86 protein-coding genes, 1 tRNA gene, 2 rRNA genes and 1 pseudogene (2 of these 90 cut by a window edge) are annotated in these 115,343 nt (G+C 69.4%); 42 read left to right on the top strand and 48 right to left on the bottom strand.

Going from position 1 to position 115,343, the window contains the following annotated elements; all coding sequences use genetic code 11:
* The 5 genes from ACWPXE_RS01560 to ACWPXE_RS01540 all read left to right on the top strand — a co-directional run.
* Positions 1-669, top strand: partial view of an FAD-binding and (Fe-S)-binding domain-containing protein gene (locus ACWPXE_RS01560; RefSeq protein WP_454016407.1) — the final stretch only. The gene continues 2,205 nt to the left of window position 1, outside the view; 669 of the gene's 2,874 nt are visible here — the last part of the coding sequence; its start codon lies off the left edge, out of view; its stop codon occupies positions 667-669.
* Between the two features lie 19 nt (positions 670-688).
* Positions 689-1,474 carry a (Fe-S)-binding protein gene (locus ACWPXE_RS01555; protein ID WP_454016406.1) on the top strand — a complete coding sequence of 262 codons (786 nt, stop codon included), beginning with the start codon at positions 689-691 and terminating at the stop codon, positions 1,472-1,474.
* Entirely contained in the window at positions 1,467-2,891 is a 1,425-nt protein-coding gene (locus tag ACWPXE_RS01550; protein WP_137142225.1) for a LutB/LldF family L-lactate oxidation iron-sulfur protein, read from the top strand. The genes ACWPXE_RS01555 and ACWPXE_RS01550 overlap by 8 nt, the downstream gene beginning before the upstream one ends.
* Positions 2,884-3,555, top strand: a complete 672-nt coding sequence (locus tag ACWPXE_RS01545; protein ID WP_454016405.1) for a LutC/YkgG family protein — start codon at positions 2,884-2,886, stop codon at positions 3,553-3,555. The genes ACWPXE_RS01550 and ACWPXE_RS01545 overlap by 8 nt, the downstream gene beginning before the upstream one ends.
* Positions 3,556-3,700: 145 nt before the next feature.
* Positions 3,701-4,147 (top strand): group III truncated hemoglobin, encoded by a 447-nt coding sequence (locus ACWPXE_RS01540; protein WP_454016404.1) that lies wholly within the window; start codon positions 3,701-3,703, stop codon positions 4,145-4,147.
* On the opposite strand, the gene ACWPXE_RS01535 is transcribed toward ACWPXE_RS01540, so the two are convergent.
* Both ACWPXE_RS01535 and ACWPXE_RS01530 read right to left on the bottom strand, forming a co-directional pair.
* Positions 4,148-4,642: a substrate-binding domain-containing protein gene (locus ACWPXE_RS01535; RefSeq protein ID WP_454016403.1), complete on the bottom strand. Its 495-nt coding sequence runs from the start codon at positions 4,640-4,642 to the stop codon at positions 4,148-4,150.
* A gap of 65 nt (positions 4,643-4,707) precedes the next feature.
* Complete coding sequence (locus ACWPXE_RS01530) at positions 4,708-7,119, bottom strand: hybrid sensor histidine kinase/response regulator (RefSeq protein ID WP_454016402.1); 2,412 nt, start codon at positions 7,117-7,119, stop codon at positions 4,708-4,710.
* A gap of 230 nt (positions 7,120-7,349) precedes the next feature.
* Between ACWPXE_RS01530 and ACWPXE_RS01525 the strand changes: the two genes are divergently transcribed.
* Complete coding sequence (locus tag ACWPXE_RS01525; protein ID WP_454016401.1) at positions 7,350-8,210, top strand: LOG family protein; 861 nt, start codon at positions 7,350-7,352, stop codon at positions 8,208-8,210.
* A gap of 3 nt (positions 8,211-8,213) precedes the next feature.
* Here ACWPXE_RS01525 and ACWPXE_RS01520 read toward each other — a convergent pair whose 3' ends face one another.
* Positions 8,214-9,002, bottom strand: a complete 789-nt coding sequence (locus ACWPXE_RS01520; protein ID WP_454016400.1) for a DUF3750 domain-containing protein — start codon at positions 9,000-9,002, stop codon at positions 8,214-8,216.
* A gap of 152 nt (positions 9,003-9,154) precedes the next feature.
* On the opposite strand from ACWPXE_RS01520, the gene ACWPXE_RS01515 reads away from it, so the two are divergent.
* Positions 9,155-9,595, top strand: a complete 441-nt coding sequence (locus tag ACWPXE_RS01515; RefSeq protein ID WP_454016399.1) for a hypothetical protein — start codon at positions 9,155-9,157, stop codon at positions 9,593-9,595.
* 6 nt (positions 9,596-9,601) lie between these two features.
* On the opposite strand, the gene ACWPXE_RS01510 is transcribed toward ACWPXE_RS01515, so the two are convergent.
* Positions 9,602-11,551, bottom strand: a complete 1,950-nt coding sequence (locus tag ACWPXE_RS01510) for a mechanosensitive ion channel domain-containing protein (protein ID WP_454016398.1) — start codon at positions 11,549-11,551, stop codon at positions 9,602-9,604.
* Between the two features lie 446 nt (positions 11,552-11,997).
* Here ACWPXE_RS01510 and ACWPXE_RS01505 point away from each other — a divergent pair, with 446 nt between their 5' ends.
* Positions 11,998-12,378, top strand: a complete 381-nt coding sequence (locus ACWPXE_RS01505; RefSeq protein ID WP_237907609.1) for an RT0821/Lpp0805 family surface protein — start codon at positions 11,998-12,000, stop codon at positions 12,376-12,378.
* A 15-nt stretch (positions 12,379-12,393) separates the two neighbouring features.
* Here ACWPXE_RS01505 and ACWPXE_RS01500 read toward each other — a convergent pair whose 3' ends face one another.
* The 6 genes from ACWPXE_RS01500 to ACWPXE_RS01475 all read right to left on the bottom strand — a co-directional run bounded on the left by ACWPXE_RS01500 (position 12,394) and on the right by ACWPXE_RS01475 (position 30,998).
* Positions 12,394-14,595 (bottom strand): HlyD family efflux transporter periplasmic adaptor subunit, encoded by a 2,202-nt coding sequence (locus ACWPXE_RS01500; RefSeq protein ID WP_454016397.1) that lies wholly within the window; start codon positions 14,593-14,595, stop codon positions 12,394-12,396.
* 3 nt (positions 14,596-14,598) lie between these two features.
* Positions 14,599-15,963, bottom strand: a complete 1,365-nt coding sequence (locus ACWPXE_RS01495; RefSeq protein ID WP_454016396.1) for an efflux RND transporter periplasmic adaptor subunit — start codon at positions 15,961-15,963, stop codon at positions 14,599-14,601.
* Entirely contained in the window at positions 15,953-16,741 is a 789-nt protein-coding gene (locus ACWPXE_RS01490; RefSeq protein ID WP_454016395.1) for an efflux RND transporter periplasmic adaptor subunit, read from the bottom strand. The genes ACWPXE_RS01495 and ACWPXE_RS01490 overlap by 11 nt, the downstream gene beginning before the upstream one ends.
* 138 nt (positions 16,742-16,879) lie before the next feature.
* Entirely contained in the window at positions 16,880-18,724 is a 1,845-nt protein-coding gene (locus ACWPXE_RS01485; protein ID WP_454016394.1) for a TolC family protein, read from the bottom strand.
* 69 nt (positions 18,725-18,793) lie between these two features.
* Complete coding sequence (locus ACWPXE_RS01480; protein WP_454016393.1) at positions 18,794-29,944, bottom strand: DUF4347 domain-containing protein; 11,151 nt, start codon at positions 29,942-29,944, stop codon at positions 18,794-18,796.
* Positions 29,945-30,362: 418 nt separating this feature from the next.
* Complete coding sequence (locus ACWPXE_RS01475) at positions 30,363-30,998, bottom strand: GNAT family N-acetyltransferase (protein WP_454016392.1); 636 nt, start codon at positions 30,996-30,998, stop codon at positions 30,363-30,365.
* Positions 30,999-31,353: 355 nt separating this feature from the next.
* Here ACWPXE_RS01475 and ACWPXE_RS01470 point away from each other — a divergent pair, with 355 nt between their 5' ends.
* The 3 genes from ACWPXE_RS01470 (at position 31,354) to ACWPXE_RS01460 (ending at position 33,216) form a co-directional block, all read left to right on the top strand.
* Entirely contained in the window at positions 31,354-32,022 is a 669-nt protein-coding gene (locus tag ACWPXE_RS01470; protein WP_454016391.1) for a phage tail protein, read from the top strand.
* A 110-nt stretch (positions 32,023-32,132) separates the two neighbouring features.
* The gene (locus tag ACWPXE_RS01465) at positions 32,133-32,453 is read left to right on the top strand and encodes a DUF6916 family protein (RefSeq protein WP_454016390.1); all 321 of its coding nucleotides are present in this window, start codon (positions 32,133-32,135) and stop codon (positions 32,451-32,453) included.
* A 79-nt stretch (positions 32,454-32,532) separates the two neighbouring features.
* The gene (locus tag ACWPXE_RS01460) at positions 32,533-33,216 is read left to right on the top strand and encodes a phage tail protein (RefSeq protein ID WP_454016389.1); all 684 of its coding nucleotides are present in this window, start codon (positions 32,533-32,535) and stop codon (positions 33,214-33,216) included.
* On the opposite strand, the gene ACWPXE_RS01455 is transcribed toward ACWPXE_RS01460, so the two are convergent.
* Genes ACWPXE_RS01455 through ACWPXE_RS01430 form a run of 6 tightly spaced genes read right to left on the bottom strand, consistent with a single transcriptional unit; the run spans position 33,185 to position 40,872 of the window.
* Positions 33,185-35,002 carry an alpha/beta fold hydrolase gene (locus tag ACWPXE_RS01455; protein ID WP_454016388.1) on the bottom strand — a complete coding sequence of 606 codons (1,818 nt, stop codon included), beginning with the start codon at positions 35,000-35,002 and terminating at the stop codon, positions 33,185-33,187. The two genes, ACWPXE_RS01460 and ACWPXE_RS01455, sit on opposite strands and share 32 nt — an antisense overlap.
* A complete protein-coding gene (locus ACWPXE_RS01450) occupies positions 34,999-37,440 on the bottom strand; it encodes a glycoside hydrolase family 2 protein (protein WP_454016387.1) in 2,442 nt (813 codons plus the stop codon). The genes ACWPXE_RS01455 and ACWPXE_RS01450 overlap by 4 nt, the downstream gene beginning before the upstream one ends.
* A gap of 6 nt (positions 37,441-37,446) precedes the next feature.
* Complete coding sequence (locus ACWPXE_RS01445; protein WP_454016386.1) at positions 37,447-38,349, bottom strand: DUF1839 family protein; 903 nt, start codon at positions 38,347-38,349, stop codon at positions 37,447-37,449.
* A 20-nt stretch (positions 38,350-38,369) separates the two neighbouring features.
* Positions 38,370-39,308, bottom strand: coding sequence for an amino acid--[acyl-carrier-protein] ligase (locus tag ACWPXE_RS01440; RefSeq protein ID WP_454016385.1), 939 nt, complete (start codon positions 39,306-39,308; stop codon positions 38,370-38,372).
* Between the two features lie 26 nt (positions 39,309-39,334).
* The gene (locus ACWPXE_RS01435; protein WP_454016384.1) at positions 39,335-40,546 is read right to left on the bottom strand and encodes an acyl-CoA dehydrogenase family protein; all 1,212 of its coding nucleotides are present in this window, start codon (positions 40,544-40,546) and stop codon (positions 39,335-39,337) included.
* Positions 40,543-40,872 carry an acyl carrier protein gene (locus ACWPXE_RS01430; protein ID WP_454016383.1) on the bottom strand — a complete coding sequence of 110 codons (330 nt, stop codon included), beginning with the start codon at positions 40,870-40,872 and terminating at the stop codon, positions 40,543-40,545. The genes ACWPXE_RS01435 and ACWPXE_RS01430 overlap by 4 nt, the downstream gene beginning before the upstream one ends.
* Before the next feature lie 223 nt (positions 40,873-41,095).
* On the opposite strand from ACWPXE_RS01430, the gene ACWPXE_RS01425 reads away from it, so the two are divergent.
* From ACWPXE_RS01425 to ACWPXE_RS01415, 3 genes are all read left to right on the top strand, one after another.
* Positions 41,096-41,521, top strand: coding sequence for an OsmC family protein (locus tag ACWPXE_RS01425; protein ID WP_454016382.1), 426 nt, complete (start codon positions 41,096-41,098; stop codon positions 41,519-41,521).
* Between the two features lie 441 nt (positions 41,522-41,962).
* Positions 41,963-45,778, top strand: coding sequence for an autotransporter domain-containing protein (locus tag ACWPXE_RS01420; protein ID WP_454016381.1), 3,816 nt, complete (start codon positions 41,963-41,965; stop codon positions 45,776-45,778).
* 14 nt (positions 45,779-45,792) lie between these two features.
* Positions 45,793-46,308 carry an invasion associated locus B family protein gene (locus tag ACWPXE_RS01415; protein WP_454016380.1) on the top strand — a complete coding sequence of 172 codons (516 nt, stop codon included), beginning with the start codon at positions 45,793-45,795 and terminating at the stop codon, positions 46,306-46,308.
* On the opposite strand, the gene ACWPXE_RS01410 is transcribed toward ACWPXE_RS01415, so the two are convergent.
* From ACWPXE_RS01410 to ACWPXE_RS01365, 10 genes are all read right to left on the bottom strand, one after another.
* Positions 46,277-47,485: a glycosyltransferase family 9 protein gene (locus tag ACWPXE_RS01410; protein WP_454016379.1), complete on the bottom strand. Its 1,209-nt coding sequence runs from the start codon at positions 47,483-47,485 to the stop codon at positions 46,277-46,279. The two genes, ACWPXE_RS01415 and ACWPXE_RS01410, sit on opposite strands and share 32 nt — an antisense overlap.
* 20 nt (positions 47,486-47,505) lie before the next feature.
* Complete coding sequence (locus ACWPXE_RS01405; RefSeq protein ID WP_454016378.1) at positions 47,506-49,098, bottom strand: tetratricopeptide repeat-containing sulfotransferase family protein; 1,593 nt, start codon at positions 49,096-49,098, stop codon at positions 47,506-47,508.
* 306 nt (positions 49,099-49,404) lie between these two features.
* Positions 49,405-50,220 (bottom strand): enoyl-CoA hydratase, encoded by an 816-nt coding sequence (locus tag ACWPXE_RS01400; RefSeq protein ID WP_454016377.1) that lies wholly within the window; start codon positions 50,218-50,220, stop codon positions 49,405-49,407.
* Between the two features lie 43 nt (positions 50,221-50,263).
* The gene (locus ACWPXE_RS01395) at positions 50,264-51,346 is read right to left on the bottom strand and encodes an ABC transporter ATP-binding protein (protein ID WP_454016376.1); all 1,083 of its coding nucleotides are present in this window, start codon (positions 51,344-51,346) and stop codon (positions 50,264-50,266) included.
* On the bottom strand, positions 51,343-53,136 hold the full coding sequence (locus tag ACWPXE_RS01390; RefSeq protein WP_454016375.1) for an ABC transporter permease: 1,794 nt from the start codon (positions 53,134-53,136) through the stop codon (positions 51,343-51,345). The genes ACWPXE_RS01395 and ACWPXE_RS01390 overlap by 4 nt, the downstream gene beginning before the upstream one ends.
* Positions 53,137-53,290: 154 nt before the next feature.
* Positions 53,291-54,346: an extracellular solute-binding protein gene (locus ACWPXE_RS01385; RefSeq protein WP_454016374.1), complete on the bottom strand. Its 1,056-nt coding sequence runs from the start codon at positions 54,344-54,346 to the stop codon at positions 53,291-53,293.
* Positions 54,347-54,414: 68 nt separating this feature from the next.
* A complete protein-coding gene (gene fabG / locus ACWPXE_RS01380) occupies positions 54,415-55,185 on the bottom strand; it encodes a 3-oxoacyl-ACP reductase FabG (protein ID WP_454016373.1) in 771 nt (256 codons plus the stop codon).
* A complete protein-coding gene (locus ACWPXE_RS01375; protein WP_454016372.1) occupies positions 55,182-55,631 on the bottom strand; it encodes a MaoC family dehydratase in 450 nt (149 codons plus the stop codon). The genes fabG and ACWPXE_RS01375 overlap by 4 nt, the downstream gene beginning before the upstream one ends.
* Before the next feature lie 12 nt (positions 55,632-55,643).
* On the bottom strand, positions 55,644-56,057 hold the full coding sequence (locus tag ACWPXE_RS01370; protein WP_454016371.1) for a Zn-ribbon domain-containing OB-fold protein: 414 nt from the start codon (positions 56,055-56,057) through the stop codon (positions 55,644-55,646).
* Between the two features lie 9 nt (positions 56,058-56,066).
* Positions 56,067-57,233 (bottom strand): acetyl-CoA acetyltransferase, encoded by a 1,167-nt coding sequence (locus ACWPXE_RS01365; protein ID WP_454016370.1) that lies wholly within the window; start codon positions 57,231-57,233, stop codon positions 56,067-56,069.
* A 443-nt stretch (positions 57,234-57,676) separates the two neighbouring features.
* Between ACWPXE_RS01365 and ACWPXE_RS01360 the strand changes: the two genes are divergently transcribed.
* The 4 genes from ACWPXE_RS01360 to ACWPXE_RS01345 all read left to right on the top strand — a co-directional run bounded on the left by ACWPXE_RS01360 (position 57,677) and on the right by ACWPXE_RS01345 (position 63,186).
* A complete protein-coding gene (locus tag ACWPXE_RS01360) occupies positions 57,677-58,879 on the top strand; it encodes a CaiB/BaiF CoA transferase family protein (RefSeq protein WP_454016369.1) in 1,203 nt (400 codons plus the stop codon).
* Positions 58,879-59,937, top strand: coding sequence for a LysR substrate-binding domain-containing protein (locus tag ACWPXE_RS01355; protein ID WP_454016368.1), 1,059 nt, complete (start codon positions 58,879-58,881; stop codon positions 59,935-59,937). The genes ACWPXE_RS01360 and ACWPXE_RS01355 overlap by 1 nt, the downstream gene beginning before the upstream one ends.
* A gap of 9 nt (positions 59,938-59,946) precedes the next feature.
* On the top strand, positions 59,947-60,501 hold the full coding sequence (locus tag ACWPXE_RS01350) for a thioesterase family protein (protein WP_454016367.1): 555 nt from the start codon (positions 59,947-59,949) through the stop codon (positions 60,499-60,501).
* 144 nt (positions 60,502-60,645) lie between these two features.
* Positions 60,646-63,186: an ABC transporter permease gene (locus ACWPXE_RS01345; protein WP_454016366.1), complete on the top strand. Its 2,541-nt coding sequence runs from the start codon at positions 60,646-60,648 to the stop codon at positions 63,184-63,186.
* A 12-nt stretch (positions 63,187-63,198) separates the two neighbouring features.
* Here the strand turns inward: ACWPXE_RS01345 and ACWPXE_RS01340 are convergent, their stop codons facing one another.
* A complete protein-coding gene (locus tag ACWPXE_RS01340) occupies positions 63,199-64,269 on the bottom strand; it encodes a serine hydrolase domain-containing protein (RefSeq protein WP_454016365.1) in 1,071 nt (356 codons plus the stop codon).
* Positions 64,270-64,416: 147 nt separating this feature from the next.
* Between ACWPXE_RS01340 and ACWPXE_RS01335 the strand changes: the two genes are divergently transcribed.
* Positions 64,417-65,631 (top strand): putative DNA modification/repair radical SAM protein, encoded by a 1,215-nt coding sequence (locus ACWPXE_RS01335; RefSeq protein WP_454016364.1) that lies wholly within the window; start codon positions 64,417-64,419, stop codon positions 65,629-65,631.
* 2 nt (positions 65,632-65,633) lie between these two features.
* Entirely contained in the window at positions 65,634-67,037 is a 1,404-nt protein-coding gene (locus tag ACWPXE_RS01330; protein ID WP_454016363.1) for a UdgX family uracil-DNA binding protein, read from the top strand.
* 33 nt (positions 67,038-67,070) lie between these two features.
* Here ACWPXE_RS01330 and ACWPXE_RS01325 read toward each other — a convergent pair whose 3' ends face one another.
* Both ACWPXE_RS01325 and ACWPXE_RS01320 read right to left on the bottom strand, forming a co-directional pair.
* On the bottom strand, positions 67,071-67,289 hold the full coding sequence (locus ACWPXE_RS01325) for a hypothetical protein (protein ID WP_041813178.1): 219 nt from the start codon (positions 67,287-67,289) through the stop codon (positions 67,071-67,073).
* 327 nt (positions 67,290-67,616) lie between these two features.
* On the bottom strand, positions 67,617-67,811 hold the full coding sequence (locus ACWPXE_RS01320; protein ID WP_454016362.1) for a hypothetical protein: 195 nt from the start codon (positions 67,809-67,811) through the stop codon (positions 67,617-67,619).
* Positions 67,812-68,289: 478 nt separating this feature from the next.
* Between ACWPXE_RS01320 and ACWPXE_RS01315 the strand changes: the two genes are divergently transcribed.
* The 3 genes from ACWPXE_RS01315 (at position 68,290) to ACWPXE_RS01305 (ending at position 72,043) form a co-directional block, all read left to right on the top strand.
* Entirely contained in the window at positions 68,290-70,173 is a 1,884-nt protein-coding gene (locus tag ACWPXE_RS01315) for a methanol/ethanol family PQQ-dependent dehydrogenase (protein ID WP_454016361.1), read from the top strand.
* Positions 70,174-70,273: 100 nt separating this feature from the next.
* On the top strand, positions 70,274-70,711 hold the full coding sequence (locus ACWPXE_RS01310) for a c-type cytochrome (protein ID WP_454016360.1): 438 nt from the start codon (positions 70,274-70,276) through the stop codon (positions 70,709-70,711).
* Between the two features lie 21 nt (positions 70,712-70,732).
* Complete coding sequence (locus tag ACWPXE_RS01305) at positions 70,733-72,043, top strand: quinoprotein dehydrogenase-associated putative ABC transporter substrate-binding protein (protein WP_454016359.1); 1,311 nt, start codon at positions 70,733-70,735, stop codon at positions 72,041-72,043.
* A gap of 15 nt (positions 72,044-72,058) precedes the next feature.
* Here ACWPXE_RS01305 and ACWPXE_RS01300 read toward each other — a convergent pair whose 3' ends face one another.
* Entirely contained in the window at positions 72,059-72,670 is a 612-nt protein-coding gene (locus tag ACWPXE_RS01300; RefSeq protein ID WP_454016358.1) for a hypothetical protein, read from the bottom strand.
* Between the two features lie 49 nt (positions 72,671-72,719).
* Here ACWPXE_RS01300 and ACWPXE_RS01295 point away from each other — a divergent pair, with 49 nt between their 5' ends.
* From ACWPXE_RS01295 to ACWPXE_RS01270, 6 genes are all read left to right on the top strand, one after another.
* Positions 72,720-73,244 carry a DUF3280 domain-containing protein gene (locus ACWPXE_RS01295; RefSeq protein ID WP_454016357.1) on the top strand — a complete coding sequence of 175 codons (525 nt, stop codon included), beginning with the start codon at positions 72,720-72,722 and terminating at the stop codon, positions 73,242-73,244.
* Between the two features lie 63 nt (positions 73,245-73,307).
* Positions 73,308-73,742, top strand: coding sequence for a dihydroneopterin aldolase (locus tag ACWPXE_RS01290; RefSeq protein ID WP_454016356.1), 435 nt, complete (start codon positions 73,308-73,310; stop codon positions 73,740-73,742).
* Positions 73,739-74,380 carry an amino acid kinase family protein gene (locus tag ACWPXE_RS01285; RefSeq protein WP_454016355.1) on the top strand — a complete coding sequence of 214 codons (642 nt, stop codon included), beginning with the start codon at positions 73,739-73,741 and terminating at the stop codon, positions 74,378-74,380. Before ACWPXE_RS01290 ends, ACWPXE_RS01285 begins: the two co-directional genes overlap by 4 nt.
* Positions 74,373-75,740, top strand: a complete 1,368-nt coding sequence (locus tag ACWPXE_RS01280; RefSeq protein ID WP_454016354.1) for a DUF6513 domain-containing protein — start codon at positions 74,373-74,375, stop codon at positions 75,738-75,740. Before ACWPXE_RS01285 ends, ACWPXE_RS01280 begins: the two co-directional genes overlap by 8 nt.
* Positions 75,737-76,315 carry a DUF447 domain-containing protein gene (locus tag ACWPXE_RS01275; RefSeq protein ID WP_454016353.1) on the top strand — a complete coding sequence of 193 codons (579 nt, stop codon included), beginning with the start codon at positions 75,737-75,739 and terminating at the stop codon, positions 76,313-76,315. The genes ACWPXE_RS01280 and ACWPXE_RS01275 overlap by 4 nt, the downstream gene beginning before the upstream one ends.
* On the top strand, positions 76,312-77,016 hold the full coding sequence (locus tag ACWPXE_RS01270; protein ID WP_454016352.1) for a (5-formylfuran-3-yl)methyl phosphate synthase: 705 nt from the start codon (positions 76,312-76,314) through the stop codon (positions 77,014-77,016). The genes ACWPXE_RS01275 and ACWPXE_RS01270 overlap by 4 nt, the downstream gene beginning before the upstream one ends.
* A gap of 12 nt (positions 77,017-77,028) precedes the next feature.
* On the opposite strand, the gene ACWPXE_RS01265 is transcribed toward ACWPXE_RS01270, so the two are convergent.
* The 11 genes from ACWPXE_RS01265 to ACWPXE_RS01215 all read right to left on the bottom strand — a co-directional run bounded on the left by ACWPXE_RS01265 (position 77,029) and on the right by ACWPXE_RS01215 (position 86,708).
* Complete coding sequence (locus ACWPXE_RS01265) at positions 77,029-77,433, bottom strand: hypothetical protein (protein ID WP_454016351.1); 405 nt, start codon at positions 77,431-77,433, stop codon at positions 77,029-77,031.
* Positions 77,434-77,485: 52 nt separating this feature from the next.
* Complete coding sequence (locus ACWPXE_RS01260; RefSeq protein ID WP_454016350.1) at positions 77,486-77,668, bottom strand: hypothetical protein; 183 nt, start codon at positions 77,666-77,668, stop codon at positions 77,486-77,488.
* A gap of 94 nt (positions 77,669-77,762) precedes the next feature.
* Positions 77,763-78,578, bottom strand: a complete 816-nt coding sequence (locus tag ACWPXE_RS01255) for an ABC transporter permease (protein ID WP_454016349.1) — start codon at positions 78,576-78,578, stop codon at positions 77,763-77,765.
* Entirely contained in the window at positions 78,575-79,369 is a 795-nt protein-coding gene (locus ACWPXE_RS01250; protein ID WP_454016348.1) for an ABC transporter ATP-binding protein, read from the bottom strand. The genes ACWPXE_RS01255 and ACWPXE_RS01250 overlap by 4 nt, the downstream gene beginning before the upstream one ends.
* Before the next feature lie 68 nt (positions 79,370-79,437).
* Positions 79,438-80,418: a PQQ-dependent catabolism-associated beta-propeller protein gene (locus tag ACWPXE_RS01245; RefSeq protein WP_454016347.1), complete on the bottom strand. Its 981-nt coding sequence runs from the start codon at positions 80,416-80,418 to the stop codon at positions 79,438-79,440.
* Positions 80,419-80,457: 39 nt separating this feature from the next.
* On the bottom strand, positions 80,458-81,648 hold the full coding sequence (locus ACWPXE_RS01240; RefSeq protein ID WP_454016346.1) for an ABC transporter substrate-binding protein: 1,191 nt from the start codon (positions 81,646-81,648) through the stop codon (positions 80,458-80,460).
* Positions 81,649-81,661: 13 nt separating this feature from the next.
* Complete coding sequence (locus tag ACWPXE_RS01235; RefSeq protein ID WP_454016345.1) at positions 81,662-82,486, bottom strand: formylmethanofuran dehydrogenase subunit C; 825 nt, start codon at positions 82,484-82,486, stop codon at positions 81,662-81,664.
* Positions 82,483-83,382 (bottom strand): formylmethanofuran--tetrahydromethanopterin N-formyltransferase, encoded by a 900-nt coding sequence (gene fhcD / locus ACWPXE_RS01230; RefSeq protein WP_454016344.1) that lies wholly within the window; start codon positions 83,380-83,382, stop codon positions 82,483-82,485. Before fhcD ends, ACWPXE_RS01235 begins: the two co-directional genes overlap by 4 nt.
* Positions 83,382-85,031, bottom strand: a complete 1,650-nt coding sequence (locus ACWPXE_RS01225; RefSeq protein ID WP_454016343.1) for a formylmethanofuran dehydrogenase subunit A — start codon at positions 85,029-85,031, stop codon at positions 83,382-83,384. Before ACWPXE_RS01225 ends, fhcD begins: the two co-directional genes overlap by 1 nt.
* Positions 85,025-86,326 carry a formylmethanofuran dehydrogenase gene (locus ACWPXE_RS01220; RefSeq protein ID WP_454016342.1) on the bottom strand — a complete coding sequence of 434 codons (1,302 nt, stop codon included), beginning with the start codon at positions 86,324-86,326 and terminating at the stop codon, positions 85,025-85,027. Before ACWPXE_RS01220 ends, ACWPXE_RS01225 begins: the two co-directional genes overlap by 7 nt.
* Positions 86,327-86,330: 4 nt before the next feature.
* Positions 86,331-86,708, bottom strand: a complete 378-nt coding sequence (locus ACWPXE_RS01215; RefSeq protein WP_454016341.1) for a 4a-hydroxytetrahydrobiopterin dehydratase — start codon at positions 86,706-86,708, stop codon at positions 86,331-86,333.
* A 133-nt stretch (positions 86,709-86,841) separates the two neighbouring features.
* Between ACWPXE_RS01215 and ACWPXE_RS01210 the strand changes: the two genes are divergently transcribed.
* From ACWPXE_RS01210 to fae, 7 genes are read left to right on the top strand one after another with little or no spacing between them, the layout of a single operon-like run.
* Positions 86,842-87,837 (top strand): beta-ribofuranosylaminobenzene 5'-phosphate synthase family protein, encoded by a 996-nt coding sequence (locus tag ACWPXE_RS01210; RefSeq protein ID WP_454016340.1) that lies wholly within the window; start codon positions 86,842-86,844, stop codon positions 87,835-87,837.
* A gap of 33 nt (positions 87,838-87,870) precedes the next feature.
* Positions 87,871-88,767 (top strand): NAD(P)-dependent methylenetetrahydromethanopterin dehydrogenase, encoded by an 897-nt coding sequence (locus ACWPXE_RS01205; protein WP_454016339.1) that lies wholly within the window; start codon positions 87,871-87,873, stop codon positions 88,765-88,767.
* Positions 88,733-89,884: an ATP-grasp domain-containing protein gene (locus tag ACWPXE_RS01200; protein ID WP_454016338.1), complete on the top strand. Its 1,152-nt coding sequence runs from the start codon at positions 88,733-88,735 to the stop codon at positions 89,882-89,884. The genes ACWPXE_RS01205 and ACWPXE_RS01200 overlap by 35 nt, the downstream gene beginning before the upstream one ends.
* On the top strand, positions 89,884-90,873 hold the full coding sequence (gene mch / locus ACWPXE_RS01195; RefSeq protein WP_454016337.1) for a methenyltetrahydromethanopterin cyclohydrolase: 990 nt from the start codon (positions 89,884-89,886) through the stop codon (positions 90,871-90,873). The genes ACWPXE_RS01200 and mch overlap by 1 nt, the downstream gene beginning before the upstream one ends.
* A complete protein-coding gene (locus tag ACWPXE_RS01190) occupies positions 90,863-91,750 on the top strand; it encodes a RimK family alpha-L-glutamate ligase (protein WP_454016336.1) in 888 nt (295 codons plus the stop codon). Before mch ends, ACWPXE_RS01190 begins: the two co-directional genes overlap by 11 nt.
* 11 nt (positions 91,751-91,761) lie before the next feature.
* Positions 91,762-92,691, top strand: coding sequence for a triphosphoribosyl-dephospho-CoA synthase (locus ACWPXE_RS01185; protein ID WP_454016335.1), 930 nt, complete (start codon positions 91,762-91,764; stop codon positions 92,689-92,691).
* 11 nt (positions 92,692-92,702) lie between these two features.
* Positions 92,703-93,230 (top strand): formaldehyde-activating enzyme, encoded by a 528-nt coding sequence (fae, locus tag ACWPXE_RS01180; RefSeq protein WP_162471583.1) that lies wholly within the window; start codon positions 92,703-92,705, stop codon positions 93,228-93,230.
* Between the two features lie 5 nt (positions 93,231-93,235).
* On the opposite strand, the gene ACWPXE_RS01175 is transcribed toward fae, so the two are convergent.
* Entirely contained in the window at positions 93,236-93,943 is a 708-nt protein-coding gene (locus tag ACWPXE_RS01175) for a HisA/HisF-related TIM barrel protein (RefSeq protein ID WP_454016334.1), read from the bottom strand.
* Between the two features lie 35 nt (positions 93,944-93,978).
* Here ACWPXE_RS01175 and ACWPXE_RS01170 point away from each other — a divergent pair, with 35 nt between their 5' ends.
* Genes ACWPXE_RS01170 through ACWPXE_RS01155 form a run of 4 tightly spaced genes read left to right on the top strand, consistent with a single transcriptional unit; the run spans position 93,979 to position 97,893 of the window.
* Entirely contained in the window at positions 93,979-94,977 is a 999-nt protein-coding gene (locus ACWPXE_RS01170; RefSeq protein ID WP_454016333.1) for an ATP-grasp domain-containing protein, read from the top strand.
* Between the two features lie 18 nt (positions 94,978-94,995).
* Positions 94,996-96,078 carry a hydantoinase/oxoprolinase family protein gene (locus ACWPXE_RS01165; RefSeq protein ID WP_454016332.1) on the top strand — a complete coding sequence of 361 codons (1,083 nt, stop codon included), beginning with the start codon at positions 94,996-94,998 and terminating at the stop codon, positions 96,076-96,078.
* Positions 96,079-96,098: 20 nt separating this feature from the next.
* A complete protein-coding gene (locus ACWPXE_RS01160; protein ID WP_454016331.1) occupies positions 96,099-97,058 on the top strand; it encodes a quinoprotein relay system zinc metallohydrolase 2 in 960 nt (319 codons plus the stop codon).
* 4 nt (positions 97,059-97,062) lie between these two features.
* Positions 97,063-97,893 (top strand): quinoprotein dehydrogenase-associated SoxYZ-like carrier, encoded by an 831-nt coding sequence (locus tag ACWPXE_RS01155; RefSeq protein WP_454016330.1) that lies wholly within the window; start codon positions 97,063-97,065, stop codon positions 97,891-97,893.
* A gap of 43 nt (positions 97,894-97,936) precedes the next feature.
* Here ACWPXE_RS01155 and ACWPXE_RS01150 read toward each other — a convergent pair whose 3' ends face one another.
* Positions 97,937-98,278: a hypothetical protein gene (locus ACWPXE_RS01150; protein WP_454016329.1), complete on the bottom strand. Its 342-nt coding sequence runs from the start codon at positions 98,276-98,278 to the stop codon at positions 97,937-97,939.
* Positions 98,279-98,525: 247 nt separating this feature from the next.
* Here ACWPXE_RS01150 and pqqA point away from each other — a divergent pair, with 247 nt between their 5' ends.
* A complete protein-coding gene (pqqA, locus tag ACWPXE_RS01145) occupies positions 98,526-98,642 on the top strand; it encodes a pyrroloquinoline quinone precursor peptide PqqA (RefSeq protein WP_237907549.1) in 117 nt (38 codons plus the stop codon).
* 144 nt (positions 98,643-98,786) lie between these two features.
* Here the strand turns inward: pqqA and ACWPXE_RS01140 are convergent, their stop codons facing one another.
* Entirely contained in the window at positions 98,787-99,608 is an 822-nt protein-coding gene (locus ACWPXE_RS01140) for a RibD family protein (protein WP_454016328.1), read from the bottom strand.
* A gap of 85 nt (positions 99,609-99,693) precedes the next feature.
* Positions 99,694-112,908, bottom strand: a complete 13,215-nt coding sequence (locus ACWPXE_RS01135) for a beta strand repeat-containing protein (RefSeq protein WP_454016327.1) — start codon at positions 112,906-112,908, stop codon at positions 99,694-99,696.
* A gap of 585 nt (positions 112,909-113,493) precedes the next feature.
* Between ACWPXE_RS01135 and ACWPXE_RS01130 the strand changes: the two are divergent.
* Positions 113,494-113,952 (top strand): annotated as a pseudogene (locus ACWPXE_RS01130) (ISL3 family transposase); the annotation flags it as partial.
* Between the two features lie 220 nt (positions 113,953-114,172).
* Here the strand turns inward: ACWPXE_RS01130 and ACWPXE_RS01125 are convergent.
* From ACWPXE_RS01125 to ACWPXE_RS01115, 3 genes are all read right to left on the bottom strand, one after another.
* Positions 114,173-114,249: transfer RNA gene (locus ACWPXE_RS01125), tRNA-Met, on the bottom strand.
* Between the two features lie 99 nt (positions 114,250-114,348).
* Positions 114,349-114,464, bottom strand: a 5S ribosomal RNA gene (rrf, locus tag ACWPXE_RS01120).
* 133 nt (positions 114,465-114,597) lie between these two features.
* Positions 114,598-115,343 (bottom strand): 23S ribosomal RNA (locus tag ACWPXE_RS01115) (it continues 2,001 nt past the right edge of the window).

Below are 115,343 nucleotides of genomic sequence, written 5' to 3'. Positions count from 1 at the left end.
GTGAAGGTGGAGGCGCTGTTCCACAAGGCCGGCTACCGCGTCGCCTATCCGGAGCAGCTGTCCTCGCTGTGCTGCGGCATGCCGCTGGAGAGCAAGGGCCTCGCCGCCCAGGCCGACGCCAAGGCGGAGGAAATGGTCCGCGCCATCTGGGCGGCCAGCGCCAACGGCACGGCCCCGGTGGTCCTCGACACCAGCCCTTGCTCTTTCCGGCTGAAGAAGCATCTGAAGGATGCCGGGCTCCAGGTCCTGGATCTGGTGGAGTTCATCCACGACCACCTGTTGCATCGGCTGACCTTCACCAAGCAGACGGAGCCGGTGGTGCTGCACCTGACCTGCTCCACCCGCCGCATGGGGCTGGATGCCAAGATGAAGGCGGTGGCCGCCGCCTGCGCCACCCAGGTGGTGGTGCCGGAGGATGTTGGCTGCTGCGGCTTCGCCGGCGACAAGGGCTTCACCACGCCGGAGCTGAACGCCCACGCCCTGCGCCACCTGTCCAAGGACATCCCCGCCGGGGCCAAGGCCGGCTATTCGAACAGCCGGACCTGCGAAATCGGCCTGTCGGACCACTCCGGCTTGCCGTACCGTTCCATCGTCTATCTGGTCGATGCCTGCTCGACGCCGAAGGCTTCCGCCACGGCCTCCACGCGCGCGTCGGAACCCGCGTTCTGAGGCGGGAGGGAGGAAAATCATGAGCCACGACGGCACCATAAGCCGGACCGACATCGAACGGCCCGCCATCGAACGCCCTGACAGCGTTTATTTCTTCGGCACCTGTCTGGTCGACCTGTTCTACCCGGAAGCCGGCATGGCCGGCATGGAGCTGCTGAAGGCGCAGGGCGTCCGCGTCGTCTTCCCGCAGGGGCAGAGCTGCTGCGGCCAGCCCGCCTACAACTCCGGCTACCGGGAGGAGGCACTGAAGGTCGCCCGCGCGCAGTTGGACTATTTCCCCGGCGACTGGCCCATCGTCGTGCCGTCGGGATCCTGCGCCGGCATGATGAGCAAGCATTGGCCCGACCTGTTCAAGGGCGAGCCGGACGAGGCCCGCGCCCGTCAGGTGGCGTCGCGCGTGTGGGAGCTGACCCAGTTCCTCGTCCAGGTCCTGAAGGTGAAGTTCGAGGACCAGGGGCCGCCGGTGAAGATCACGTGGCACGCCTCCTGCCACGCCCAGCGCGAAATGGGCGTGACCGACGAGCCGAAGGCCCTGCTGCGCCAGCTCGCCAATGTCGAGCTGGTCGAGCTGCAGCGGGAGAAGGAATGCTGCGGCTTCGGCGGCACCTTCGCGGTGCGCCATCCGGAGATTTCCGCCGCCATGGTCGGCGACAAGGTGGCGGACATAGAGAACACCGGGGCCAAGGCCGTGGTGTCCGGCGACTGCGGCTGCCTGATGAACATCTCCGGCGCGCTGGAAGGCGGCAAGAAGCCGGTCCGCGGCGTCCACATCGCCCAGTTCCTGAAGGAGCGCACCCATGGGTGAGACGAGCATCAATTTCGCGAAGGCCTCCAGCGCCGCGCTCCAGGACCAGCAGCTCCGCGGCAACTTCCGCCGCGCCATGGACGGGCTGATGTCCAAGCGCGCCGTGCAGTTCGCCGACACCGCGGAATGGAACGGGGTGCGGACGCTCGGCGCCTCGGTCCGCCTGCGCGCCCTGTCCAAGCTGCCGGAACTGCTGGAAAAGCTGGAAGCCAACTGCACCCGCAACGGCATCCAGGTCCATTGGGCGTCCACCACCGACGAGGCCAACGCCATCGTCCTCTCCATCATGCAGCGCGTGAACGCGAAGCTGGTGGTCAAGGGCAAGTCGATGGTGTCGGAGGAGATGCACCTCAACGCCTTCCTGGAAAAGCACGGCATCGAGAGCCTGGAAAGCGACCTCGGCGAATACATCGTCCAGCTTGATGAAGCGATGCCCTCGCACATCATCATGCCGGCGATCCACATGAACACCAAGCAGATCGCCCATCTTTTCAAGCAGAAGATCAAGGAAGCGGAATACACGGAGGACGTGGCCCAGCTCACCGACCTCGCCCGCCGCGTCCTGCGCAAGAAGTTCGCGACCGCCGACGTCGGCATCTCCGGCGTCAACATGGCGGTGGCGGAGACCGGCACGCTCTGTCTGGTGGAGAACGAGGGCAACGGGCGCATGAGCACCACGGTGCCGCCCGTCCACATCGCCGTCATGGGCCTGGAAAAGGTCGTCGAGAAGCTGGAGGACGTGCCGCCGGTCATCAGCCTGCTGACCCGCTCCGCCACCGCCCAGCCGATCACCACCTACGTCAACATGATCTCCAGCCCCCGCAAGGAGGGCGAGAAGGACGGCCCGAACGAGATCCATCTGGTGATCCTCGACAACGGGCGGTCGGGCATCTACGCCGACGAGGAGCTGCGCAACACGCTGCGCTGCATCCGCTGCGGCGCCTGCATGAACCATTGCCCGGTCTACACCAAGGTCGGCGGCCACGCCTATCAGGCGCCCTACCCCGGCCCGATCGGCTCGATCCTGATGCCGCAGGTCGAAGGGCTGGAGAAGCGGGGCGAGCTGCCGCACGCCTGCACCATGTGCAACGCCTGCGTCGAGATCTGTCCGGTCAAGATCCCCATCGTCGAGATCATGGGCCGCCTGCGGTCGGAGGCCGTGCACCCCGGCGACGCGGTGAAGGGAGCCGGCTCGCACGCCAGCAAGGCGGAGGCGATGGTGTGGAAGGGCTGGTCGATGACCTACGCCTCGCCGCTCGCCTACCAGTTCGCGACGGCGCTGCTGGCGAAGCTGGGCAACGCCGCCCCCGCCAGCCTGCCGCTGCTGAAGGAGTGGACGAACGTGCGGTCCAAGCCGCGCTTCGCCAACCGCACGCTCCATGCCCTCGCCCGCGAGAAGGGGATTCCCGATGTCTGAGTCCAGAAACGCGATCCTGGGCAAGCTGCGCGCCGGGCGCGACGCCCACCCGCTGACCCCGCCGGAGTCCGACTTCGCCGTCCTGCGCAACAAGCGCTGGGAAGGGGCGGAGCGGCTGGAGCGCATCAAGCGCATGATGGAGGCCGTCCACACGGAGTTCCTGGAGACGACCGAGGCCGACTGGCCCGCCGACGTCCAGGCCTTCCTCAAGGCGCAGGGCACCCGCAACCTGCTGTTCGGTCCGGCGACCGAGGCCGGGGCGCGCCTGTCGGCCGAATGGACGGCGTCCGGGATGGCGGGCGGTCCGGAGCTGATCCCCTACGCCGACCGGGTCGAGACTTTCAAGGAGCGGCTGTTCGATGGCATCGACGCCGGCATCACCACGACGCTGGGCGCCATCGCCGACACCGGCAGCCTGATCGTCTGGCCGACGCCGGAGGAGCCGCGGCTGATGTCGCTGGTGCCGCACATGCACTTGGCGCTGCTGCGCGCCGACGCGCTGTACGACACCTTCTGGCAGGCGATGACCGAGAACCGCTGGGCCGACGGAATGCCGACCAACGCCTTGCTGATCTCCGGCCCGTCGAAGACAGCGGACATTGAGCAGACGCTGGCCTACGGCGTCCACGGGCCGAAGCGGCTGGTGGTGGTTATCATCCGGTAAGGGTGCGGAGAGCGCGTTCGACATTCATAACCCTCTCCCCTCTGGGGAGAGGGAATTTAATGCCCTGCACGGGTGGCGGTGTGCCGCCGGGACGGGTATGGTGCGGGGTCTTGTTCGCCTCATGTTTTTTCGGGACCCCACCGCCTTGGACCAGACCGCAGTTCCCACCCCCCAATCCGCCACCATCGCCGAGCGGGTCGCAAAGACCGGCATCGACGAGGCGATGATCGAAGCCCTCGTCCGCACCTTCTACGGCAAGATCCGCGACGACGCCCTGCTCGGCCCGGTCTTCGGCGCGGCGATCACCGACTGGGAGCCGCATCTCCTGAAGATGATCGACTTCTGGTCCTCGGTCGCCCTGCTGACCCACCGCTACGACGGGCGCCCCCTGCCCGCCCATGTCCGCTTCGACATCGGGCCGGCGCATTTCGAGCGCTGGCTGGAGCTGTTCCGCGAGACGACGGCCGAGGTCTGCACGCCCGAGGCCGCCGCCTTCTTCGAGGACCGCGCGGCCAACATCGGGCGGAGCATCCAGATGGGGGTGGATTTCTTTCGCAAGCAGGCCGCTGCCGACGCTGCCGCAGGCCGCTGATCAGGCCCCGCGCACCGGCTTGCCCTTCACGCCCCAGCTGTCCGTGAAGTCGCGCACGCCGGGGATGGTCATCATGTGGGCGTCCTTGACGTAGACGAACTGTTTGGGACCAAGCTCGTACTCCATCATGGTGATGCCCTTGGCCCGGCAGCGCTTCTGCTCCTCGGCCCCGATGCGGCGGTCGGAGACCACCATGTCGGGATGCTCCAGCCCCACCCCGGCGCAGAAGCTGCGGAATCCGCTGTTGGTGCCCTCGGCGACGAGGCGCGGCTGGGTGTCGGGCGTGCTGTTGAATCGGCTGGCCGCGGTGCCGACCGCCCCCCGCATGGACGGGCTGCCGACGATCCAAATCCCGCGCTCCTCGGGCGGCGGCTTCGGCACGGTCGGGGGCGGCAGGGTGGCCGTCTGCTGCGGCGACGGGAAGCCGGGAAACTGGCACCCGGCGAGCGCCGCCGCGACGGCGACCATGGCAAGGCCTTTCGACAGGGATGACACTCTGTTGTCTCCTCCATAACCTTCGCACGGCGCGGCGCCGTCGGCGCCGCTGGTGATAGCAACGCTCAAGCCGGCCCGATGGCTCCAAGATGGCGTGCGAGCACGGCTTCGAGAAGGCGCGGCGTCACCGGCTTGTGCATCAGGCCGAGGCCGTGCCGGGCGGCGTCGCGCTGCGGTTCCGGCCCGATCTCCCCGGTGACGATGAGGCCCGGCACGTCGGCGCCGAACAGGTCGCGGATGCGCAGAATAGCCTCAGTGCCGACGCGGCCCTGGCGCAACCGGTAATCGGCCAGCACGATGTCGGGCCGCCGCCCGCCGCGCAGGCGCTCCAGCGCTTCGCCTGTGCTCCCGGCGGTCAGCACCTCGAACCCCCATTCGCCGAGCATCACCGCCAGCCCCATCAGAACGATGGCGTCGTCCTCCACGACCACGGCCAGCCGCCCGTCCCCGGTTGCCGTCATGGCGTCGGTCCGCGCCATCCGGGTGGCGGGTGGCGGAAGGCGCGTCGCGTCGTGGCGGACCAGCGGCACGCTGACCGAGAAGATCGAGCCGCGCTCCGGACGCGACACCAGATCCACCGGATGGTCGAGCAGCCGCGACAGCCGGCGCACGATGGCAAGACCGAGGCCGAGGCCCTGGTCGCGGTCGCGCTCCGGGTTGCCGATCTGGTGGAACTCCTCGAAGATGCGCTCCCGCTGGTCGGGCGGGATACCCTGGCCAGTGTCGTGCACCTCGACGCACAGGCGCGTTCCCTGGGGCCGGCAATCGACCATGACGCGGCCCCGGTCGGTGTAGCGGATGGCGTTGTCGACCAGATTGCGCAGCATTCGCCCCAACAGGACGCGGTCGCTGCGCACCGTCCCGGTGAAGGGCACGACCCGCCAATCCAGCCCCTTGGCCTCGGCCAGCGGGGCATAGGCGGCGGACAGTGGGCCGAGCAGGTCGGCGACCGGAAACTCCTCGATCTGCGGCGCCACCACCCCGGCATCGAGGCGCGACACGTCGAGCAGGCTGTCCAGCAGATCCTTCAGCGTGTCCAGCCCCTGCTGGAGCCGGTCGAGCGCCCGCTGCCCGGCCTCGCCGGTGACATGGGGGCCCAGCGCGCCGGCGAACAGCAGGATCGATTGCATGGGCTGGCGCAGGTCATGGCTGGCCGCCGCCAGGAAGCGGCCCTTCGAGCGATCGGCCTCCTCCGCCGCCTGCTGGGCGCGCCGAATGTCGTGGATGTCCACCGCGGTGCCGATCCAGGAGACGATGGCGCCCTTTTCCCGCACCGGGACCACGCGGCACTGGTGCCAACGCCACGCCCCGTCGGCGCGCCGCATCCGGACGTTGCCCTGATAGGGCGTGCCCGCGGCGATCGAGCGCGTCCTCAGTTCCAGATAGGCGGGACGGTCGTCCGGATGGAAGCCCTTCCAGGCGGACATGGAGTCCGGGTCCTGGCCGGTGTAGGCGCGCAATTCCTCATTGTAGTATTCAGGGGTGCCGTCCGAGCGGTTGATCCACATGAGCAGCGGCGTGTTGTCCACCAGCGTGCGGAACCGTGCCTCGCTCGACCGTAGCGCCTCCTCCGCCCGCTTGCGGGCGGTGATGTCGCGGGCCACCCCGACGACGCCGATGGCCGCGCCCCAGGCGTCGCGCAGGGGCATGACGCTGATCATCAGAACGCGTTTGCCCTCCTCCGTAGGGAAGGGCAACTCCTCCTCCACCGTCTCCTCCCGCCCGGTGGCGATCACCCGCCCGCACAGGTCATCGAGCCGTGCGGCCTCCTCCGGCGGGAACAGATCCTCGTCCGTCAGGCCCGCCACCTCCTCCCGCGCCCGCCCGAACAGGCGCGCGGTCGCGGAGTTGACCAGGGTGAAGCGGCGCTCGCGGTCCTTGGCAAAGATCGGGTCGGTGACGCTCTCCAGAAGGCTTTCCAGAAGGGCGTTCTTGTCCCGCAGCAGAATTTCCGCCGCCAGGGCAGCGCGATGGGCGGCCTGGGTTTCCAACTCGTGCATGGCGAGGCGGGCGAACTCCTCCAGATCCCGCTCGTCCTCCGCGCTGAACTCCGGATGGGGCTTGTGATCGAGCAGGGAGAAGGTTCCGATGCGCAGCCCGTCCGGCGTGATCAGCGGCGCCCCCGCGTAGAAGCGCAGATGCGGCGGCCCGGCGACCAACTCATGGTCGGCGAAGCGCTCGTCCTCCAGCACATCGCGCACGACCAGAACCGAGTCGTGGAGGATGGTGTGGGCGCAGAAGGACAGTCGCCGCTCAATGACCATCGTATCCAGCCCATAGCCGGCCTTGGACCACTGCCGCGTCTCGTCCACCAGATTGACCATCACGATGGGCATGCGGAAATGGCGAGCGCCGAGCCGGGCCAGCCGGTCGAAGGACGCCTCCGGCGGCGTGTCCAGCACGCCGTAGCTCTTCAACCGGTCCAGCCGGGCGCGCTCATCCGATGGCCATGGCGGCTCGATGCTGCTCAACGTCACCCCTTACGAACAAGACGCGGATAAGACGCTGAAGGTCGGGCGCAGACGCCCCTGAACCATGATGTGGGCAGGGCCAAGGCTTATGGAAAGACGCGGAACCGCTTTCCCTTCCGCCTCCCTCCGGTCTGCGGCACAATTGCTTCGAATGCAAATCTTTTGAATCTGGGCAATGGATCGCCCGCGACCCCACATGACCAGAAGCCGTTCCCCGTCCCCACCCGGAGCACAGCATGAAGGACAGCAGGCCGAACCACGAATCTGCCGCCTACCGCATCGCCTTCGAGGACCGCGATTTCCTGTTGAGCGAGCCGATGCGCGGGGTGCGTTTCATGCTCGAATACGCCAAGCCGGAATCGGAGCTGAAGGCCTGGGGCATCCGCTCCACCATCGTGGTCTACGGCAGCGCGCGGGTGCCTTCGCCCGAGCGGGCGGAGCAGCTTCTCCGCGACGCCCGGACGCTGGAGGAGCGGCAACAGGCCGAGCGGCGGGCCAAGCAGGCGGCCTGGTACGAGGAGGCGCGGGCCTTCGGGCGCATCGTGTCGGAGCGCGGCGGCGCCCTGGCGCCGACCGAGGACGGGCAGCGCGACAACGTCATCGCCACCGGCGGCGGTCCCGGCCTGATGGAAGCCGCCAACCGCGGCGCGCAGGAGGCCGGGGCGCCGAGCATCGGCTTCAACATCAGCCTGCCGCAGGAGCCGCACCCCAACCCCTACAGCACGCCGGAGCTGACCTTCCGCTTTCACTATTTCGCCATCCGGAAAATGCATCTGGCGATGCGCGCCAACGGGCTGGCGATCTTCCCCGGCGGCTTCGGCACCTTCGACGAGGCGTTCGAGATCCTGAACCTGCGCAACACCAACAAGGCGTCCCGCCTGCCCATCGTCTTCGTCGGGCGCGACTATTGGAACGAGGTGGTGAATTTCCGCGCCCTGGCCGACCACGGCATGATCAGCGCCGGCGATCTGGAGCTGTTTGACATCGCCGACACGGCGGAGGAGGCGTGGGACTGCATGACCCGGCTCGGCCTCAAGCGCGGCAACCCGCCGCTCGGCCCCGCCGGCACCGGCATGTCGGCGGCCGAGGAGAACTGAGGCTCAGCCGGGCGGCGGGCTGTCGGCGGCCGGGGCCGTCGGGGCGGGGGCATTGAGCGCCACCCGCCCGACACCCGGGATCTTGACCGCGAGATCGAAGGGATCGACCCCGAAGGTCATGCCCAGCAGGTTCACCTCGAACCCTTCCTCCTGGGCCAGGAGGAGGCCGGCAAGGCCGAACAGGCTGACCTGCCAGCCCGTTCCGCTGGGCGCCCGCGCGATCAGGCCAGTGCCCAGATAGTCCTTGCCCAGGGCGGTGGAGGGCAGGTCGAGCCGCAGTTCCGGCACCGCCCGCCCCACCCAGGCGGCGAAGGTGTTGCTGTTCGGGCCGGGCCAGATTCGGTATTCCCCGGCGTAGGGGTAGCTCTGGGCGGCCTCGGCGATCTTGAGAATGGCGGCCTCGGCGGCGGGGCCGCGCAGCTCGGCCAGCACGGCGGGGGCCGACCCGAACCAGCGCCCACCCGGATCGCGGTTGCTGCCCGCCACCGCCGGCAGGCCGCGGTAGACCCGCCAGCCGATCACCTCATAAACGGTGTAGGCCGACGCGCCTGCCGGCTTCACCGCGAACCACGGGTGCGTGCCGAAGGCGCCGCGCCAGGACAGGGCGCGGGCGGCGTAGACCTGCACCACCGCCTCCTGCGTCGTGGCGGGATCGGGGGCGAGGCCGACCGACTTGCGGTCCGCCCGGCTCCAGTCCACCCCCAGCGTCGCCGTTCCCGACGCGATCACGAAGGCCGGACCGGCCAGCAGCAGGACCAGCGTCATCAAAATCACCAGGATGGTGGCCGTCATTCTTTTCCGCACCGCTCCCTCTCGCCTGATGGGCCGTTTCCCAGATAGGCTGTCATCGCCCTGCCCGCCACCGATGTTGTACGTTGAGGAGCATCCGGCTGGTTCATGGCCGGAGGGTTTTTCGCCTAGAGGTTTATCCAGGGAGCGCCCCGATGCCCGCCGTCGACCTGACCGACCTTCTGGACCGCATCACCCGGCAGGCGCCGACCCGCGCCGCGACAATGGAGGTCGCCCGCGCGCTCGGCTGGACCACCGGGCCGAGCCGCAAGGGATGGAAGGTGGTTCAACCCACTGGCTATATCGGCGGCATGGTCGTCCCGCCCAGCGCCGACACCGCCGCCGCCGAGGTGTGGTTCGACCCCGAGGGGACGGAGCGCGGCCTCGCCGGTCCCAACGCCGAGTTCCCGCCCTATCTGACCAGCCTGGACACCGCCCTGTCCGCCGTCCCCATGGCGGAGCGGGCGACCGTCCTGCGGACCGCGCTGGACCGTCACCGGACGTGGCAGGAAGAGACCGGCCGGGACGACGCGGCGCTCGGCCGCCTGCCCGCCTTCGTCATCGCGGCTTGGCTGTCGGTTAAGCCGGCGGCGTGACGGGCGTCACTCCGCGGCTCCGCTCTCCTTGCCGGTGCCGTTCATGGCCTGGGCGGCGGCAAAGCCGATGATCCGGTTGGCCGCCTCCGGATCGTCCACGCGCACCACCACGCCGCGCCCGACCAGATGGATGCCATGGTCCTGGAAGGCGCGGATCAGGCGGTGGTACGCCTCGCGCCGGATGACGAACTGCTCGTTGGGCTTGGTGATGAACTTGACGCCGATGATCGCCGCGTCGTCCTCCACCCGCCGCACGCCCTGGGACTTCAGCGGTTCGATGAAGCTCGGCCCCATCTCCGGGTCGGCGGACAGCTCCTTGCCGACGTCCTTCACCAGTTTTTTGACCAGCCCCATGTCGGTCTCCGGCGGGACGCGGAACTCCAGGCGCATCAGCGCCCAGTCGCGGCTGTAGTTGGTCAGCGCCTTGATCTGGCCGAAGGGCAGCGTGTGCACCGCGCCGCGGTGGTGGCGCAGCTTCAGCGAGCGCAGGGAGATGCCCTCCACCGTGCCGCGCAGGTTGCCGACCTCCACATAGTCGCCCATGTGGAACGCGTCCTCCAGCAGGAAGAAGACACCGGCCAGGATGTCGGCGATGGTCGACTGCGCGCCGAGACCGATGGCGATGCCGACCACCCCCGCGCCGGCGAGCAGCGGCCCGATCTCGATGCCCAGCGAGGAGAGGACGATCATGACGACGATGGCGACCAGAACGACCTGAAGGAACTTCCGCAGCAGCGGCAGCAGCGTCGCCAACCGCTGCCCACGCGACGACGACCCGTCGTGCCGGGCCTCCTCCAGCGTCCGATCGATCATCCGCACCACCATCGTCCAGGCGACGTAGCCCAGCAGAAGCACGACCGTCACGTTGAACAGCAGTCGCAGGGCGATGCCGGTCGCTCCGGTCGCCTGCTCCACCCGAAATCCCCAGATGGCCGCGGTGGCGAAGACACCGACGACGAACAGGGCCGACCACAACGCCCGCATCACCCGCGCCACCGCGGCCTTCCCCGCATCCGTCTCCTCCCCCCGGTAGAAGCGGGCGAGCGGGCGCTGGGCCATCAGCGCGATGGCCGGCACGGCCAGCGCCACCAGCAGGCTGGCGAGCATCCGCGGCCCCGTCGCCGGCTCCAGCCGCACCGCCGCCGCCGCGACGACCAGCCACAAGGCGACGAGATAGACCGATGCCGCCACCGCCCACAATCCCAGCGTAGGGTGGTCCTTCACCTCGACGCCCAAAGGGCGGGCGATGGCCCGTGCCACCGGAGCACGCCCGCGCCACACGCGGTAAAGCAGATACAGGAAGGGCACGGTGCTCAGCGGCAGGCCGATCGCGACGATGGCGTTTCCGCCGACCCCCAGCGCCAGCAGAAGATCGATCAGCCCGAGCACCGTTGCGGCCAACGTCACGGTGACCACGCCCGTGCGGTGCAGAGCGCGCGCGTCGGCGTCCTCCAGCGGGATCAGGCGTAGCCTGGGGCGCCTCGGCGCGCAGAGGAAGCGGATCAGCCGGTCCGTCAGCAGCACGGTTAGCGCCGCCTGGAGCACCGCGAGCAGGACCGCTGGAGCCGCGGGATGCGGCGGCCGCACGATCGCGTAGACGACCAGCACGCCAAGCGCGAAGGCGCCCACCGGCACCAGCCCCAGCACGAAGCGCAGCGCGCCGGTCAACAGCGGCGCCCCATCGTCCAACTCCAGCTTGCGGACCGGCCCCGCCAGGACCCGGCGCGTCAGCAGCAACGCCGCCGTCCCCGCCGCGAAGAGGATCACCAAGCCGCGCAGCAGGCGCAGCGGGTGCACCGCCGCCTCCCGCCCGTTGGGGCGGGCGAAGGCGTCCGACAGGATGGTGGGAAGCTGTGGATAGGTGGCGGCGACCGCCTCCAGACGCGCGGCATACACCTCCAGCGCCGTCGCCGGTCCTCCGGGCGTGGAGGTATGGGCATCGGGCGTCTGTGCCACGGCCCATCCGGACGGCAAGGCCGCAAACAGCAGGGCGGCAAGCAAGGCAAGGACCGGCCACCGGGCCAACGTGCGGCGCGTCCCCAAATCTTCGTTCATAGGGGCCATTCTGCGGGGCCATCCTGCCGGAGAGCGATGGAGCGGTGCCCATCGGGCGGAAAAGTCCGCGCCGAAGGGTTTGACCGGCGATCAGAAACGCTCGTCCGTCCCCTGGTCGGGAAGCCAGTGCGTTACCGTTGCCCACCGGACGGCCGTGCAGCGAATGGCAGGCCATGGCCCGGATTTGGAAAGGTTTCGGAACATTGGAAAGGCCGGAGTCCGCGGCGCGCCTAGCAGCGACACGTATGTTACCGTAACACCCCGGTTCGTGACCTGCCTTCACATGCGGCCATCATCAATCGTTCTTAAAATGCCCGGATTCGAAAACGGTCGTAAGGAGCCGCCGCATGCGCCTGTTACCCATCCCGTCCTTTGCCTTTGGGCTCCACGCCGCCGCGCTGGTCGCGACGCTGGCCGTCGCCGCCCCGGCGCAGGCACAGTTCGGCCTTTTCCTGGGCGGACGCGGCGGGGTGGATTTGACGGACGAGGATTGGGACCTGTTCCGCAAGGCGCTCAGCGACGCCCTGACCCCGATGGAAGCGGGTCGGCGCACCGAATGGAACAATCCGAAGACCGGGGTGCGCGGCGATGTGGTCGTGGAGAAGATCCACGAGCGCGACGGTGCGCCCTGCGGGGACGTTCAGGCCAACTTCATCCGGCGGACCGTCCAGCCCTACAGACTGACCTTTTGCAAAATGGCTAACGGGCGGTGGGCAATCGCTCCCTGACGGGCAATCTTCTCGTCAGAACCCGGTTTCGCGGATCAGCACGGCCAGCGCGGTGCGCCAGAAGCGGTCGGCCAGACTGCGCGCCTCGCCCTCCACGCGGGCCACGCCGCGCATCTGGTGGGCGGGTCCCGCCTGCGTCCGGTCCAGCGGCGCCAGGGTCACCCGGTAGACGGCCTCCACCGGCTTCAGGTTCGAGCGCGCGGCCTCGGCGTTCGTGCGTCCCATCGATGGGCCGGTCTGACTTTCCACGGCAATCGGACCGCCGTGGATCGAGGCCAAGGCGGGAACGTCCAGCCCCTTCACGCTCACCCGGTCCACCACCGCCACCCGCGCTTCCATGCGGGGACGCAGCGGATCGTCGGCGAGGAACACCGCATCTGCCCCCACAGCGACGCGGGTGAGGTCGTTCTCGGCCACATAACCGACCAGTTCCCCGCCGCCATCAGCGACGATCTGGCCGAGCGCCAGCGATGGTCCCACCCAGCGCCCGGGGCGCAGCGCGTCGGCGACATCAACCACCGTTCCGGCGATGGGCGCACGGATTTCCAGACGCGCCAGACCATCCAGCAGACCCTGCCGGTCGGCCAAGCCAGCGGCCAGATCCTCCTCCATCACCCGCACCCGGTCCAGTCCGTCGCGGGCGGCCAGCATGCGGTCGATGCGGTCCTGGGCCAGCGCAATGCGCAGTTCCGACTGCTGCATCTTGCTGGTCAGTTCCGGCGCTTCGAGGCGGAACAGCAGGTCGCCCGCCGCCACGCGCTGGCCAGGCTGGACCAGCACCTCCGCGATGCGCGACGGGACCGGAGCGAACAGGGTCGAGAAGCCCTCCGCCCGCCACACCGACGGCACGGCGATGGTGCCGGTGACCGGGACAAAGGCCAGCCAGACCAGCGCGCTCAGGCCGCCCAGAGTCATCAGGAGGTTCCGGTTGGGCCTCAGGCTGCCCCGCCGCTCCCACCATTCCTTCGCCTCGTTGACCAGCGGGCGCAGGATGAACCAGCCGACTTCCACCGCGAACAGCACGATTCCCAGCACCTTGATGAAGACGTGATAGACCAGCACCGCGATGCCGATGAACAGCACCAGCCGGTAGACCCAGGTGGCGAAGGCGTAGGCCAGCATCACCCGGTGCAGCCACGGATCGAACCGCTCCGGCACCTCGTCGCCCAGGCCGAACAGCCATTCCCGCAGCCGCCAGCGGGCCAGCGCGAAGGCCCGGTCCTGAAGGTTCGGCACGTCCAGCGCGTCGGCCAGCAGGTAATAGCCGTCGAACCGCATGAAGGGGCTGAGGTTGATGGTCAGGGTCGTCACCCAGCTCACCGTCGCCACGAAGAAGGCGGCGCTGCGCAGCGGCCCGTCGGGCAGAAAGCTCCAGGCCAGCGTGGCGAAGGCGGCCAGCGCCAGTTCCGTCAGCATGCCCGCCGCCGCGATGTGCAGCCGGGCGCGGCGGGAGACCAGCCGCCATGCGTCGCTGGTGTCGGTGTAGAGCACCGGCCACATCACCAGAAAGGCCGCCCCCATGGTCGGCACCCGGCAACCGAAGCGTTTTGCGGTGTAGGCGTGCCCCAGCTCGTGCAGCGTCTTCGTCACCAGCAGGGTCAGGCCATAGAGCGCCATGCCCTCCAGCGAGAAGAAGTGCAGGAAGGTGTGGGCGAAGCTGTCCCACTGGCGCATCGCCAGGATGAGGCCCAGAATTCCCGCACCGATCACCGTCCACAACCAGGCACGGCTGTAGAAGGGCGCGACGTAGCGCACCGTGGCGTTCAGGAAGGCGTCGGGGCGGACCAGCGGGATGCGGAAGAACAGGTAGTTGTGCAGCAGCCACATCCACCAGGACGTGCGCCGCGCCGCCGTCTGCTTCGCCAGGAAATCGACGTCGGCGCCCTGGGTCAGGTTGCTGCCGGCCAGGAATTTGTAAAGGCCGACGACGTCCTCCGCCTCCGGCTGCAGGACCGTTTCGGCGGCCACCGCGGCGGCGATGGCGCGGGGCGACCCGTGATGCCAGCGGGCGATGACCTCGAAGGCGCCATGGCCGATGCGGAAATAGCGGTTGCGCACCGGATCGTGGATCGTCCAGCAGGGCGAGCCGTCCACGGCCGGTGGAGCCGGCAGCAGTTGCAACTCCTCGCGCAGCGGTGGCAGTCGCACGCTGTCCAGCGGGTCCACCGGCGTGACCGCCGCCGGCCCCGTCGCCATGCCGATGGCGGCGGCGCCCATGGCTCAGAGCCCCACGGTCTGGCGCAGCGCCGCCAGCGGGCGGCGGAACAGGTAGAAGGCCAGCGGCACCCGCTCGCCCTGGATCTTGGCGGTGCCGCGCAGCCCGATGCGCGGGGTCGGCTGGTCCGGCACCAGATCGGCGCGGACGCGGTAGGCCAGGACACCGCCCGGCGTCAGCCCCGGCTCGTAGCTGGCGTGCGAGACGGTCGCGCGCAGCGGGCGCAGAGGATCGACGTTCAGATAGAGGCTGACCTCGGCCCCCTCCTGAAGCACGATCGCGTCGTTGACCGGGACATGCACGTCGACCTCGGCAGCCTGCGGGTCGGCCAGGGTCAGGATGCGCTCGCCGACCGCCACTGGCTTGCCCAGCCAGTCGTTGGCGTCGGTGAAGACGGCGATGCCCGTCCGCTCCGCCTTAACCGTGACGCGATCCATCAGGTCGCGGGCGAAATCCATCTCCGCCCGGCGCAGTTCCACCTGGGTCTTCAACTGGGCGATGCGGGCCTTGCTCTGCGGGTCGGTGAAGGCCCCCTGAGAGGCGGTCAGCAACTCCGCCTCCGCCGAAGCCAGGGCCTTGCGCGCGACTTCCAGACGACTCTTCAAAACCGTTGCTTCGAACGTGAACAGAGGCTGACCATTGGTCACCGGCTCGTTCGGCTGGACGTGGAAGCGTTCGATGACGCCCTCCAGCGGCGCGCTGACGATCAGCGGGTCGCGCGGCGCCACCTCCGCCGGTGCCAGCGTCGATTGCGGAACCGGGATGGCCAGAACGGCCCCCAGGGTCGCCACCACCGCCAGCGCCCAAATTCCCTTGCGCGCCCGCACTCCGGAGCGGCGCCCAGCCCGGGTCAAAGCCCACCAGGCGTGTCCATAGCCGCCGGAAAGCTGCCCGAGCAGCACCTTTTCCCCTTCCGTCCACGCATCGTCGCGGGCGAGCCACAACACCGCCGTCAATGTGCCGTCCGGACCCGGGAGAGGCACCCACAGCGCCTGCGCCGGTCCCCACTGGCCCCAGTCGCGGGCCAGCGCGGGCGGCACCTCCGTGGGGGCGATGCCGTGCAGGCTGCGCGCCTCCGCTCCCACGGCGATGGCCGACGCCACGGCCTCCAGCCAGCGGGTGAAGGGGGCATCGCGCTCCGGAACGGCGACGTTGGACACCGCCTCAAGCCGCGCCTTGCCCGACGGCGCGACGGTCAGGAAGACCGCCTGCTGGTAGGCGATCATCCGCCGCGTCTGGTTCACCATGAGGAAGCGCAGCGCTTCCGGGTTCTGGGCCTGCCGGGCCTCCTGTTGCAAGTTCAGGAGGAGCAGGAGGCTGTTCAGCGGGTTGGCCGCTTCCATCCGGACGGATGTGACGTCATCGGGCACCTTTGGCCTCCTCCGGCGGGTTGAAGCGGGCGGTTCCGCTCATGCCTGCGACCAGATTCGGGGCACTGCCCTGCTTGTCCGCCAGCAGCTTGCCCGTGACCTTCAACGACTGGCTGACCGGGTCGACGCGGGCGCCGATCAGGGTGACCTCGCCCTCCAGAGCCTCGCCCGTCTCGTCGATGCGCAGCTCGAACCGCTGCCCAGGCTTCAGCCAGACCAGCCAGGAGGACGGGACGATCAGTTCGACCCGCAGATCGCGGTCGGACAGCACTTCGAGCAGGGCCGTGCCGGCGGGCACCGACTCATGCTCGCGGATCCGCTGCTCCACCACCTTGCCGTCGAAGGGGGCCTTCACGTCGCAACGACGGACCTCGATCTCGGCCTTGCGCAGATCGGCGCGGGCGGCCTCGGCCTTGACCTCAGCCATCTCGACCTCGGCCCCGCCGATGGATTTCAGCTGCTCCAGCCGGCGGCTCTGCCGCACCGTGACATCGGCGGCGCGCAGGTTGGCGCGGGCCGCGTCGACCGCCGCCTGATAATGGCTGCAGTCGAAGGCGATAAGCGTCTGCCCCGCCTTGAAGGACTGGCCCGCCTCCACGGTGATCCGCCCGATGCGCCCGGCGATCTCGCTGGAAAGGACGGCGTGCTGCCGCGCCTCGATCAACGCGCGTACGCCGCCTTCGGGGGCCGGCGCCGGATCCGCAGCGGCAAGCGGCAGGGGAAGCAGCGCGATAGACAGCGCAGCAAGGAAGCGTGAGGGGCGAAAGCGGCACATCATGGCAGAGATTTTCTGCACCCTTTGCTCCGGAAGCGCAACGATCCAGGATCGGCAAGCGGTCCTGTACGCTTATTTGTTTCAGCACAGTGCACCGGCACAGCCGAAGGGGGGCGGCGCCGGTGCGCCACCCCGTCGGCATCAACGCGCGGAGGCACGCCCCATCGGGGCCAGCGCGCTCAGCGGCACCGAATAGACCTTCGCCGGCTCCGACCGTGAGGACGGGCTGTAGGACACCGTCATCGGCGCGGCCATGGAGGCGGCCTGCGGCAGCTCGGCCACCGTCACGCGCTCCGGCACCGCAGCCTTGCGCTCCGCCGGCTCGTCGTTGCGCGCGGCGAGCGGAGCGGTCTTCGGTTCGGTCTGCGGCTCGGCCGCCTTTTCAACCGGAGCCTTCTCCGTCGGTGCCTTTTCGGAGGTCGTGGCGGCGGGAACCAGCAGATCCTGGAGCCGCGCCGTGCCGCCTGCCTTCTGCTGCCAGGCGCCCAACCCGTCGGACACGGCCTGACGCAGCGTCGTCAGATCCTGGGACGGGACGGCCTCCGGCATGGGATCGACGCCCGCCGACACCATGACACGGGCGTAGGCGTTCTGCAGGTCGGCGTAGACGAGATCGCGCCGCAGATCGGAGACGAGTTCCGACACCTCGGCCTGGATGACGCTCATGTCGCCCTGCTGGCCGACCGTGCTGCTGTTGACGTACTGCTGCCGGATGCGGCGGTCGATTGACGCTTGGTCGGCGTTGAGCGAGAACTCCTGCGACAGCTCGCGGAACTGCACCATCGCCACGCGCACCTGGCTCAGCACCGCCACGCTCAAAGCCTGACGGCGGAAGGCGACCAGTTCCTCCTGCGCCTTGGAGAAGGCGTGGGTGTCCGGGGCCGAGGCCAGGGACAGGATGTTCCACGACACCCGCGCCCCGTAATCGGCCCAGCGCTGGTTCAGCAGGAAGCTGTTGCTGTCGAAATGCAGGCCGGCGTTCAGGTCGATGCCCGGCAGCAGCTTCAGCAGGGCGCGGTGCGTCTCGTCGGCGGTGATGCGGGCATTGTAGGATTCCTCCAGCAGCTCCGGACGGTTGAGAAGCGCGTAGGTTTCCAGGGATTCGACCGACGCCGTGATCGCCGGCACGTCCTTGCCGGTGACGTCCGGCGGCATCTGAAGGGTGAAGTTCTCGCCCGGCGGCAGGCCCATCAAGGCGCCAAGCTGCGACTTGGAGGCCACCAGCTCGCGCCGCAGGGTCTGAAGCTGGCGCAGCGTGTCGACCAGCGCGCGCTGGTAGGACAGGGTCTGCAACGGCGCCTGGACGCGCTGGGCCTCCAGGTCGTTCGCGTTCTTGCGCGCCGCCTCGATGCGCTTCTCCAGCGGCTCGATCCGCTTCAGCAACCGCTCCGCGGCGACGGCGCGCCAGTAGGAGGTGCGCACGTCCTGCAGAATGCCCTGGACGACGCGGCGGCGGCGCTCGTCGGCGATCAGGACGAGGTTGGAATTCTGGCGGGCGCGCAGGTAGCTGACGCCGAAATCGAGAATGTTCCAGGTGAAGCCCAGGTCGGCGGTCCGGCGGTGCCGGTCCGTGGCCGTGGTGCTCTCGCCGGTGCGGCGGCCGGTGGCGAGATTCAGGCTTTCCGACCCGGATTCGTTGTTGCGCCCGGTGTAGCCGGCCCCCGCCACGAGGCGCGGCAGCATGTCGAACCGCGACAGGTCGAGCTGCTGGTTGGCGACCGCCATCTCCATCAGCTTCACGCGTTCGTCGAGGTTGTACTTGATGGCCCGCGCCATCGCCTCGTGCATCGACACCGGGCCGGCGATCGGCTCCTGCGGCGCCATGATGACCGACATGTCCTCGCGCAGACGGGACACATTCTCATCATCAGTCAGAGGCTTCGGGCTGATGGAACATCCGCTGGCGAGGAGCGCGGCGGCGGTCAGGGCGAAGGACGCGCGGACCTTGTGGCCCCGCGGCCGGAGGGAGGAAGCGAACCGGGTCATTCTCGTCGGCAATCCATTTGAAAAGAAAAGCTTAGGCGGGGATGAAGGCGGTGGGAGGCGCGGGCGGCGCTAAGCCGCCCGACTTCCCGGCGGGACATGCGAGGTGAGTGCGGCGAGCAGTGCCGCCGTCTGGGCGTCGGCGGCGCCATGGATTTGAGCCACTTGGCGGGAGAAGGCCGGCCGGGCCGGTGAAGACCCGTCGAGGTCGGCCCGCGGGCCGGGGGCCTGCCCCGAACCGTCCGGCGCGGCCGGAGCGTTGCTCGGATCGCCACCCGCCGGCGCGTCGCCGGCCGGCGGCTGTCCTTGCCCCTGGGGCCGACCTTGCGCTCCCCCCTGGCCAGCCGGCCGGTTGGTCGGCGCGTTCTCGATCGTCGAACCGGGCCCCGTCGCGCCGCCGGGCCGGTTGCCCGGTGCGCCACCAAGCCCGCCGGCGGCGGTGCCGGCGCCCCCTGGGGCCGTGCTGCCGCCCGGCGTGCCACCGGACGCCGTGCCGGGCGAGCCGACCGGGCCGCCGACGCCACCATTCAGGCCGCCATTGCCCGCTCCGGCGCCTGTCGCCGGTCCACCGGTGGCCGGCCCACCCGTCGCCGGTCCGCCGGCGCCGAGGCCAACGCCTGGACCGCCACCAATACCGGTACCGGCTCCGGCGCCCGTGGCACCCAATCCGGCGCCGATTCCGCCCGAAGCGGAGCCGCCCAAGCCGGAACCGCCGCCGACGACGACGCCGAGACCACCCCCACCAAGGCTGCCGCTGCCCAGGCCGCTGCCGCCGCTGACGACGCCGCTCAACCCGGAGCCACTGGACCCGCCGGTACCGCCGCCCAAAACCCCGCTCGACGAGCTGGCCGTGCCGCCGCCGGACGGCGCACCGCCCATGGCGGAGATCGTGATCGAGCGCCCGGCGTCGCTGCTGGTCGAGTTGCCGATGTTGCCGATGGTGATCGAGCGCCCGGCATCCGTGCTGCTGTTCCCGTTGCCCGCACCGCTCCCGTTGCCGATCGACGAGCTGGTGATGACACGGCCCGCATCGCTGCTTGTCTGCAGGCCGGGCAGGGTCGGCGCTGTGCCCAGCGTCGGCCCGGTCGTCTGCGCTGTCCCGGTCCCGGCGGCCGTTGCGACCGCAGAGTTGGACGAGGACGCCGCCGTCGTCGTGTTCCCTGTGGAGGCCGCCACCACGGCCGGCGGCGGGGGCGGTGGGGCCACCGAGTAGGTGGTCGTGCCGGCGTTGCCGGTGTTGCCCACGGCATCGCTCGCCTTTGCAGCGATCACATAGCTGCCGACGCTCAGGTCAGAGGTCAGGGCCAATTGCCAAGCGCCGGACGCGCTGGCGCGCGCCGTGCCGACGGTCTGCCCGTTGACCGTCACGGTGACCAGACTGTTCGCCTCGGCGGTGCCCTGCACAACCGGCGTGTTGCCGGCGGTGGTGTTCAGCGTCACCGTCGGGGCGAGCGGCGGCGTGGTGTCGATGGTCAAGGTAGTGACCGCCGACAGGCTGCTGACGTTGCCGGCCCTGTCTGTGGCCTGCACCTGGACGCTGTGGGTGCCGTCGGCCAGCGCCGCCGTGAACTGGAAGGTCCATGCGCCGTTGGCGTCCGCGACCGCCGTTCCGGCGGCCTTGCCGTCGACCAGAACGTTCACCGTGCTGCCGGCCTCCGTCGTGCCGGCGAGGGACGGCGTGGCGATCCCGGAGATCCGCTCGCCTCCCGCCGCACCGGCGACGGTGGCGCTGGTCACCGAGGGTGCCGGCGCCACCGGCACCGCGGTGTCGATCACCACGGCCAACGCGTCGGACGGATCGCTGACGATGCCGAACCGGTTGGTCGCCGTGGTCGTGATGCTGTGCGTCCCGTCGGTCAGCGCGGTCTGGAGGCGATGGACCCAGAAGCCGTTCTCGTCGGCCACGGTGGTCCCCACCGCCTTGCCGTCCACCAACACGGTCACGGTGGCGTTCGCCTCCGCGGTGCCGGACAGCGTCGGCCTTGCCACGTTGGTCAGCCGGTCCGTCGCCGACACGCCGGAGTCGGACAGGCCGCTCAGCGCCGTCCCGACCGGCTTCGCCGGGATCGGGGTGTCGATGCGCACCTGGCTGGTGTCGCCGACGCCCTTCAGGGTCGTCACCAGAGGCCCCTGGGCCGCGTCGGTCACGATCGAACTGTTCAGCGCCAGCCCCAGGACCGCGATGCCCTGCGGCGCGCGGTCGCCGACCGGGACGACATAATCGAACCGCAGCAGCGTGCCGGTGCTGCCGGCCGCATTGTAGACGGCGTTCCGGATCTCGCTTCCAACCGCCAGTTCCAGAACCGGATTGCCGCCGTTGATGATGGACGCTTCGCTGAGCTGCACGAAGAAGCTGACCGGCTCGCCCGGTAGATACGTCCGCGCCGGGGGAGGCGTGACGCTGACCACCGACGGCGGCGTGCGGTCCACCGACACGCTCCGGCTCACCTGTGCCGGGTTGCCCGCCGCGTCGGTGAGGCTGGCGGTGACGGTGTAGCTGGTGCCGTCGGTCAGCGCCAGCAGGTCGGTGGAGGGGACCGTCAGGCTCCAGCGGTTGTTGGTCACCGTCGTGCTGTAGGTCTTGCCGTTCAGCGTCACCGTGATCGTCTGGCCGTCCTCAACACCGTTGGTGACGCCCGACACCGTCTGTCCCACCGCGCTGTCCGCGGCGTTCAGCACGTTGTCGCCCGCCACCGTGGCGATGGCGAGGGTCGGCGGCGTGCGGTCGACCGAGACGCCGCGCGTCGCCTGGACCGCCGCGTTGCCCGCCACATCCGTCAGGTCGGCCGTGATGGTATAATGGCCCCCATCCGTCAGCCCCTGCAGATCGGCGGGGGGAATGGACAGGCTCCACGCGTTGTTGGTCACCGTCGCGCTGTAGGTCTTGCCGTTCAGGGTCACCGTGACCGTCTGGCCGTCCTCGACCCCTGTGGCGGTGCCGGAAACCGTTTGAGGCACGGCGCTTTCCGGGGCGCTCAGGACATTGTCGCCGGACACCGGGGTGATCGCGACCGTCGGCGCCGTGCGGTCGAAGGTGACGGTCCGGATGGCGGAGTCGGCGCTCTCCATCCCGGCGATGACCTGACGGACGGTGAAGTCGACCGCACCGCTGAGGCCGGACACATCGACGCCGGCGAAGCTGTAGGCGCCCGACGCGTCGGCCGTGGTCGTCGCCACGAGCGAGCCGTTGGCGTAGAGCCGCACCGTCGTGTTGGCGTTGGCACCGCTGCCGTTGAAGGTGACGCTGCTCGCCTTGGTGATGTTGTCCGTGTTGCTGTTGCCCGTGTCCGACGCGGGCGCGAGGGTCACGGCGCTCCCCAGGGCAGCCGGGGTGATCGAGAGGTTGGCGGTGTCCGTCGCCGCGGAGAAGGCGGAAATCCCTCCACCGCCCGCGGTCGCCACCTTGGCCCCCGCGGTACCGCTGGTCTGATCCCAGGCACGGAAGGTGATCGCGGCGCTGAGGATGCCGGCGTTGGCCCCCGTCGGCTGGTAGTAGAGACGGTCCGTGGTGCGCAGCAGCAGCGCGCTTCCGCTGTCGTTCACCGTGCCGACCGCGGTCCAACTGGTGCCGCCGTCGGTGCTGTAGTACCAAGTCCCCCCTTCCGAGGTGTCGATGCCGACCAGCGCGATGCCGGTGACGGCGCCGCTGTCCACATCGGACACGTTCCCGCCAAGCGCAACCAGGGACGAGACGGCAACGCCAACGGCGCCATTCGGCGCGCCTGCCGCCTGGGCGACGCTTGGCAGGGTCAGGACGGTGTCGGTCAGCACCGGGGCGTCATTGACCGCAGTCACCGCGATGTCCGCCGTCGCGCTGGCGACACTGAACTGGCCGCTGGCGCCCAGCCCTCCGTTCGCGGTGGTATCGTTGCCGACCGTCGTGCCAGCCGTACCGGAGGTCTGATCCCACGCCTTGAAGGTGATGCCGTTGACGACCGATCCGTTGTAGTCGGCGTTCGGGACGAAGCGCACACGGTCGGTGCCGGCGAGCAGCAGGGCCGACGCACTCGAGACCCCGGAGATGGTGGTCCAGGTCCCGGCTCCGGTCTTGTACTGCCATGTGCCGTTGCTGCTGTCGATTGCGGTGATCGCAATGCCCAGCGCGTTGCCGTCGATATCGGTGGCCGTGCCGGCCGAGGCCAGAATGGCCGCCACGGTGTCGCCGTTGTTGCCTGTGGCGTCCTCGTCGATGGCGGTCAGGCTGCGCGCGTCCGTGCTCAGCACCGGCGCGCTGTTGGTGATCGCCGTGTAGGCCGAGGTCGCCGTCTGCGTGCCGCCCTTGCCGTCGTTGGCCGTCACCACCACGCGCAGGTACTTGTGCGCGTCCGACGTGGTCAGCGTGTAGCTGGAGCTCGTCGCCCCGCTGATCGAGGCGCCGTTGGTGCCGTTGCTGTCGTCGGCCCGGTACCACTGGTAGCTGAAGCTCCGGCCGTCGCCGTCCGCATCGCTCCAGGTGCCGTTGGTCGTCGTCAGCGCGTTGCCCACCGTCGCCGTGCCGCTCACGCTCGGCACCGCGCTGTTCACCGGCGCGCTGTTCAGGATCGCCGTGTAGGCCGAGGTCGCCGTCTGCGTGCCGCCCTTGCCGTCGTTGGCCGTCACCACCACGCGCAGGTACTTGTGCGCGTCCGACGTGGTCAGCGTGTAGCTGGAGCTCGTCGCCCCGCTGATCGAGGCGCCGTTGGTGCCGTTGCTGTCGTCGGCCCGGTACCACTGGTAGCTGAAGCTCCGGCCGTCGCCGTCCGCATCGCTCCAGGTGCCGTTGGTCGTCGTCAGCGCGTTGCCCACCGTCGCCGTGCCGCTCACGCTCGGCACCGCGCTGTTCACCGGCGCGCTGTTCAGGATCGCCGTGTAGGCCGAGGTCGCCGTCTGCGTGCCGCCCTTGCCGTCGTTGGCCGTCACCACCACGCGCAGGTACTTGTTCAGATCGCCCGCCGCCAGCGTGTAGCTGGAACTCGTCGCGCCGCTGATCGAGGCGCCGTTGGTGCCGTTGCTGTCGTCGGCCCGGTACCACTGGTAGCTGAAGCTCCGGCCGTCGCCGTCCGCATCGCTCCAGGTGCCGTTGGTCGTCGTCAGCGCGTTGCCCACCGTCGCCGTGCCGCTCACGCTCGGCACCGCGCTGTTCACCGGCGCGCTGTTCAGGATCGCCGTGTAGGCCGAGGTCGCCGTCTGCGTGCCGCCCTTGCCGTCGTTGGCCGTCACCACCACGCGCAGGTACTTGTGCGCGTCCGACGTGGTCAGCGTGTAGCTGGAGCTCGTCGCCCCGCTGATCGAGGCGCCGTTGGTGCCGTTGCTGTCGTCGGCCCGGTACCACTGGTAGCTGAAGCTCCGGCCGTCGCCGTCCGCATCGCTCCAGGTGCCGTTGGTCGTCGTCAGCGCGTTGCCCACCGTCGCCGTGCCGCTCACGCTCGGCACCGCGCTGTTCACCGGCGCGCTGTTCAGGATCGCCGTGTAGGCCGAGGTCGCCGTCTGCGTGCCGCCCTTGCCGTCGTTGGCCGTCACCACCACGCGCAGGTACTTGTGCGCGTCCGACGTGGTCAGCGTGTAGCTGGAGCTCGTCGCCCCGCTGATCGAGGCGCCGTTGGTGCCGTTGCTGTCGTCGGCCCGGTACCACTGGTAGCTGAAGCTCCGGCCGTCGCCGTCCGCATCGCTCCAGGTGCCGTTGGTCGTCGTCAGCGCGTTGCCCACCGTCGCCGTGCCGCTCACGCTCGGCACCGCGCTGTTCACCGGCGCGCTGTTCAGGATCGCCGTGTAGGCGGAATAGGCGGTCGTCGTGTTGGAGTTGCCGTCGTTCGCGATCACAGCCACGCGCAGGTACTTATGCGCGTCCGACGTGGTCAGCGTGTAGCTGGCGCTGGTCGCCCCACTGATCGACGCGGCGTTGGTGCCGTTGCTGTCGTCGGCCCGATACCATTGGTAGGTGTAGCTCAGCGGGTCGCCGTCCGGATCGCTCCAGGTACCATTCACCCGGGTCAGCGCGTTGCCCACCGTCGCCGTGCCCGACACCGTCGGAACCACCGTGTTCACCGGCGCGCCGTTGCCCGCCGCCGTCACCTGCGACGAGTACAACGACGTCGCCGTCTGCGTGCCGCCTTTCCCGTCGTTGGCCGTCACCACCACGCGCAGGTACTTGTTCAGATCGCCCGCCGCCAGCGTGTAGCTGGAACTCGTCGCGCCGCTGATCGAGGCGCCGTTGGTGCCGTTGCTGTCGTCGGCCCGGTACCACTGGTAGCTGAAGCTCCGGCCGTCGCCGTCCGCATCGCTCCAGGTGCCGTTGGTCGTCGTCAGCGCGTTGCCCACCGTCGCCGTGCCGCTCACGCTCGGCACCGCGCTGTTCACCGGCGCGCTGTTCAGGATCGCCGTGTAGGCCGAGGTCGCCGTCTGCGTGCCGCCCTTGCCGTCGTTGGCCGTCACCACCACGCGCAGGTACTTGTGCGCGTCCGACGTGGTCAGCGTGTAGCTGGAGCTCGTCGCCCCGCTGATCGAGGCGCCGTTGGTGCCGTTGCTGTCGTCGGCCCGGTACCACTGGTAGCTGAAGCTCCGGCCGTCGCCGTCCGCATCGCTCCAGGTGCCGTTGGTCGTCGTCAGCGCGTTGCCCACCGTCGCCGTGCCGCTCACGCTCGGCACCGCGCTGTTCACCGGCGCGCTGTTCAGGATCGCCGTGTAGGCGGAATAGGCGGTCGTCGTGTTGGAGTTGCCGTCGTTCGCGATCACAGCCACGCGCAGGTACTTATGCGCGTCCGACGTGGTCAGCGTGTAGCTGGCGCTGGTCGCCCCACTGATCGACGCGGCGTTGGTGCCGTTGCTGTCGTCGGCCCGATACCATTGGTAGGTGTAGCTCAGCGGGTCGCCGTCCGGATCGCTCCAGGTACCATTCACCCGGGTCAGCGCGTTGCCCACCGTCGCCGTGCCCGACACCGTCGGAACCACCGTGTTCACCGGCGCGCCGTTGCCCGCCGCCGTCACCTGCGACGAGTACAACGACGTCGCCGTCTGCGTGCCGCCTTTCCCGTCGTTGGCCGTCACCACCACGCGCAGGTACTTGTTCAGATCGCCCGCCGCCAGCGTGTAGCTGGAACTCGTCGCGCCGCTGATCGAGGCGCCGTTGGTGCCGTTGCTGTCGTCGGCCCGGTACCACTGGTAGCTGAAGCTCCGGCCGTCGCCGTCCGCATCGCTCCAGGTGCCGTTGGTCGTCGTCAGCGCGTTGCCCACCGTCGCCGTGCCGCTCACGCTCGGCACCGCGCTGTTCACCGGCGCGCTGTTCAGGATCGCCGTGTAGGCCGAGGTCGCCGTCTGCGTGCCGCCCTTGCCGTCGTTGGCCGTCACCACCACGCGCAGGTACTTGTGCGCGTCCGACGTGGTCAGCGTGTAGCTGGAGCTCGTCGCCCCGCTGATCGAGGCGCCGTTGGTGCCGTTGCTGTCGTCGGCCCGGTACCACTGGTAGCTGAAGCTCCGGCCGTCGCCGTCCGCATCGCTCCAGGTGCCGTTGGTCGTCGTCAGCGCGTTGCCCACCGTCGCCGTGCCGCTCACGCTCGGCACCGCGCTGTTCACCGGCGCGCTGTTCAGGATCGCCGTGTAGGCCGAGGTCGCCGTCTGCGTGCCGCCCTTGCCGTCGTTGGCCGTCACCACCACGCGCAGGTACTTGTGCGCGTCCGACGTGGTCAGCGTGTAGCTGGAGCTCGTCGCCCCGCTGATCGAGGCGCCGTTGGTGCCGTTGCTGTCGTCGGCCCGGTACCACTGGTAGCTGAAGCTCCGGCCGTCGCCGTCCGCATCGCTCCAGGTGCCGTTGGTCGTCGTCAGCGCGTTGCCCACCGTCGCCGTGCCGCTCACGCTCGGCACCGCGCTGTTCACCGGCGCGCTGTTCAGGATCGCCGTGTAGGCGGAATAGGCGGTCGTCGTGTTGGAGTTGCCGTCGTTCGCGATCACAGCCACGCGCAGGTACTTATGCGCGTCCGACGTGGTCAGCGTGTAGCTGGCGCTGGTCGCCCCACTGATCGACGCGGCGTTGGTGCCGTTGCTGTCGTCGGCCCGATACCATTGGTAGGTGTAGCTCAGCGAGTCGCCGTCCGGATCGCTCCAGGTACCATTCACCCGGGTCAGCGCGTTGCCCACCGTCGCCGTGCCCGACACCGTCGGAACCACCGTGTTCACCGGTGCGCCGTTCGAAGAGCCCCCCGTCGTTGAGACGTTGATCTTGACTGGCGCACTCATAAGATTCCCGGCGCTGTCCTTCGCTACGACATAGAGGTCGTAGTTGGTACCGGCGGTCAGCCCGGTGATCGATCCGCTGCCGTCGAACGGGGACGACGAAGCGCTCAGGCTGCCGGACTTCAGCGCCGTTCCGCCGCCGGAAGCCGTGCCCGCTTCCACTTCCGCGGCGGTCGGGGCGGTCGCGTTGCGGGGAACCAGGACATAGTAAATGGTCCCCGCCTCGTTGAGACTGGCGGACAGGGTAAAGCCGGTGTTGGTGATGCTGGATGTGGCGGCAGCGACGTCGAAGGTTGGCGCCACCTGGTCCACCGTGTGGGTGCTACCGGTGAAGCCCGCGGCGATGTCGTTGTTCGCCGTGTCCTTGATTCCGGTGCCGGTGCCCTTCAGGTTCAGCCCCAGCGTGCCGGCACCGGAGATACCGGTGATCGAAACCGTGTAGACGCTGGCCGACACCTGGGTGACGGTGCCGATCGTGCCGGAGGCCGTGCCGGTCGTCGCCAGGGTGAAGTCGGCGGCGTTCACGCCGGACACGCCTTCGCTGAAGGTCACGGTGTAGCTGACCGAGGACGCGTTGGCCGCCGGAGACCCGGACACAGTGATGCTGGAGACGGTCGGCTGCGTGGTGTCGACGCCAGCGCTGAGGGTGATGGTGCTGGTCCGCGCGGTGCTGGTCGTCTCGCCGTCGTTGACAGTGACCGTGGCGGTGCGCGCGCCCGGGGTGAAGCTGCCGGCGGTGTTCTTGTACTGGATCAGACGGATCACCGCCTGATAGTTCGCCACGGAAGCCGCACCGCTCAAGGTGATCGTGGCGCCGTTGTTGGCGAGCACCGCGATGCCGTAGGTCTTGGCGGTGCTGATATCCGCCGTGGAGAGCGTCAGCGTTTCGTTTCCGGTATCGACCACGCCGCTCAAGGCAACGGTGGCGCCGAGCAGGCGGGTGTCGCTGTCGGTCTGCGCCACGGTGGCGCTGGGCGCGATAAGCACGCCGGAACTGGGAGTCCCGCTGCTGACGGACTCGTCGCTTCCACCTCCCGCCCCGTTCAGGTCGACGGTCGGCGCTCCGGCGCTCCAGTGAACCTCGTACGCACCGAGGTCGAGCGCACCGTCACGGATGCGGTCGATGCCGCGGATGTCGTAGCTCCCGCCGTAGCGGTTCGCGTTGCTGCTGTCGCCGGCGTTGATGAAGGTCGTCGCGGTCGAGGCCGGACGATAATCGCGCAGGCTCTTAGTGGCGTTGGTGGAATCGACGAAGGTCGCGTTGCCGGTTATGGCGCCCTGATAATTGTTGCTTTGATTGAAGATTACGCTGCCAGAGTTGTAATTGATGGCGTTCGGATCGGCAAAACTCGTCCCGGCAAGGTTGCCGGAGTTCCCCGCGATGATCGTGTTGTAAACGTTCAGCGTCGCCGCGCCCGCTGCTCCACCGGAATAGACGCCAATGCCCGCCGTCTTGACATTGGCGGCAGCGGAATCATTGTTGATGTAGCTGTTGTTGACAATGGTGACGTTGCGTATGTTTACCGTAAAGGCAGCCGTGTTGTAGTTGTTGTTTTGTGTAATGATGGAGCCCGCGAAGAGAGCCGAACCCGAGCCCATGTTCATGACGTAGTTGTTGTCCGCGAACAGACTGTTCTCGATCGTCAGCGTTCCGGCCACCTGCGATCTAACGACCGCGAAGCCCGCCGTACTGCTCACCACAGCGAAGTTGTCACGAAAAACCGAGTTCCTGATCGTCAGGGATGTCGTCGTGGCGTATGTGGCGATGGGGTTGTTCAGATTGTCCCTGAAGGTGACGCCATCCACTTCGAGCGACCCGAGTTGCACCGTCAGGGCGCCCAGCGCGGCGTTGGTTCCCGAATAAAAGCGCTCCATGATCACGTTCTTGACCGTCAGCGTCTTGCCGGTCGCATTGAAGATGATGCCCCGGTAGTCCGCCGACGTGGTCGTGTTGTCGCCGTTGTCGCCGGAGATCGTGATGTCGGCGATACCGTCGCCGTTCACATCACCGTTGATCGTGAAGTTCTGAGCCGGCGCCGTCAGGAAGCTTGTCGTGACGCCCAGGGAAACCTTGCTGGACGCCAGCGCCGAGTCGAACTCGATCACGTCCCCGTCAGCCGCGTTCGTGATCGCGTGGTTCAACGATCCCGCCGCCGTTCCGGTCGCCGAGGTGACGACGACAGTTCCCAGCCGGCCGCTGAAGGTCTGCATGGATGCGCGCGCGAAGGGAATCGCCGCCTCGATGGCCCCGCTTTGCACCTCCAGCGTCCAGTTCTGCCCGGCGGCGTTGCCGGTCTCGTCGCCGGACACCGCCACGTCGGCTCCGGTGAGCTGATGGATCGTCTGAACGAACTCCTGCCCCGCCTGTCCGGCGCCGACGTTGCAGGCGTAGAAAAGGATGTCGCCGCCGGGCTTCAGCGCGGCGCCGATCGCCTGGAGATCCTGCGCGCGGTTCGCCAGCCCGTCCGCCCAATAGGCGCGGCCGGCGATGTAGAGATGGCCTTCGTTGCCATGGCTGACGATCTGGACGGAATCCAGGCCGGACATCCCGGACAGCGCCTTCGCCATCTGGCCGAGCGCCTCCTGCTGGGAGTCGAGCAGGACGACCTTGGCGTCGGGGGCGATGTCCTTGAGCAGCGTCTGGTAGTCGGACACGCTGGTGTCGACGAACACCACCGACCGGACCGACTCCTGGATTTCGGCGAGCCGCGCCGTCACCGCCGCCGGTTCGGTGGGTGATGGAGTGGAGGCGGCCGGGGAAGACGCCGCGAGGGGAACGATCGACTCCTTGATGGCCCAATCGACAAGCTTGTCGGCATCGGTGGCTTTGCTGGCGCCCTTGTCGTCCGGCGCGGGCTGATCGGGTTGATGATGGACCTCGGCAACCGTGACGGCGCCTGCCGCGTCGAACATGAAGCGTGGTTCGAGAGCCATCGCGAACATCGATGAGGACGGCTTGTGCGTCTTGCCGGACTGCCCAGTCACACCGTTGCCGTTCGAACCACGCTTGCGCGCCATCATCCGTCTCCCGCCATACGCGACACCGCCCGACCCTACGTCCAAAGCGGTCACCAAAAAGTGAATAGCCTGCGGGAGAATACCACCTTTTCGCAGTGGTTGACAGCGCATGCGTCTATAAAGACAGCAAAAGAGGCGCCCGATTTGCGTCGATTCGCATCATCGAGGAGAGCAGAGCGTCATAATTCGATGCATTTGTTTCCACGCTGCGCTCTCTATTTCATGACTGAAATGAACGCATACATTGGTATGCTTTTCACGCCGCGAGTTCGCCCCTGGCGAGCGCACAGCGTGGCGAAGTCAAACATTTGCGTGCATAACACTGCGCACCGATGTCACAGGTCTGCAATGCAGTGACTGTGCCGGTATTCACCACAAAGGAAGCGGACCGCCCGACCGCGTTACCAAGGAACCAGCGTCAGGAGGCGCCGCCCTGCTGCATCTGGGCCGGCAGAATCTGCGGCGGCAAGTGCTGGATTCCCGGGTGACCGGGCGGCAACCAGATCAGCTCAAGGGATGGTGATGTTTTCGCCAGAAGATCGAAGCCCAACCGGTGATAGAACCAATGAACGCGCGTATCCACCTCGGCCACCGACAAAGTGATCGGGATGCGCATTTGCGCCGCGGTCCCCTGGAAGCTCCGCAGCAGATCGGTGCCGATGCCCTTGCCACGGGCCAGACGATGGATCTCCACCTCCGACACGCGCCAGTCATAGCGTCCCAGATCCATGATGATCCGCCCAACCGGCTGGCCCGTCTTTTCGACAACGAAATCCAGATGCTCCGGATACCGGCTCTCCTGCCCCATCCGCCGCGCACCGTACTGCTGTTCGTAGAGTGTCCGGATGAAGTCGCGGTCGTGATGCGCCTTGGCCAGCCAGGGGCGCGCGTCCATGAACAGACCCATAAGGAAGTCGTCGTCCGATGGGCGGGGGAAGCGCACCGTCAACCCGCCGAGCAGCGGCAGCGACCCATTCAGAACGGCCATCGGCCTCACCCCTTCCGGTAGCACAAGCGTGCGCCCTGAATAGCCGAAGATGCGGACCTCACGCAAGAATCGCCGCTGCGGACCTTCACGGTGGCGGGTGCCCCTCGAGTCGTCCGCCTCGGCGCCGGCCCGGTGCGGAGCGACCGTAACCGAAGACAGCCCGACACCGCCGGCGATCAAGCGGACGCATCGCCCACAATCCGGCGGCGGCCAAACACATACGTGAATATGCAACCGCAGGATTGCAATGCAAAGATAACAATCGAAAAAAGTAACTTTTTGTATCGTCCGTTGCTCAGGCACTAGCCGTTCAGGAGAATATAACGGCATGCTTTCTATCACATTCGGCGGAGTGGCGCGTCCTTAGGGGGACGCTGGCCACAGGCCGCCGCAACCGGTTTCATACACAGGAGGTTTCACCATGGAAGTTTACCTCGGTCTGGTCATTCCGTTCGCCGGCGCCTACGCTCCGCAGTTCACCGCCCAGTGTTTGGGCCAGCAGATGCAGGTCAGCCAAAACCAGGCCCTGTTCGCCATCACGGGGGCGATGTACGGCGGCAATGGCACCACCAACTTCAATCTGCCGGATCTGCGCGGCCGCGTCATGGTCGGTTCGGGCACCAGCCCCTACCTGAACAATCAGACGCTCAATCCGGGGAACAACGGCGGCGCCGCGAACAATCTCATCACCGCCCAGAACCTGCCCCTGCACACCCACGCCGCATCCTTCACGCCGTCGGGCAGCAGCACCAACGCGACCGTCACCGCCGCCGCGGCCATCCCCGTGAGCACCAGCGTCGGCTCCAGCGCCACCCCGGCGGGCGGCAACAACTATCTCGGCGCGTTCCAGCTCAACGATCCCGGCGTCGGCGTCACCATGGACGGCCCCTACAGCTCCGGCACCGCCCCGAGCGGCTCGGCGCTGGTCGGTTCGGCTTCCGGCACCGTCACGATGGGCGGGCTGACGGGCACGGTGAGCGTTTCGGCCGGCGGCGGCGTCTCCAACCCGACGGCGCTGAACAACATGCAACCCTATCTGACCCTGACCATGCTGATCGTCACCAGCGGCATCTACCCGATGCGCGATTGAGCCGGGGCACACCCTGATCAGTCGAACAGCGGATGGACGGATGCGGCGCGTCGGCTTCCTATGCCCGAAACGACAGCCGTACCTTCAGAACTTGAGCCCGGACCTTTGAGATGACCATCGACATCGCCACCCTGTCTCACGAGATGTTCGCCCCGCATCTCGGCGAGACGTTCCGCTTCCTGAGCCCTGAGGACGGGTCCGCGATCACGGACGTCGAGTTGACGAAGCTGACGGCACGTCCGGAATGCACGCCGCGCTGGGCGAAGCGCACGTCCTTTTCGGCTCTGTTCGAGACCTACGGCCCCAGCCAGCTGTGGAACGGCTATTTCCAGATCGACCATCCGACGATGGGACTGATGGGCCCGTTCTACATCGTGCGCGTCATCCCACGCGCCCACGACCGGGGCTGTTTCGAACTGATCCTGAATTGAGTCCGGCCGCCACGTTCCATTTCGCGGCATCACCGCACACCGTCCGCCCCAGCGCATCGAATCCACCGGAGATCTCGCCATGGACTTCTACCTAGGCACCATCTTTCCATTCGCCGGCAACTTCGCCCCGGTGAACACCCAGCAATGTCTGGGACAGACCGTCAACTCCCAACAGTACCAAGCCTTGTGGGCGGTCACGGCCGGCGCCTTCGGCGGCGGGCAGGCCAATTCGACGTTCAACCTGCCCGACCTGCGCGGCCGCGTGATGGTGGGGCCGGGGATCAGCCCCTACACCGGCACCACGCTCAACCCCGGGAATTCGGGAGGCACACAGTATACGACGGTCAGCGGCGCCAACCTGCCGCTGCACCCCCACGCCGCATCCTTCCAGGGCGGCAGCGCGGGCGGCAGCGTGCCGTTCAATGCGACGGTCACGGTCCCGCTGAACCCCGCCGTCGGCACCAGCAACAGCCCGTCCGGCAACCCCGTGGTGCTGGGTGGGCAGTTCATCGATCCGAGCACCGACGTCGCCGTCAACGGACCCTACATCCCGGCCTCGAGCCTGCCGACCCCGCCCAGCGGAAGCTCGCTGACCGGCGCGCTCTCCACCCAGGGCACGGTCAGCGGGGGTCCAACGGGCGCCAGCATCGCCGTGAGCGCGGGGGGCGGCGTCACCGGCCCGACCCCCCTCAACAACCTGCAGCCCTACCAGTCGCTGTTCTTCTTCATCTTCATGCTGGGCTACTTCCCGTCGCGTGATTGACGCGGAGAGCCCCGGTCCCTTCCGGTGGGCCGGGGCCTTTCCCGCGCACGGTGCCCGTCGCGCCCGTGCCGATTTGGTCCAGCAGCTTATCCAGCAGGTCGGCAAAGCGCTCCCGCGCGGCGCGCTCCATCAGGCTATGATCGGCCCCGGCGAGGCGCTCCATCCACAGCCCGCCCATCCGCCGCAGCCGCCCGCCGCCCGCCCCGGCCTGCGCCTCCAGTTCGCCCAGAGTCACGTCGCCCGCGCTGTGGACCATCAGCGTGCGGACTCCGCGGTCGGACAGCGCCTTGAAGGCGTAGAGCACGTCGTCGCGGGCGTAGCCGCCCCCCGTCAGCCCGGCGCGCAGGCGCCCGGCCCCGATGCGCAGCCGGCGGGCCGCCCGTTCCGACAGGCCACGCGCAACGCGCGACGCCTTGCGGTCCTGGCGCAGGATGGCCCGCCACACCGCCGGCTCGGTCAGCCGGGGAAGATAGGCAGCGGCCGGCTTCACCGCGCTGCCGATGGCCTCCTCCTGCGTCACCCCGTCTCCCAGAACGAAGCGGCCCGGATTGACCAGCGCCAGCCCGACCACCCGCGGGTCGGCCAGCGCGACGCGCAGCGCCACCGCCGCCCCGGCGCACAGCCCCACGGCCACGGCGGCACCGTGCCCCGCCGCAGCCAGCGCGTCCAACCCGTCCTGCGCGTCCTCCACCATGTCACGGCAATAGATCAGCCCGTCACGGCGCCCCGGCTTCGACGCGCTGTCCCCCAGCCCGCCCAGATCCATGCGCAGGGAGGCGATCCCCCGCGCCGCCAGCCGGCGGGCCAGCCGCACCGACATGCGCCCGGTGCCGGTGTGGGGCGTGGCGCCGCTGTTCAGCAGCAGCACGGCGGGCAGGCCGGTGACCGCGACAGTCGCGGGTTCGCAGAGGATGCCGAACAGACCGGCGGCGGGGCCGAAACGGAGCGGGCGCTCCACCGCGTCGGCGAGCCTCAGGCGCGGGATGAAGGTTTCCGCCACTGACCGCCGTTCGGCTGGCGCCATGTCCTGCATCAGCCAGGCCGCCGCCCGCGTGAAGGCCGAGCAGTCGAGAATCGCGTGCTGCACGCTGGTGATCAGCCGCGCGTGGTCGGGAAAAGGCGCCTCCTCGACACCGGCCCCCAGCGCGCGGAACCGCTCCGCCAGAGCGGCGGCGCGTCCCTCAGGGCGGTCGAGGATCAGCACCCGCCGGGCCGGGGTTTCCGTCATCCGCGTGAGGTCGAGCGCCCGCAGAGCCTCCGCCGTCTCCGGCGTCAGGCGGAAGCCGGCGCTGTCGATCCCCTCCGGCCCGACCGCGGGCGGGGCATCCGCCGGCCGCTCGGCGAGCAGGGCGACCGCCCGCAACTCCTGCAGGAAGGTCCGGCCCGAAGGAAAAGGCGCCAGCAGAACCAGCGCGTCCGCCCTCGCCGCGCGCGCCGCCACCGCGGCGAGCAGGGCGCCCAGCCGCAGGCCCACCAGAGCCACCTCCTCGACCCCGGTGACCGTGCGCAGATGGGTGACGGCCGCCCGGATGCCGCCGAGCCACGCCTCCAGGCGGGACGGATCGCCCTCCCCGCCGGCGCTGTTTCCGGTGCCGGGATAGTCGAAGCGCAACACCGGCAGCCCAGCCGCGGCCAGAGCCTCGGCAAAGCGGCGCCACGCCCGGTGGGTGGCCAACGCCTCGCCACCGTAAGGCGCGCACAGCACGACGCCGCGGCGCCCACCGGCCGGGTGCAGCCAGCCGAAGCAGCCCTCGAACAGAACGGGCGTGGACGGATCGGGCGTCATGCTGCCCCCCGGTAGCGCGTTGCGTCCAGGCCGTTCAACGCATGAACCTCGCCATCGGGCACCGCCGCGCCGGAGTGGCGCGCGATCAGCCTGATCCGGCGCTCCATTCCCGGCGGGAGATGGAACCATTCCTCCTCCCCCCGGAACCCGTCGTCCTCGATGTGGACGGAGCGGGCGAGGCGCCGGCTGGACAGCACCAGATGCCACCCCTCCCCCATCCGCTCCACGCGGGCGTCCAAGCCCACATCCGCGCGTTCCATCCGCCCGCCCTGCGGGAAGTAAAAGGCCTCCGCCACCGCAGCGCCGGAGCGCGCGTCGGAGAGGGCCGCCACCACCGCGTCGTGGGTGGGCGGACCGAAACGGTAAGCACCGGTCAGATCGACGAAGCGGTTGGGCAGAGACGCCGCCGCCATGACCTGGGCGCTGCGCGGCGGCAGGGTGAACGTCCGCTCGGCACGCAGCACCGGCACCCTGCCCCGCCGCAGGGCGGTCAGGGTCAACACCGCGTCCACCGGCTCCGCCGTCTCGTTCAGCAAATGGATCGCCAGCCCGTTCACCCCCTCGTCGGTCAGCAGGACCTGCACGGGCCGAAAGGCGCGGCGCAAGGCGTGCCACGCCGCCTTCGGCACACCCGCGGAATCGACCACGCCCCAGCCGGCCCCCAGCCAGACGTCCTGGAACATCCAGACCAGCCCGCCCGCGCAAGGAGAGCCGACCCGACGCCATTCCGCGAAGACGGCCTCCATCACCTCACCCGTCACGGCGCGCGACAGCCGCGCGTAGCGGTCGGGGTCCTCGTAACGCAGAAGCATGGGATCGACGCCGTGCAGCGTCCGCAGGTAATGGTCCCGCACATCCTCGAAATCCCACGGAGCGCCGGGGTCGCGCGGCACGCGCGTCTTCCAGCGCGGGTCGTGGACCGCCGGCACGCCGGGCAGCGCCCCGGCCGCCGGCATGTTGGCGAAGGCGAGGCATTCGGGGGCGAAGCGAATATTCGCCCGGCGCGCGTCCTCCAGCGGGCGGAGATAGGCCCCGACGCCGTAATAGTGGGTCACGCCGGCGTCGGCGGCGAAGGGCAGCGGCCCGCCGGTTGGGGAGTTGGTCACGTAGGGCACGTCGGGCCGCCACCGTTCCGCCTCGTCCCGCAGGACGGTGTCGAACAGCGGCTGGCTCCAGCGTTCGCGCGGCAGGCCGAGCATGGCCGCCTGCTGCTCCGCCTCGCTGCCGCCGCACAGCACGGCCAGCGACGGCGAGGCCTGCACCCGGTCGAGCAATTGCGCCGCTTCCCGTCGGGCGCCGTCGAGGAACGGCTCGTCGGCCGGATAGTCGAAATTGGCGAACATGAAGTCCTGCCAGACGAGAATTCCCATCTCATCGCACAGGTCGAAGAAGGCGTCGGCCTCGTATACGGCGATGCCAGGCACGCGCAGCATGGTCATGCCGGCTTGCCGCGCCGTTTCCAGCCAGGGGGTGTAGGCGTCCCGCGTCCCCGGCAGGGTCACGATGTCGGGGCTGCTCCAGCACGCGCCGCGGCAGAAGACCCGCTCGCCGTTGATGCGCAGGGCGAAGCCGTCGCCGGGCTCGCGCTCGATGCGGCGGAAGCCGGTGCGGCCCAATTCGATGCCCTCGTCACCGATCACCGCGCGCACGGTGTGGAGCGCCGGCTTGCCGTGGCTGTGCGGCCACCATGGCTCGATCTCCGGCAGGCGGATGTCGCCGTGCAGTTCCTCCGGCCCGGTCCAGCGGAGCGGCGCCCGCGCCTCCCCCACCTCCAGCCAGCCCGGCGGGTGAGCGGACCCGTTCCAGGCCGCCGCCAGCGTCAGGGACAGGCTGCCGTCCCGTCCCTCCAGCGTGGCGCGCATGTCCGCCGAGCGGATGCGCAGCGGACCATCCTCCGTGATCAGCTCCACCGGACGCCAGGGGCCGACCGCCGGCACGGACGGGCACCAGCCGGGCATGTGCCCCAGAAGCGTGGTCCGCACCGCGCGCAGCCCCGCCGGCTCGGCAAGCCGGACCGGCCAGCGGCCCCGCCCCTTCCGCGTCTTCAGCACCGGGTTCAGGGCGCGAAAGACGATGCGCAGCGCGTGCGCGCCGCGCAGCGTGACCGGCACGTCGTAGCGCTGGAACATGCTGTCGCTGGCCAGGATGCACTTGCCGTCCAGCCAGACCTCCGCGACGGTGGCGAGGCCATGGAAGCGCAGGGTGCAAGGCCCGTCACCAGTCAGCGTCACCCGGTACCAGACGTCGCGGTCGTGGAGGGGAAGCGGATCACCCAGCCGGTAGAGCCCCGCCGCGCGCAAAGCCTGGGCGACGGTGCCGGGCACCGGGGCGGGCAGCCAATCCCCTGCGGGCGTTCCGCCCGGCTCGGTCACGCACAGCTCCCACCCCGCGGACAGGGGCGTCACGCTGCGGCCGGTCACGGCGTGAAGGCGCGCCATCCTCCGTCACCCGTAACGGCGGACCAGCGCGCCGAGCGCATGGTCGTACGCTCGCTCCATCGCCTCGAGCGGTTCCGCGTAATCGCCGAAGCGCCGCCGGTGCACACCGCGTGCGAGCTGGAACTGAAAGGCCTTGGCGGTAGCGGAGAGGCTGGCGCAGGCCTCCACCGCGTCCGCCGGCCCGCCGATCCAACGGACGTGCATCCCGAGAAGCTCGAAGTTCGCCCCGACCTGTCGCAGCGTGTTGAAGGCGTAGAGATGGAAATAGTCCATGGACCGGGCGGCCAGAACCTCCAGATGCTCCGGGAGCGCGGCTCGGAAGGCGGTGATGGGGTTTCCCGCCGGGCGACGGCGCAGATGGTGGGACAGCAGCCCGCGGGACGCGTCCATCAGGGCCTCCCCCTCCAAGGCCGGGCCGCTGCGCTTCACGAACTCCACGTAGGGGAACAGGGGAGCGGGGGCGAACAGGCCGTCGTAGTCCTCCCCTTCCAGCATGAAGCGCCCGGCGTTGTGGATGTAGTCCAGCCGCCGCCCACCCGCGTCCATGCCGAGGATCGCGATGGTCGTCTTGACGTGCTGCGCGCGATACGACGTGCCACGGGTGTCCGGCAGGTGATAGCCGTCCACCTCGACCAGCACGGGACGCCCGCGCGCCACCTGCACCGCCGCGTGGGCCTCCACCCGGTCGTAGAGGGCGAGTTCCTGCACCTCCAGCCCATAGAGTCGGCGCAGGTCTTCCGGCGGTACCTTGAAGAAGGTGAACTGGTCGCCCTCAAAATCCTGGGCGACGGTGAAAGCCAGGGCGGCCATCGGCTCCATCTCCAGCGCCCGCAGCAGCCCGATCCACAGGTCGGTGTAGCAGTTGGTCTCTGCCCAGTCGCGGTCCGGCCTGTCGAGCGGATGCGCCATGCCCGGCCTCCCCTGCCCGCTCAACCCCAGAGGACGGCGCGCACGGCGGCGGGCCACGCTTTCACGTCGAAGCCGTGATGGCGGAACAGCGCCAGCGCCACCCGCTCCATCCCGAAGCCGACACAGGCCGTGTGGGCGACCGCGCCGTCCGGGGTGCGAAGATCCCACAGCAGCCCGAAATGATCCTGATGGTAATTGAAGCTGAGGCAGGCGGTAGGCTGCTCCGCCGACGCGATGGGGATCAGCAGTTCGAATTTCAGGCCCTGGTCACGCTGGCTGGCCGCCAGCATCCGCCCGGCCCGACCGAAGAAGGGGTCGTTCGCCAGATCGACGGCCACCGGCAGGGCCAGCGATTCCATCAGCGCCCGCCCCCTCTCCACCCAGCTTTGCCGGAATTCCATCACCTGCTCCGGCGTGCCGACGCACACATATTCGCGCATCCGGAACATCTGCATCCGCGCCGGGTCCAGCGACGGTTCATGGCGGAAGCAGTAGGAATAGACGTCGACCAGCGCGCCGTCGGCGGGCAGCGGCCCGCGCTCCGCGATGGTGGGGTAGACCGGGTAGCAGGCGGCGGGGGTCAAGACGACGTTGGTCGCCATCTGGGCGTCGGTCCACTCCTCCCCCTCCTCCAGCCGGCGCAGCAGGGATTGATGGGCGCGCTCGTCGCCCTTGAAGGCGTGAACGGTTCCGGCCAGATGCGGAAAGCTCTTCAGATAGCCGCTCTGTTCGAACTGATGGCGGGCCACCCCCGGAGGAAAGCGCATGACGTCCGCCCCGTCTTCGCCGCCCCAGGTGGTGATCAGGTCGTTGAAGCGCTCCACGACGTCCTCGAAGACCCCGCTACGGCCATACAGCCCATCGACCCCCGTGGGGATCAGCAGCCCGGCCGCGATCAGCGCGTCGCGGAACGCCGCCTGCCCATTCTCCACCGGTGTGCCCTCTGCCCGCATGTCCATCCGCCGCATTCCGTTCCGAGAAAGCCTCAGCCGAAGAGAGAACCGTTGTCCCTGTGCGCCAGCAGCAGGTTCGCCGTGTTGCCCAGGATCCGGTCGTTGTTGATCATCAGCGGCGCCGAGTGGGCGTCGCGCAGGTGGCGGCCCAGGCTGTGGGGGCTGTCGTTGCGGTAGGCGGCCAAGCCGCCGGCCAGCATCGCCTGCCCCACAATCCGCACCACCATCTCCGCCGCTTCGGTCTTCAGCGTGTTCATGGCGACCGCGAAGCCCAGCGAGGTGAGACGGTCGGGATTGTCCGCCGCCTCCTCGAACCGGGCGAGCGCACCGCGCACCATGCCGCGCATGGCCTGGAGCCCGGCGGTCGCCTCGGCCAGCCGCCGCGCCCCCGGCGGCGGGGTGCCGGGACGCTTGCGCGCCTCCGCCCGGATGAAGGCGGCGGCCCGCGCCACCGCGTCCGTCGCGATGCCCAGCCAGACGCTGCTCCACAGGATGTGGGTCACCGGCAGCATGGTGCGGGCGGAGATGTCGGCGTAGGGCAGCGGCAGGATCTGCGCCCGCTCCGCCTCCGCCACCAGCCGGTAGCCGACGCTGCGGGTGCCCCGCATGCCCAGCGTGTCCCAGCCGCCGATCTCCTCCAAGTGAGTCTGCCCGCGCAGCACCGGAACGATGACCTGATCGGAGGGCGGCGAGTCCGCCGTGCGCCGCGCCGTCACCAGGATCGCATCGGCCTCCATCCCGTAGGAGATGACCGTCGCCTGCTTTTCCAGCCGGAAGGCACCGCCTGTCTCGCCCTCCACCGTGCCGGTCACCGCGCAGGCGCTGGAGCGTACGTCACCGCCGATCCCGGCCTCGGTCGTCGCGGAGGCGAGAAGGAGCTGCTCCCCGGCCAACCGCTCCAGGAAACCACGGTGCCAGTCGCTGCCCTGCCCATGGCGCACAAGGCAGGCCACTTGGATCTGGTGCATGGCGTAGATCAGCCCGGTGGACGGGCATGTCTGGGCCAGCGCGTGGGCCACCGCCGCGGCGTCGGTCAGACCGCCACCGCCGCCACCGAAGGCCCGCGGCACCATCAGGCCGAGCAGCCGGGCCTCGCGCAAGGCGGCGAAGGCTTCAGCGGGAAAGCGCGCCTCGCGGTCCACACTGTCGGCATGGCGCCCGGCGATGGCGGCGGCCTCGGACGCCGCTCCGGCGGCAGCCTCGGCCGCCATGGCAGGCAGGCTGTCCGGCGCGGGAGCCTTCATCCGGCCCCCATCCCGCCCGGCGCGCCGTCCAGCAGGCCAGCGACCGCGGAACGGATCGCCGCGATGCTCTCGAAGGTGCGGCGGCGCAGCAGATGTTCCGGGAACTCGACGCCGTAGCGCTCCTCCAGCGCCAGCATCAGGTTCACCGACCCGTGGGAGGTCAATCCGGCGGCGTAGAGATCGTCCTCGTCGGACAAGGCGGAAGCGTCGGTGGCCAACCAGCCGCTGTCGGCCAGAAGCGCCCGGATGTCGGCCGCGCTGACCGCCTGGGCATCGCCGCCCCGTGGCGCCGTTCCAGCCGCGATCTGCCAATCCGGTTGGCGCATGCTCATTCCTCCTACCCCCATTCAACCTCTGGCTTTCCCTGTGCCGGGACAACGCCACAAAACCTTAATTGTTCTGCGCCTTCCTCTGCTTTTCCGTATGCCCCGGGTGCTTTTCGGATGCCAAACGCTCCTCTTGCTTAACTCCTGTGGCGATTGCCGTTCCTCCGGTCGGCTCTAACTTGAGCGGCGGTTCATCCAACAATCACAGGATCGGGAGATCACCATGGCTGTGCGGCAATCGGATGCGGAATGGCGCGGCAACCTCGCCCAGGGGTCGGGCACGATGCGGCTGGGCAGCGGCGCGTTCGAAGGCGCCTACTCCTTCCCGTCGCGCTTCGAGAACGGCACCGGCACCAACCCGGAGGAACTGATCGCCGCCGCCCACGCCGGCTGCTTCTCCATGGCGCTGTCCGCCGGCCTGTCGAAGGCCGGGCACACGCCGACGCGCGTGCACACCACCGCCCGTGTCCATCTCGACAAGGCCGGCGAGGGCTTCGCCATCACGAAGATCGAACTGGACTGCGAGGCCGAGATTCCCGGCATCGACGCCGAGACCTTCCGGCAGCAGGCCGAGGGTGCGAAGAAGAACTGCCCGGTGTCCAAGGCGCTGACCGGAACGGAGATCACCTTGAACGCCCGGCTTGTGTGATCGTGTCCGGCCCGGCAGTCTGCACCGACCGCCGGGCCGGTGCCGCTCCGCCTATTAACCTCCAACGTGGGAATTTGCCACATCGACACGGCGCAAGCGGGGCTGCGGTCCGATGTGAATAAGGCTTTTGACAATTTTCTGCATTCTCAAATCAGCCCATTCTTGAAATCGTTAATCGAGAACATGCCGACATTCCGCATATCTTGGCTAAACCTGCGCATCTCCCCAACGAACAAAGCACCTTTTATCCTCGACTTCACAATCATCCATATATTCAGTCCTTCTTTGTTGCGCAATTTACAAGATTAGATAAATATCAAACCTCAAATTTTTATACATTTGTATCTTTTATCTTGGCGACCATACGGCGCTCCCGTTATGATTGGATGGTGTAACCCATTGGTCGTAACGCTTATGCCCCGCATGCAAGGTGAGTCGCCCATGCCGTCGCCGTCGCCCTCGCTCGACACCATCCGCCAAAGCCTGATGTTGGGTGGGCGCCTTCCGGCGATGGTCGCTGCCCCCATCGCGCTCGGCGTGTCGCTCGCCGCGAGCGCAGCGCCGATCGAGACGCTGTCGACCATCACGAACCAGTCCTTCTATCCGAGCGGAAGCAACATCCTCATCACCAGCACCGGTGGCGTGGTTGACAGCGGCACCGGAACGGACCCGAACGATCTGAGCACCGGCGTCTGGATCAATGCGAACGGCGGCTGGACCCTGACCAACCAGGGTACGATCAAGATCTCGCTCGAAGCGAATTACAACCAAGCCGATGGTGTCTACGCGCAGAATTACGGCACCGTCATCAATTCCGGCCTGATCAGCGCGAAAAATGCCTACGTCGGCATCCTGATCAACAATTCGAACGGGTCGAAATCGGTCATCCAGAACACCGGGACGGTGATTGGCAACTGGTCCGCCATCGAGATCGCCCATGCGGCCGACATCACGAACGGCTCTCCCACGAACGGGACCGCGCTGATCCAAAGCCTGCTGCCGGCGCAGCAGGCATTCCAGACCCAATATCCGGCGATCAAGGTCCAGAATTTCTCGACGGCGAGTACGCTTACCAATTACGGAACGATCATCGGCGCCTCAGACGCGGTTTCCATCGTCGGCGCCTCGACCATCGTCAACCACGGGACCATCGTCGCCGGTTCCGGCCACAAGGCGATCCGAACCTACGCCTCCGGAAACACCAGTTCCATCACCCTGAAGGACGGCAGCGTCGTCATCGGCGGCCTGTCGAACGACGGCGGCACTCAGAACTTGGTGTTGGAGGGAAGCGGCTCTCTGTCTGGACCAATCTCCGGGGCCACCACCCTGACCCTCACCGGAACCGAGTGGACCCTGGGCGGCGCGAGTTCGGCCACGACGACGGACGTCCAGGCCGGAACGCTGCGCGTTGACGGCTCCCTCACCACCGCGCTCCAGCTCGCCAGCGGGACGACGCTCGCCGGAACGGGCACGGTCGTCGGGACCGTGACCAGCCCGTCCGGCACCACCCTGACCCCCGGTGCCGCCGGAACGCCCGGCACGTTGACCGTCACCGGAAACTACACGCAGCAGAGCGGAAGCACGCTGGCGATCCGGACGACCTCCAGCACCGCCAGCAAGCTGGCGGTCACCGGCACCGCCACCATGGGCGGCGCGCTGGCCGTCACCTCCGCCGGCGGCGGCTACGGCGACAGCACGACCTACACCATCCTGACCGCGGCGGGCGGGGTGTCCGGCGGCTTCACCTCCGTCACCAACAGCGACACGACGCTGACCCCGACGGCCAGCCTGGACACGGCGAACAACCGGATTCAGCTCACCCTGACCAAGGTGGTCCCCCAGCCGGACCCCGAACCGGAACCGAACCCCAATCCGAATCCCAATCCCGATCCAACCCCCAATCCAAATCCTGATCCGACTCCGAACCCCGAACCCACTCCGACGCCCACCCCTACGCCTCCGGCGACCGGCGTGATCGACACCAGCCGCCCGAGCTTTACCAACAGCGACGGCGCGGTCCAGGGCGGCACGGTCACCTTCGACGGCGGCACGCTGCGCCCGGCATCGCCGCTGACGGTCGGTCAGTCGGTCACCGTGACCAGCCGCGGCGGCACCATCACACCGGACGGCAGCACCGTCACCCTGGCGGGCTCCGTCGGCGGCAGCGGTGCGCTGGCCGCGTCAGGCCCCGGCGCGGTGGTCGTCTCCGGCCAGCTCGCCAACGCCGGCGGCCTGTCGGTCGGGGACGGTGCGGCCCTGACCGTCGCCAAGGGCGGCGTGGTGGCGGGCGGCACGCTCGCCCTGAACAACGGCGGCAGCGCCACGGTCGGCGGCGTCGTGGCCGTCCCGGTGACGGTGGCCCGCGGCGGCGCGATGACCGTCGTCGAGGGCGGCGGTGTCGGCGGCACGCTGGGGGTCCAGGGCGGCACCCTGACCGTGGCCGCCAACGGCGCGGTCAACGGGGCGGTCACCGTCACCTCCGGCGGCACCGCCACCCTGGCCGGCGCCGTCATGGCCCCGGTCACCGTCGGCAACGGCGCCATCACTGTGACGGCCACCGGTACCACCGGGGCGGTCACGCTGGGCAACGGCGCCGCGGCCACGGTGGACGGGATCGTCGCCGGAACGCTGACCACCGGCGCCGGATCGACGTTCGGCGGGCACGGCGTGGTCGTCGGGCCGGCGTTGCTGTCCGGCACCCTGTCGCCCGGCAACTCCCCCGGCGTGCTGACCTTCCGGTCCGCCGTGACACTGACCGGCACCAGCCTGCTGCGCGCCGAGATCGACGGCCCGACCGCCGGCAACGGCGCCGGCCGCCACGATCAGATCCGGGTCGAGACCGCGTCCTTCACCGCCGGCGGCACCCTGGCTCCGGTGCCGCGCGGCATCAGCGGCGACGCCACCAACGCCTACACCGCCACGCTGGGGCAGAGCTTCACCATCGTCCAGGCGGACGGCGGCGTGTCCGGCAGCTTCGCCGCGGTGACCCAGCCGGCGGCGGGCCTGCCGGCCGGCACCCGCTTCGACACGCTGTACGGCGCCAACACCGTCCGGCTGGTGGTCACGCCAACCAACTACGCGGTCCGCGGCGGCACGCGCAACCAGCAAGCCGCCGGCGCGGCGGTGGACGCGCTGCGCCCGGCCGCCGGGGCGCGGCTGGAGGGCGTCGCCGCCCCGCTGTTCAGCGGCCTCTACGGCCTGCCGGGCAGCGGCATCGCCGGGGCGCTCGACCAGCTCTCGGGCAAGCTGCACGCCGACACGCTGGCCGCCGACCGGACCAACCGCCGCCTGTTCGGCAGCGCGGTGGAAAGCCGCCTGTCGGCGCTGCGCGGCGGTGAGGCCGCGTCCTCCGGCGTCCGGCTGGCCCGTGGTGGCAACGGCACGCGCGCCGTCGGCGAGACGGGCGAAACCCGTGGCTCGGGCGGCGTGTGGGGCCAGCCGCTGGCCGCCTACAGCCGGACCGGCTCGGATGGCAACGCCGCCGGCACCACCGAGCGGATCGGCGGCTTCCTGCTCGGCGCCGACCACAGCTACGAGAACGGCGTGAGCGGCGGCGTGGCGCTGGGCTACCTGCGCAACCGCGTCACCTCGCGCGACGGGCTGGGCAAGGCCGACGTGGACAGCTACCAAGCGACGCTCTACGGTTCCTGGAGCCTGCGCGGCACGGCGGACAGCCCCTTTGTCGAGGGCGCCATCGGCTACGGCTACGCCAACTACGACGCCTCGCGCGGCATCGCCTTCGGCACGCTGGGCCAGGGCGCCAGCGGCAGCGCAGACGGTCATGATTTCTCCGCCGAGATCGCCGCCGGGCACCGCATGGCCTTCGCCGGATCGGACAGCGCGTGGATCGAGCCGCGCGCCGGCCTGCGCTTCGACCGCATCACCCGCGAGGCGTTCCGCGAGTCCGGCGGCGGCGTGGCGCTGGACGTCGAGGCGGCGGGCTGGACCAGCCTGCGCAGCGCGGTCGGCGTGCGCGCCGGCACCAGCGTGACGGTCGGCGGCTGGCGCCTGATGCCCAACGCCGCCCTGGCGTGGGAGCATGACTTCGCCGACGCCACGGCCTCCACCACCAACCGTCTGGGCGGAGTGGCCTTCACCGCCGACGCCAGCAAGCCGGGCCGCGACGCCCTGGTGATCGGCGCCGGGCTGGGCGTGGCTCTAGACGACCGGCTGACCGCCACCATCGGCGTTCAGGACGCGATCCGCGCCCGCGAGAACACGGTGTCGGCGACCGCCGGCCTGAAATGGAAGCTGTGAGGAGCATGACGGCGATGCACAAGGCCATCATCACGGGGGCGCTGGCGGCGCTCCCCCTCCTCCTCGCAGGCGGGGCGCCCGCCGGGGCCGTGGAGCCGGGCAAGACCTTCGGCGACTGGCAGACCGAATGCGAAACGCCCCCCGACGGCAAGCCGCGCTGCTTCATCTCGCAGACCCGCGTCATGGAGAACAAGGAGGCCAAGCAGGCGACCCGCATCCTCAAGGCGTCGCTCGGCTACTTCGCCCCGGACGGCAAGGGGGTGATGGTGGTGATCCTGCCGCTGGGCGTCGACCTGCGCGCCGGGGCGGCCCTGACCATCGATGACGGCAAGCCGCTGGCGCTGACCTATCAGCAATGCATCCAGGACGGCTGCCTCGCCAACGCCCCGATGGACGAGGCGACGTTGACCGCGCTGCGCCGCTCCAAGGGCGCGCAGATCGCCGTCCGCCCCTATGGCGGGACCCAGGCGGTGGCCTTTCCGCTCTCCACCAAGGGAATCACCGACGGCTTGGCCGCCCTGAAGCCCTGAGTTCGCGTCCGGTCACCGCGGCGACGGCGGCCTGAATGGCCTCGTCCCACCGTCCGGGCGCCGGCTGCCGGTGCAGCGTGACGGTGGGATACCAGGGCGTGCCGCCACGGCCGAGCAGCCAGCGCCAATCCGGCGCGTAGGGCAGCAGAACCGCGGTCGGACGCCCCATCGCCCCGGCCAGATGGGCGACCGCCGTGTCCACGCAGACCACATGGTCGAGTTGCTCCAGCACCGCCATGGTGTCGGCGAAACTCTCCAGCTCCGGCCCCACATCGACCAGCGGTGCCATCCCGTAGTAGCGGGCGGCCTCAGCCTGCGCCGGCCCCTTCTGGAGCGACACCAGCGCGGTCTTCTCCAGCGCGAAGAACGGCGCGAGCCGCGCGAGAGGCAGGGAGCGGTTGCGGTCGTTGCCGTGGGTCGGGCGCCCCGCCCAGACCAGCCCGACGCGGCGGTAGCCGCGGGGGAGCAGCCCGTCCAGACGCTCCGCCCAGCTCTGCCCCCGCTCCGGCTCGGTCCGCAGGCCGGGGAGTGGCGGCGGGACGGTGTCGATCCTCGTGCCGAACAGCCCCGGCAGGCCCGACAGCGCGGCGTAGGCGTCGAAGGGCGGCGCCTCCTCCCAATCGGTGACGATCCGGTGTCCGCCGGGAAGCGCGCGGATCACCGGCCGAATCTCCGGGCTGCACGCCACCACGAGCGTCGGGCAGAGCGCCGCTGCCATCGGCAGGTAACGGGCGAACTGGATGGTGTCGCCAAAGCCCTGGTCGGCGACCAGCAACAGGGTGCCCTTGGGCAAGGGGCGCCCGTCCCAGGGCCGCGGGGCGGACGAGCCGCCGCGCGTCAGGAGCGACGGCGGGACCAGCGGCGGCACGCCACGAAGGCGCCAGCGCCATTCGTATTCGCGCCACCCCTCGTCCCATTGCCCGGAAAGCAGCAGCCCCTCGGCCAGCTCGAAATGCGGCCCCGGCCAGTCCGGGCGGAGACGGACGGCGCGGCGCTCGCAGGAGATCGACGCCGCGACCTCCAGCCGGTCGTAAAGCACCACCCCGAGATTGTACCAACAGGCCGCGTCACCGGGGTCGAGCGCGACGGCGCGGCGGCCATGGGCGGCGGCTTCGTCCAGCCGGCCCGCGCGGCGGTGGAGTTCGCACAGGTTGCTGTCGGACGGCGTCCTCGGCATGACAGGCGGCATGGCGGCGGCTACAGGCTGTAGCCCAGGCCGAGAATGACCGGCTCCAGGATCGGGATCGCCGGCTTCAGATGGGTCCTGTAGGCGCGGTGACGGTCGATGGAGCGGCTGTAGAGCTTCTCCGCGACCTGGGCGTGGCTGGGCGTGCGGGCGTGGCGCCGGTTCTCTTCGAAGCGCAGGCAGCGTCGGTCGAAGCCCAGCCCGAGGAAGCCCAGCAGGCGCCGCACCGCCGGCTCCGGCTCCCACACCAGATCCTCGTAGCGCAGCGGCAGGTAGCGCAGCGGCATCTCCCGCCGGTAATGCTCCACCAGATCGAACACCAGAAGGACGTGACGGGCGGCGGTCTCCACATCGTTGGCGCAATGAAAGCCGTGGGTGAGGTTGGTGCCCATCATCGACAGCACGACGTCCAGCGGATGGCGCAGCACATGCACCACCGGCGCCGAGGGAAACATTAGCGCGATCAGGCCGAGATGCGTCTCGTTGAAGGGCATCTTGTCGGTGAACAGCGTGTGGCCCGGCTTGGCTGGAACCAGCTTGCGGGCGTGGCGCAGATAGGCGTCGCGCAACCGCTCCAGCCCGTCGCGCTGGTCGCCCATCCACAGCTCCGACAGCGCCTCGGGATAGCCGAGCGGGCTGCCCAGAGTCTGCGGCAGCGCCCGCACCACCGCGCCGAGCGCGGGCAGCTCGTCCCCCGCGGCGACGGCCGGGTGGCAGGACAGGATCTGCTCGACCAGCGTGGTGCCGGAGCGTGGGGCGCCCGCGATGAAGACCGGCTGCGGCCCGGCGGCCGGTGTGGCGGCGGGCGTGGCGGGCCGCGGCATCAGGCGCAGGCGCGGCGCCACGAAGAAGGTGGCGAGGCGCGCGATGAGGTCCACCGCCTCCTCCTCGCTGTAGCGGCGCCCGGCCTGCCGCAGCAGCGCCTTGCCGGCGGCGAAGGCGGCGAAGGCCTCGTCGTGGCGGCCCAGCCGGTCGAGGATGCGCCCCGTCTCCAGCAGCGCGTCGGGGTCGGGGCCGCCATGGCGTACGGCCGAGGCGTCCAGGAGGGCGAGCGCCTGCTCTCCGGCCCCCTGCCGTGCCAGCAGGGCCGCCGCGAAGGTGTCGGCGCCACTGTGGTGGGGGTCGAGCCGCCGGGCGCGATCCACCAGCCGTTGCGCGGCTGGCAGATCGCGGGCGGCGTCCTCGGTCTGCGCCCAGCCGTGCCAGGTCAGGGCGATGGACGGTTGCAGCGCCGCGGCCCGGCGGTAGGTCCGTCGTGCCTCCTCCAGCCGGCCCTGCCGGGTCAGGCTCCAGGCGAGGTTGGCGACCATCGCGGCGTCCGGCGGCGCCAGGGCCAACGCCCGGCGGTAATGGAACTCGGCGGCCTGGGGCCGGTGGGTGTCGGCCAGCACCAGCGCCATCAGCGTGTGGGAGCGCGCGTCCTCCGGCGCCAGCCGGACCGCGTTGCGGGCGTGAGGCTCGGCGTCGGCCGCGCGGCCGGCCTGGAACAGCCGCCCAGCCAACTCCTGCGTCGCTGCGAGATCATCGGGGGCGGCCCGCAACCGCCGCTCCAGCGCCACAACGTCAGGAGCGCCGCTCGGAATGTCGTCGGGCGAGGTCGGCATGACAGGCAGGTCCCATGGCGGCGGAACGCCCGCATGGGCGCATGGTGTGGCGCCAGGATAGTGAAGGGTATGGGTGGCGGCAAGGACATCCCCTCTCCCCTCAGGGGAGAGGGTTAGGGTGAGGGGGTTGCGCTTTTGCCGGACATGTCGCCACGCACATCCCCCTCACCGGCTCTCAGCGGATGCCAGAGGCATCCGCCTGCCGCCGTCGGCGCTGGCTTTCAGCCAGCGCGAGAGGCCCTGCGGGCCACCCTCCCCCCAGAGGGGAGAGGGCTATGAACGCGGAATGCGGTGGCTTTGACGCCCCTACCGCCCCACCCACGCCGGGCGGCGCTTCTCCAGGAAGGCGGCGATGCCCTCCTGATAGTCGGCGGACAGGTAGCAGAGGCGCAGCAGGTCGGCGTCGCCGTCCGCCGGCAGCCCGTGGTCGCGCCAGCGGCGCAGCGCCTCGCGGGTCGTCCACAAGGTGAGCGGGGCGAGGCCCGCCAGCTCCTCGGCCAGCTCCTGGGTGCGGTCGGTGAGGTCGTCGTCCGGCACGACGCCGCGCAGGGCGCCGGCGCCGGCCAAGTCGTCGGCGCTCAGCAGGCGGGCGCTGAAGATCATTTCCTTGGTCCGCGCGGTGCCGAGGATGGCGGCCAGCCGGGCGAGGTTCTTGATGCTCAGGCAGTTGCCGACCGTGCGGGCGATGGGAAAGCCGAAGCGTAGCGACGGCGTGGCGATGCGCACGTCGCAGCAGGCGGCGAGCAGCGCCCCCTCCCCGACGCAGGCGCCGGCCAGGGCGGCGATGGTGGGAACGCGCACCGCCTCCAGCGCCATCGCCGCGGTTTCCGCGCGGTCCTCCAGGATCGTGTAGTCTTCCGGCGTCTTGACGCTCTGCAGGCAGGACAGGTCGGCGCCGGCCATGAAGGCGGGCTTGTCGCCGGCCGCACCGGTCAGCACCAGGGCCTTCACCGCCGGGTCGGCGTCGACCTCCCGGCAGATTTCGATCAACCGGTCCTCCATCCAGGGGGTGATGGCGTTGCGCGCCTTGGGCCGGTTGAAGATCACCCACTGGACGGCGCCGCGCCGCTCGGTCAGGATTTCGGGCAAGGCGTCGGCCTCGCCGGTCGTGGCGATGGTCATCGTTCGGAACTCTCTTGGATTGGGCTGGCGGATTAAGCTGCGATCAGGCCGCCGGCCCGAGGATCTGGCAGGAGCCGATGGGAAGAAGCGCCGTCACCACGCTGCCCGGAGCGAAGCTTTGCGCGGGCGGAATGAAGGCGCGCAGCGTCCGCCCGCCCCCGAGATCCACCAGCACGTCGCGGTACTCGCCCAGATAGGCGGAACGCTGGACCGTGCCGGACAGCAGGTTGCAGCCCTCGGCGGGCAACCCCTTTTCCTCCGCGCCGAACAGCCGGACCTGGGAGGGGCGCACGCACAGCGACACCGTTCCGCCGGGCGCCGCGCCGCTGCGGTCGGGCGCGGTCAGCACATGGCTGCCGACGCGGATGGCGCCGTTGCCCTCGCTGGTCCCGGCCAGCTCGTTGTTGGCGCCGATGAAGGTGGCGACGAAGGCGTTGGACGGCCGCTCGAAGATCTCCTCCGGCGAGCCGAGCTGCTGGAGATGGCCCGACTTCATGACGGCGATGCGGTCGGCGGTGACCAGCGCCTCCGACTGGTCGTGAGTGACGTAGACGGTGGTCAGCCCCAGCAGGTCGTGGACCTGCCGGATCTCGAACCGCATTTCCTCGCGCAGATGGGCGTCGAGGTTGGACAGCGGCTCGTCGAGCAGGAGGATGCGCGGCTCCACCGCCAGCGCGCGGGCCAGCGCCACGCGCTGCTGCTGGCCGCCCGACAGTTCCGACGGGTAGCGGTCGCGCAGCGCCTCCAGCCGGACGGTGCGCAGCGTGCGGTCCAGCCGCTCGGCGATCTCCGCCTTGGGCAGGCGGCGGATGGCGAGGCCGAAGGCGACGTTCTCCGCCACCGTCTTGTGCGGCCACACCGCGTAGTTCTGGAAGACCAGGGAGATGCCACGCTTCTCCGGCGGCAGCACCCCACGCGCCGAGGACAGCAGCACGTCGTCGGCCCAGATCTCACCCTCCGTCGGCGCCTCGAACCCGGCGAGGAGCTGGAGCGTGGTGGACTTGCCGCAACCCGACGGGCCGAGCAGGGCCAGCAGCGTACCGTTGGGGACCTGAAGGTCGATGCCGTGCAGCGCGGTGTAGGTGCCGAAGGACTTGCGGAGGTTCTTGATGCGTATCCCGCTCATGTGGGGAGAACTCCTTCCGCCGGGGCGGTTTTACGACCGGATTTGCGAGACGTGCGGCGCACGGTGGTCAGGCGCGTCAGGGGACCGGCGGCGGCCACCAGCGCCAGCGTGATGAGGAGGAGAAGGACGCTCATGGCGCAGACGGCCTCGTAATTGCCGCCGTCCTTGGCGTTGTAGATCAGCGTGGTCATCACGTTTGTCTTGGGCGTGATGAGGAAAACGGCCACCGACAGCTCGCGGATGATCGGGATGAAGACCAGAAACCAGCCCGACAGCAGCCCGCCGCCCATCAGCGGGATGGTGATGGACAGGAAGGTCCGCCCCTCCCCCGCGCCCAGGCTGCGGGCGGCGCGCTCCAGCTCCGGCCCGATGCCCTTCAGGATCGACCCGCCATGGGCGTAGGCGATGGGCAGGAAGGTCGCCGCGAAGGCCGCCACCAGCAGCAGCGGCGTGCCGTAGAGGTTCAGCGGCGCCCGCGTGTAGGCGGCGAAGAAGCCGACCGACATGACGATGCCGGGGATGATGATGGGAACGGTCGTGACCGCGCCGAACAGGCTGGCGCCGAACACCAACCGCCGCTCCACGATGTAGGCGACCACGGTGCCGAGCATCACGCACAGGGTCGCAGCGAGCGTCGAGAACAGCAGCGAGTTGACGATGGCGGTGTGCGTCTCCGAATTGCCGAACAGCGCCCACCAGTACCAGTGCAGCGACAGGTTCTCCCACGACAGGCCCTGGCCCCAGGCGCGGGTCAGCGACACCAGAAGCAGCGCCGCGTAGGGCAGGAACACCGAGACCAGCGGCAGCAGCAGGGCGGCGCCGAAGGCCGGCCAGCGGGCGGCGCCCAGCGCGATCCGCCGCCCCGCCCGGCTCTTGCCGGAGATGGTGACGAACTGCTTGCGGCCCAGGATGCGGCGGCGCATCCAGAACAGCATGGCGGTGACCAGCAGCAGCGGCATGCAGTAGGCGGCCGCCATGTAGATTTCCGGCGGGAAGAGCTGGTAGAACTCGGCAAGCTTGGTCGTGACCACCGGGATGCCGGTCGGCGTCAGCAGGAAGGCCGGAACGCCGAACAGCGTCAGCCCCTGGATGAAGGACAGGATGAAGCTGGCGATCACCGCCGGGGTGACCAGCGGGATGGTGATGCTGAGCATGGTGCGCAGCGTGCCGGAGCCCAGCGTGGCGGCGGCGTCCTCAAGCTCCACGGCCATCTCGTCGAGCGCGCTCGACACCATGGTGAAGCTGTAGGGGACGGTGTAGATGCCGCAGATGAAGATCGCCCCGGTCATCGAGTAGATATTCAGCAGCGGCCCCGCCTCCGCCCCGGCGAGCGAGCGCCACAGCGTGTTCAGCCAGCCGGAGTTGGGGGCCGCCAGCAGAATCCAGCCGGTCGCCCCGATGAAGGACGGGGTGACGAAGGCGGTCAGCGTCAGCACACGGATGGTGCGGCGGAACGGCAGGTCGGTCCGCGACACCAGCCAAGCCAGCGGCACGCCGATGCCGACGGCGATCACCGCAGTCGCCACGGCGAGGACCAGCGAATTGAACAGCGGTTCCAGAAGCTCCGCCGACTGGAATATCCGCGCGTAGTTGCCGAGCGTCCATGCGCCGGTCAGGTCGTCGTGGAAACTGTTGTTGAGAACCCAGCCGAAGGGCAGGACCACCAGCAGGAAGAGAAGAAGGGCGACGGCGCCGAAGACCACGGTCCTGGCGAGCGGCACGCGGGCCATCACCGGCCGCGCGGTCGCCGCGGCTGCGCTGTCTGGGCTGTCCGTTGAAATGACCCCCATAGGGTCCGCCTCCATTGTCCATACTATCCCTCGCCCCTCCGGGGAGAGGGTGCCCGCAAAGCGGGCGGGTGAGGGGGTTGCGCTTTTGCCGAACGTACCGACATGTGCAACCCCTCACCCTAACCCTCTCCTCAAGGGGAGAGGGAATCCGGCATCAGCGCACCAGTTCCTTCCACTTGGCGATGCCTTCCGCGACCTCCGGGCCGAGGTCGTCGCCGGTGTTGCGGTACCATTTCAACTGGTCCAGCGACCGCCCCTCCGCCCAGGGCACGTCCTTGCGCAGCGTCGGCCAGTAGTTCTTCTGGAGGATCATCGACACCTCCGTGGAATAGAGGAAGTTGGTGAACAGCCGGGCGGCGTTCGGGTGCGGGGCCTTCGCCAGGATGCCGGTGACGCCCAGGTTCAGAATGGCGTCGTCGGACGGCGCCACCACGTCGATGGGGTTGCCGGCGGCCTTCTGGGTCAGCGTGTAGCTGAAGGGGGCGCCGGAGCCGACGACGCGCTCACCGGCCAGGATGTCGGTCACGGTGTCGACGTTGGACTGGCCGACCTTCGGCTTCTGCTTGCCGAAGGCGCGCAGGAAGTCGTCGCCGTACTTGCGGCGGATGGCGACCACCCAGTTCGCCACGTCGCCGGAGAAGGCCGGGCTGCCGGTGGTGATCTTGCCCTGCCACTGGTCCTCCAGCAGCGCCTGCCAGCTCGGCGGCGGGGACTGCACCTTGCCCGGCGCGTAGTTGATGCTGGTCAGGCTGATGGCGCCGACATGGAACATCTTGTCCGGGTCGAGGTTGCGGAAGGCGTCCGGAATGTGCACGCCGTCCACCGGCTCGAAGGGCGCCAGCGCACCGATCTTCTTCAACTCGGTGTAGTGCAGCATGTTGGTGGTGCCGAGGGAGTCGCACTCGTGGACGCCGCTCTGCAGCTCCATGCGCAGGCGGGTGTAGACGGTCTGCGAGGCCTGACGGAGCAGGTTGACCTCGATGCCCGGATACTTCGCCTTGAAGGCGTCGCGGATCGCCTCCATCGTCTGCTGCTCGTAGGAGCCCCAATAGAGGGTCAGGGCGCCTTCCTTCTTCGCGGCGGCGTAGAGCGGGTCGTCCGCCGCCGACGCGATGCGCGAAAAGGCGGTGCCGGCCAGCCCACCGGTCACCAGGGCGGTGCCGACGAGGCCGCCGGTCTGGAGAAGGCGGCGGCGCGAGAATTCCATCATGTTGCCAATCCCTGTCTTGTTGTTGCGGTACCGCCGTTTCGGCGTCGTTCTTCGTTCTTGAGCGGACGTCAGTAGTCGCCGGTGGTCGCCCCACCGTCGGCGACGATGGTCTGCCCGGTGACGTAGGCCGCGTCGTCGGACGCCAGGAAGGCGACGATAGCGGCGATCTCCGCCGGCTTGCCGAGGCGCCCGATGGGCGTCTTTTCCAGCCATTGCGAGCGCACCGCGTCGGGCACGCCCTCCACGATGGCGGTCTCCACGACCCCCGGAGCGACGGCGTTGACCAGGATGCCGCGGCGCGCCCCTTCCAGGGCGGCGGTGCGGGTCAGCCCGACCACCCCGGCCTTGGAGGCGGAGTAGTTGGCCTGCCCGAAGGTCCCCAGGATCGCCGTGGAGGCGATGTTGACGATGCGGCCCCAGCCGCGGTCGCCGACCAGCCGGAACGCGGTCTGGCAGCCCAGCCACGTGCCGCGCAAGTTCACGTCGATGACGGCGCTCCATTCCGCGTCGGTCATCTTGGGCAGCGAGCGGTCGCGGACGATGCCGGCGACGTTGACCATGATGTCCACGCCGCGGAAGGCCTCGGGCAGGCCGGTCACGGCAGCGCCCCAGCTTTCCCGGTCGGCGACGTTCAGCGCGGTGGCGTGGGCCTGAGCCCCTTCGGCGCGCAGCGCGGTGGCGACACTCTCGGCGGCCTCCGCCCCGATGTCGGCGACGACAACCGCGGCACCCTCCGCGGCCAGCCGCTCGCAGACGGCGCGGCCGATGCCGCCGCCGCCGCCGGTGACGAAGGCGACACGGCCGGCGAGGCGGCGTGGATGGGTGGTTGAGGCACTCATGCCTGCGTCTCCTTGCGGGCGACGGAGAGCACGTCCTCGCCCTCCTGCACGGTCTCGCCGCGCTGGTTCTTCACGGTGATGGCGACGCGGACGATGCCGCGGTCCGGCTTGGAGGCGCTGGGGCGGACCTCCGCCACCTCCGCCTCGTAATGCACGGTGTCGCCGGCGAAGACCGGGCCGACGAAGCGGCGGCGCGTCTCCAGGAAGGCGAGGATCGCCCAGTCATCGATGGCGGAGCGCAGGCCGGTGCTGAGCGAGTGGGTCAGCATGCCGTGGGCGATGGTCCGCCCGAAGCCGTTGGCCTTGGCGGCCTCGGCGTCCATGTGCAGCGGGTTGAAGTCGCCGGTCAGCCCGGCGAACCAGACGATGTGCGCCTCGGTGACGGTGACGCGCGAGGAGCGCGTCCGGTCGCCCGGCTTGATGTCGTCGAGATGGATGGCGGTCATTCTATGGCACCCTCAGTCGGGAGTCCGCGGGCGGAACACAGGGAGGCTGGTGGCCTCGTCCAGTTGGTGGAAGGCCACGGCGAGCGGCATGCCGGCCCGCAGATCGGCCTCCGCCACCCCCTCGACGCGGGAGAAGACGGTGACGCCCTCCTCCAGCCGGATCAGGGCGCAGACGTAGGGATCGCCGCGCTGGTTGCCGCGATGGATGACGGAATAGGTCAGCAGCTCGCCGCGCCCGCTGGCCTCGACCCATTCCGGGCGGGCGTGCGGGGCGTGGATGGAATGCGCGCGCGGGTACCACTGGAAGCGCCCGGTCTCGGGGCAGCGCTGGATCAGGAAGCGCCCCTCGCGCGCCGCCTCCCAGAAGGGGGCGGAGGTCTCGTCCTGGACGGGCGGGATGGTCATGCTGGTCGTTGGGGCGGTCATCGGGACACCTTACCGGGCAAGGATGGCGGTGGCGGCGGAGCAGAAGGTGCCGCCCAGCCCATGGGCCAGGGCGATGCGCGCGTCGGGCACCTGGACGCCCGGTCCCTCGCCGCGCAGCTGGCGGACGCTCTCGATCAGGGTGAAGATGCCGCGCTTGCCAGGATGGTTGGATGACAGCCCGCCGCCATCGGTGTTGGTCGGCAGGCTGCCGCCCAGCGTCAGGTTGCCATCCGCGACGAAGGCGCCGCTCTCCCCCCGCCCGCAGAAGCCCAGATCCTCCAGCGCCAGCATCGGCGTGATGGTGAAGGCGTCGTAGATCTGCGCCACGTCGATCTCGCCGGGGGTCAGCCCGGCCATGGCGAAGGCGCGCGGGCCGGACAGCGCCGCCGGGGTGGTCAGGTCGTCGGGAATCTGGCTGTTCTGGGTGCGCGCCACGGCGGCCCCGTAGCCGACCAGATGGACCGGCGGCTTCCTCAGGTCGCGCGCCCGCTCCCGGCTGGTCATCACCACGGCGCCGCCGCCGTCGGTCACCACGCAGCAGTCCAGCCGGTGCAGCGGCGAGGCGATCATCGGCGAGGCCAGCACGTCGTCCACCGTGATCGGCTTGCGCAGCCGGGCGTCGGGGTTCGTCGCGGCGTGCTCGCGGAAGGTCACGGCCACCTGGGCAAGCTGTTCCGACGTGGTGCCATACAGGTCCATATGGCGACGGGCGAAAAGGCCGTAGGTCGAAATCAGCGTCGGCGCGTAGGGAATCTCGTACTGGCCGGGGCCGGCGGGGAAGACGAAGGGGTCGAAGGACGGGCTGCTCAGCGGCCACCAGCGCGGGCAGGCGGCGTAGCTGATGACCACCACCTCGGCCAGCCCGGTGGCGATGGCCGCCGCCGCCTGCCCGGCCTGGAGGATGTAGGAGCAGCCGCCGACGTCGGTGCTGTTCACGTAGGTCGGCGCGATCCCGATGTATTCGGCCAGTTCGACCACATCCATGGTGCTGCCGCCCTCGGCCCAGTCGCCGGAGGCCGCGCACAGCCCGTCCACGTCCTTCAGCGTCAGCCCGGCGTCGTCCAGCGCGCCGAGGATGCATTCCATCTGGAGGGCGAAGGGGTGGACGCGCGGCGCATCCCGGCGGGGCGATTCAAAAACGCCGGCGATGGCCGCCTTTCCCGAAAGATCGATCACGCGCGGGTTGTCCTTTCCTGGTTGTGGAAGGCCGCGCATCGCTGCCGCGACGCGCGCCGAGCGGCTTCATTGGACAGGCGATGAGAGTAAAGAGATCGCTTGCCTCGGAAATCACGAAGACTATCCGATGGCCGGCAGAGATTTCGATCAGGCCGATCCGCTCCCGGCAAGATCAAGACTACCGGACACAGTTCGTGTCACAAGCAGAAAAAACGATGCGGTCCGGTGCACGGAACGCACCAATGTCACACCCGGCGAATCCGTGGAACGGTGCCTTCCATGCACCGGATTGGGCCAAACTAAGCGATTGTTTTCCGACCGCCGTGGCGCAAGCCTTTGGGTATCGCATTCCCGCCGCCGCCCTGGACCGGACCGGTTTCCAGCCGGGCGCGCGGCCCCGCCCGGCCCGCCTGCGCGGCGTCCGGCCATCCGAAGGATCTTGCATGCTCAACACCGATACGCAACGCCGCGAAGGCCCCCTGGCCGGCGTGCGCGTGGTCGATCTCACGCACATGTTGGCCGGCCCCTACAGTACGTGGCTGCTCGGCGCGCTGGGAGCGGAGGTCATCAAGATCGAGCGTCCCGGCAAGGGCGATTTCACCCGCATCATTGCCCCCTTCAGCGAGGAGGAAAGCATTTACTTCCTCAGCGTCAACCGCAACAAGCGGAGTCTGACGCTCAACTTGAAGGAGGAAAAGGGGAAGGAGATTTTCAAGAAAATCGTCGCCACCTGCGACGTGCTGGTGGAAAACAACCGGGCCGGGGCGATGGACCGGCTGGGGCTGGGCTACAACGATCTGAAGACGGTGAACCCGCGGCTGGTCTACGCCTCGATCTCCGGCTTCGGGCAGGACGGCCCCTATCGCCATCGCCCCTGCTTCGACGTGGTGGCCCAGGCGATGTCCGGCATGATGAGCATCACCGGCGAGCCGGGCGGCGATCCCTGCCGGGTCGGCGCGTCGATCGGCGACATCGGGTCGAGCCTGTTCGCCGCCGTCGGCATCCTCGCCGCCCTGCAGAAGCGGACGGCCACCGGCGAGGGCAGCTTCATCGACGTGGCGATGCTGGATTGCCAGCTCGCCCTGATGGAGAACGCCATCGCCCGTTTCCTGAACGCCGGAGAGACGCCGCGGGCGCTGGGCAGCCGCCACCCGCTGATCGCCCCCTTCCAGGCCTTCCCCACCGCCGACAAGCCGATCGCCATCTGCGTCGACACCAACGAGCAGTGGGACCGGATGTGCCGCGCCATGGGGCTGGAGCATCTGCTGTCCGACCCGCGCTTCCCCACCGGCTCGGCCCGCAACGCCAACCATGCGGAACTGGAGCCGCTGCTGCGCGAGGTCTTCCTCACCCGCGGGCGCGACGCCTGGCTGGACGCGATGGAGGACGCCGACGTCCCGGCCAGCCCGATCAACAGCGTGCCGGACGCGCTGAACGATCCCCAGGTGGTCCACCGGAAGATGGTCGTGGAGGTGCCGGAGGGCTCGGGCAAGCGCTTCGCCGCCGTGCCGATCACCATGCCGGAGGCTCCGCTGCCCGCCGAAAGCCCGGCGCCGCGGCTGGGCGAGCACACCGACGCCATCCTGGCGGATCTGGGCTTCAGCCCCGACGAGATCGGCGCCTTCCGTCGCGACGCGGTGGTGTGATGGCCGGCGGCGCAGGGGGAGAGCGGCGGGTGGCGGGCGGCGAAGGGGCGCGTGCGGTGCTGGCGGAAATGTTTCATACTGCTGCCGGGATCACTGCCGCCGGGATCGCTCCCAGCCTCGCCCCGGCTTCCGTCCACAGCCCAAAGGTCCGCATGGCGCGCCGCCTACCGCCCCTTCTCGCGCTCCGCGCCTTCGACATCTTCGCCCGTCAGGGCACGGTGCGGGCCGCCGCCGACGAGCTGGCGGTGTCCCACACGGTGGTGTCGCGCCACATCCAGAATCTGGAACAGGCGGTGGGGGTGAAGCTGGTGGCGAAGTCGGGGCGCGGCCTGTCCCTGACCCGCGAGGGCATCCGCTACGCCGCCCAGCTCCGCCGCGCCTTCGACCTGATCGCCGACGCCAGCAACGAGCTGCGCAACGGCGGGATGGAGGCGGTGCACATCTGCTGCCTCGCCGGGCTGGCGTCGCGCTGCCTGCTCGCCCGCCTGCCCGAGCTGGAGGAGGCGCTGACCGGGCGCGAGGTGATCCTTCAGCCGACCTCGACCCGCCCCGACTTCAGCCGGGAGGAGGCCGACGCCGAGATCATGTATCTGGAGGACGGCGGCTCCGTCGCCGACGGGCTGCGCTCGGAAATGTTCGCCCGGCCGCGCATCCTCGCCATCGCCAGCCCGGAGTTCAAGGCGCGCTATCCCGACGTGCGCACGCCCGCCGACCTCGTCGGCCTGCCGCTGATCCACGAGCAGTCCACCGGCATGTGGGAAGCCTGGCTGGAGGAGGCCGGCATCGCCGACATTCCCCGGCTGCGCGGCCCCCGGCTGTGGCAGGCGCATCTGACGATCGAGGCGGCCCGGCTGGGGCGCGGCGTAGCGCTGGTCAGCGACCTGCTGGTGACCGAACCGCTGGCCAACGGCGAGCTGGTGGAGATGGTCGATAGCAACGTGACCATCGGCGGCTATTACTTCATCGCCCCGGTCCACCGCTGGAACACACCGGTCATCTCCGCCATCCGGCAATGGCTGCGCGGCGTCTTCCCGCCGGACCAGACCTCCCCCCTCTAAGGCACTTCCATGACCCAGGACCATGCCCTGCCGCCGGACATCTTGCCGTCCGACATCCTGCTGTCCGGCGTGCACACCGTCGACGAGAGTTGGATCGACCTTTACGGCCACATGAACATGGTCCGCTACGTCGCCCTGTTCGACGAGGTCGGCTACGCCCTGATGGAGCATTGGGGGCTGGGCGAGACCTACACGCGGGACGAGGGGTTCGGTCTGTTCGTGGTCGACGTGGCGGTGCATTACCGGCGGGAGCTGCGCGTCGGGACGCCTCTGCAAGTGGCCCTGCGGCTGCTCGACGCCGACGACAAGCGGCTGCTGAGCCTGCTGGAGATCCGGCGGGCCGACGACGGGACGGTCGCCGCGACCATGGAGCAGCTGTCGATCCACGTCGATCTGCGGACCCGCAAGGTGACGCCCTTCCCACCCGCCCTGGCGGAGCGCCTTCGTGCCCTGGCGGCGGTCCAATCCGCCCATCCCCTGCCGCCCCGCTACCCCCGGCGGCTGCATCTGGCGTCCAGTCCCTCTCCCGTCCCCGGAGAGGGTGCCCGCGCAGCGGGCGGGTGAGGGTCGCGCGAAGATCAAGGCGCTGATTCTCGGCGTCACCCTCACCCTTCCCACGCTTCGCGCGGGCCCCTTCCCTCTCCCGAGACGGGAGAGGGGATTTTGTATGCGGCCAAAACGGTTGCCGGTCGGCGGGACCTTCACGATATGTCCGCCATGACTCATCTGCGCATCGCGTTGCGGCTGGCTTGGCGGGACCTGCGGGGCGGCGTCGCCGGACTTTGGATCGTCGTCCTTGGCGTGGCGCTGGGGACCGCCATGATGGCCGCCGTCGGCTCGCTCAGCGGCGGCGTGCTGGAGGGTATGCGGGCCACCGCGCGCGAGGCGGTCGGCGGCGACCTCGCCCTGCGCCTGTTCCACGCCCCGGCCACGCCGGAGCAGCGGGCCGTCCTCGAAACGATGGGCTGGGTCGGCGAGACTGCGGAGCTGCGGCCCGTCGCCTCGACGGTGAGCGGCGATGCCCGCGCCCTGGTCGAACTGAAGGCGGTCGAGGGCACTTACCCGCTGGTCGGCGCCGCAACGGTCTCCGGAGCCCCGTCCCTGGCCGAGGCTCTGGCCCAACGGGACGGGCGATGGGGAGCGGCAGTGTCCGCCGACCTCCTCGACGCGCTGGCGTTGAAAGTCGGCGACCGGCTGCGGCTCGGAGTCGCCGAGGTCGCGATCCGCGCCGTGCTGCAGCATGAGCCGGACCGGGCCTTCCGCGCCTTCTCCCTCGGCCCGCGGGTCGTCATCGACCGCCGGGCGCTGGACGAGATCGGCCTCGCGGAGCCGGGGATGCCCGTCTACTGGTATTATCGCCTCCTCCTGCCGGAGACGGTCCGCTCCGACGCCGTCCTGCGCGATCTGGAGCGCCAATTTCCCGACGCGGGATGGCGGATCGTCGATGCCTCGCACGGCATTCCGGGCGTGGACCGCACCGTGCAGCTTGCCCGCGCGCTTTTCCTTCTGGGGGCGCTGTCCATCCTGCTGATCGGCGGCGTCGGCATCGGCCGGGCACTGTCGGCGCATCTCGCCCGGCGGTTGCCGGTCCTCGCGACGCTGAAGGCGCTGGGCGGCTCGCCGCGCCTACTCTTCACCGCTTTCCTGCTGCAGACGCTGGCCGTGGTCGGCGTGGCGCTGCTGATCGGCGTGACGACCGGCGCCGTCCTGGCCGCGTCGGCGGTGCGCGCGCTCCCGCTCGACTGGATGCCGGAGACGGGTGGCGTCGTCGATCCAGCAGCCTTGCTGCTGGCGGGGGCGGTCGGGCTTCTGGCGGCGCTGCTCTGCGCCGTGCCGCCGCTGGCCCGTGCCGCCGGGACCAGCCCCGCCGCGATATGGCGGGGGGCGGTGGATGGCTTGTCCCAGCCCTTGGGCTGGCGGACTCGTGGCGCCATCGCGCTTCTGGGGCTGGCGCTCGCCAGTCTTCTCGCCGCCTGGACCGGGATGCCGCTCGCGGTCGCCGGATTCCTGCTTGTCGCCGGGGTGGTCGCGGCGGGCTTCGCGCTGCTGGGACGGGGGCTTTCCTGGGTGGCCCGCCGGCTGGCGCTCGGGCGGCGACCGGTGGTCCGGCTGGCCGTCGCCAACCTCGGGCGGCCCGGCGCGCCGACGGTCCCGGTGGCCGTCGCTCTGGGCATCGGCCTGACCCTGCTGGTGGCGGTCGGCGTGGTCGGACGGTCGGCGACCGGCCATGTCGCGGCGACGCTGCCGGCGCAGACGCCCTCCGTCGTCGTCCTGAACCTTCCCCCGCCGGATGGCAATCGCTTGAGCGAACGGCTCTCCGCCCTGCCCGGCGTCGGGCGGGTCGAGACGGCGCCCTTCCTGCATGCCCGGATCAGCCGCCTCAACGGCGCCGCCATCACCGAGGCGAACGCCCCGCGCTCCGTCGGCTGGGCGGTGCGCGGCGACCGCGGCCTGTCCTGGCGCGACCGCCCGGCCCCCACCGACCGGATCGTCGCGGGGAGTTGGTGGCCCGAGGGCTATACCGGCCCGCCGCTCGCCTCGCTGGACGCGCAGGTCGCCCGCCGGTTGGGGCTGGCGGTGGGAGACAGCCTCACGCTGGCCCTGGCGAGCGGCCCACTGACCGCGACGGTCGCCAACCTCCGGCGCATCGACTGGACGCGGCTCGACCTGGATTTTCCGGTTCTCCTCTCCCCCTTCCCCAAACCGCCGCCGCACAGCCTCGTCAGCGCCGTCTGGTCCTCGCCCGAAGCGGTTCCGGCGGTTGAGGCGGCGGTGACGCAGGCAATCCCGCAAGCCCCCACGATCCGCGTGGCGGAGGTTCTGGACACGCTCGGGGCGACCGTCCAGACCGTGCGCGGGCTTCTCGACGGCCTGTCCGCCGTCGCTCTCGGCGCGGCGGTCGTGGTCCTTCTCGGCGCCATCGCCAGCAGCGCCCGGCGGCGGCTTCAGGAAATGGCGATCCTGCACGCCCTCGGAGTCGGGCGGCGTTCGATGGTCCAGGCGGTGGTGCTGGAATTCGTCCTCCTGGGCGCCGCGGTCGCCGCGGTCGCGGTTCCGCTCGGCTGGGTCGGCGGCGCGGTGGTGGTCGCCAGCCTTGCCGAGGGCGCTCCCCTGCCTGGAGGCGCTGTTCCCCTGGCCGCCTTCCTCGGCACCGTCGCCGCGATGGCGGCGGTCGGAGCCGTGCTGGTGGCTTGGCTGCCGCGACGGGACGTGATGCGGCGGCTGCGCAGCGATGCGCTGTCCGCCTGACCCACCGGCCGGTCAGGCCATTTCCGCCGCCGGGATGATCGCGTCGGTCAGCAGGGCGTTGAGAAGGCCGACATGGCCATCCGAGCGCGCCGGCCGGCCGGGGTCGGAGGTGACGACGACGGTCAGCCCCAGGCTGGGCACCAGATAGAGCATCTGCCCGCCGTAGCCGCGCGCGTAGGCGATGCGGTGCCCCTTCGCCTTGGCGAGGAACCAGCCGTACCCGTAGTCGTCGCCGGAGAAGGGAGAGCGCGTGCGCGGCACCCACGACGCCTCCACCCAGGCGGCGCTGATGACCGGATGTCCGTTCCACAGGCCGCCCTGCCGCCACAGCTCGCCGAAGCGGAAGAGGTCGAGCGGCGACAGCGCCATGTTGTTGCCGCCGAGATAGAAGCCCTGCGGGTCGCGCGTCCAGGACGGCACCTCGATCCCCAGCGGCTCGCCCAGCCAGTCCCGCGCCAGGGCCAGCAGGCTGCGCCCCGACGCGCTGGACAGCGCCGCGCCCAGCAGATGGTAGCTCCCGGTCGAATAGAGCATCCGCGCGCCGGGCTCGGTGACGAAGGGACGGCGCAGTGCGTCGGCGACCCAGTTGCGGCTGTTGATCCAGCGGCCGTAGCCCGGCCCGGAGGTCGGTTCCAGACCGGCCTGCATGGTCAGGAGGTCGGCGATGGTGATCCGCCGCACCCGCGGATCGACGCCCGCCGGAACCAGCCCCGGCGCCGCCTCGGCGAGGGTGTCATCGACGCTCCTCAGGACCCCGCGGTCGATGGCAATGCCGGCGAGCGAGGCGGCGATGGTCTTGGACACCGACTTGACGTTCACGGCGCGGCTAACCGCCGGTCCCCGAAAAGCCTCCGCCGACACCACCTCCCCATTCCGCCCGATGACCAGCGCATGGATCTGGTCGAGCGCCGCCGCCTGTTTGACCGCCCGGTCCAGCAGGACCGGATCGAACGTGGCACCGGCTGCGGGTTGGGCAGCCTGCAGCGGGCGCGTCAGGGCGCCGCCGAGGGACGCGGCAGCAACGGCGGCGGTGGCGGCAAGGACGGTGCGGCGGCCGAGACGGAATGGCGGATGCGGGTTCATCCCGGATATGTGGTCCCGCTTCCGTGCCATCCAAGATTGCCGAAGATATGCTGGTCGGACTTTGTCCCACCCAGCGCCGCACACGCCGCTTGCCTCCCCACCCCATGAGAACATATTAAGAACACACAAGCAGCGTGGGATGGGACGATGGACGACGCCTTGATCGAGAAGCTCGGCATTCTGGCCGATGCGGCGAAATACGACGCCTCCTGCGCCTCGTCCGGCGCCAAGCCGCGCAGCGGCGGCAAGGAGGGGCTGGGCTCGACGACCGGTGCCGGCATCTGCCACGCCTACACACCGGACGGGCGCTGCGTCTCGCTCCTGAAGATCCTGCTGACCAACCACTGCCTGTTCGACTGCGTCTACTGCATCAACCGGCGCTCCTCCAACGTCCGCCGCGCCCGCTTCACGGTGGAGGAGGTGGTAACGCTGACCCTCGGCTTCTACAAGCGCAACTGCATCGAGGGCCTGTTCCTGTCCTCCGGCATCATCCGCTCGCCGGACCACACGATGGAGCAGATGATGCTGGTGGCGCGGACCTTGCGGCGCGACCACGGCTTCGCCGGCTACATCCACCTGAAAACCATCCCCGAAGCCAGCCCCTGGCTGATCGAGCAGGCCGGGCTGTGGGCCGACCGCCTGTCGATCAACCTCGAACTGCCCTCCGACCACAGCCTGAAGGCCTTCGCGCCGGAGAAGAACGGCGGCACCATCAAGGCGGTGATGGGACAGGTCAACGAGCGCATCGTCGAGGCCAAGGAGGAGCGCCGCCGCTTCTCCCCCGCCGGCCAGAGCACCCAGCTGATCGTCGGCGCCGACGATGCCACCGACCGCTCGGTCCTGGAGACCAGCGGCACGCTCTATCAGCGCTACGGGCTGCGCCGCGTCTACTACTCCGCCTTCAGCCCGATCCCGGAGGCCAGCTCGGTGCTGCCGGTCAAGCCGCCGCCCCTGCAACGGGAGAACCGCCTGTATCAGGCCGATTGGCTGCTGCGCTATTACGGCTTCACGGTGGAGGAGATCGCGTCCGGCGGCGAGGGCGGGATGCTCGACCTCGGCATCGACCCGAAGCTGGCCTGGGCGCTGAAGAACCGCGAGCGCTTCCCGGTCGACGTCAACCGCGCCGACCGCGAGATGCTGCTGCGGGTGCCGGGGCTGGGCGCGCGCGCCGTCGACAAGATCCTGTCGGCGCGCCGCCACACCCGCCTGCGCATGGAGGATCTGGGGCGGCTGTCGAGCGGGCTGCGCCGCGCCCGTCCCTTCCTGATCGCCGCCGACTACCACCCCGTGGGCGGGCTGACCGACCGGCTGGACCTGCGCCAGCGCTTGGTCACACCGTCCAGCCAGTTGAGCCTGTTCTGACGATGCACACGATCACCTTGCGGGAGGGGGCGGACCTCGACGGCTTCCGCCGGGCGGTGCGCCGCCTCGCCGCCGCCCGGACGGCGCCCGACGAGGTGCTGTGGAGCGTCGGCGCGCCGTCGCTGTTCGGCGACGATGCGGCGCCCGCTTCCGAAAACGGCGCCCCGGTCCTCCTGCCCCAGGCGGTCGGACAACTGATCGAAACCGTCGTCTGCCACGGCGATCCGGAGCGCTACGCCCTGCTCCACCGGCTGGTCTGGCGGGTGCTGAATGGGGAGCGGGCTCTGCTCGACCAGCACGCCGATCCTCTGGTGCACCGGCTGGAGCGGCTTGACAAGGCGGTGCGCCGGGACATCCACAAGATGCACGCCTTCCTGCGCTTCCGCGCACTCCCCGGCCCGGACGGCGGGGAACGCTACGTCGCGTGGTTCGAGCCCGACCACCACATCGTCGAGGCCGTCGCCCCCTTCTTCGTCGAGCGCTTCGAAAGCATGGCGTGGACGATCCTGACGCCGAAGGGCTCGCTGCATTGGGACCGCCAGCGGCTGTTGACCGGCCCGCCAGCCGAGCGTCCAGATTCATTGGCAGACGACCGCTTCGCCGAGGGTTGGCAGCGCTATTACGAGAGCACCTTCAACCCGGCGCGGGTCAACCTGACGGCCATGCGGGCGGAGATGCCACGGAAATACTGGGCCAACATGCCGGAGACGGCGGCCATCCCGGCCATGGTCCGCTCCGCCCCCTCCCGCGTCCAGGCGATGCTGGAGGCGGAGGCCGTCATCCCGCGCCGCCGCATGCCCGAGAAGGCCGTGGCAGCGATGGCCCGGCAGGCCCCGGAAAGCCTCGCCGAATTGAACCGCCTGATCCAGCGCTCTGAACCGCTGGTGCCGGGCGCGACGCAGGCAGTGCTGGGCGAGGGGCCGGAGGGTGCCGCCATCGCCATCGTCGGCGAGCAGCCGGGCGACCAGGAGGACCGCGAGGGCCGCCCCTTCGTCGGCCCCGCCGGCCAATTGCTGACCGCCGCGCTGGAGGAGGCCGGCATTGACCGCAGCGGCCTCTACCTGACCAACACCGTCAAACATTTCAAATTCGTCCAGCGCGGCAAGCGGCGCATCCACCAATCCCCCACCGCAGGCGAGGTCAAGCACTACCGCTGGTGGCTGATGACGGAGCTGAGCTTCGTCCGCCCCCGCCTCGTCGTCGCGCTGGGAGGCACCGCGGCCTTGGCGCTAAGCGGCCGGCCCGTTTCGGTGCTGCGCGAGCGGGGTCCGATGGCCTTCGACGGGTGGGACGGTTTCGTCACCGTCCACCCCTCCTACCTGCTGAGGCTTCCGGGAGACGAGGAGCGACGGAGGGCGCAGGCGGAGTTCGTGGCCGACCTGCGCCGGGCCGCGGCGCTGGCGTGAGAGGGGATCGAGCCGTCTCGCGCGATCAGATCCTCACACGCCCTGCTGCTTGAACCGCTTGCCCACCGTGCATTGGATGCGCTGAAGCTCGTACTTCGGGTGGTCGTTGATCCACTTGGCGCTCTCGATCTGACCGGCGATCGGGCAGCTCGACATGGTCAGGGGTTCGGTGTCGGGAACCATCGGGTTGATGGTCTGGCACTGGGTCGGGTCGGACGCCAAGCAGAAGATCATCGACAGGGTAACAAACATCGGGCGCTCCAAAACGCAACGGCACGGCTGTGCCAACATCGTGTGGATCAGCGAGAGCAAGCCGCATGCCATGCCCAGGACGAGGACAGGATTGCGCGATTCCGGCTGCTCGGAAATGAGCCAAACCACAGGGCGCCGAATCATTAGGCATCGAAGGTTAACCAATGCCTAAACGTTGGGAGTTTGCAAATCCGTTGGTGCAGCGGATGAAACGGAACGGGCCGCAAGGTCCAGAGAAGCCTTCGCGCAAGTCTGGAGTCGGCGCGCCGCAGGTCAACGGAACGTTGAGTGACGTGTTTTCTATCCTTGAAGCAACCTGCGCTGGCGTCAGGCCCCGGGCTGCTCGCACCGCCATTGGCGGACGTTCCAGTTGGGATGTTGCATGAGCCAATGCACGACGTGGACGTAACTGTTGTGCGTGCATTCGACCGCGGTCGGGTACCGTTCGAAGGAGAGTGGACGCTCGATGGCGCAGTGGTCCGGCCGCACGGCCAGACAAATCACCAGAACCAGTTCAAACATGGTTCGCGTTTCCTGTACGAAAGCTCGATGAGCCGGCGCCTTCGGCGCTTCCGCCAAGGCGGACGAAGGCCGGAACGCATGCATCAACAGCCGGCGCCACGGATCGGGCCGCGCTGCTTTGCAGCAAATATTGCTGCCCTGCACAAAATTCGCATTCAAAACTGCAAATAAATAAATTACAAAATCATGTTTTGAAGGATTATCCACTTACTCCCAATTTGTGGTCGGTCCTGGATAAATCTGGCATAGGGCCACTGTTTGGTTTTTTCTATTCGGCAGAGCCTTGACGAGAAGATGGTCCCAATATAGCATTAAGTACCAATTTGGCGTCAGCTTTTCTGAATATTGAATTCAGAACCGAACATACCGCGCAACAACATCCGCGCGACAACGCCCTTTTGCAATCAGTGTCGCGCCCATAAGCAAGAAGCCCATTGATTTTTGGGTAACAATAAGCGCTACAACGGGAGGGATCGTCATGAAGGTGTTGTCTCGCTGGCTTCTGGCGTCTGTCGCTGTCGTCGCCGCCGGCTCGGTTTCTGCGAACGACAGTATTCTCAAGAATGAAGCGAACCCCAACAACTGGGCGTCCCAGCTCGGCAATTATGCCGGGCAGCGGTACAGCCCCCTCGACCAGATCACCACCAACAACGTCAAGAATCTCCAGGTCGCGTGGTCGTTCTCGACCGGGGTTCTGCGCGGCCATGAAGGCGGGCCGATCGTCGTCGGCGACGTGATGTACATTCACACGCCGTTCCCCAACAAGGTCTTCGCGCTGGACCTCAACAACCCAGGGCGGGTCATCTGGAAATATGAATCGGTCCAGGACCCGACCGTCATCCCGGTGATGTGCTGCGACACCGTCAACCGCGGCGTCGCCGTCGCCGACGGCAAGGTCTTCCTGGCCCAGGCGGACAACACGCTGGTGGCACTCGACGCCAAGACCGGCAAGGAGATGTGGAAGGCCAAGAACGGCGACCACACCAAGGGCGAGACCCTGACGGCGGCCCCGCTGGTGGTCAAGGACAAGGTCTTCGTCGGCATCAGCGGCGGCGAGTTCGGGGTGCGCGGGCATCTGACGGCCTACGACACGAACAGCGGCAAGATGGTGTGGCGGGCCTTCTCGACCGGTCCCGATGCCGACGTGAAGATCGATCCGTCGAAGACGATGATGATGGGCAAGCCCATCGGGCAGAAGGATCTGGGCGTCTCTACTTGGCCGGGCGAGGAATGGAAGCGCGGCGGCGGAACCACCTGGGGCTGGTACACCTACGATCCGGCGCTCAACCTGATCTATTACGGCACCGGCAACCCCGGCACCTGGAATCCGACGCAGCGGGCCGTCGACAAGGACCGGACCAAGAGCGACAACAAATGGTCGATGACCATCTTCGCGCGCGATCCGGAGACCGGCGAGGCGAAGTGGGTCTATCAGAAGACGCCGTTTGATGAATGGGACTTCGACGGGGTGAACGAGAACATCCTGGCCGACATCACCATGAACGGCCAGCAGCGCAAGGTCCTGGTCAACTTCGACCGCAACGGCTTCGCCTACACTTTGGACCGGGCGACCGGCGAATTGCTCGTCGCGCAAAAATACGACCCGACGGTCAACTGGGCGACCGACGTCGACATGAAGACCGGACGGCCGAACGTCGTCGACAAATACAGCACCTTCGCCAACGGCGAGGACAAGAACACCGCCGCCGTGTGCCCGGCAGCACTCGGCACCAAGGACCAGCAGCCGGCCTCCTTCTCGCCGGACACCGGCCTGTTCTACGTCCCGACCAACCACATCTGCATGGACTACGAGCCGTTCTCCGTCTCCTACACGGCGGGGCAGGCCTATGTCGGCTCGACCGTGTCCATGTACCCGACGCCGAACTCGCACGGCGGCATGGGCAACTTCATCGCCTGGGACGCGGCGGCCGGCAAGATCGTCTGGTCGCGGCCGGAGCGCTTCGCGGTGTGGAGCGGCGCTCTGACCACCAAGGGCGGGCTGGCCTATTACGGGACGCTGGAAGGCTATATCGTCGCCGTCGACATGAAGGACGGCAAGGAGCTGTGGCGGTTCAAGACTCCATCCGGCATCATCGGCAACATCAACACCTACACCCACAACGGCAAGCAGTATGTAGCCGTCCTGTCCGGCGTCGGCGGCTGGGCCGGCATCGGTCTCGCCGCCGGTCTGACCCAGGAATCCGGGGCGAACCAGTGGCATCAGGCCGTCCATCCCAACCGCGCCGGTGGGACGGGCGTGGCGACCGCCGGCCTCGGCGCGGTCGGCGCCCACCAGTCGCTGGGCGAATACACCCAGCTCGGCGGCGTCCTGACGGTGTTCCACATCCCGGACCAGAAGTGATCGGCAGACCTGCCCCCGGTGCCGCAACGCACCGGGGGTTTTGCTTTAGAGCCTTCGGCATTCACTGGGACCCGGCTTCCGGGCAAGGATCTCGACATCCATGAAACGCAGACTTGGCTTGCTGACCGGTGCGCTGACGGTGGGCACCCTCGCTTGTTTCGCCGCCCTGGCGCAGGACGCGCCGACAACCCCCGACGGAACACCGACCTACATCGTCAAGGACGGTCAGGTGGACAAGGGAACCTACAACGGCTACCGCCGCTTCCACGCGACCTGCCACACCTGCCACGGCTTCGACGCGTCGGGGTCGTCCTTCGCCCCCAGCCTCGCGGACTCGCTCAAACGCCTCAGCTACGACGAGTTCAAGGAGGTCGTCGTCAACGGCCGCCAGAATCAGGGCGCCACCGGCGACAAGGTGATGCCCTCCTTCGGCCTCGACCCGAACATCATGGATCACCTGGACGACATCTACCGCTACCTGAAGGCGCGGGCCGACGGCGTGCTGCCCGGCGGACGCCCGCAACGCATCGGCGGCTGATCCGGCGGAGGAAGACCCTTCATGGCATTTCCTTCTGTGCTCACCGTCGTTGCCAGCGCCGCGGCTCTGCTGTCCGTCACCGCGCCGGCCCACGCCGTCGAGGTGACGGAGCGCGAGACCGTGCGCGTCTGCGCCGACGGCAACCTTCTGCCCTATTCCAACGAAAGGATGGAGGGTTTCGAGAACGAGATCGCCCGGCTCATCGGCGAGGACCTGAAGAAGCCGGTGACCTATTACTGGTGGCCGCAGACCATCGGCTTCGTCCGCAACACGCTGCGCGCGCGGCAGTGCGACCTCGTGATGGGAACGGCGTCCGGCGAAGAGTTGATGCAGAACACCAACCCCTATTACAGGACCGTCTATTCCCTCGTCTACCGCACCAAGTCGGGAATCCGGGCGGAGAGCGTGGGCGATCCGTCCCTGAAGGACGCCCGCATCGGCGTCGTCGAGAAGACGCCCGCGGTCAACCTGCTGCGGCTCTACGGCATCACCCGGACGGAGCCCTACCAGCTCAACACCGACACGCGCGCCAACAACCCGGCCCGCGACGCCATCGAGGACGTCGCCGCCGGCAAGACCGACGCCGCGGTGATCTGGGGGCCGATCGCCGGCTATTTCGCCGCCCAGCAGACGGAGCCGCTGACCGTCGTGCCGCTGGTCAAGGAGCCGGCGGGCGCCCGGCTGCAATTCAACATCTCCATGGGCATCCGCTCCGACGAGCCGGAATGGAAGCACTGGCTCAACGATTTCATCAAGCGCCGCCAGGACGACATCGACCGCATCCTGATGCGCTACCACGTCCCGATCATCGGCCCCGACGGCGCGCTGAAGACCGCCGCCGCCATCGAGCCGCCGGGTTACCGGATGGACCAGTACCGCGCCCCGACCCCCGCCGGCCTGTCCGGTGCCGCCACCGTGACCCTGGCGGAACTGCGGCGGCTGATCGAGCATTATCCCGACACGCGGCTGATCGACGTGATGCCGGCGCCGCCGCGCCCGGCCGACCGTCCGGAGCCGGCCGTGTGGGTTCCGCCACCCCGCCGCAGCCTGCCGGGGGCGGTCTGGCTGCCCAACGTCGGCTACGGCAGCCTGTCGGGCGAGCAGGAACGCTATTTCCGCACCGGATTGGAAACCGTGAGTCACGGGGATCGGGCCGCCCGGCTGGTCTTCTTCTGCGAGCCGGACTGCTGGATGTCCTGGAACGCCGCGAAGCGCGCGGTGGAGTGGGGGTACGGCAACGTCTATTGGTATTCCGACGGCGCCATGCGCTGGCAAGAGGCGGGATACGGGCTGGAGACGGTCGAGCCCTTCGCCGGCGGCGCGTCGAACTGACCGAAACCGCTCGCCTTAATCCAGGCGGGCGGCGATGTCCCGAGCGATGCGGCCGGCCTTCTGTTCGAACTGGACCGGCTGCTCGCACAGCGCCGTCTGGTTGCGCCGCCGCTCGTCGAGGATGCGCCGCCGCCACGCGATCTCCTCACGCAACGCGATCGCTTCGGGGGCGTCGGCGGGAAGCGCCTGGAGACGGGTCAGCGCCGCGTCGATGCTGTCGAGCAGGACGCGCTGCTGGTGGGCGTAGCGCTTGATGGCCGAGATGGCTTGGCCTCGCTCCTGGTTGAGCGCGTCGAAGGCTCCGGCGAACAGGGCGGTGAGGGCGGCGTTGCGGTCCGCCCCCCCATTGGTCTCCAGCTGGTCGGCGAAGCGGTCGATCGCCGCCTGCTCCTGCTCCGGAGCGAGCCGGCGGCCGAGGAGCTGCTTCAGGACCGGTTCGGCGCCGGGAATGTCGCGCCAGTCGCCTTCCTTCCCCTCAATGGGATCGCCGGGCCAGATCTGGCCGGACGACAGGGTCGGCACGAGGATCTGGACGCAGGGCCAGTCCGGGTCTCCCCCGGCCGCCCCCGCCGGGGCGGACGCCAGGGTGAGCAACGCGGCGGCTAGGACAGCGGAGCGGTGACGCATGGCGAGAGTCTGCCGGACATCGGGCACCCTTGCCCATCCACGCATTCGGATGAGGCCGACGGAATTCGCCGCGACGGCGCTCCTGTTCCTGCTGCTGTTGAGCGGTACGGTCCCAGCGGCGGCGCAGACACCGGCCAAGGTTCTGGTCTTCGATCTGGAACTGGTGGACACCAGCCGGGAACCCTCTGATCCGGACCATGCCGGGCGACTGGAGCGGGTGACGGCGCTGCTGCGCGAAGGGCTGAAGGACGGCGGTTACGAGGTGATGAGCGTCCGCGACAGCGCCGTCGCGGCGGAGGTGCCGGCGTCGCTCCATCGGTGCAACGGTTGCGAACGCGACCTGGGGCGCCGGGCCGGCGCGGACATCGTGGTGACGGGTTTCATCCATAAGATCAGCACGCTGATCCTCAACATGCAGATTATAATGCGCCGCACCGGAGATGGCGGTGGAGACGGCGAGATCATCGCCGTCGCGAACGCGGACATCCGCGGCGACAACGAGCGGTCATGGCGGCGCGGCGTCGAATGGCTGCTGCGTCAACGTCTGCTGGCCGCGCCGCCGTCTGACCGGTGACGAACCCTGACGACATCCGAGGCGGGGGAGCCAACCTTCGTCCGACACGGGGAGGAGGATCGCTTGGCCGACGACGCTTTGCTCTCCTATGTGCCGTACCGCCCGCCGGCGAGCCGCGTCCGGTACTACGACATCACGCTGCGCGACTATGTGGACCAGTTCCGTATCGGCGTCTGGGACCAGGAGAAGGACCGCACGCAGCGCGTCCGGATCAACGTCTCGCTGACGCTGCCCTGGCCCGACCGGCCGATGACCGACAGCCTGGACGAGGTGCTGTCCTACGATTTCCTGATCGACGGCATCCGCGCCCTGCGCGACGGCGCCCATGTGAACCTCGTCGAGACGCTGGGCGACCGGATTCTCGCCCTGTGCTTCTCCAACCCGGATGTGACCCGCGCGCGGGTGCAGGTGGAGAAGCTGGATGTCGTTCCGGAATCCGGCGGCGTCGGCGTGGTGATCGAGCGCACCCGCCCCGAGGGAGCGCAAACGGGATCATGAGCAGCGCGCCACTGTGGGTCGTGAAGCTGGGCGGCAGCCTGTGGCGCGCCCCTGAATTGCGACGCTGGCTGGAGATCCTGGCCGCGGCGCGCCGGCTGCGCGTCGTGATCGTCCCCGGCGGCGGCCCCTTCGCCGACGCCGTCCGCGACGCCCAGCCGGCGCTCGGCTTCGGCGACCGCGCCGCGCACCGCATGGCCCTGCTCGCCATGGAGCAGTACGGAACCGCCCTGGTCGACCTGGAGCCGAGGCTGACACCCGCCCGCAACCTCGCCGATCTGCGCGGCCGGCCAAGCCCGACCGTCTGGATGCCGCTTCCCCTGGCGGACAGCGCCGACGTGGCGGAAAGCTGGGACGTCACGTCCGACAGTCTGGCGGTCTGGCTGGCCGGCGCGCTCGGTGCCACCTGCGCGGTCCTCGTCAAGTCAGCCCCGTTGCCGGACGCCGTCACTCCCGTGACGCAGCTCGTAACAGAGGGCATCGTCGATCCGGCCTTGCCGGACCGCATGGCGCGCTACGGCGGGGCCGTCTGGTGCGTGTCGCGGGACGAGCACCGGCGCTTCGCCAAGGCGCTGGACCAGGGCAACCCGTGCGGCACCCACCTTGCCCTGCCCGCCGATCAACAGGACGCCGATGGCTGAGCGCCCCAAGCACGTCCTGTTCCTGACCGGCGCGCTGGCCGAACCGCGCCTGCGCCATGTGCTCGCCGCGCTGGAACCGCTGGAGTTCCGGACCACCGTGGTCAATCTCGGCATCAAGGTCGCGGCCCTGGCGACGACGGAGATCGTGCTGCGCCGCCTCGCCTCGACCGAGGGGGCCGACCTCGTCCTGCTGCCGGGGCGTTTCCGCGGCGACCTCGACCGGCTGTCCGCCCATTTCGGCGTGCCCTTCGAGCGCGGTCCGGACGAGCTGGATGATCTGCCCCAGCATTTCCAGCGTCAGGCCGCCCCGCTCGATCTCAGCCGCTACCGCACCAGGATCTTCGCCGAGATCGTCGAGGCGCCGCTGCTCGGCGTGCCGGCGATCCTGGAGCGCGCCGCACGCTTCGCGGCGGACGGGGCCGACGTGATCGACCTCGGCGGGCTGCCCGACCATCCCTTTCCCCATCTGGAGGAGGCGGTGACGGCGCTGCGCGAGGCCGGCTACACGGTCAGCGTCGATTCCCTCGACCCCAGGGAGCTGCTGCGCGGTGCCGCGGCGGGCGCGTCCTACCTGCTCAGCCTGACCGAGGAGACCGCCTGGGTCGCCCGCGAGACCGACGCGGTGCCCGTCGTCATCCCCACCACGCCGGGCGATCTCCCGTCGCTCTATCGCGCGCTGGACGCCACCCGCGGCGCGGGACGCCGCTGCATCGCCGACCCGATCCTGGAGCCGATCCATCACGGCTTCACCGACTCCCTGCTCCGCTACCGCGAAGTCCGGGCGCGCCACCCCGACCTGGAAATCCTGATGGGGGTCGGCAACGTCACCGAACTGACCGACGCCGACACGCCGGGGATGACCGCGCTGCTGATGGGGATTGTCTCCGAACTGCGCATCGACCACATCCTGACGGTTCAGGTCAGCCCCCATTGCCGCCGGACCATCCGCGAGTTCGACGCGGCGCGGCGCCAGTTCTTCGCCGCCGCGGAGGCCGGCGCCCTGCCGCGCAATTTCGGCGACGCCCTGCTCTGCCTGCGCGACCGCAAGCCCTTCACCAGCACGCCGGAGCAGGTGGCCGACCTCGCCGCCCGCATCCGCGACCCGAACTACCGGATCGAGGTGACGGAACAGGGGCTCCATCTCTACAACCGCGATGGGCACCATGTGGCCTGCGATCCCTTCGCCCTGCTCCCGCACATCGATCCCCGCACCGACATGGGGCACGCCTTCTATCTCGGGGCGGAACTGGCCCGCGCACAGGTCGCCTGGCAGCTCGGCAAGCGCTACAGCCAGGACAACGAACTGCGCTGGGGCGTGGCGGTGGACGCGCCGGATGGCACGGGGAGGCGCGCGACGTGACCTTCATCCGCGAAACCATCATCACGAGCTGCGACATGGCGGGCAACGTCCACGTCGCCCCCATGGGCGCCACGGTGACCGAGACCGGCTATGTCCTGGCCCCCTTCCGCCCGTCGCGCACGCTCGACAACCTGCTCGCCACCCGCTGCGCGGTGGTGAACTTCACCGACGACGTCCGGGTGTTCGCCGGCTGCGTCACTGGGCGGCAACGCGACTGGCCGACCGTCCCGGCGGAGCGCATCCGCGGCGCCGTGCTCGCCGAAGCGCTGGCGCATGAGGAACTGGAAGTGGCTGTGGTGGAGGACGACGGGGTGCGCCCACGCCTGGACTGCCGCCCGGTGCATCTCGTCACCCATCGCCCCTTCCGTGGGTTCAACCGGGCGCAGGCCGCCGTGGTGGAGGGGGCGATCCTGGTCAGCCGCCTGCACCTCCTGCCGCCCGAGAAAATCGACCGCGAAATCGACTATCTGTCCATCGCCATCGGCAAGACCGCCGGTCCTGTGGAGCTGGAGGCGTGGAGCTGGCTGCTCGACCGCATCGCCGAACACCGGGCGAGCGAGGAGAAGGCACCATGAGCCGGCTGCTCGCCAGCGTCGCATCCCTGGAGGAACTGACGCTCGCCGCACGGGGGGGTGCGGACATTCTCGATTTGAAAAACCCCAAGGCTGGTGCGCTCGGCGCGTGGCCGCTGGACAGTATCGCACGCGCCGTGGACACAGCCACCCGATGGCCCATACGCACTCCGCTGAGCGCCACCGTGGGCGACCTGCCGATGGACCCCGCCGCCGTAGCAGGGCGCGTTGCCGAAACCTCGGCCTCCGGCGTCGATTATGTGAAGATCGGGCTGTTTCCATCCGGCGATCCGGCTGGCTGCGTGGCCGCATTGGCGCCGGAGGCCCGGAGTGGCGCCCGCATCGTCGCCGTGCTGTTCGCCGATCTTTGGACCGACCCCGGCACTTTGCTTCCCGACATCGCGAGAGCCGGCCTCGCCGGAGCGATGCTCGACACCGCCGGAAAGGGCTCCGGCGGGTTGCTGCGGCACAAGACGAAGGAGGAACTGGCACGCTTCCTGGTACAGGCGCGCAGCCACGGCCTGCTCACCGGGCTCGCCGGTTCACTGCGCCTCGACGACATTCCGGCGTTGCTGCCGCTCGCGCCAGACTATCTCGGTTTCCGCACCGCGCTGTGCGCCGGTGCCGACCGGGGCGGCGCGCTGGACCCGGCCGCGCTGGCCGCGGTCCGCGACGCCCTCCCGGAACAGCCCTTCAACGGTTGAACGCGCGACCCTCTATTGCCCGGAGCCCTGCTTCGGCGGTTCGGACTTGGTGTTGCCACCCTGCGACACCGAGCCGCCACCGATGGTGCCCTGCCGCTGTCCGGCCAGGGAATTGTCCGGCAGCGCCCCGGTGCCGCTCGTGGAACCTCCCGACGCACCGGACGCCGAAGAATCGGGCGTCGTGGAGCCGGACGTGCCGCCTTGTCCGCCGCCTTGAGTGACCCCGCCGCCGACGGTGCCCTGCCGCTGCCCGGCCAGGGAGTTGTCCGGCAGAGCGCCGGTCGATGGGCTGGAGCTTTGGCTTCCCGAGCCTTGAGGCATCGCGCCGCCCGTGCTTTGGGCCGACGCCGGAACCGCCGCCGCGGCCGACGCGAGGGCCAGCAGAGACGCACCGGCCAGGATGTGCAGATGTTTCATGGACCTGTCCTCCGGCATGATGTTGGACGAATATGGGAAAGATCGGGCGCTGCTAACCCGCGTCCTTCGTGCTGCGGCTCTGGCGGGACGCTTCGCCCATGCGGCCGATGTCCTCCTTCGCCCGCTCGTCCCGCCCGGCGTCCTGCGGTTCGTCCTTCTTGAATTCCTGCTCGCTGCCGAGAACGCTCTTCTCGCCGCGCGGCTGGTCCTGAGTCTTGTCGGAATGTCCCGTCATGACGTTTCCTCCACCCGAGCCCGCCCGGCGGGATGACCGGACGGTCGTCTGCTCCATCAACCGCAGGTCGCCGGGGGCGGTTCCGCCCGTCTTGTCACCCCTGTTCCGCCGGCCCGCCGCGGCGGGCCCAGAAGCCACGCCCGGGATCGTAGGCGAGGATCGCTCCCCCCAGGAACAGCGCGAGGCACACGGCGACGGCCAGGAAAGCCATGCCGTTGAATTGCAGATACAGAGCGAAGCGGATCAGCTCGACGGCCTGCGTGAAGGGGTTGATCCCGGCGATCCAGGCGAGCGTCGGGCTGCCCTCGCGGATGCGCCACAGCGGGTAGAGCGCGGAGGAGGCGAAGAACATCGGGAAGATGACGAAGTTCATCACGCCCGCGAAATTCTCCAACTGCCGGATGAAGGAGGACAGAAGAAGGCCGAGCGCGCCCAGCATCAGCCCGCTCAGGACCAGGGCCGGCAGCACCGCGAGATAGCCGAGTTCCGGCGGCTGGACACCCCAGAACCAGGCGATCGCGAGGAAGACATAGACCTGGGCGATCGACACCAGGACGCCGGCCAGCAGCTTGCAGACCAGCAGGTACCAGCGCGGCAGCGGGCTGACCAGCAGGGTCTTCATGCTGCCCATCTCCCGGTCGTAGACCATGGACAGCGAACTCTGCATCCCGTTGAACAACTGGATCATGGCCACCAGCCCCGGCGTCACGTAATCCTCGTAGAGGATGTAGGTCTCATAGGGCGGGATGATCGACAGGCCGAGCACCGCGCGGAAGCCCACCGCGAAGATGGCCAACCAGACCAGCGGCCGCACCAGGGCGGCGAAGAACCGCTCGCGCTGGTGCACGAAGCGCAGCCCCTCGCGGACGATGACCGCGCGCAGGCAACGCCAGCAGAGCGTCGCGTTCATTCCGCCACCCCCTTCGCCGTCAGCCGGGCGAAGGCGTCGCCCAGCGTCGCGGTGCCGGTGGCGGCGCACAACTCGTCCACCAGCCCGGCGGCCAGCACGCGCCCGCGGTGCAACACCACGACGCCATCGCCGTCGCGCGCCTCGTCGATCAGGTGGGTCGCCCACAGCACGGCCAACCCCCGCTCCCGGCAGAGGTCGTGCACATGGTCGAGGACCTGCCGGCGCAGTTCGATGTCGAGCCCAACGGTCGGCTCGTCCAGCAGCAGCAGGCTCGGGCGGTGGAGCAGCGCGCGGGCGATCTCCACCCGCCGCCGCTGCCCGCCGGACAGGGTGCGCACCCGCTCGTCCGCGCGCTCGGCCAAGCCGATGCGGGCGAGTTCCTCCCCTGCCCGGGCTTCGATGTCGGCGGGCGCCAGACCATGCAGCCCGCCATGGTAGCGCAGGTTCTGGATGACGGTCAGGTCCGGGTCGAGCGTCGGCTGCTGGAACACCACGCCGATGCGCGCCAGCGCCTGGGCCGGGTGCCGGCGCATGTCGAAGCCGAAGACCCGCATGCTCCCCTGGCGGGTGTTGTAGATTCGCGTGATCAGGGAGAAGAGCGTCGTCTTCCCGGCGCCGTTGAGCCCCAGCAACACCGTGAACCGCCCCGCGGGGACGCCGAACGACACGCCGTCCAGCGCCGTCCGCGATCCGAAGCTGTGGCTCAGCCCCTCGACCGCCAGGACCGGTTCCGCCGCCGCACCACCGGGAATGGCGCGCGGTTCGGGAGGCGCCGTTTCGAAGCAATCCATGTCGTCTCCATCGCCGGGAGCAACCGTGTGTGAAATCCCCTCTCCCCAGAGGGGAGAGGGCTATAAGATTACGGCTTGACGATCACGCCCCAGGGCGCGCCGCCGACCGAGATCGACTTCACGACCCGGCCGCGCTCCAGATCCATCACCGACATGTCGTTGCTGACGCCGTTCGTCGTGTAGAGGCGCTTCTCGTCCGGCGACAGCGCGAGATTCCACACACGCTGGCCGACGAGGTGGTAGCGCTTCACCTCGTAGGTCTTGGCATCGACCTCGGCGACCCGGTTGGCCGGGCCGAGGGCGACGAAGGCCCGCTGCCCGTCGCTGGTCAGCTGGATGCCGACCGGCTGGATGGATTCGCGCGGCACGCCCTGGACCGCGAAGCTGATCTTGTGGACGAGCTTGCGCGAGGACGCGTCGATGACGCTGACCGTCCCGCCGACCTCCGACGACACCCAGACGAACCGCCCGTCCCCGGTGAATTGGGCGACGCGCGGGCGCGCATCGACCAGCACGTTGTCGATGATCTTGTGCGACTCCGTGTCGATGAAATGAGCCATGTTCGTCGTTTCGGACGTGTTCACCAGGATCTTGCCGTCCGGGCTGACGCCCATGCCCTCCGGTTCCACCCCCACCTGGATCTCGCCGATGATCTTCTTGCTGGCGATGTCGACCACCGAGACCATGTTGTCGTCCTCGTTGGCGACGTAGAGCCGGTGCCCCTGCGGGTCCAGGACGAACAACTCCGGATCGGGGCCGGAGGGCAGCCGGTCGACGACCTTCTGGGTCGCCACGTCGATGACGTCGATCCGGTTGTCGTCGCCGACGCAGACGAAGATCTGCGTCATGTCCTCGTTGAAGGTGATGCCGCGCGGCCGGCGGCCGACCTTGATCGTCGCGACCACCTGCAACTTGCCGCCATCGACCACCGAGACGGTGTTGCTTTTCTCGTTCGACACGAAGATCGTGTCCGCCTGCGCGGGCTGGGCGATGGCGAAGCCCAGCAGCGCTAACGCGCCGATCCGGGCGGCTCCTCCGGTTAACGACATGACGTTCCCTCCCATGGTTGCCCCCTGCCGGGGCTTTTCTCAGCGGGTGCGGCACCGGCTTTCCGGGCGATCGTCGCCGAGCGTGTCGAGTTCCGAGAACTGGTGCAGGTAGCCCGGCTGCGGCGACACCGAGACGAGCACCCGCGGCCCGGCCAGCAGCACCGGCTGCCGAAGCTGCCCGTCCCAGTCGCGGAAGGTCAGCCCCTGCCCCTTGAAGGCCGGCAGGGTGAAGTCCGGGCTGCGCACGAAGGCGGCGAGCGCCGCGGGGTCTGCGGACTTGGTGCGCGTCGCCGCCTCGCCCACCGCGCGGACGGCCATCCAGGCGGTGTAGTCGCGCGGGCGCATCCAGCGTCCGGCCTGCCGTTCGAAGCGGCTGTGGATCTGCGTCGCCCCCCACTGCTCATGAACGCGCGACCACGCGGTCGGGACGAGCCCATGGGTGCCGACGACCGGGCGGGGCAGCCACGTCTGGTAGAGCAGATACTCGCCGAACCCGTCCGCCTCGTCGGCGACGACCAACACGTCGTGCTCGGTGCCCTGGGTGAAGGTGAGGATTTCCGACTGGACGGTGACGTGGCCGGTGTCGACGCGGCGGTTCGCGTCCTCGAACGTCCAGTGCTTCTCCTCGACGATTTTGGCGCGGTAGCGCTTGGCGGCGGCGCGGATCGCGTCGGCGTAGGCGGCATCCTGCGGCGTCCGCCCGACCACCAGCAGCCAGTTCATCCATTTCCGCGACGCGAGATACTGGGCCAGCGCGTCGGCCTGCATCCGCCGGCTGGGCGTCACATGCAGCAGGTTGGCGCGGCAGCGCTCGTTGCGCAGGTCGTCGTCCGGCGCGCGGGTGTTGAAGATCAGCATGCCGCCCGCCTCGGGGATCGCCGCCGCGGCGAGCAGCGCATCCTCCTTGAGGTCGGCGACGAGCAGGCGCACGCCCTGCCCGGCGAGGTCGCGCACCGCGTCCTCGACGCGCCCGTCCTCCGGCACCGTCACCTCGACCAGATCGAAGCGCTGGTTGAGGAACCGCCCGGTCGTGTTGTTGTCGGCGATGGCGAGGCGGGCGCCCTGGACGCCCTCGTCGTCCGACACCGGTTCAAGGAAGGTCTGGGGGATCCGCGGCTCCTCCGCGCGGGTCAGATAACCGATGCGGACCACCAGCGGATCGGCGCCCCACGCCGGGGGCCCGAGCAGGAGCGCGGCGGCGACGGTCAGAAAGGCGGCGGCCCGGATCACGGGAAGGCGCCCGCTACCCTTCTGACAGGATAAGCACTTCTCCGATCCCTCCGGCCGACCGGTCGCCGATAAGGCGCCGGGCACGGGTTCCGGCGGTTGGGAATCCACTGGGCCAAGCCCCGCCATCGATCAGCTCCTTCCGCATCAGGTCCAGAAACAGCCAGTCGTTTATGCCGCCATCGACGAAGCCGGACGGAACGGCATCCGGCGTTTGGGGCAGCAGGATGGAGCCGCGGCGCATGGCCTGCCCCGCATTGGGGCCGCAACCGGCGCCGACGGCGATGGTCCCGGCGATCATCCGGGCGCCGCACAGGCTCCCCACCCGTCCGTGGACGGTGATCAGGCCACGGCGCATCCGCTCGCCGACGCGGTCGCCGGCGTTGCCCATGACGACGACGGAGCCGCCGCTCATGCCGCGCGTGCCGCCGGCCAGCGGCGCCCCCAGGAAATCTCCGGCATCGCCCGCGACGTGCAGGCGCCCGCCGGCCATTCCGGCGGCGGCGAAGGCGCCGCAGTTCCCCGCGACAGTCAGCGTGCCGCCGCGCATGGCGCTGCCAGCGTAGGCGCCGCACTCCCCCTCGACCCGGATGTCCCCGGCGGTCATGCCCGTCCCCACCCCGTCGAGCACCGCGCCGCCGGGACGCAGGATCAGGGTACCGGGAGGGCCGCCGTCCTCAAGCGTGAACAGCGCGTCCAACCGGTGACGCCCCCGCCCACGGACCAGCATCAGCCCGGCCAGCGCCTCCTGCCCGCCCTCGATCAGCCGTTCGGGCAGGACGCCAGTCATGTCGATCGGCGGACCGGAAGGATCGCGCGTGGTGAGGATGACGCCGCTCATGCCATCACCTCATGCAGGCGGAACTGGTAGCGGCCGAGCTTGCCGCCATAATTGCCAGCGGTCACCGACACCACCCCACCCGCGGCGCCGAGGTCCGCCACGGCGGCGATGCCCGCGCGCATGGCGGCGGCGACCGCCGCCTCGCTCACCCCGTCGATGACCAGTTCGAGGATGGACTCCACCCCCTCCGGCACCAGAGACGCCGGCACTGCCGCCCGCAGCGTCGGGCAGAAGGCGGTGTTGGTGGAGGCGATCATGCCCTTGTACTTGCCGCCGATCTTGGAGCCGGAGCGGACCACCCCGCCGGGAAAGGGCAGGATGGCGCCCGGCACCTCGCGGATCGCCAGGACCGCAGCCTGCGCCGCCGCCAGCCCGGTGCGGCGGTCCGCCGCAAGGATGATGAAGTTGCCGCCGCCGACGCCGTCGACCGCCGCGGTGGCCGCCTCGCACAGGAACTCGCCGTCCATGACCGGGATGCGCCAATAGCGGTGGGACCCGACCCGCTTGGCGATCTGCCAGCCATCGCCGAAGTAGCGCAGCGCGTTGCCGAGCGGGATCGTCGGGCCGTCCCGCAGGCCCGCATAGCAGGCGGTTCCAGGACAAGTCATGACGCATTGCCCGACGCGGCGCGCCACTTGCTTCGCCAGTTCCGCCTTGGACATGGCGAACAGCAGCACGGCAGCGCCGGGCCGCGAGTCCGGCGTCTCGTCGGATGGCAAAACGCGTTCCATTGCCGCCTCGCAGCCGCAGGCGATGACCGAGGTGGCGAATCCCGTCATGCTGACCACCGCCGCCTCCACCCAGTCCGGCGTGTCGGCGGTGATGACCAGCCGCGTGCCGAGCATAGGGAAGGCCTCAGCGAAGGTGTCCTCGATGTAAACGCCGTTCAGCCGCATCAAAAAGCCCCCGGCTGGCACGCGTGGCGGACCAGGCCGTTGCCGCCGCGGATCTCCTCCTCCGCGATGCGGAAATGCGTCAGCCGCTGGCCCATGCGCTCGTCGAAACGGCGCGTCATCCAGGATTCGATCGTCGGATCGTAGGCGGGCTCCACCACATGCGTGCGCCCCTGGACCAGCGCCACCACCACGCCGTCGCGGACGATCAGGCGGCCGTCCTTGAAGACGAGGTCCGGCTTTTCGAACATGGCGCGACGGTCCGGCCGGTCGGTGTAGACGGTGATGTCGGCGACCGCCCCCGGCCCGAGATGGCCGCGGTCGGTCAGGCCCAGGATGCGCGCCGGGGCGGCGCGGGTCATGGTGGCGATCTCGCCCAGCGAATACTCGCGCGTCAGCGACCCCAGGATGGTGTGCTCCGGCAGCGCCGGGTGCAGCTCCGCCATCCGGGCGAGGCGGTGATCGCGGTCCATCAGCAGGCGGATCAGCTCGGGATAGCTGGTGAAGGGCGCGCCGTTCGGGTGGTCGGTGGTGAGGAAGATCCGCCAGGGGTCCTCGATCAGCAGGAACAGCTCCAGCCCGATCGCCCATTGCAGCGCGTTGACGAAAGCCTTGTCGCGGTAGCGGAAGGGCACGACGCCGCAGCCCGCGTCGCATTCGATGTCCATCATCACCCATTTCTTCGGGTGGGCGAGCCCGGTGTTGTTCATCTGCGCCATGGTGTCGGCCGAGGCCGTCACCGTCTGGCCGAACATGATCTGCCCGACATCCACCGAGATGTTGGGCCGGCGGTTGACCGCCTCGGCCACCCGCGCGGCGGCGGAGGAGAACTTCCGGTCGCCCTCGGCGCCATAGGCGTGGAACTGGACGTGGGTGAGGTGGAGCCGCAGGCCATCGACCGCCGCGATGCTGTCGAGCGTCGCCTCGACATTGCCGGGGACGCCGAGATTGAAGCCGTGCAGGTGCAACGGGTGCGGAATCCCCAGCCGCTGCACTGCCCCCGCCAGGGCGATGAGGATGCGGCGCGGCGTGATGGCGTGGAAGGGGCCGTTCTCGTCCACGTCGAGGCGGCGCTGGTTGTACTTGAAGGCGTTAATTCCGCCGGGATTCACTGCCTTGACGGCGAGGCTGCGCGTGGCGTTCAGCATGAAGCCGACGTAATCGGCCACCGCCTCCTCGCCAGCGCCGGAGGCGAGAAGCTCCAGCAGCAGGTCGTCGTTGCCCAGCACCAGATAGCCGCCGGTGTCGATCAGCGGGATGTCCGCCATTTCCAAGTGGGCGTGGCGGGCGTTGCTCGGCAGCATCGCCGGCTCGAAGGCCGCCGTGTAGCCCATCTGGGCGTAGCGGCAGCCCGTGGCGTGGGTGGACGGGGTGGCAAGGCCGACGCATCCGCAAGGCCCCTCCGCCGCCGCGCGGTGCTCCTCCGCCATCAGCAGGCGCGCTATGTTGACCTTTCCCCCGGCGATGTGGCTGTGGATGTCGATGGCGCCGGCCATCACGACCCGCCCGGACAGGTCATGGACCTCGTCCGGCGCCGCGCCGGGGCCGGGATCGGCGACGATCCGCCCGTCCTGGACGAACAGGTCACCCACCGCGCCGTCGCGCCCGTTGGCCGGGTCGTAAAGGCGCGCCCCGGCGAGTTTCGTCAGCATGCGGGAGCCTCCTGCGGCAGGTCGGCGGCGATCGCCTTCAGCACGGCCGCGGCGTCCGGCAAGCCACGGTCGATGAGCCCGCGCGCGCGCAGGGCGACCACCGTGTCGCTGCGGAAGACATGGGCCGGGTGGTCGATGCCCGGCGTGCCGACGGGAATGAACACCGCCGGCTCGCTGGCAAAGGCGGTTCCCGGCGGGGCCAGCGCGACGACGGTCTGCCCCGCGGGAAAGGCCGGCACCTCCGGTCGGAAGGCGGACACCCAGACGACGGCGTCCGCCACGGCCGTGTACCGCGCCCAGGCGAAGCGGTGGGGATCGTGCAGCGGCGCCCCTCCGGCCAGCGACATGCGCAACGGCACTCCAAAGCGCCACGTGCAGACCTGATTGACCCCGATCACATTGTCGTGCCCGGCCAACGGCAGGCCGGCGCAGCGGGTGTGGCGGTTCGCGTCGCGGACGAGGCGGACCAGCCGCTCCACCGTCAGGTCGGCGTGCGGCCCCTCGAAGGCGGCGGCGGACCAGGCCACGACCGCGTAGCGCGCCGTCACCAACCGCTCCGCCAGGGCGGCGATGTCGCCGGCCGCGATGCCGGCGGCTCCCGAGGCACGGGACGGATCGGCCACGGCCACGGCCAGCGCCGCCGCCGCGTCCCCAATCTTCGCAGGGTCACCGGCCAGCACCGTGACGGGAAGACCCGAAAGCGCGGCGCGCGTGGCGTCCAGCGGTTCGCCGCCCAGGAACACCACCTCCCGCGAGGGCGGCGTCTGGAAAGCCGGTGTGGGCGCCACCCAGCGCTCGAAGAAGCGCGGGTGGAGCGCCGCCGGGTCCGGTCCGGCCACCAGCAGCAGGTCGCAGCGGTTGCGCAGCTCGCCCAGGGTCGTCGCGATCCAGCCCGTGCGCTGAAGCACCGCCAGATTGCGGTACAGCCCGTCGGACAGCGCGTGATCGACCACCGCTCCCAGCCGCTCGGCGAGCGTCAGGGCGGCTCGCGCCCCATCGACATCCGTGCCGAGACCGGCCACCAGAGGCGTTTGCGCCGCGCTCAGCACCGCGGCGGCGACTTCCACCGCCTCCGCCAGCGGCACCGGGACACCCGCGACGCGCGGCGGTTCCGCTTCTGGTGTGTGGGAATAGCGCTCGCGCGCGACCGGGCAATCGGTGGAGCGCACCGCCAGCGTCGACAGCGGCTCCTCCTCGACGGTCAGGTCGTCGCAGCCGAGGCCGCAGAACGGGCACACGACGTCACGATGGACGACGGGGCGGACAACTGGATGGGTTGGCCGATCGCTCGCCATGCCGTCAGTCGTACTTGATGTAGGCGAAGCGCGGATCGTCCTTGGGCGTTCCCTCCAGCGCGCCGCCATCGCGGGCGGGTTGCCACTGGATGACCTCCTCGATCTTGCGGGCGAGGTCGAAATCCTTGTCGGTGATGCCCTTGGCCGAGTGGGTCTTCAGCCGCACCTCGACCCAGGCATAGGAGGCGGTGAGGTCCGGGTGATGCCACGCGGCCTCGGCCAGATGGCCGACCGTGTTGATCACCATCAGGGTGCCCTTCCAACTGTTCGTCTTGTATTTCCTCCGGATCCAGCCGTCCTCCAACCGCCACCGCGGCAATATTTGCTGCAGCCGCTCAACGATTTCCGTATCGGAATAGGTGGTTTCCTGAACCGCGGTCATGTCTTCCTCCCCGAAGCGACCGAACAGTCCTCACCCCGAAGAGGTATATACTATTGGATCGGGGTCTTTCTTTAATGAAAGATTATCATGTTCAAAAGAACGACGCAACTTTCCTTAAGCGAGTGAGGTTCTCATGCCACTCGGCGTCGATGAAGTCAGGGAGGTGCGGGTCACGGCGCCCGCGCGGTTGCATCTGGGGTTTCTCGACATGAACGGCGGCCTGGGCCGCCGCTTCGGCAGTTTGGGCCTGACGCTCGATGGGATGGCGACAACGCTGCGGGCGCGACCCTCCGACCGTCTCTGCGCGAGCGGCCCGTCGGCGGAGCGCGCGCTGAAGGCCGCGCGGGCGGTCTGCGACCGTTTCCGCTGGCCGGCCCGCGCCGAACTGACGGTGGAGGAAGCGATTCCAGAGCATGTCGGGCTGGGGTCGGGCACCCAGCTCGGTCTGGCGGTCGGTACCGCGCTCGCGCATTTGCACGGCCGATCCTCGACGGTGCGCCATCTCGCCGCGGAGCTTGAGCGCGGCGCCCGTTCCGGCATCGGGATCGGCGCCTTCGAGAATGGCGGCGTCATCCTGGACGGTGGCCGGGGGCCGGACGACGCGCCGCCGCCCATCGTCGCGCGCCTGCCCTTTCCAGACTCCTGGCGGGTCCTGCTGATCCTGCATCGCGACGGCCAGGGGTTGCACGGCACCGCCGAGTTGCAGGCCTTCAAGGCTCTGCCCCCCTTTCCGGCGGAGCGGGCCGGCCATCTCTGCCGCCTGATCGTCATGGCGGCGCTTCCGGCGCTGATCGAGGGCGACGCCGACCGTTTCGGGCGGGCGGTGGGCGAGTTGCAGCGCACCGTGGGCGACCATTTCGCCCCGGTCCAGGGCGGACGCTTCACCAGCCCCCTGGTTGCCGAGGCGCTGGGGTGGCTAGAGGCGGAGGGCATTCCCGGCGTGGGACAGACCTCCTGGGGGCCGACCGGCTTCGCCATCGTCGGCGACGCCCGGCGGGCCGAGGCCCTGCTGGCGGAGGCGCGGCGCCGCTGGGCGGGGTCCGCGCTGGACTTCCATCTGGCCCGTGGCCGCAACGACGGCGCGACGCTGGAATCCACCACCGACCGGGTGGTGCTGCGGGCCTCCTGACCCCTCACACCCGAGCCAAGCGGGAGGCGCGCGATGGCCGCACCCTATGTTCTGCACATGCTGACGCCGCTGAAGCACGTCAGCGCCTTCGACGTCAACATGGCGGCGGACGCCGGCATGGGGCCGCTGTTCCCCTACACCGACGTCGCGCTGGAGGAGGTCACCGGCATCACCCAGGACGCGATGTTCTCCCGCGACCCGGCGAACGCGGCGCGCACCGGGCTGTTCATCGGCGGGCGCGACGCGGTCCTGGCGCTCGACATGATGGACGCCGCCCGCAAGGCCATGTTCGCGCCCTTCACCATATCGGTCATGGTCGATCCGTCAGGCGCCTTCACGACGGCCGGCGCCATGGTCGCCGTCGTCGAGCGTGCCCTGCGCCGCAGCCACCCGGACGGGATCAAGGGGCTGAATCTCAAAGTGTTCGGCGCGACCGGCGTGGTCGGCGGAATCGCCGCCGTGATCGCGGCGCTCGCCGGGGCGCGCGTCACACTGGTCAGCCACCGCGGCCTGTCGGGCGTCGAGCCGAAGGCCGCCGAGTTCCGGCGTCGCTTCGGGGTGGAACTCGCCTGCGCCGACGCGCCCGACGACGCGGCGCGGGAGGCGCTGCTCGCCGATGCCGAGGTGGTGTTCGGCTGCGGGCGGGCCGGCGTTCAGATCCTGTCGGCGCGCAACCTCGCCGCGGCGGGGCGCCTGCTCGTCGCGGCGGACATCAACGCGGTTCCGCCGTCCGGGATCGAAGGGGTCGGCCCCAAGGACAACGGTACGCCGCTTCCCGGCGGGCGCGGCGTCGGTGTCGGCGCGCTGGCGGTCGGCGCCGTCAAGTTCCGGGTGCAGCACGCCCTGCTGACGCGTCTCGCCGCGACGAAGACGGCGGTGTATCTGGATTTCTGCGATGCCTACGACGCCGCCCGCCAGATCGCCGGCTGACGCGGTGGCGGAGGGTCCAAACATCGTCGTCGCGGCCCTGTCGGCACGGGCGTTGGCCGCCGCCGCCCGCCGCGCCGGCCGGCGACCGGCGTCCGTCGATCTGTTCGCGGATCTGGACACCAGGCAGCTTGCCGAGCCCTGCCTGCGCCTGCCCGCCGAAGGTCTGCGCCTGGAATTCGCCTCCCTTCTGGACGCCCTGGCGCGGGCGGAGCTGCGCGGCTTGTCGCTGGTCTACGGCGCCGGCTTCGAAGACGATCCGGCGCTGCTGGCGCGCCTCGCGGAGGATCGCCCTCTGATGGGCAACCGGCCCGAGGTGGTGGCGCGTGTCAAGGACCCGTTCCGCCTCGCCGCAATCCTGCACCGGCTTGGCATCTCTCACCCTCCGGTCGCGCCGGCCTGGGACGGATCGCCCGGCGATTATCTGTGGAAGCGGATCGGCGGCAGCGGCGGCGCGCACATCACCCCCGCGACGGGCGGCAAAGCCAAGCCGGGCTGGTATCTCCAGCACCGCGTTGCCGGCCATGCCGTATCGGTCCTCTTTCTCGCGGACGGCGACCGCGCCGTCATTGTCGGGCTGAGCCGGCAGTGGACCGCGCCGACCGCGGCAAGCCCCTACCGCTACGGCGGCGCCGCCGGACCATGGCGCTGTCCGGAGCGCTGGACCCGCACCTTGCCCGCCATGGTAAGCCGTCTTGCGGTCGCATTCGAACTGGTCGGATTGAACAGCGCCGATTTCCTGGTGACCGGATCGGATCTTCATCTGTTGGAGATCAACCCGCGGCCGGGCGCGACGCTGGATGTCTTCGACCACCCGCCGATGCCGCCCTTGCTCGGCCTCCACGTCGACGCCTGCTCCAGGCGCCTGCCCGACCGCCTGCCGGCGTTGTCGTGGTGCCGGGCGGCGGCGGTGCTCTACGCCGACGCGCCCACCCGCATCGAGGCCGGGGAGCGCTGGCCGGCCTGGACCGCGGACCGGCCGGCGGCGCCGACCCTGATCGGGCGCGACGAGCCGGTCTGCACGGTGTTCGGGGAGGGTCCCAGCGCCACCGCGGCACGGCGTCATGCCGAGCGGCGGCAACGCGAACTGGCGGCCCTCGCCGCGATGGAGATGCAGTGATGACCACGGAAGCGCTGTCCGATCCGCGCCCAAGCCTCGCCGCTCTGTCGGCGCCGCTGGTTGAGCGGCTGGTGGCCGATGCCCCGGTGCTCCGTCTCGGCATCCGGAGGGTCGGCGGGGCCTGCGTCGTCGATGCCGGGATCGACCATCCCGGCGGGCTGGAGGCCGGACGACGCATCGCTGAACTGTGCATGGGCGGCCTTGGCCGGGTGGCGTTCGGCCCGATCTCCAGCCTGCCGTCCTGGCCGTTCGGCGTCACCGTCCACAGCGCGCAGCCGGCCCTCGCTTGCCTCGGCAGTCAGTATGCCGGCTGGAGCCTCAGCCACGGCAGCGGAAAGGGTGCCTTCTTCGCGCTCGGCTCCGGCCCCGGCCGCGCGTTGGCCCGGCAGGAGGCACTGTTCGACGAACTGGCCTACCGCGACACGGCCGACGCGGCGGCCTTCGTCATGGAAGCGACGGCGGTGCCGCCCGCCGAACTGATCGCCCACATCGCCACCACCTGCGGCATCGCCGCGGACCGGCTGACCCTGGTCCTCACCCCGACGCAAAGCCTGGCCGGGACCACCCAGGTCGTCGCCCGCGTGCTGGAGGTCGCCCTGCACAAGCTGCACGCCCTCGGCTTCCCGCTCGACCGTGTCGCCGACGGCATCGGCATGGCGCCGCTGCCGCCGCCGGGCGGCGGTTTCCTCACCGCGATGGGCCGCACCAACGACGCGATCCTCTACGGCGGCACCGTCCATCTGCACGTCACCGGTCCGGACGACGCGGCAGAGGATCTGGCGCAGCGCCTGCCCTCCGCCGCCTCGCGGGACCACGGGCGCCCCTTCGCGGAGATTTTCGCGGCGGCGAAGGGGGACTTCTACGCCATCGATTCCATGCTGTTCAGCCCGGCGCGCGTGACCGTCACCGCTCTGGACAGCGGGCGCAGCTTCCACGGTGGAAACCTCGCCCCGAACCTCGTGGAGCGCTCGTTCCGCGATGTCCGGTGAGCGCGCCGCCCTCATCCTCACCGAGCGGCCCGACTGGCACACGCCGCGGCTGGTCCGGGCCATTGAGGCACGCGGCCTGCCCTGCCGCTGCGTCTCGCCGCGGCGCTGCGGGATCGCCGTCGACCACACGGCGACCGGCCTGCTGATCCCCGGCTTCGAGGACGCGCTGCCGGCGGGCGTCTTCGTCCGCGCGGTGGGCCAGGGCAGCTTCGAAGAGGTGACGCTGCGCCTCGGCGTGCTCCACGCGCTGCGCAACCTCGGGGTGCCGGTCTGCAACGACGCGCGGGCCATCGAGCGCTGCGTGGACAAGAGCATGACCAGCTTCCTGCTGGGCCGCGCCGGCCTGCCGACCCCGCCGGCCCTCGCCACGCAGGAGGCTGAACCGGCCCGGCGGCTCCTCGACCGCACGCCCGATCAGGTGCTGAAGCCGCTGTTCGGCGCGCAGGGTCGCGGCCTGCAACGGCTGGACGGACCCGACGCGCTGCCCGACGCCGAAGCGGTCGGCGGCGTCTACTATCTCCAGCCCTTCATCCCGCCGCGGACCGAAGGCGCGTGGCGGGACCGCCGCGTCTTCGTGACAGGCGGACGGGCGGTCGCCGCGATGACCCGGCACGGGCGGAGCTGGATCACCAACGTCCATCAGGGGGGGGCGTGCGAGGCCGCCCCCGCCGACGACGAACCCGCCGCGCTCGCCGTCCGCGCCACCGCGGCGGTGGGTGCGAGCTATGCGGGCGTCGATCTGATCCAGGACCGGGCGGGGCGCTGGCTGGTGCTGGAGGTCAACAGCATGCCGGCGTGGCAAGGGTTGCAACGGGTCAGCGCGGTGGACATCGCCGACGCCCTGGCCGCCGACTTCGTGGAACACGTCGGCGCATGATCGGTGGACGCATGATCGACTGGGCGCCGATTCCCCCCGATCCGGCCTTCGACGTCGCCGGCGCCTACCGCGCCGCCTGCCATCTGGAGTTGCGCGCGCTGAAGCCCGGAAACGTCCACATCCATGCCGAGGGGCACGGAATGACCGTCGCCCAATTCCTCGCCAGCGCCGAGACGACCGCGCCCATCCTTGCGCGGCCGGGGCTGGGCGTCGGGGAGCGGCTGCACGCCGCCGTCCGTGCCACGCGGGACGCCGTCGGCTGCAACACCAACCTCGGCATTCTGCTGCTGGCCGCACCGCTGGCCCAGGCCGCGCTGATGCCCGGCGAAGCCCCCTTGCGCGATCGGTTGCGCCATGTCCTCGGCAGCCTGACGGTGGAGGATGCCGATCTGGCCTTCCAGGCGATCACGCTGGCCGAACCCGCCGGGCTGGGCCGCGTGGAGGGGGCGGACGTGCACGCCCCGGCGCGAGTGACCCTGCTCGACGCCATGCGGGAGGCGCAGGACCGCGACACCATCGCCCGTCAATACGCGACGGGCTTCGCGGACATCTTCGACACCGGCGTGCCGAGCCTGCGGCGATGGCTGGACGCCGGGGCGGGGTTCGAACAGGCCACGGAAATGATTTATGTCGAATTCCTCGCCACCCTGCCCGACAGCCATGTCATCCGAAAATACGGGCGGGAGCGTTCTGAATGGTTACGCGCACGGGCTTCGGAATTGAGGGAAAACACGGCCCCGGATCGTGCATTCACGCTAACGCGATCGCGCTTGGCGGAACTGGACCGGGACCTCAAATACAATGGCGTCAACCCGGGAACGACCGCGGATATTGTCGTGGGTTGCCTCCTTGCGTTCTGGCTCATGCAATCTCCGCAGCCGCCCGTCATAACGGACGTTCTTCGAAAAGACGCGCTCCACGAAGAACGCCGGCAACACTAGGGAGAGAGGACATGCCGATGTGGGGAGGACAGTCCACGAAGATCAACCGCGTGCTCGTCGGCGAGTCGCTGGTCGGTGATGGGAACGAGGTCGCCCACATCGACCTGATCATGGGACCGCGCGGCAGCGCCGTGGAAACGGCCTTCTGCAACGCGCTGACCAACAACAAGGATGGCTTCACCGCCCTTCTCGCGGTCGTCGCACCCAACCTGATGTGCAAGCCGGCGACGATCCTGTTCAACAAGGTCACCATCAAGGGCGCGGAACAGGCCGTGCAGATGTTCGGTCCCGCCCAGCACGCCGTCGCCAAGGCCGTGGCCGACTGCGTCTCGGAAGGCACCATCCCGCAGGACGAGATCGACAACATCTTCATCTGTGTCGGCGTCTTCATCCATTGGGAGGCCAAGGACAACGCCAAGATCCAGGACTACAACTACCGCGCCACCAAGGAGGCCATCGAACGCGCGGTCGCCAGCTTCCCGAGCGCGCAGGACCTGATGAGCCAGAAGGACAAGGTGAAGCACCCCTTCGCCGCGTGACTGCCTTAACGGGACAGGGCATCCAGTTCCGCACCGCCGATGCGGCCGTCGTGCAGCGCCGTCGCCACCAGGGCGCCGGCGCTGCCGCGGGCTGCAAGGTCACGGAGGTCGCCGCCGTTGCGCACCCCACCGGCGGCGAACAGGCTGGCCTGCGGCTTGATCCGGCCGATCTCCGCGAGCCGCCCCCAGTCCGGCCCCTCCCCCGAACCGACGCGGGCCAGGGTCATGACGATGATCCGCTGCGGCCACAGGTCGGGGCGGTTCGGCAGGTCCGGCGGCCCGACGAAGCGGTCGCGGAAATCGAGCGAGAGGATCACCCGGTCCCAGGCCGGATCGGCCTTCAACATGGCCAGCGGCGCGAGACCGTCCAGGCTCTCGCTGCCGAGCACCGCGTCGCCGAGCCCCGATGCCACGAAGCCCCGCACTGCATCGGCGGTGCGGAACCCGGCATCGACCCAAAATCCAACATCCGGATAGGCCGCTTTCAGCCGCGCCAGTGCCGGCCGGTTGTCGCCATTGCCCTGGATGGCGTCGAGGTCCGCGGCATAGGCCACTGGGAATGGATGCAGGCGGAGCAGGCCGCCGACCACCGCCACCGGGTCGTTGCCGGCGCACAGCGAAGAGCGCAGGGGCGGGTAGCGGTCCCGGTCGCCTCGGCGCGCGTGCACCACCCCACCTTCCCTCAGGTCGATCACCGGAACGACGTGGAACATCTTCCCCCTCCCTCGGCTTCACGGTGGCGGACAACATGCGCATCCTGGTTGTCGAGTTCGTGACCGGCGGCGGCATGCCCTCGGACGCCGCCATCCCCGCCAGCCTCGCCCGCGAGGGCGACCTGATGCTCCACGCCCTGCTGGCCGACCTGCTGGAAGTGCCGGGGGTGGCGGTGACCGTCACCCGCGACGCCCGCCTTCCGCCGCTCGCGGCGCCTGTGCGCAGCATAACCACCACCGACCCGCGTGAGTCCTGGTCGCTTTGGGAGGACCTCGCCCGGCAGGCGGACGGCGTCTGGCCGATCGCCCCGGAAACCGACGGCGCGCTGGAGCGCTTCAGCCGCATGGTCGAGGCCAGCGGGCGCCGCCTGCTCAACAGCAGCGCCGACGCAGTGGCCGTCGCGTCCAGCAAAGCGACGACCGCGACCGTGCTGTCGGCGGCCGGGCTGCCCGTCGTCCCGGTCTGGCGCGTCGGTACCGTCGCTGCGGACGGGCCGCCGGGGAACGGGCCATGGGTCGTCAAGCCCGACGACGGGGCCGGATGCGTCGACACCCGGCTGATCCGCGACCATGCCGACTGGAAGGGCTGGCTGGCCGAGGCGGACCGGAGCGGCTTCGTGGTGCAGCCCTTCCAGCCCGGCACGCCGGCCAGCCTGTCGATGCTCTGCCGCGATGGCCGGGCTTGGCCGCTGACCGCCAACCAGCAGAGCGTGTCCCTGTCCGGCGGCGTCTTCTCCTACGGCGGGGGAACCGTTGGCGGATTGGCGCTGTCCCCCGTCCTTTCCGATCTCGCGAGGGGCGTCGCGGCGGCGCTGCCCGGCCTGTTCGGGTGCGTAGGCGTCGATGTCATCATCGGTCCCGACGGGCCGACAATCATCGAGGTCAACCCGCGTCTCACCACCTCCTCCGTGGTGGTGCGGCGCGCGACGGGGCTGAACGTCGCCGCGGCGGTGCTGGATCTGGCGCGCGACCCGCCGGTTCCGCCGCCGCCGGTGACGCGCATCGAACCGGTCCTTCTGACGCTTGAGGGGTGAGCCATGGATGGCGGCGCGTTGATCGGATTGGATATCGGCGGAGCGCATCTGAAGGCCGCCCTGTTCGACGAAACGGGGATGCTCCGCGACCTCGACCAGTGGCCCTGCCCGCTCTGGCTGGGCCTCGACCGCTTGGAGCAGGCCGTCGCGGCGGTGGTTGCCCGTTGGGGCCAACCGCAACGGATCGCCGCGACGATGACCGGGGAGTTGGCGGACCTGTTCGACGACCGTGCGGACGGCGTGCGCCGCATCGCCGCTACGATGCGGTCCGCCCTGCCCGCCGCGACGCTCAGCGTCTTCGCCGGCCCTGGCGGGCTGGTGCCGGTCGATGCCGTGCCCGACTGCGCGGAGGCGGTGGCTTCCGCCAACTGGTACGCCACGGCGCTGCTGGCCGCAGCGGGCGGCGACGGAGTCCTGCTGGATGTCGGAAGCACGACGACCGACATCGTCCCGCTCGGCGGCGGCGGCCCGCTCCATGCCGGCTATTCCGATGCCGAGCGGCTGGACAGCGGCGAGCTGGTCTACACGGGCGTTGTGCGTACTCCGGTCATGGCGGTGGCCCACACGGTCCCCTATGGCGGAGGCCGGCGCGCGCTGATGGCGGAGCTGTTCGCGACCATGGCCGACGTTCACCGCCTGACCGGGACGCTTCCGGAGGGCGCCGATCAGCACCCGACGGCGGACGGACGTGACCATGGAACCATTGCCAGCGCGCGGCGGCTGCTGCGGATGGTCGGCGACGACCTGGAGCCGGACGGCCTGGCGAAGGCCCGCCGGCTCGCCGGCCATCTCGCGGAACGCCAGCTCCGCCGGATCGAGGACGCGCTCGATCAGGTGCTGTCGCGGGGCTCGATGGCCGACGCCCCGCCGCTCGTCGGCGCCGGGGTTGGCCGGTTCCTGGTGCGACGTCTGGCCGAACGCCGGGGGTCGGTCTACCGGGACTTCGAAGCGCATCTGCCGGTGGCGCCAGCCTTGCGGGAGCGTACGGGATGGTTCGCCCCCGCCGTCAGCGTCGGCTGGCTGGCCTTTGACGGTGCGTCGCACAAACACCTTTGCCCGGTTGCCGCCCCCGTCGACGCGGTTTCATACTTGCCTGATTGAACACAATGCAGGACCGGACGATGGCTGCTGCGGCCACGTTCCTCCGGCCGTCCGCGCGCGCGGCGCTGGCCGGTGTCTGGCTGTCCGTCTGGCTGTTTGGGGCGGCGGCCCCGGCGACGGCCGATCCCCTGCCCGTGTTCGAGGTCGCCCCCGGTGTGTTCGTGCACGCCGGTCGCCACGAGGAAACCGACGCGACCAACGCCGGGGACATCGCCAACTGCGGCTTCGTCGTCGGGGATGACGCGGTCGCCGTGATCGACAGCGGCGGCTCGCCGGTTGTGGGACATCGTTTGCGTGAGGCGATCCGCGTCCACACCGACCGGCCCATCCGCTATGTCGTCAACACCCACATGCACCCGGACCACATTCTGGGAAACGCGGCCTTCCTGCCCGACCGGCCCGATTTCGTCGCCCACGGCAACCTCCAGGCGGCCCTTGCGGCGCGCGGGGAGCATTACCGGCAGGCGTTCGACGCCGCGGTCGGTGCCGCTGCCGCCGCGGAGGTCCGGATCATCCCGCCGACCCTCGTGGTCGCCGACCGCCTGGAACTCGATCTGGGAGGGCGCGTGCTCGACCTTGTCGCGTGGCCGGTGGCCCACACCGACAACGACCTGACGGTGCTCGACCGGCAGACGAAGACGCTGTGGGCCGGGGACCTCCTGTTCATGGAGCGGGCGCCGGCCATCGACGGATCGGTCCTCGGCTGGCTGCGCACGCTCGACGCTCTGGCCGCGGTACCGGTGGCGCGCGTCGTTCCCGGACACGGCCCGCCCTCGGCCCCCTGGCCGGATGCAGCCGGGGACCTGCGCCGCTACCTGAGCCGGGTCGTCGAGGGTGTCCGCAAAGTCCAGGCCGCCCACGGCACGATCCAGCAGGCGGTCGAATCGGTCGCCGCCGAGGAGGCGCCGCGCTGGCGCCTGTTCGAGTCCTACAACCCGCGCAACGTGACGGCGGCCTTCGCCGAACTGGAATGGGAATGACACCATGACCACACCGCACCGGATCATCCGCAGGTTGTCGGGCGCCGCACTGTCGGGCGCCGCCTGGCTGTGCCTGGGCAGCGTGGGCGCTCTGGCGGCCTCGCCGCAGGAGGAACGCTGGGACATGCTGCGCGACATGTATTTCTCGGGCCGCACGGTCGAGGATGCCGGCCCGCTCCTCAGCCTGGAGGCTCCGAAGCGGGCCAACGACGCGGCGGTCGTGCCCATCCGGATCGTGACGGCGCCGGGAAGCGGCGTCCAGGTGACCGCGGTCCACCTCATCGTCGATGAAAATCCCGTGCCGATGGCCGCGACCTTCCGTTTCGCCCACGGCGATAGCCCGCAGGCGATCGACACCCGTCTGCGGGTGAACGCCTACACCAACATCACCGCCGTCGCGGAGACCGGCGACGGGCGGCTCCTACGCACCACGCAATTCGTCAAGGCGTCCGGGGGATGCTCCGCCCCTGCCCTGAAGAACGCCCAGCTCGCCGTCGCCCGCATGGGCAAGATGAAGCTGAACCTGCCCGACAGCATCACCGCCGGAAAGCCGATGACCGCGCAGTTGCTGATCAGCCACCCCAACTACACCGGCATGCAGTACGACCAGCTCAACTATTACTTCATCCCCGCCCACTACGTAAAAACCGTCGCCATCCGCTACAACGGGGCGCCGGTGCTCGACGTGCAATCGGACATTTCGTTGAGCGAAGACCCCAGCATCCATTTCTCGCTGGTGCCGGAGGAGCAGGGAACGCTGGACGTCACCGCCGAGGATTCGAACGGGCGGGTTTTCCAGGAGAGCTGGCCGATCCGCGCCAATTCTGGTTCGTGAAGGTCGCCTGCGCCGCCGCCGGACCGCCCAGATGCATTTCAGGTCAGAAGCATTTCAGGTCGGCGGCGACCTGGGCTTGCCGGAACTCGTTCAGCAGATCCTTGATCCACCCGACGTCACGCATCAGCGCGGCGCGCTCGCCGGGTGCCTCCTGCATGCCCCGCGCGGTTTCCACCGCCACGTAGCTGTCGTAGGGGAAATGCGCGGCGATCTCATCGATGCTGCAGGAGCATTTGCGCACGACGTCCGGCCCCTGGCCGTTGGACAGCATGCAGCCGAGGACGTAATCAACGCGGGCGTAGGTGGGATAACCATCCTCGGCCCGCACCGTTCCGCAGCCGATCAGAAGCGCGAGCAACGCAACCGGAACACCATTCCTCGTCATCGGGTCGGGTCCATGCTGGTCTGTCCGAAGAAGCGCATCCTCATGGTGGGACGATGAGGCGTCCGGTCTCAAGCGCGCATTCGGAGATCGCCGCGGGGATGACCGGCCGATCCCAATCAGAGCCGAATAAATTCGGCATTCATTGACCACAAAAAATCCATCCGTATTTTCCGTGCCACTATCCATTCGTAGGATGGCCGCACCAGGATTGGACCGGTAGGCTTTCTGGAGAGGACCAAAACCGCAGATGGTCCTTTCCATCCAAAAACTGAGGGAGCGCACCATGAAGACTTGGCGCAAACCGAAAATCCGCGTGATCGCCGTCGGCACCGAAATCAACGCCTACGCCTGCGCACAGCTTTGATGGCGTGGTAACGGCGAAGCCGTGTGCCTCATCATGTCCACCACCGACCTTCCTGCGGGCAGCGGCGAGACACGTCTCCCCTGCCCGCATGTTCGTTTCAACAGGGCCCACAATCAAGGACCGGCCTGAGTTTGATCACCGGCCTCACGCCGGGCGCAGCGGCTCAAACCGGGCGAACCATTGGCCCGCCCCATCCGGTGCCGCGCTGTCGTAATACAGCGAGGACAGGCGCAGGCGGCCGGCTCCCTCCAACCGTGGCCCCGTCGCCATGGTGTGAAAGCTCTCCCCTCCCACCACGCGGTGCGCGATGGTGAGATAAAGCCGCGACAGCGTTCCGTCCCGCAGCATGGTGGAGAGCATGCGGGGGCCGGTCAGCAGATACACGCTGCGGAAACCGAGGTTGCCGAGTTCCCGGACCAGAGGCGCTCCCTCCACCGATGCACCGTCTCCAGCCAGGATCACCGGGAAGCCACGCTCGCGCAACGCGTCGACCCGATCGCGCGGGGCCTGCCGACCGGTCGCGATCAGAACACGCTGTTTCTCCCGGATGACCGACTGCGGAATCGGAAAATCGAGGCTGGCGCTGGCGATCACGACGGCGGGCTGGGCGGCCAAACCGTTCTCCTCCCTCCACCGCGCAAGGTCGCGGTCCACGGCGCGCGTCCCGATCTGCAACACGTCGTCCAACCGGCCCGCCGCGAGGTCGCGCAGATAGCCGCCATGGGTGACGAGGCAATCGGCCTGGGCCTGCAGTTCGAGGAACAGGCGGAAATCACTCTCGCTGGTGATCTCGACCGGAAGGCGGCTCGCTTCGCCGTCCTGCAGCGCGATGCGCCCGTCCAGGCTGCCGACGAAGCTCGCATAGACGAACGGCGCCGATGCGCTGCCCAAGCTGTGCAGCGCATCGGCCACATAGAGCCCGGCCAGCGCCACCTCTTCGGGCGGTCCCGGAAAAAGCCTCAGCACACGCGCAGCCATACCCGACGATAACACCACCCATTCCGCAGCCAACAGCGCGGAAGGAGGGGACGCGCGGCAGCCCGCCCCCCCGTCAGGTGAACCAGCGGGCGGCATCGCCGGTCTGCCCGACGATGGTGACGCTCACCCCCGGCCGCAGATCGAGCACGGTGTTGCCGTTCACCACCCTCGCCGACGCGATCACGCTTTTGAGATCAAGCGAGGAGTCGAAAAGCACCAGCCGGTCGGTGCCCGCGGTGAAATCCATCACCATCGATCCGCCGGACGCACCACCAAGGGCGAAGATGTCCGCCCCGGCACCACCCCACAGCGTGTCCGCACCGCCGTCGGCGAACAGCACGTCGTTGCCCGCCCCGCCGACCAGCACATCGTCGCCGGCCCCGCCGAACAGGGTGTCGTTGCCATCCTCGCCGAACAGCGTGTCGCTGCCCGCCCCGCCATCGGCCAAGTCGTTGCCCATCCCCAGCGACAGGATGTCGTTGCCGGCCCCGCCGAAGAGGGTGTCGTTGCCGTCCTCGCCGAACAGCGTGTCGTCCCCATCGCCACCGCTGGCGACGTCGTTGCCCAATCCCAGCGACAGGATGTCGTTGCCGTCCTCGCCGAAGAGGGTGTCGTCCCCGTCGCCGCCAAAGAGGGTGTCGTTCCCTGTGCCGCCGAACAGGGCGTCGTTGCCGCCTTCACCGATCAGAATGTCGTTGCCGGCTCCGCCGCCCATCGTGTCGTCGCCGGCGCCGCCGCCCATCGTGTCGTTGTCGGCGCCGCCATCCATCAGATCGTGGCCGTCGCCCCCGTGCATCAGGTCGTCGCCGTCGTCGCCATACAGCGTGTCGTTGCCGAGCGTGCTGGCCACCGTGTCGTTGCCGCCGCCCCCCGACAGGACATCGTCGCCGGGGCCGAGGATGATCGACTGGCTACCGGCGTCGCCATACACCACCTGATTGCCCTCGCCACCGGTCAACGTCGCCGAACCGATGACCGCGGCGAACGACACGGTGTCGAGCTGGATGGCCAGCGGTCCCGCGACCCCGGTGGTGTCGATGACCAGAGCCGTCGGCATGGTGGAGCCCGGCATGGCGCCGGTGACCCGGACCGCCGCCCCTGGCGCGTCGGGTGCGGTGAAGGCTAGCGTGCGCAGCAGCAGGGACGCCTGCTGCGACAGCGTGCTCAGGAAGCGGGCGCCGCCGCTGGACAGGTCGGACCGCGAGACCGACCCCGCCGTCGTGCGCGCCTCGATCGCCTGAATCAGGTCGGCCTGTGCGAGGCTCACCCCCTCGCGGGCTATCGGGCCGCTCGCCGTGAGGCCCACTCCGGTCGGCAACCCGATCTGCAGCGTGGTCGCCAGCGTCGGCTGCCCGGTTGACGGATCGGTCGCCGTCTCCCGGACCAGCGGCACGTCGGCCAGCCCGGCGTTCGGGCTGCTGGGATCCTCCGTGCGGCCGGCGGCGGGCGCCTGGATCACGACGGTGCTGACGGCCCGTCCGTTGGACTGCGACGCGAGCGTCTGGACCTGCGTGCCGTCCACCACCGCTCCCGCCGTCTTCGTCGCGGTCGCCGTCCCGGCCGCCGAGACGTTGCCCGCCGCGTCGGTCAGCGTGACCGAGAGTGACAGCGTGCCGTCGAGCAGGCCGGACACGTCGATCCCGCCGACCGTGCCGCCCGCACCAGCGAGCGTTCCGGCGCCCGTCAGCGGACCGCCACCGCCCGAGGAGGACAGCGTCCAGCGATAGGTCGCCCCGGCCTCGCCGCCAGAGAGGACGAATCCAACACTGCTCTGCTTGGCCTGGTCGATGGACGCGTCGTTGAAGGCCACCGATGGCGTCGTCGGGGCAACGGTGTCGATGACGACCGACAGGGCGCCGGACGCCGGACCGCTGTTGCCCGCCGCGTCGGTCGCCCGGGCGGTGAAGGCGTGGGTGCCGTCCAGGAGCGGCCCCGCGCTGAGATCGACGACCCAGGCGCCTTGTGCGTCGGCGGTAACCGTCGCCACCTCCGTCCCACCATCGGACAGGACGACCCGGCTGTCGGCTTCCGCCGTGCCGCGGACGAAGAGCCGGTTGCGGTTGGTGTTGGTGACCGTCACCGGCAGCGTACCGGCGGAGTCGGTGCTCACGGCGGTGATCGTCGGGCTGCCCGGCGGGGTGGTGTCCACCATCGGCAGGGTCAGCGTGCCGGTGGCCGGCGTGGTGAGGCCGTCGCTCACGGTCACCGCGACCGTCGCCGTGGCGGCGGTGCTGCCAGTGATCCGCAGGGCGGCCAGGGTCGCGTTCACGTCGGCGACCGACCCGCTGATGGTCAGCGTTCCGTCGCCTGCCGTCGTTACGCTCGCTTGCCCGGTCGCTGTGCCCCCCAAAGTCGCCTGGGACGGCGTCAGGGTCACCGTGATCGACGGGCTGTCCGGATCGGCGATCTGGATGCCCGGCAGAGCCGTGGCGAGGCCCTGCTCCAGGGTGATCGGCTGCGGCAGGGTGAGCGTCGGGGCGACCAGGGTCGCCGGATCGACGATGGTCACCGCGATGGTCGCCTCGGCGTCGGTCGTCAGTGTGCCGAGGTCGCTGGTCGTCACCCGAATCGTGCCGGAGGTCTGGCCCGCCGTTCCGGTGAAGGTCACGGTGGCCAGCGTGGCCGTGATGTCGGCCTGGGTGCCAAGCAGGCGCCAGACGCCCGCGGACGGCTGGGTCAGGGTCACCCCGCCCTGCGCCGTCAGAGCCAGCGCACCGTTGGTCGGGGTCAGCGTCACCTGCAGCGTCGGGCTGTCATAGTCGCTGACCGACAGGCCGGTCACCGCCGTCGCCACGCCGGAAATCACCGACAGGGCGGTGGGCGCCGTGTGCTCGGGCGAGGACAGCACGCCGATGACCAGCAGGCTGTCGGAGTCGGGGGTCAGCGGCTGGTCGTCGGAGGATTCGAACCGGATCGACGCGCTGGTGACGTTGCGCGACGCGGTGAATTCAAGCTGCTGCAGCGTGCGGTTCACGTCCTCCAGCGAACCGGTGAGCCGGATCTTGCCGTTGCCGAGGTCGCTCGTCGTGGCAGAACCGTAGAGCGGCAGGGTGAGGGCGCCGTTGGTCGGCGTCAGCACGACGGTCATGGTGCCGCCGTCGACGTCCGTGACCTCCAGCCCCAGCACCTCGGTCGAGCGGCCGGCGACCAGGGTCGGGCTGCTCGGCAGCACGTTGGCCGGCGGCGACTGGATATCGATGGCGAGCGTGCCCGCGGCGTCCGGCGTCGAGGGATCGCCGTCGGCCACCGTCACCGCGATGCTGCCTGCCGTCTGTCCGCCGGCCCCGGTGAAGACCAGCGAGGCGAGAGTCGTGTTGACGTCGGCCACGCTGCCGGTGAGCGTCACGGTGCCGTCACCGGCCGTGCTGACCGATGCGGGGCCGGCGACGCCGAGGCTGCCGTTGCCGGGCGTCAGGATCACCGTCACGGTAGCGCTGTCGCCATCCATAACCGACAGACCGGCGATGGCCGTGGCCGTCCCCGCCACCACCGTCCTTGCGGGCGGCAGGGTCAATTGCGGATCAATCGGGTCCTCGTTGCGGATGGTCCCCGACGCCGACGCCGTCTCGATCGCCGTCGCCGTGACCGACGGGCTGGACAGGGTGACGGTGAAGGTCTCGTCCGGCTCGATGTCCGTATCGCCCGACACCAGGATGGTGATGGTCTTCGTCGCCTCGCCGTCAGCGAAGGAGACGGTGCCCGACGGCAGGGTTCCGCCGAAATCGGCGGCGTCGAGCGTAGCGCCTCCCGCCCCGTCGCCGGCCGCCACCGTCCAAGCCACTGTCAGAGCGCCGCCCGTGTTGCCGGAGCGGGTGACGGTGAAGGTGAAGGCGGTGGTGCCCCCTGGGTTGGTGCCGTCGCCCTCGCGCTTGTCGGCGTCGATCGCCGCGATGGCGAGGCGCGACGGAATGACCACGGCGACCTGGGCCGCGCTGATCTGCTGCTGGAGGTTCGTGCCGGTGAAGGCGGCAACGGCCCCCGACACATCGCCCGCGGCGGTGCCGCTGCGCAGCTCGTCCGCCGCTGTGCCCTGCGCCACCACTTGCGCCTGGGCCATCTGGGTCAGCCCGTCGATGCCACCGCTGTTGGTCGTGCCGGCGGTGATCACCGCGCCGTTCGACGCGGCGATGACGTTGGCAGCACCGCCCGTCACCGTGGTCAGCTTCGCGCTGTCCACAGCCCCGATCCGCGCCCCGGCAGCGGCCAGGATGGCAGCGATGACCACCGGATCGGCGAGGTCGATCGTGCCGCCCGCCGGGACGGCCTTGACCGCGTCGGCGATGGCGCCCACCAGCGCCCGCCCGATCACGCCGCTGGCCCGCGGCGTGCCGATCACGACCCCGGCGAGCACGGCGCTGCCCTGGACGATCACGTTGGCGACGCTGGCGGCGGCGGATTGCGTCTTCAGCGCCGTCGCGATGGCCGCGGCGCCCGCCCCGGCCGTGGTCACCGCGACGATGGGGTCGTAGGTGAGCAGGTCGAGGCCGGCATCGAGGCCGAGCTTGCTCTTCAGTTCGGTCGCCGCAGCGGCGATTTCGCTGTCCGTTCCGGCAAGCCCCGCCATGCCCATGATGATGGTGGTCAGCGGTGTGATGACGGACGCGGAACTTGGCGCCTCGTAGACGCCGGTGAAGGGCAGATTGGTCGAGATGTCGGTGCCGCCGATCATGACGATGGGGCCGGACCCGCCGGGGATCGACCAATTCCCCACCGCGTTGGTGGTCCCGAACGCCTCGCCGTCGTCAAGCTGGCCGTTGGCGTTGGCGTCGGCGAACACCGTGGCGCCGGCGATGTAGCCGTCGATGGCGTGGCCGCCGCGGACATTGATCAGCACATGGCTGGTGACCGGAGCGGCGGCGCCGAAACCGAGGTTGGTGACGGTGTTGCCGGCGCTGTCGCGGATCTGCGCGCCGTTCGGGTCGATGGTCCCGGCGACCACGATGCCGTCGTTGTCCAGATCGCCCGCGCCGACGGCGTAGCGGAACACCAGTTTGCCGGACTCCACGCGCAGGAAGGTGGCGTAGCGGGTCTGGGTCCCGATGCTCAGCGCCAGCCGCGGCACGCCAGCGCCGGACACGCTGACCGCGTCGCTGAAGGCGACGGTGAAGTCCAGCGTGTCGCCGCGCGCCGCCAGGTAGCGGCCGGCGGTCGGGCCGGTCACCGCGGTGATCGTGGCGGCACGGTCGTCGTTGAGGATGGAGCCGGTCGCCGTCGGGGTCTCCACCGTGATCTTGGCGTCGGCCACCGTGGTCGATGGGGAGAAGAGCAGGACCCGGAACTGCTCGTTCCCCTCGACCTGCCGGTCGCCGCTGATCGGAACGGTGATGGTCTTGCTGGTCTCCCCGGCTGCGAAGGTGACGGTGCCGCTGGGCAGCGTGCCTCCGAAGTCGGCCGCGTCGGCGATGCTGCCGCTCAAGCCGTTCGTATCGACCTGCCATTTGAGCGTGGTGGCGCCCGAGGTGTCGCCGCGCCGGGTGATCGTGTAGGTCAGGTTGGCAAAGCCGCTGCTCCCCTCCGCGATCGACAGGCTGGACGGGACGAGACTCAACCATTGCACCGGCGTCAGGCTGATCGTCACCGCACGGCCGACCAGATGGGTCCCGTCCGAAACGGCGTAGCTGAAGGACCCCGCGGCCCCGGTGGCGCCGAAGGGCGGCGTGTAGATCACCGCGGCGAGCTGGTCCGGTGTCAGCGTGTCGCCGACGGCGAGCGCCGTGCCGTCGTACCGCTGGAGCGTCCCGACCGTCGGCAGACCGGTGACCGTGATGGTCAGCGGGTCGCCTTCCGGATCGACCGGCTTGTCGATCGACAGCCCGACCCGGCTGGAATTCTGGTCGATGGCGACGTGCTTGGCCTCCTGCACCGCCGGAGCGGTGTTGACGCCCCGCACGGTGATGGTCAGCATCGCGGTTGACGTCGCTCCGGTCTGGTCGGTGACCGTGTAGCTGACTGTCTCCTGCCGGGTCTGACCGAACAGCAGCGTGCCGTAGCCGCCCGCCGGGTCGAAGCTGTAGCCGCCGTCGGCGTTCAGCGTCAGCCGGCCGCCACCGGCCAATGTGATGGCCCGGCCGACGTTGGTGGCGTCGCCGTTCACCGCACTGACGGCCAGCCGGTCGCCGACGTCGGGGTCCGTGTCGTTGGCAAGCACGCCGCTTGCCGCAACCACCGTGACCGGGGTGAGGCGGTCGGTGTCTCCCGCATCGTTCGCCGCGACGGGCGCGTCGTTGACGTTGGCGACCGTGATGGTCAGCGAGTCCGAAACCGTCGCGCCGGAGGAATCGGTCGCGGTGACGCGCACCGTCCGGGTGCCGACGTCGGCGTTGCCCGGCGTACCGGACAGGCGCCCAGTGGCCGCATCGAAGCTGAGCCAAGCGGGCAGCGCCGAGCCGTCGCCGCTGGTCGCGCTGAAGGTCAGGCTGTCGCCGGTGTCGGCGTCGGTAAAGGCTCCCGCCGGGACCGTGTAGGAAAAGGCCTGCCCCTGGTCCACGTTGCTGGTGCCGAGCGCCTGGGCCAGCACTGGGGCGTCGTTGATCGACAGGACGTTGATACTGGTCGTGGTGTTCGTCGCCGATGCGCCGTCCGCATCAGTGACCATCACGGTGAAGGCCGTGGTCTCCTGGGTGCCCGGAGCGGCCCGGTTGGCCGCCGGCTGGAAGACGAGCAGCCGCAGCGCGGCCTGGGCCGCCGCCGCGGAACTGGCGGTCAGAGTGTAGGTGCCGGCGGCCGATTTCGCAAAACCACTGGCGATGAGGCTGGCGGTGCTGAAGACGCCGGTGGCATCGCCGACGGTGCCACCTGAATTCCGGACCGTCACGACAACCGTCTGCGTCTGGGTGGTCTGGCTGTCGGACACGGTCAGGGTGGCGAAGGGCTGGCTGCTGGCGGTGTCGTTGACCGCTTGACTGGCTGCCGCGCCACCGATGACGGGGGCCGTGTTGACGGGCGGGCTCCGGGTGTCGATGGCATAGCCGGCCGACGTCGCCACTGCCGTTGGAGTGTTTCCAGCGGTGTCGCTCCACCCCGCAGCAACGGTGATCCGGCTGTCGGAAGCGTTGATTTCCACGCTCGGGGTCAGGGTGGCTGTGTACACCAATCCGTCGCTTCCCGGCAGAACGGACAGGTCTGACAGCGTCCCATTCTGTGCTGTGACGGCCGAGAGCGAGAATCCAACCGGCGCCTCACTGAACGTAAAGGTGACGGTTGCCGTCTCCCCCACCCCAAGTGTCGCCCTGCTCAGTGCGATAGCAACGGACGGTGCTCCGGTGTCGATGGTCACGGTCAGCGCCGCGGATGCCGAGGAGCTGTTGCCCGCCGCATCGGTCACCGTGGCGGTCAGCGTGTGCGCACCGTCGCTCAGCGAGGCCGCGGTGATGCTCCACGCCCCGGCCGCCGCAGCGGTCACCGTGCCAAGAGCCGTCGCCCCCTCGTACAGCACCACGACGCCAGCCTCGGCCACGCTGCCGGTGATCACCGGTGCTGCCACGTTCGTCAGCGTGTCCGCCGTGGAGCCGCTGTTGGATGCTGCAGCCAAAGCGAGACCCGTCGGAGCGCTTGCTCCGGTGTCGATGGTCACGGTCAGCGCCGCGGATGCCGAGGAGCTGTTGCCCGCCGCATCGGTCACCGTCGCGGTCAACGTGTGCGCACCGTCGCTCAGCGAGGCCGCGGTGATGCTCCACGCCCCGGCCGCCGCAGCGGTCACCGTGCCAAGAGCCGTCGCCCCCTCGTACAGCACCACGACGCCAGCCTCGGCCACGCTGCCGGTGATCACCGGTGCTGCCACGTTCGTCAGCGTGTCCGCCGTGGACCCGCTGTTCGAACCCGCGGCAAGCGCCAAAGCGGTTGGCGACGAGGCGCCGGTGTCGATGGTCACGGTCAGCGCCGCGGATGCCGAGGAGCTGTTGCCCGCCGCATCGGTCACCGTCGCGGTCAGCGTGTGCGCACCGTCGCTCAGCGAGGCCGCGGTGATGCTCCACGCCCCGGCCGCCGCAGCGGTCACCGTGCCAAGAGCCGTCGCCCCCTCGTACAGCACCACGACGCCAGCCTCGGCCACGCTGCCGGTGATCACCGGTGCTGCCACGTTCGTCAGCGTGTCCGCCGTGGAGCCGCTGTTCGAACCCGCGGCAAGCGCCAAAGCGGTTGGCGACGAGGCGCCGGTGTCGATGGTCACGGTCAGCGCCGCGGATGCCGAGGAGCTGTTGCCCGCCGCATCGGTCACCGTCGCGGTCAGCGTGTGCGCACCGTCGCTCAGCGAGGCCGCGGTGATGCTCCACGCCCCGGCCGCCGCAGCGGTCACCGTGCCAAGAGCCGTCGCCCCCTCGTACAGCACCACGACGCCAGCCTCGGCCACGCTGCCGGTGATCACCGGTGCTGCCACGTTCGTCAGCGTGTCCGCCGTGGACCCGCTGTTCGAACCCGCGGCAAGCGCCAAAGCGGTTGGCGACGAGGCGCCGGTGTCGATGGTCACGGTCAGCGCCGCGGATGCCGAGGAGCTGTTGCCCGCCGCATCGGTCACCGTCGCGGTCAGCGTGTGCGCACCGTCGCTCAGCGAAGTGGCCGTCATCGTCCAGGCACCGGCCGCCGCAGCGGTCACCGTACCAAGAGCGGTGCTGCCCTCGTACAGCACCACGACGCCAGCCTCGGCCACGCTGCCGGTGATCACCGGTGCTGCCACGTTCGTCAGCGTGTCCGCCGTGGACCCGCTGTTAGATGCTGCAGCCAAAGCGAGACCCGTCGGAGCGCTTGCTCCGGTGTCGATGGTCACAGTCAGCGCCGCGGATGCCGAGGAGCTGTTGCCCGCCGCATCGGTCACCGTCGCGGTCAGCGTGTGCGCACCGTCGCTCAGCGAAGTGGCCGTCATCGTCCAGGCACCGACCGCCGCAGCGGTCACCGTGCCGAGAGCCGTCGCCCCCTCGTACAGCACCACGACGCCAGCCTCGGCCACGCTGCCGGTGATCACCGGTGCTGCCACGTTCGTCAGCGTGTCCGCCGTGGACCCGCTGTTCGAACCCGCGGCAAGCGCCAAAGCGGTTGGCGACGAGGCGCCGGTGTCGATGGTCACGGTCAGCGCCGCGGATGCCGAGGAGCTGTTGCCTGCCGCATCGGTCACCGTGGCGGTCAACGTGTGCGCACCGTCGCTCAGCGAAGTGGCCGTCATCGTCCAGGCACCGGCCGCCGCAGCGGTCACCGTGCCCAGGGCAGTGCTGCCCTCGTACAGCACCACGACGCCAGCCTCGGCTACGCTGCCGGTGATCACCGGTGCTGCCACGTTCGTCAGCGTGTCCGCCGTGGACCCGCTGTTCGAACCCGCGGCAAGCGCCAAAGCGGTTGGCGACGAGGCGCCGGTGTCGATGGTCACGGTCAGCGCCGCGGATGCCGAGGAGCTGTTGCCTGCCGCATCGGTCACCGTGGCGGTCAACGTGTGCGCACCGTCGCTCAGCGAAGTGGCCGTCATCGTCCAGGCACCGGCCGCCGCAGCGGTCACCGTGCCCAGGGCAGTGCTGCCCTCGTACAGCACCACGACGCCAGCCTCGGCTACGCTGCCGGTGATCACCGGTGCTGCCACGTTCGTCAGCGTGTCCGCCGTGGACCCGCTGTTCGAACCCGCGGCAAGCGCCAAAGCGGTTGGCGACGAGGCGCCGGTGTCGATGGTCACGGTCAGCGCCGCGGATGCCGAGGAGCTGTTGCCTGCCGCATCGGTCACCGTGGCGGTCAACGTGTGCGCACCGTCGCTCAGCGAAGTGGCCGTCATCGTCCAGGCACCGGCCGCCGCAGCGGTCACCGTGCCCAGGGCAGTGCTGCCCTCGTACAGCACCACGACGCCAGCCTCGGCTACGCTGCCGGTGACCACCGGCGCCGTCACGTTCGTCAGCGTGTCCGCCGTCGACCCGCTGTTCGACGAAGCCGCCAGTGCCAAAGCGGTTGGCGACGAGGCGCCGGTGTCGATGGTCACCAGGAGAGGCCCCGAAACCCCGCCCACGATGCCGGATAGCGTCCCCCTGGCCGTCAACGTCCAGATTCCGTCAGCAAGCGCCGTGCCAGGGATCACCGTCCACGCACCGGAGCTGTTGGCCGTTCCTGTCCCGATCTCAACACCGTTTCCGTACAAATGCACGACACTGTCGGCGTCGGCCGTACCCGTCAACGTGGGCTGCGACGCGTTCGTCAAGGCGTCACCGACCACTCCGCTATCCGACGCCGGGTTGAGCACCGGGACTGACGGGCTGGCCGGCAGCACGATCCGTGTGTCGATACCGTTGAGCGTCAAAGTTTGGAACGGTGTGTAGACAGTCTCAACACCGGAAACGAAGAGCGTCCCCCGGTTGCCGGCCGGGGAGAAAGTCACCACGTCCGTACCGGCTCCACCGATCAGCGTCTCCAGCAGGGTCGCCGCCAGAGTGGTACCATCGCTGCCCAGCGTGATCACGTCGGTGCCGGCACTGCCGGTCAACGTTTCGACACCTCTCACCAGCAGCGTGTTGCCGCCGCCGCCCAGCGTCACCACGTCGGTGCCGGAACCGCCGTTCAGCGTTTCGACACCGCTCACCAGCAGCGTGTTGCCGTTACTGCCCAGTTCCACGAGGTCGGTGCCGATCCCGCCGCTCACCGTCTCGACGCCGTCCACCAGCAGCGTGTTGCCGAAGGTGCCGAGAGTCAGCACGTCGGTCCCGGCGGAGCCGATCACGCTCTCCACCCGCGACACCGTCAGCGTGTTGCCCGCGCTGTCGCCAAGCCTCACCAGTTCCGTGCCGGTGCCGCCGTTGAGCCTTTCGATGCCGCTCACCGTCATCTCGCCGCCGCCGGTGCCGATCGTCACCACGTCGGTGCCGGACCCGCCGGTCAGCGTCTCCAGCAGCCGGACCAGGATGGTGTTGCCGCCGCTTTCCAGCGTCACCACGTCGGTGCCGGAGCCGCCGAACAGCGTCTCGACCCGCGACACCAGAGTGGTGTTGCCGTCGCTGCCCAGCGTCACGGTGTCGCCGATGTCGCTGCCGAACAGCGTCTCGATGCCGCTCACCGTCATGGTGTTGTTGGAGGTGCCGCTCAGGAGGGTCACCACGTCCGTGCCGGCAGAGCCGATCAAGGTGTCCACCCGCGACACGGCCAGCGTGTTGCCGGCGCTGTCGCTGAGCGTGACCAACTCCACACCGGAGTTTCCGATCAGCGTCTCCAGGCCGCTCACCTCCATGGTGGCGCCCGTCGCGGAGATCGTCACCACGTCCCTTCCGGACCCGCCGATCAGCGTTTCTAGGCGGCTCACCAAGATGGTGGAGCCCGCGTCGGCCAGCGTCACCACGTCGACGTCGGACCCTGCGACACCCTGCAGCGTTTCGACGCCGCTCACCCAGATGGTGTTCCCGCCGGAGTCGAGCGTGATGCTGTCGGTGGCGGAACTTCCGGTCAGCGACTCGATCCCGGTCACCTTGATCGAGTTGCCGGCGGTGCCGGACGTCACCACGTCGATGCCGCTACCGCCGATCAGCGTCTCGACCCGCCACAGGAACAGCGTGTTGCCGCCGTCTCCCAGCCTCACCGTGTCGGTGCCGCTGCCGCCGATGACCGTTTCGAACCCGATCACCGTGGTCGAACTGCCCCCGGCGCCGATCGTCACCATGTCGGTGCCGATGCCGCCGGTCAAGGTCTCCACCAGCCGGACCAGCAGCGTGCCGCCGTTGCTGCCCAGCGTCACCATGTCGGTGCCGGTGCCGCCGGTCAGCGTCTCGATCCCGTTCACCAGCATGGTGCTGCCGCCGTTGGCGAGAATCACCGCGTCGATGCCGGCGGAGCCCGTCACGGTCTCCACCAACTGGACCATCATGGTGCCGCCGCCAGTGCCCATCGTCACCAGATCGCTGCCGGAGCCGCCGATCACCGTCTCCAGCAGACGGGCCGTGAGCGTGCGGCCACCGTCTTCCAGCGTGACCATGTCGACGCCGGAAGCGCCGATCACCGTCTCGATGCCCTTCACCAGCGTGCTGTTGCCGCCGCTGGCGAAGGTCACCACGTCGTTGCCCGGGGTGCCGGTCAGCGTTTCCAGCTTCGAGACCGTCAGCGTGGCGGCGCTGCCGCCCAGCGTCACGATGTCGGTGCCGGTGCTGCCGGTCAGCGTTTCGATGCCCTCGATCAGAAGCGTGCTGCCGACGTTGAGGTACACATAATCGTTGCCGATGCCGCCGGTCAGCGTCTCGACACCGCCCACCTCCACTGTGTTGCCGAGGCTGCCCAGCGTGACGACGTCGGTGCCCGAGCCGCCGTTCAGCCGCTCGACCCGGCTCACCTCGATCGTGTTCCCGCCGCTGCCGAGATACACCAGGTCGATCGCCGTATTGCCGGTCAGCGTTTCGACCCCGGTGACGGTGTAGGTCGCCCCGATGGTCAGCAGCGACACCACGTCGGTTCCGGTGCCGCCGGTCAGCGTGTTGATCTGCGACAGGGTGATCGTGTTGCCGCCATCGCCCAGCGTCACGATGACCGGCGCGACATTCCGCAGATACTCCAGATTCCCGTCGTCGACGCCGACCACCATGTCGCGGTCGCCGTCGCCGTCGAGATCGCCCAGGGTCGGCCGCGGGTACGCCCCCGGCGCCCGGCCCGCATAGGGGTTGCCGGCGAGCAGCGCGAAGGTCGGCGCCGCCGCCGTCCCGGTGTTGAGGTAGATGGAACTCTTGCTGATGAGATCGACGAGGCCGTCCCCGTCGAAGTCCACCAGCACGGGCGCCGAATAGCCGCCGGCGTCGCGGGTCAGGCTGAAGGGGTTGGTGCCGACGAGCACAAAACTTGGCGCCTGCGCCGTCCCGTCGTTGCGGAAATAGAGGAGGTCGCCGGCCGAGTTGCCGATCAGAAGGTCGAGGTCGTTGTCGCCGTCCAGATCGGCGAGGGCCGGCGCCCCGAATCCGCCCGCGCCCTGGATGCCGAACAGGTTGGTGCCTTCCAGCGAGAAGTTCGGCGCCTGCGGTGACGTCCCGTTGTTGCGGTAGAAAAGGGTGCTGCCGCTGTGGTTGCCGATGAACAGGTCGAGGTCGCCGTCGCCGTCGATGTCCACCAGACCGGGAAGCGCGCCGCCCGCGCTGACGTTGGTGATCCCGAAGGGATTGGTGCTGTCCAGAGTGAAGGTCGGCGACAGCGTCGTTCCGGTGTTCCGGAAGAAAAGCGTGTTTCCGTCCGCGTTGCCGACCAGGAGGTCGAGATCGCTATCACCATCCAGATCCGCCAGCACCGGGGCGGCCTCGCTTCCGGTGTCGGAAAGGCCGAAGCTGTTGGTGCCGATCATAGTGAAGGTTGGATTCGCCACGATCTTTCAGCCCTCACGTCACGCGGCCGGCACACACACCGGCCCCAGACAGATCAATGCACGACCAAGAGCTAATTATTGGTATATAGGAGCGTTCGTGACGCGTTACTGGTCGGAAGCGCGGAAGTACACCCGTAAAAATCCCTATTTTCTCAATAGTTTCTTGCTCCCCGCGAGATCACGCATACATCAGCCGCGAAGGGATGCTCTACACGGAAAGATGTCGCGATTGGATTGAATTAGAAACCAAAGGTTTTTAGAATACAGAGCCCTTTCTCGGGATAGAACGTAAAATGAACATTTCTGGCAGGTTTGTGAATCGGCACCGAAACGGGGCTCTGTCGCAGTTTTGATGGTGCTGGGCTGTTGCTGGCTCTGGTTTCACCAGCGGAATCAGCATCATGGCTCAGTCGCATCGCTGCACGGGGGGTGTGCCGCCCGGCTTCGTGGTCGTCGAGGCGGCGGACGTCGGCCTCGCCGTTCAAATCACGGTGCGCTCCGCAGCCGCGTTCAGCTCCTGCCCGGCGTGCGGCGGACACTCGTTTCGGGTGCACAGCCGGTACCAGCGCCTCCTCTTCGACCTGCCGCTCTCGGAGGCGTGGGTTCCGGGGCAGCCTGCGTGTCGTGGGTGAATGGACGACGCGCCGCCGGCGCTCAGACCAGGCGCAGACCGGTGCGCTCGGCCGTACGCCGGCGGCGCGGACGATCGCGCGCTTGCTCACCATCGGCCGGGATGCTCTGAGCAAAGCGGAGACGGTGACGGTCGCGGCGATCGAGGGCGGCGTGCCGCTGCTGGTCGAGGCGCGCGAGATCGTTGCGGCGTTCCAGTGGATGATCCGGAAGAAGAGCGCCGAGGAGTTCGAGCCCTGGCTGCAGCGGGCCAAGGCGAGCTTGGTTGCGTCTTTCGCCAACGGGATCGCCAAGGACCGGGATGCCTTCATCCCGGCAATTACCCTGCCCTGGTCCAACGGTCAGACCGAGGAGCAGATGTATGGCCGCGGCAAGCTCGACATCCTTCAGGCGCGCGTCATCGACACCGGATGAGGTCGGACCATCAAATCTGCGACAGAGCCCCTTTTCCATGCCGATTGACAGGCTGTGCTCCCGGTGTTCCGGCCCACCGTCCCCTGCCGGAAGAGGCGCCGACCTCTATTCAGCTATACCGGCCACCACCTTCGATACGGACATCTTGCGGATACAGATTCCTGTCGCCGATTCGCCGGACACGAAAAAGCCAGCAACCCATTGGGGTTGCTGGCTGATTTGGTTGCGGGGGCAGGATTTGAACCTGCGACCTTCAGGTTATGAGCCTGACGAGCTACCGGGCTGCTCCACCCCGCGGGTGTTGGGCTGCTGGGAACCGGCAGTGCGACGACGATTGTCAAGTGTGTTTGCAACCCATCCATCCAAGTCCTTGATGGCTTGGCGTGTGCCGTGGTGACCTGGCGGCGACCTACTCTCCCACGTCTTAAGACGCAGTACCATCGGCGCTGAGGCGTTTCACGGCCGAGTTCGGAATGGGATCGGGTGTTGGGAGCCTCGCCATGACCACCAGGTCACCAAGGCACACGCGAACCATCCGGACCGGACGGGCGGGTTTCGTTAAGTTTGAGGACGTTTGCTCTTGTTCTTTGCGGTGTTGGCTCGTGCGCCCAGGGCTTGCCGCTGCGCGCGGGCCGCCTGCTGGGAAGGATCAAGCCGATCGAGCGATTAGTAAGGCTCAGCTTCAGGCGTTGCCGCCCGTCCACATGCCTCCTATCGACGTGATGGTCTGTCACGGCTCTCAAGGGAGTTCTGGTTTTGAGGTGGGTTTCCCGCTTAGATGCTTTCAGCGGTTATCCCGTCCATACTTAGCTACCCGGCCATGCCACTGGCGTGACAACCGGTGCACCAGAGGTATGTCCATCCCGGTCCTCTCGTACTAGGGACAGATCCTCGCAAAACTCCGACACCCACGGCAGATAGGGACCGAACTGTCTCACGACGTTCTAAACCCAGCTCACGTACCACTTTAATCGGCGAACAGCCGAACCCTTGGGACCTGCTCCAGCCCCAGGATGTGATGAGCCGACATCGAGGTGCCAAACGACTCCGTCGATATGGACTCTTGGGAGTCATCAGCCTGTTATCCCCGGCGTACCTTTTATCCGTTGAGCGATGGCCCGTCCACGTGGGACCACCGGATCACTATGGCCGACTTTCGTCTCTGCTCGACTTGTCTGTCTTGCAGTCAGGCGGGCTTATGCCATTGCACTCGTCGAGCGATTTCCGACCGCTCTGAGCCCACCATCGCGCGCCTCCGTTACACTTTGGGAGGCGACCGCCCCAGTCAAACTACCCGCCATGCAGGGTCCCGGCTCCGGATCAACGGAGCGCGGTTAGATGCCAGAGACCTCAAGGGTGGTATTTCAAGGATGGCTCCACCCGAGCTGGCG

This window comes from Azospirillum sp. Marseille-Q6669, assembly GCF_965111635.1.
The sequence above is the reverse complement of the archived record's forward strand: the minus strand, read 5'-3'. Positions and strand labels throughout refer to the sequence as shown.

Bases quoted from the DNA above. Each gene is read 5' to 3' on its own strand.
- ACWPXE_RS01555 (WP_454016406.1), top strand. From the start codon at position 689: ATGAGCCACGACGGCACCATAAGCCGGACCGACATCGAACGGCCCGCC.
- ACWPXE_RS01550 (WP_137142225.1), top strand. From the start codon at position 1,467: ATGGGTGAGACGAGCATCAATTTCGCGAAGGCCTCCAGCGCCGCGCTC.
- ACWPXE_RS01545 (WP_454016405.1), top strand. From the start codon at position 2,884: ATGTCTGAGTCCAGAAACGCGATCCTGGGCAAGCTGCGCGCCGGGCGC.
- ACWPXE_RS01525 (WP_454016401.1), top strand. From the start codon at position 7,350: ATGAAGGACAGCAGGCCGAACCACGAATCTGCCGCCTACCGCATCGCC.
- ACWPXE_RS01520 (WP_454016400.1), bottom strand. From the start codon at position 9,002: ATGACGGCCACCATCCTGGTGATTTTGATGACGCTGGTCCTGCTGCTG.
- ACWPXE_RS01515 (WP_454016399.1), top strand. From the start codon at position 9,155: ATGCCCGCCGTCGACCTGACCGACCTTCTGGACCGCATCACCCGGCAG.
- ACWPXE_RS01505 (WP_237907609.1), top strand. From the start codon at position 11,998: ATGCGCCTGTTACCCATCCCGTCCTTTGCCTTTGGGCTCCACGCCGCC.
- ACWPXE_RS01500 (WP_454016397.1), bottom strand. From the start codon at position 14,595: ATGGGCGCCGCCGCCATCGGCATGGCGACGGGGCCGGCGGCGGTCACG.
- ACWPXE_RS01490 (WP_454016395.1), bottom strand. From the start codon at position 16,741: ATGATGTGCCGCTTTCGCCCCTCACGCTTCCTTGCTGCGCTGTCTATC.
- ACWPXE_RS01485 (WP_454016394.1), bottom strand. From the start codon at position 18,724: ATGACCCGGTTCGCTTCCTCCCTCCGGCCGCGGGGCCACAAGGTCCGC.
- ACWPXE_RS01480 (WP_454016393.1), bottom strand. From the start codon at position 29,944: ATGGCGCGCAAGCGTGGTTCGAACGGCAACGGTGTGACTGGGCAGTCC.
- ACWPXE_RS01470 (WP_454016391.1), top strand. From the start codon at position 31,354: ATGGAAGTTTACCTCGGTCTGGTCATTCCGTTCGCCGGCGCCTACGCT.
- ACWPXE_RS01465 (WP_454016390.1), top strand. From the start codon at position 32,133: ATGACCATCGACATCGCCACCCTGTCTCACGAGATGTTCGCCCCGCAT.
- ACWPXE_RS01460 (WP_454016389.1), top strand. From the start codon at position 32,533: ATGGACTTCTACCTAGGCACCATCTTTCCATTCGCCGGCAACTTCGCC.
- ACWPXE_RS01455 (WP_454016388.1), bottom strand. From the start codon at position 35,002: ATGACGCCCGATCCGTCCACGCCCGTTCTGTTCGAGGGCTGCTTCGGC.
- ACWPXE_RS01450 (WP_454016387.1), bottom strand. From the start codon at position 37,440: ATGGCGCGCCTTCACGCCGTGACCGGCCGCAGCGTGACGCCCCTGTCC.
- ACWPXE_RS01445 (WP_454016386.1), bottom strand. From the start codon at position 38,349: ATGGCGCATCCGCTCGACAGGCCGGACCGCGACTGGGCAGAGACCAAC.
- ACWPXE_RS01440 (WP_454016385.1), bottom strand. From the start codon at position 39,308: ATGGACATGCGGGCAGAGGGCACACCGGTGGAGAATGGGCAGGCGGCG.
- ACWPXE_RS01435 (WP_454016384.1), bottom strand. From the start codon at position 40,546: ATGAAGGCTCCCGCGCCGGACAGCCTGCCTGCCATGGCGGCCGAGGCT.
- ACWPXE_RS01430 (WP_454016383.1), bottom strand. From the start codon at position 40,872: ATGCGCCAACCGGATTGGCAGATCGCGGCTGGAACGGCGCCACGGGGC.
- ACWPXE_RS01425 (WP_454016382.1), top strand. From the start codon at position 41,096: ATGGCTGTGCGGCAATCGGATGCGGAATGGCGCGGCAACCTCGCCCAG.
- ACWPXE_RS01420 (WP_454016381.1), top strand. From the start codon at position 41,963: ATGCCGTCGCCGTCGCCCTCGCTCGACACCATCCGCCAAAGCCTGATG.
- ACWPXE_RS01415 (WP_454016380.1), top strand. From the start codon at position 45,793: ATGCACAAGGCCATCATCACGGGGGCGCTGGCGGCGCTCCCCCTCCTC.
- ACWPXE_RS01410 (WP_454016379.1), bottom strand. From the start codon at position 47,485: ATGCCGAGGACGCCGTCCGACAGCAACCTGTGCGAACTCCACCGCCGC.
- ACWPXE_RS01405 (WP_454016378.1), bottom strand. From the start codon at position 49,098: ATGCCGACCTCGCCCGACGACATTCCGAGCGGCGCTCCTGACGTTGTG.
- ACWPXE_RS01400 (WP_454016377.1), bottom strand. From the start codon at position 50,220: ATGACCATCGCCACGACCGGCGAGGCCGACGCCTTGCCCGAAATCCTG.
- ACWPXE_RS01395 (WP_454016376.1), bottom strand. From the start codon at position 51,346: ATGAGCGGGATACGCATCAAGAACCTCCGCAAGTCCTTCGGCACCTAC.
- ACWPXE_RS01390 (WP_454016375.1), bottom strand. From the start codon at position 53,136: ATGGGGGTCATTTCAACGGACAGCCCAGACAGCGCAGCCGCGGCGACC.
- ACWPXE_RS01385 (WP_454016374.1), bottom strand. From the start codon at position 54,346: ATGATGGAATTCTCGCGCCGCCGCCTTCTCCAGACCGGCGGCCTCGTC.
- fabG (WP_454016373.1), bottom strand. From the start codon at position 55,185: ATGAGTGCCTCAACCACCCATCCACGCCGCCTCGCCGGCCGTGTCGCC.
- ACWPXE_RS01375 (WP_454016372.1), bottom strand. From the start codon at position 55,631: ATGACCGCCATCCATCTCGACGACATCAAGCCGGGCGACCGGACGCGC.
- ACWPXE_RS01370 (WP_454016371.1), bottom strand. From the start codon at position 56,057: ATGACCGCCCCAACGACCAGCATGACCATCCCGCCCGTCCAGGACGAG.
- ACWPXE_RS01360 (WP_454016369.1), top strand. From the start codon at position 57,677: ATGCTCAACACCGATACGCAACGCCGCGAAGGCCCCCTGGCCGGCGTG.
- ACWPXE_RS01355 (WP_454016368.1), top strand. From the start codon at position 58,879: ATGGCCGGCGGCGCAGGGGGAGAGCGGCGGGTGGCGGGCGGCGAAGGG.
- ACWPXE_RS01350 (WP_454016367.1), top strand. From the start codon at position 59,947: ATGACCCAGGACCATGCCCTGCCGCCGGACATCTTGCCGTCCGACATC.
- ACWPXE_RS01345 (WP_454016366.1), top strand. From the start codon at position 60,646: ATGTCCGCCATGACTCATCTGCGCATCGCGTTGCGGCTGGCTTGGCGG.
- ACWPXE_RS01340 (WP_454016365.1), bottom strand. From the start codon at position 64,269: ATGAACCCGCATCCGCCATTCCGTCTCGGCCGCCGCACCGTCCTTGCC.
- ACWPXE_RS01335 (WP_454016364.1), top strand. From the start codon at position 64,417: ATGGACGACGCCTTGATCGAGAAGCTCGGCATTCTGGCCGATGCGGCG.
- ACWPXE_RS01330 (WP_454016363.1), top strand. From the start codon at position 65,634: ATGCACACGATCACCTTGCGGGAGGGGGCGGACCTCGACGGCTTCCGC.
- ACWPXE_RS01325 (WP_041813178.1), bottom strand. From the start codon at position 67,289: ATGTTTGTTACCCTGTCGATGATCTTCTGCTTGGCGTCCGACCCGACC.
- ACWPXE_RS01320 (WP_454016362.1), bottom strand. From the start codon at position 67,811: ATGTTTGAACTGGTTCTGGTGATTTGTCTGGCCGTGCGGCCGGACCAC.
- ACWPXE_RS01315 (WP_454016361.1), top strand. From the start codon at position 68,290: ATGAAGGTGTTGTCTCGCTGGCTTCTGGCGTCTGTCGCTGTCGTCGCC.
- ACWPXE_RS01310 (WP_454016360.1), top strand. From the start codon at position 70,274: ATGAAACGCAGACTTGGCTTGCTGACCGGTGCGCTGACGGTGGGCACC.
- ACWPXE_RS01305 (WP_454016359.1), top strand. From the start codon at position 70,733: ATGGCATTTCCTTCTGTGCTCACCGTCGTTGCCAGCGCCGCGGCTCTG.
- ACWPXE_RS01300 (WP_454016358.1), bottom strand. From the start codon at position 72,670: ATGCGTCACCGCTCCGCTGTCCTAGCCGCCGCGTTGCTCACCCTGGCG.
- ACWPXE_RS01295 (WP_454016357.1), top strand. From the start codon at position 72,720: ATGAGGCCGACGGAATTCGCCGCGACGGCGCTCCTGTTCCTGCTGCTG.
- ACWPXE_RS01285 (WP_454016355.1), top strand. From the start codon at position 73,739: ATGAGCAGCGCGCCACTGTGGGTCGTGAAGCTGGGCGGCAGCCTGTGG.
- ACWPXE_RS01280 (WP_454016354.1), top strand. From the start codon at position 74,373: ATGGCTGAGCGCCCCAAGCACGTCCTGTTCCTGACCGGCGCGCTGGCC.
- ACWPXE_RS01270 (WP_454016352.1), top strand. From the start codon at position 76,312: ATGAGCCGGCTGCTCGCCAGCGTCGCATCCCTGGAGGAACTGACGCTC.
- ACWPXE_RS01265 (WP_454016351.1), bottom strand. From the start codon at position 77,433: ATGAAACATCTGCACATCCTGGCCGGTGCGTCTCTGCTGGCCCTCGCG.
- ACWPXE_RS01260 (WP_454016350.1), bottom strand. From the start codon at position 77,668: ATGACGGGACATTCCGACAAGACTCAGGACCAGCCGCGCGGCGAGAAG.
- ACWPXE_RS01255 (WP_454016349.1), bottom strand. From the start codon at position 78,578: ATGAACGCGACGCTCTGCTGGCGTTGCCTGCGCGCGGTCATCGTCCGC.
- ACWPXE_RS01250 (WP_454016348.1), bottom strand. From the start codon at position 79,369: ATGGATTGCTTCGAAACGGCGCCTCCCGAACCGCGCGCCATTCCCGGT.
- ACWPXE_RS01245 (WP_454016347.1), bottom strand. From the start codon at position 80,418: ATGTCGTTAACCGGAGGAGCCGCCCGGATCGGCGCGTTAGCGCTGCTG.
- ACWPXE_RS01235 (WP_454016345.1), bottom strand. From the start codon at position 82,486: ATGAGCGGCGTCATCCTCACCACGCGCGATCCTTCCGGTCCGCCGATC.
- fhcD (WP_454016344.1), bottom strand. From the start codon at position 83,382: ATGCGGCTGAACGGCGTTTACATCGAGGACACCTTCGCTGAGGCCTTC.
- ACWPXE_RS01225 (WP_454016343.1), bottom strand. From the start codon at position 85,031: ATGCTGACGAAACTCGCCGGGGCGCGCCTTTACGACCCGGCCAACGGG.
- ACWPXE_RS01220 (WP_454016342.1), bottom strand. From the start codon at position 86,326: ATGGCGAGCGATCGGCCAACCCATCCAGTTGTCCGCCCCGTCGTCCAT.
- ACWPXE_RS01215 (WP_454016341.1), bottom strand. From the start codon at position 86,708: ATGACCGCGGTTCAGGAAACCACCTATTCCGATACGGAAATCGTTGAG.
- ACWPXE_RS01210 (WP_454016340.1), top strand. From the start codon at position 86,842: ATGCCACTCGGCGTCGATGAAGTCAGGGAGGTGCGGGTCACGGCGCCC.
- ACWPXE_RS01205 (WP_454016339.1), top strand. From the start codon at position 87,871: ATGGCCGCACCCTATGTTCTGCACATGCTGACGCCGCTGAAGCACGTC.
- ACWPXE_RS01200 (WP_454016338.1), top strand. From the start codon at position 88,733: ATGCCTACGACGCCGCCCGCCAGATCGCCGGCTGACGCGGTGGCGGAG.
- mch (WP_454016337.1), top strand. From the start codon at position 89,884: ATGACCACGGAAGCGCTGTCCGATCCGCGCCCAAGCCTCGCCGCTCTG.
- ACWPXE_RS01190 (WP_454016336.1), top strand. From the start codon at position 90,863: ATGTCCGGTGAGCGCGCCGCCCTCATCCTCACCGAGCGGCCCGACTGG.
- ACWPXE_RS01185 (WP_454016335.1), top strand. From the start codon at position 91,762: ATGATCGACTGGGCGCCGATTCCCCCCGATCCGGCCTTCGACGTCGCC.
- fae (WP_162471583.1), top strand. From the start codon at position 92,703: ATGCCGATGTGGGGAGGACAGTCCACGAAGATCAACCGCGTGCTCGTC.
- ACWPXE_RS01175 (WP_454016334.1), bottom strand. From the start codon at position 93,943: ATGTTCCACGTCGTTCCGGTGATCGACCTGAGGGAAGGTGGGGTGGTG.
- ACWPXE_RS01170 (WP_454016333.1), top strand. From the start codon at position 93,979: ATGCGCATCCTGGTTGTCGAGTTCGTGACCGGCGGCGGCATGCCCTCG.
- ACWPXE_RS01160 (WP_454016331.1), top strand. From the start codon at position 96,099: ATGGCTGCTGCGGCCACGTTCCTCCGGCCGTCCGCGCGCGCGGCGCTG.
- ACWPXE_RS01155 (WP_454016330.1), top strand. From the start codon at position 97,063: ATGACCACACCGCACCGGATCATCCGCAGGTTGTCGGGCGCCGCACTG.
- ACWPXE_RS01150 (WP_454016329.1), bottom strand. From the start codon at position 98,278: ATGACGAGGAATGGTGTTCCGGTTGCGTTGCTCGCGCTTCTGATCGGC.
- pqqA (WP_237907549.1), top strand. From the start codon at position 98,526: ATGGTCCTTTCCATCCAAAAACTGAGGGAGCGCACCATGAAGACTTGG.